This window comes from Shewanella sp. BJSY2023SW001 (assembly GCF_047314685.1).
Classification (GTDB): domain Bacteria; phylum Pseudomonadota; class Gammaproteobacteria; order Enterobacterales; family Shewanellaceae; genus Shewanella; species Shewanella indica.
Window position 1 is genome coordinate 1 of the sequence record NZ_JBKORF010000023.1, and the last position, 107,232, is coordinate 107,232.

Annotated in this window: 89 protein-coding genes, 1 pseudogene and 1 riboswitch; of the genes and pseudogenes, 42 read left to right on the forward strand and 48 right to left on the reverse strand. The window is 53.9% G+C overall.

Going from position 1 to position 107,232, the window contains the following annotated elements; all coding sequences use genetic code 11:
- On the reverse strand, positions 1-279 hold a 279-nt coding region (locus ACMHXH_RS05740; RefSeq protein ID WP_413737788.1), incomplete at its 3' end, for a transposase.
- Positions 280-1,080: 801 nt separating this feature from the next.
- On the opposite strand from ACMHXH_RS05740, the gene ACMHXH_RS05745 reads away from it, so the two are divergent.
- Complete coding sequence (locus ACMHXH_RS05745) at positions 1,081-2,352, forward strand: hypothetical protein (RefSeq protein ID WP_039034189.1); 1,272 nt, start codon at positions 1,081-1,083, stop codon at positions 2,350-2,352.
- Between the two features lie 878 nt (positions 2,353-3,230).
- Here the strand turns inward: ACMHXH_RS05745 and cobO are convergent.
- The 8 genes from cobO to ACMHXH_RS05785 form a co-directional block, all read right to left on the reverse strand.
- Entirely contained in the window at positions 3,231-3,845 is a 615-nt protein-coding gene (cobO, locus tag ACMHXH_RS05750) for a cob(I)yrinic acid a,c-diamide adenosyltransferase (RefSeq protein ID WP_025011252.1), read from the reverse strand.
- Positions 3,835-5,478 (reverse strand): cobyric acid synthase, encoded by a 1,644-nt coding sequence (locus tag ACMHXH_RS05755; protein WP_335900935.1) that lies wholly within the window; start codon positions 5,476-5,478, stop codon positions 3,835-3,837. Before ACMHXH_RS05755 ends, cobO begins: the two co-directional genes overlap by 11 nt.
- A 74-nt stretch (positions 5,479-5,552) precedes the next feature.
- Positions 5,553-6,149 carry a bifunctional adenosylcobinamide kinase/adenosylcobinamide-phosphate guanylyltransferase gene (gene cobU / locus ACMHXH_RS05760; protein WP_208135354.1) on the reverse strand — a complete coding sequence of 199 codons (597 nt, stop codon included), beginning with the start codon at positions 6,147-6,149 and terminating at the stop codon, positions 5,553-5,555.
- Complete coding sequence (locus ACMHXH_RS05765; RefSeq protein ID WP_025011255.1) at positions 6,146-6,922, reverse strand: adenosylcobinamide-GDP ribazoletransferase; 777 nt, start codon at positions 6,920-6,922, stop codon at positions 6,146-6,148. The genes cobU and ACMHXH_RS05765 overlap by 4 nt, the downstream gene beginning before the upstream one ends.
- Positions 6,922-7,986: a nicotinate-nucleotide--dimethylbenzimidazole phosphoribosyltransferase gene (cobT, locus tag ACMHXH_RS05770; protein ID WP_025888760.1), complete on the reverse strand. Its 1,065-nt coding sequence runs from the start codon at positions 7,984-7,986 to the stop codon at positions 6,922-6,924. Before cobT ends, ACMHXH_RS05765 begins: the two co-directional genes overlap by 1 nt.
- 17 nt (positions 7,987-8,003) lie before the next feature.
- Positions 8,004-9,074, reverse strand: coding sequence for a FecCD family ABC transporter permease (locus ACMHXH_RS05775; RefSeq protein ID WP_243880639.1), 1,071 nt, complete (start codon positions 9,072-9,074; stop codon positions 8,004-8,006).
- The gene (locus tag ACMHXH_RS05780) at positions 9,071-10,012 is read right to left on the reverse strand and encodes an ABC transporter ATP-binding protein (protein WP_208155711.1); all 942 of its coding nucleotides are present in this window, start codon (positions 10,010-10,012) and stop codon (positions 9,071-9,073) included. Before ACMHXH_RS05780 ends, ACMHXH_RS05775 begins: the two co-directional genes overlap by 4 nt.
- Before the next feature lie 98 nt (positions 10,013-10,110).
- Positions 10,111-10,248, reverse strand: a riboswitch (cobalamin riboswitch).
- A gap of 95 nt (positions 10,249-10,343) precedes the next feature.
- Positions 10,344-11,117, reverse strand: a complete 774-nt coding sequence (locus ACMHXH_RS05785; RefSeq protein ID WP_335912390.1) for a histidine phosphatase family protein — start codon at positions 11,115-11,117, stop codon at positions 10,344-10,346.
- Between the two features lie 241 nt (positions 11,118-11,358).
- Here ACMHXH_RS05785 and metH point away from each other — a divergent pair, with 241 nt between their 5' ends.
- On the forward strand, positions 11,359-15,078 hold the full coding sequence (gene metH, locus ACMHXH_RS05790; protein ID WP_335912392.1) for a methionine synthase: 3,720 nt from the start codon (positions 11,359-11,361) through the stop codon (positions 15,076-15,078).
- Positions 15,079-15,756: 678 nt separating this feature from the next.
- On the forward strand, positions 15,757-16,296 hold the full coding sequence (locus tag ACMHXH_RS05795; protein WP_083399827.1) for an outer membrane beta-barrel protein: 540 nt from the start codon (positions 15,757-15,759) through the stop codon (positions 16,294-16,296).
- Positions 16,297-16,694: 398 nt separating this feature from the next.
- On the opposite strand, the gene ACMHXH_RS05800 is transcribed toward ACMHXH_RS05795, so the two are convergent.
- Positions 16,695-21,248 carry a biotin carboxylase N-terminal domain-containing protein gene (locus ACMHXH_RS05800; protein WP_039034159.1) on the reverse strand — a complete coding sequence of 1,518 codons (4,554 nt, stop codon included), beginning with the start codon at positions 21,246-21,248 and terminating at the stop codon, positions 16,695-16,697.
- Positions 21,249-21,369: 121 nt separating this feature from the next.
- On the opposite strand from ACMHXH_RS05800, the gene ACMHXH_RS05805 reads away from it, so the two are divergent.
- Positions 21,370-22,281 (forward strand): LysR family transcriptional regulator, encoded by a 912-nt coding sequence (locus tag ACMHXH_RS05805; protein WP_025008920.1) that lies wholly within the window; start codon positions 21,370-21,372, stop codon positions 22,279-22,281.
- A gap of 103 nt (positions 22,282-22,384) precedes the next feature.
- Here ACMHXH_RS05805 and ACMHXH_RS05810 read toward each other — a convergent pair whose 3' ends face one another.
- The gene (locus ACMHXH_RS05810; RefSeq protein WP_052248074.1) at positions 22,385-23,254 is read right to left on the reverse strand and encodes an OXA-55 family carbapenem-hydrolyzing class D beta-lactamase OXA-962; all 870 of its coding nucleotides are present in this window, start codon (positions 23,252-23,254) and stop codon (positions 22,385-22,387) included.
- Between the two features lie 266 nt (positions 23,255-23,520).
- Between ACMHXH_RS05810 and ACMHXH_RS05815 the strand changes: the two genes are divergently transcribed.
- From ACMHXH_RS05815 to ACMHXH_RS05860, 10 genes are all read left to right on the forward strand, one after another.
- Positions 23,521-24,669, forward strand: coding sequence for a hypothetical protein (locus ACMHXH_RS05815; RefSeq protein WP_215773970.1), 1,149 nt, complete (start codon positions 23,521-23,523; stop codon positions 24,667-24,669).
- Between the two features lie 71 nt (positions 24,670-24,740).
- Complete coding sequence (locus ACMHXH_RS05820; protein ID WP_039034157.1) at positions 24,741-25,310, forward strand: SprT family zinc-dependent metalloprotease; 570 nt, start codon at positions 24,741-24,743, stop codon at positions 25,308-25,310.
- Positions 25,311-25,423: 113 nt separating this feature from the next.
- The gene (locus ACMHXH_RS05825; protein WP_226684565.1) at positions 25,424-26,161 is read left to right on the forward strand and encodes an endonuclease; all 738 of its coding nucleotides are present in this window, start codon (positions 25,424-25,426) and stop codon (positions 26,159-26,161) included.
- Positions 26,162-26,179: 18 nt separating this feature from the next.
- Positions 26,180-26,911: a 16S rRNA (uracil(1498)-N(3))-methyltransferase gene (rsmE, locus tag ACMHXH_RS05830; RefSeq protein ID WP_039034155.1), complete on the forward strand. Its 732-nt coding sequence runs from the start codon at positions 26,180-26,182 to the stop codon at positions 26,909-26,911.
- Between the two features lie 43 nt (positions 26,912-26,954).
- On the forward strand, positions 26,955-27,914 hold the full coding sequence (gene gshB / locus ACMHXH_RS05835) for a glutathione synthase (RefSeq protein ID WP_039034154.1): 960 nt from the start codon (positions 26,955-26,957) through the stop codon (positions 27,912-27,914).
- Between the two features lie 7 nt (positions 27,915-27,921).
- Positions 27,922-29,238 (forward strand): alkaline phosphatase, encoded by a 1,317-nt coding sequence (locus ACMHXH_RS05840; protein ID WP_039034153.1) that lies wholly within the window; start codon positions 27,922-27,924, stop codon positions 29,236-29,238.
- 124 nt (positions 29,239-29,362) lie between these two features.
- Positions 29,363-30,397: a class I SAM-dependent methyltransferase gene (locus tag ACMHXH_RS05845; protein WP_039034181.1), complete on the forward strand. Its 1,035-nt coding sequence runs from the start codon at positions 29,363-29,365 to the stop codon at positions 30,395-30,397.
- A gap of 316 nt (positions 30,398-30,713) precedes the next feature.
- Positions 30,714-32,384 carry a DUF342 domain-containing protein gene (locus ACMHXH_RS05850; protein ID WP_039034152.1) on the forward strand — a complete coding sequence of 557 codons (1,671 nt, stop codon included), beginning with the start codon at positions 30,714-30,716 and terminating at the stop codon, positions 32,382-32,384.
- A 103-nt stretch (positions 32,385-32,487) separates the two neighbouring features.
- Complete coding sequence (locus ACMHXH_RS05855) at positions 32,488-32,850, forward strand: DUF4144 family protein (RefSeq protein WP_052248073.1); 363 nt, start codon at positions 32,488-32,490, stop codon at positions 32,848-32,850.
- 111 nt (positions 32,851-32,961) lie between these two features.
- Positions 32,962-33,993, forward strand: coding sequence for a site-2 protease family protein (locus tag ACMHXH_RS05860; protein WP_222116194.1), 1,032 nt, complete (start codon positions 32,962-32,964; stop codon positions 33,991-33,993).
- A gap of 51 nt (positions 33,994-34,044) precedes the next feature.
- On the opposite strand, the gene ACMHXH_RS05865 is transcribed toward ACMHXH_RS05860, so the two are convergent.
- The 9 genes from ACMHXH_RS05865 to ACMHXH_RS05905 all read right to left on the reverse strand — a co-directional run bounded on the left by ACMHXH_RS05865 (position 34,045) and on the right by ACMHXH_RS05905 (position 44,002).
- A complete protein-coding gene (locus ACMHXH_RS05865; RefSeq protein WP_319619966.1) occupies positions 34,045-34,902 on the reverse strand; it encodes a pirin family protein in 858 nt (285 codons plus the stop codon).
- 99 nt (positions 34,903-35,001) lie between these two features.
- Positions 35,002-35,925, reverse strand: a complete 924-nt coding sequence (locus ACMHXH_RS05870) for a phosphatidate cytidylyltransferase (protein WP_025008904.1) — start codon at positions 35,923-35,925, stop codon at positions 35,002-35,004.
- Positions 35,922-36,560, reverse strand: coding sequence for a lysophospholipid acyltransferase family protein (locus ACMHXH_RS05875; RefSeq protein ID WP_025889733.1), 639 nt, complete (start codon positions 36,558-36,560; stop codon positions 35,922-35,924). Before ACMHXH_RS05875 ends, ACMHXH_RS05870 begins: the two co-directional genes overlap by 4 nt.
- Before the next feature lie 19 nt (positions 36,561-36,579).
- The gene (locus ACMHXH_RS05880) at positions 36,580-37,008 is read right to left on the reverse strand and encodes a hypothetical protein (RefSeq protein WP_071238432.1); all 429 of its coding nucleotides are present in this window, start codon (positions 37,006-37,008) and stop codon (positions 36,580-36,582) included.
- Positions 37,001-38,386 (reverse strand): phosphatase PAP2/dual specificity phosphatase family protein, encoded by a 1,386-nt coding sequence (locus ACMHXH_RS05885; protein ID WP_319619241.1) that lies wholly within the window; start codon positions 38,384-38,386, stop codon positions 37,001-37,003. The genes ACMHXH_RS05880 and ACMHXH_RS05885 overlap by 8 nt, the downstream gene beginning before the upstream one ends.
- On the reverse strand, positions 38,386-40,155 hold the full coding sequence (locus ACMHXH_RS05890; RefSeq protein ID WP_144360931.1) for a bifunctional alpha/beta hydrolase/class I SAM-dependent methyltransferase: 1,770 nt from the start codon (positions 40,153-40,155) through the stop codon (positions 38,386-38,388). The genes ACMHXH_RS05885 and ACMHXH_RS05890 overlap by 1 nt, the downstream gene beginning before the upstream one ends.
- Positions 40,156-40,180: 25 nt before the next feature.
- Positions 40,181-40,795, reverse strand: a complete 615-nt coding sequence (locus ACMHXH_RS05895) for a CDP-alcohol phosphatidyltransferase family protein (RefSeq protein ID WP_144360930.1) — start codon at positions 40,793-40,795, stop codon at positions 40,181-40,183.
- A 195-nt stretch (positions 40,796-40,990) separates the two neighbouring features.
- The gene (locus ACMHXH_RS05900; RefSeq protein WP_335912397.1) at positions 40,991-43,417 is read right to left on the reverse strand and encodes an ImpA family metalloprotease; all 2,427 of its coding nucleotides are present in this window, start codon (positions 43,415-43,417) and stop codon (positions 40,991-40,993) included.
- Between the two features lie 6 nt (positions 43,418-43,423).
- Complete coding sequence (locus ACMHXH_RS05905) at positions 43,424-44,002, reverse strand: Ig-like domain-containing protein (RefSeq protein WP_335912398.1); 579 nt, start codon at positions 44,000-44,002, stop codon at positions 43,424-43,426.
- Positions 44,003-44,249: 247 nt separating this feature from the next.
- On the opposite strand from ACMHXH_RS05905, the gene ACMHXH_RS05910 reads away from it, so the two are divergent.
- Both ACMHXH_RS05910 and ACMHXH_RS05915 read left to right on the forward strand, forming a co-directional pair.
- Positions 44,250-45,848 carry a TerC family protein gene (locus ACMHXH_RS05910; protein WP_052248071.1) on the forward strand — a complete coding sequence of 533 codons (1,599 nt, stop codon included), beginning with the start codon at positions 44,250-44,252 and terminating at the stop codon, positions 45,846-45,848.
- Positions 45,849-46,123: 275 nt separating this feature from the next.
- Positions 46,124-48,064: a diguanylate cyclase gene (locus tag ACMHXH_RS05915; RefSeq protein WP_413737796.1), complete on the forward strand. Its 1,941-nt coding sequence runs from the start codon at positions 46,124-46,126 to the stop codon at positions 48,062-48,064.
- A gap of 2 nt (positions 48,065-48,066) precedes the next feature.
- Here ACMHXH_RS05915 and ACMHXH_RS05920 read toward each other — a convergent pair whose 3' ends face one another.
- Positions 48,067-48,798: a DUF3581 domain-containing protein gene (locus tag ACMHXH_RS05920; protein ID WP_100144868.1), complete on the reverse strand. Its 732-nt coding sequence runs from the start codon at positions 48,796-48,798 to the stop codon at positions 48,067-48,069.
- 400 nt (positions 48,799-49,198) lie between these two features.
- On the opposite strand from ACMHXH_RS05920, the gene ACMHXH_RS05925 reads away from it, so the two are divergent.
- The 3 genes from ACMHXH_RS05925 to ACMHXH_RS05935 are packed head-to-tail and all read left to right on the forward strand — an operon-like array spanning position 49,199 to position 51,780.
- Entirely contained in the window at positions 49,199-50,419 is a 1,221-nt protein-coding gene (locus tag ACMHXH_RS05925) for a porin (RefSeq protein ID WP_335912400.1), read from the forward strand.
- Positions 50,420-50,461: 42 nt separating this feature from the next.
- The gene (locus ACMHXH_RS05930; RefSeq protein ID WP_335912401.1) at positions 50,462-51,034 is read left to right on the forward strand and encodes an FMN-binding protein; all 573 of its coding nucleotides are present in this window, start codon (positions 50,462-50,464) and stop codon (positions 51,032-51,034) included.
- On the forward strand, positions 51,031-51,780 hold the full coding sequence (locus ACMHXH_RS05935; protein WP_071476645.1) for a PepSY-associated TM helix domain-containing protein: 750 nt from the start codon (positions 51,031-51,033) through the stop codon (positions 51,778-51,780). The genes ACMHXH_RS05930 and ACMHXH_RS05935 overlap by 4 nt, the downstream gene beginning before the upstream one ends.
- Before the next feature lie 2 nt (positions 51,781-51,782).
- On the opposite strand, the gene ACMHXH_RS05940 is transcribed toward ACMHXH_RS05935, so the two are convergent.
- Genes ACMHXH_RS05940 through ACMHXH_RS05955 form a run of 4 tightly spaced genes read right to left on the reverse strand, consistent with a single transcriptional unit; the run spans position 51,783 to position 56,789 of the window.
- Positions 51,783-53,615 carry an ABC transporter transmembrane domain-containing protein gene (locus ACMHXH_RS05940; protein ID WP_412503746.1) on the reverse strand — a complete coding sequence of 611 codons (1,833 nt, stop codon included), beginning with the start codon at positions 53,613-53,615 and terminating at the stop codon, positions 51,783-51,785.
- A gap of 32 nt (positions 53,616-53,647) precedes the next feature.
- The gene (hutZ, locus tag ACMHXH_RS05945; RefSeq protein WP_039034142.1) at positions 53,648-54,181 is read right to left on the reverse strand and encodes a heme utilization protein HutZ; all 534 of its coding nucleotides are present in this window, start codon (positions 54,179-54,181) and stop codon (positions 53,648-53,650) included.
- Positions 54,178-54,726, reverse strand: a complete 549-nt coding sequence (gene hutX, locus ACMHXH_RS05950; protein WP_405130414.1) for a heme utilization cystosolic carrier protein HutX — start codon at positions 54,724-54,726, stop codon at positions 54,178-54,180. Before hutX ends, hutZ begins: the two co-directional genes overlap by 4 nt.
- 11 nt (positions 54,727-54,737) lie before the next feature.
- On the reverse strand, positions 54,738-56,789 hold the full coding sequence (locus tag ACMHXH_RS05955; RefSeq protein ID WP_144360992.1) for a TonB-dependent hemoglobin/transferrin/lactoferrin family receptor: 2,052 nt from the start codon (positions 56,787-56,789) through the stop codon (positions 54,738-54,740).
- Between the two features lie 431 nt (positions 56,790-57,220).
- On the opposite strand from ACMHXH_RS05955, the gene ACMHXH_RS05960 reads away from it, so the two are divergent.
- The 7 genes from ACMHXH_RS05960 (at position 57,221) to ACMHXH_RS05990 (ending at position 62,425) form a co-directional block, all read left to right on the forward strand.
- Positions 57,221-58,027, forward strand: a complete 807-nt coding sequence (locus tag ACMHXH_RS05960) for a TonB family protein (protein ID WP_335912402.1) — start codon at positions 57,221-57,223, stop codon at positions 58,025-58,027.
- 14 nt (positions 58,028-58,041) lie between these two features.
- Positions 58,042-58,758: a MotA/TolQ/ExbB proton channel family protein gene (locus ACMHXH_RS05965; protein WP_335912403.1), complete on the forward strand. Its 717-nt coding sequence runs from the start codon at positions 58,042-58,044 to the stop codon at positions 58,756-58,758.
- Positions 58,755-59,162, forward strand: coding sequence for a biopolymer transporter ExbD (locus tag ACMHXH_RS05970; RefSeq protein ID WP_335912404.1), 408 nt, complete (start codon positions 58,755-58,757; stop codon positions 59,160-59,162). Before ACMHXH_RS05965 ends, ACMHXH_RS05970 begins: the two co-directional genes overlap by 4 nt.
- A 64-nt stretch (positions 59,163-59,226) precedes the next feature.
- Positions 59,227-60,066 carry a heme/hemin ABC transporter substrate-binding protein gene (locus ACMHXH_RS05975; RefSeq protein WP_177192605.1) on the forward strand — a complete coding sequence of 280 codons (840 nt, stop codon included), beginning with the start codon at positions 59,227-59,229 and terminating at the stop codon, positions 60,064-60,066.
- A 2-nt stretch (positions 60,067-60,068) separates the two neighbouring features.
- A complete protein-coding gene (locus tag ACMHXH_RS05980; protein WP_071476652.1) occupies positions 60,069-61,088 on the forward strand; it encodes a FecCD family ABC transporter permease in 1,020 nt (339 codons plus the stop codon).
- Between the two features lie 56 nt (positions 61,089-61,144).
- Positions 61,145-61,939, forward strand: a complete 795-nt coding sequence (locus tag ACMHXH_RS05985) for a heme ABC transporter ATP-binding protein (protein WP_071476671.1) — start codon at positions 61,145-61,147, stop codon at positions 61,937-61,939.
- A 150-nt stretch (positions 61,940-62,089) separates the two neighbouring features.
- Positions 62,090-62,425, forward strand: a complete 336-nt coding sequence (locus tag ACMHXH_RS05990; protein ID WP_071476653.1) for a DUF2956 domain-containing protein — start codon at positions 62,090-62,092, stop codon at positions 62,423-62,425.
- A 152-nt stretch (positions 62,426-62,577) separates the two neighbouring features.
- Here ACMHXH_RS05990 and ACMHXH_RS05995 read toward each other — a convergent pair whose 3' ends face one another.
- Positions 62,578-62,883, reverse strand: a complete 306-nt coding sequence (locus ACMHXH_RS05995; protein ID WP_039034136.1) for a winged helix-turn-helix domain-containing protein — start codon at positions 62,881-62,883, stop codon at positions 62,578-62,580.
- Between the two features lie 226 nt (positions 62,884-63,109).
- Between ACMHXH_RS05995 and ACMHXH_RS06000 the strand changes: the two genes are divergently transcribed.
- Genes ACMHXH_RS06000 through ACMHXH_RS06010 form a run of 3 tightly spaced genes read left to right on the forward strand, consistent with a single transcriptional unit; the run spans position 63,110 to position 65,731 of the window.
- A complete protein-coding gene (locus ACMHXH_RS06000) occupies positions 63,110-63,658 on the forward strand; it encodes a PH domain-containing protein (protein ID WP_071476654.1) in 549 nt (182 codons plus the stop codon).
- A gap of 5 nt (positions 63,659-63,663) precedes the next feature.
- Positions 63,664-65,142 carry a PH domain-containing protein gene (locus ACMHXH_RS06005; protein WP_071476672.1) on the forward strand — a complete coding sequence of 493 codons (1,479 nt, stop codon included), beginning with the start codon at positions 63,664-63,666 and terminating at the stop codon, positions 65,140-65,142.
- A gap of 25 nt (positions 65,143-65,167) precedes the next feature.
- Positions 65,168-65,731 carry a DUF924 family protein gene (locus ACMHXH_RS06010; RefSeq protein ID WP_039034135.1) on the forward strand — a complete coding sequence of 188 codons (564 nt, stop codon included), beginning with the start codon at positions 65,168-65,170 and terminating at the stop codon, positions 65,729-65,731.
- Positions 65,732-65,756: 25 nt separating this feature from the next.
- On the opposite strand, the gene ACMHXH_RS06015 is transcribed toward ACMHXH_RS06010, so the two are convergent.
- Positions 65,757-66,188 carry a universal stress protein gene (locus ACMHXH_RS06015; protein ID WP_039034134.1) on the reverse strand — a complete coding sequence of 144 codons (432 nt, stop codon included), beginning with the start codon at positions 66,186-66,188 and terminating at the stop codon, positions 65,757-65,759.
- A gap of 89 nt (positions 66,189-66,277) precedes the next feature.
- Here ACMHXH_RS06015 and ACMHXH_RS06020 point away from each other — a divergent pair, with 89 nt between their 5' ends.
- Entirely contained in the window at positions 66,278-67,522 is a 1,245-nt protein-coding gene (locus tag ACMHXH_RS06020) for a lysozyme inhibitor LprI family protein (protein WP_251767395.1), read from the forward strand.
- A gap of 50 nt (positions 67,523-67,572) precedes the next feature.
- Here the strand turns inward: ACMHXH_RS06020 and ACMHXH_RS06025 are convergent, their stop codons facing one another.
- A complete protein-coding gene (locus ACMHXH_RS06025) occupies positions 67,573-67,956 on the reverse strand; it encodes an STAS/SEC14 domain-containing protein (protein WP_039034132.1) in 384 nt (127 codons plus the stop codon).
- Between the two features lie 199 nt (positions 67,957-68,155).
- Between ACMHXH_RS06025 and ACMHXH_RS06030 the strand changes: the two genes are divergently transcribed.
- Both ACMHXH_RS06030 and ACMHXH_RS06035 read left to right on the forward strand, forming a co-directional pair.
- The gene (locus tag ACMHXH_RS06030; RefSeq protein WP_413737802.1) at positions 68,156-69,604 is read left to right on the forward strand and encodes a coniferyl aldehyde dehydrogenase; all 1,449 of its coding nucleotides are present in this window, start codon (positions 68,156-68,158) and stop codon (positions 69,602-69,604) included.
- A complete protein-coding gene (locus ACMHXH_RS06035) occupies positions 69,601-70,215 on the forward strand; it encodes a TetR/AcrR family transcriptional regulator (RefSeq protein WP_251767393.1) in 615 nt (204 codons plus the stop codon). The genes ACMHXH_RS06030 and ACMHXH_RS06035 overlap by 4 nt, the downstream gene beginning before the upstream one ends.
- Before the next feature lie 192 nt (positions 70,216-70,407).
- On the opposite strand, the gene ACMHXH_RS06040 is transcribed toward ACMHXH_RS06035, so the two are convergent.
- From ACMHXH_RS06040 to ACMHXH_RS06090, 11 genes are all read right to left on the reverse strand, one after another.
- Positions 70,408-71,193, reverse strand: coding sequence for a CsgG/HfaB family protein (locus ACMHXH_RS06040; RefSeq protein WP_039034130.1), 786 nt, complete (start codon positions 71,191-71,193; stop codon positions 70,408-70,410).
- Positions 71,190-71,582, reverse strand: coding sequence for a curli assembly protein CsgF (locus ACMHXH_RS06045; RefSeq protein ID WP_039034129.1), 393 nt, complete (start codon positions 71,580-71,582; stop codon positions 71,190-71,192). The genes ACMHXH_RS06040 and ACMHXH_RS06045 overlap by 4 nt, the downstream gene beginning before the upstream one ends.
- A 12-nt stretch (positions 71,583-71,594) precedes the next feature.
- A complete protein-coding gene (locus tag ACMHXH_RS06050) occupies positions 71,595-71,969 on the reverse strand; it encodes a curli production assembly/transport protein CsgE (protein WP_052248079.1) in 375 nt (124 codons plus the stop codon).
- A gap of 212 nt (positions 71,970-72,181) precedes the next feature.
- Positions 72,182-73,516, reverse strand: a complete 1,335-nt coding sequence (locus ACMHXH_RS06055; RefSeq protein ID WP_413737805.1) for a sensor histidine kinase — start codon at positions 73,514-73,516, stop codon at positions 72,182-72,184.
- Positions 73,513-74,943, reverse strand: a complete 1,431-nt coding sequence (locus ACMHXH_RS06060) for a sigma-54-dependent transcriptional regulator (protein ID WP_039034126.1) — start codon at positions 74,941-74,943, stop codon at positions 73,513-73,515. Before ACMHXH_RS06060 ends, ACMHXH_RS06055 begins: the two co-directional genes overlap by 4 nt.
- 126 nt (positions 74,944-75,069) lie before the next feature.
- On the reverse strand, positions 75,070-76,269 hold the full coding sequence (locus ACMHXH_RS06065) for an ABC transporter permease (protein ID WP_039034125.1): 1,200 nt from the start codon (positions 76,267-76,269) through the stop codon (positions 75,070-75,072).
- Between the two features lie 10 nt (positions 76,270-76,279).
- Entirely contained in the window at positions 76,280-77,590 is a 1,311-nt protein-coding gene (locus ACMHXH_RS06070) for an ABC transporter permease (RefSeq protein WP_071476661.1), read from the reverse strand.
- Between the two features lie 11 nt (positions 77,591-77,601).
- Complete coding sequence (locus ACMHXH_RS06075) at positions 77,602-78,324, reverse strand: ABC transporter ATP-binding protein (protein WP_039034123.1); 723 nt, start codon at positions 78,322-78,324, stop codon at positions 77,602-77,604.
- 36 nt (positions 78,325-78,360) lie between these two features.
- Positions 78,361-78,609, reverse strand: a complete 249-nt coding sequence (locus ACMHXH_RS06080; RefSeq protein WP_039034122.1) for a hypothetical protein — start codon at positions 78,607-78,609, stop codon at positions 78,361-78,363.
- Positions 78,610-78,619: 10 nt separating this feature from the next.
- The gene (locus ACMHXH_RS06085; RefSeq protein ID WP_412498291.1) at positions 78,620-79,882 is read right to left on the reverse strand and encodes an efflux RND transporter periplasmic adaptor subunit; all 1,263 of its coding nucleotides are present in this window, start codon (positions 79,880-79,882) and stop codon (positions 78,620-78,622) included.
- Between the two features lie 263 nt (positions 79,883-80,145).
- Positions 80,146-80,910, reverse strand: a complete 765-nt coding sequence (locus tag ACMHXH_RS06090) for a cobalamin-binding protein (protein ID WP_082014276.1) — start codon at positions 80,908-80,910, stop codon at positions 80,146-80,148.
- 357 nt (positions 80,911-81,267) lie between these two features.
- On the opposite strand from ACMHXH_RS06090, the gene ACMHXH_RS06095 reads away from it, so the two are divergent.
- The 5 genes from ACMHXH_RS06095 (at position 81,268) to ACMHXH_RS06115 (ending at position 87,919) form a co-directional block, all read left to right on the forward strand.
- A complete protein-coding gene (locus ACMHXH_RS06095) occupies positions 81,268-82,680 on the forward strand; it encodes a glycerophosphodiester phosphodiesterase (RefSeq protein ID WP_413737809.1) in 1,413 nt (470 codons plus the stop codon).
- Between the two features lie 10 nt (positions 82,681-82,690).
- Complete coding sequence (locus ACMHXH_RS06100; protein WP_412513662.1) at positions 82,691-85,042, forward strand: PEGA domain-containing protein; 2,352 nt, start codon at positions 82,691-82,693, stop codon at positions 85,040-85,042.
- Between the two features lie 12 nt (positions 85,043-85,054).
- Positions 85,055-86,728: a hypothetical protein gene (locus ACMHXH_RS06105; protein WP_144360907.1), complete on the forward strand. Its 1,674-nt coding sequence runs from the start codon at positions 85,055-85,057 to the stop codon at positions 86,726-86,728.
- A 74-nt stretch (positions 86,729-86,802) separates the two neighbouring features.
- On the forward strand, positions 86,803-87,369 hold the full coding sequence (locus ACMHXH_RS06110; protein ID WP_144360906.1) for a hypothetical protein: 567 nt from the start codon (positions 86,803-86,805) through the stop codon (positions 87,367-87,369).
- A gap of 25 nt (positions 87,370-87,394) precedes the next feature.
- Positions 87,395-87,919, forward strand: a complete 525-nt coding sequence (locus tag ACMHXH_RS06115) for a hypothetical protein (RefSeq protein WP_200887989.1) — start codon at positions 87,395-87,397, stop codon at positions 87,917-87,919.
- Positions 87,920-88,010: 91 nt separating this feature from the next.
- Here ACMHXH_RS06115 and ACMHXH_RS06120 read toward each other — a convergent pair whose 3' ends face one another.
- From ACMHXH_RS06120 to ACMHXH_RS06130, 3 genes are all read right to left on the reverse strand, one after another.
- Entirely contained in the window at positions 88,011-88,316 is a 306-nt protein-coding gene (locus tag ACMHXH_RS06120) for a hypothetical protein (protein WP_413737812.1), read from the reverse strand.
- 259 nt (positions 88,317-88,575) lie between these two features.
- Positions 88,576-90,504, reverse strand: coding sequence for a hypothetical protein (locus ACMHXH_RS06125; protein WP_413737814.1), 1,929 nt, complete (start codon positions 90,502-90,504; stop codon positions 88,576-88,578).
- A 10-nt stretch (positions 90,505-90,514) separates the two neighbouring features.
- Positions 90,515-92,674: a hypothetical protein gene (locus ACMHXH_RS06130; RefSeq protein WP_039034115.1), complete on the reverse strand. Its 2,160-nt coding sequence runs from the start codon at positions 92,672-92,674 to the stop codon at positions 90,515-90,517.
- Between the two features lie 294 nt (positions 92,675-92,968).
- Here ACMHXH_RS06130 and ACMHXH_RS06135 point away from each other — a divergent pair, with 294 nt between their 5' ends.
- From ACMHXH_RS06135 to ACMHXH_RS06145, 3 genes are all read left to right on the forward strand, one after another.
- Complete coding sequence (locus ACMHXH_RS06135) at positions 92,969-93,226, forward strand: DUF2999 family protein (protein ID WP_039034164.1); 258 nt, start codon at positions 92,969-92,971, stop codon at positions 93,224-93,226.
- A gap of 949 nt (positions 93,227-94,175) precedes the next feature.
- Positions 94,176-94,781, forward strand: coding sequence for a hypothetical protein (locus ACMHXH_RS06140; protein WP_052248059.1), 606 nt, complete (start codon positions 94,176-94,178; stop codon positions 94,779-94,781).
- Positions 94,781-97,306, forward strand: coding sequence for a hypothetical protein (locus tag ACMHXH_RS06145; protein WP_335910025.1), 2,526 nt, complete (start codon positions 94,781-94,783; stop codon positions 97,304-97,306). Before ACMHXH_RS06140 ends, ACMHXH_RS06145 begins: the two co-directional genes overlap by 1 nt.
- A gap of 191 nt (positions 97,307-97,497) precedes the next feature.
- On the opposite strand, the pseudogene deoD reads toward ACMHXH_RS06145, so the two are convergent.
- Positions 97,498-97,680: pseudogene (deoD, locus tag ACMHXH_RS06150) on the reverse strand (purine-nucleoside phosphorylase); the annotation flags it as partial.
- Between the two features lie 158 nt (positions 97,681-97,838).
- Positions 97,839-99,011: a winged helix-turn-helix domain-containing protein gene (locus ACMHXH_RS06155; protein WP_413737824.1), complete on the reverse strand. Its 1,173-nt coding sequence runs from the start codon at positions 99,009-99,011 to the stop codon at positions 97,839-97,841.
- A gap of 237 nt (positions 99,012-99,248) precedes the next feature.
- On the opposite strand from ACMHXH_RS06155, the gene ACMHXH_RS06160 reads away from it, so the two are divergent.
- Together ACMHXH_RS06160 and ACMHXH_RS06165 are read left to right on the forward strand one after the other, a co-directional pair.
- Positions 99,249-100,808 carry an oligopeptide:H+ symporter gene (locus tag ACMHXH_RS06160; protein WP_039034112.1) on the forward strand — a complete coding sequence of 520 codons (1,560 nt, stop codon included), beginning with the start codon at positions 99,249-99,251 and terminating at the stop codon, positions 100,806-100,808.
- 1,100 nt (positions 100,809-101,908) lie between these two features.
- The gene (locus ACMHXH_RS06165) at positions 101,909-103,012 is read left to right on the forward strand and encodes a phosphoribosylaminoimidazolesuccinocarboxamide synthase (protein ID WP_039034111.1); all 1,104 of its coding nucleotides are present in this window, start codon (positions 101,909-101,911) and stop codon (positions 103,010-103,012) included.
- A gap of 358 nt (positions 103,013-103,370) precedes the next feature.
- On the opposite strand, the gene ACMHXH_RS06170 is transcribed toward ACMHXH_RS06165, so the two are convergent.
- From ACMHXH_RS06170 to ACMHXH_RS06185, 4 genes are all read right to left on the reverse strand, one after another.
- On the reverse strand, positions 103,371-103,844 hold the full coding sequence (locus tag ACMHXH_RS06170; RefSeq protein WP_144360901.1) for a GNAT family N-acetyltransferase: 474 nt from the start codon (positions 103,842-103,844) through the stop codon (positions 103,371-103,373).
- Positions 103,837-104,613 carry an ornithine cyclodeaminase family protein gene (locus tag ACMHXH_RS06175; RefSeq protein ID WP_413737817.1) on the reverse strand — a complete coding sequence of 259 codons (777 nt, stop codon included), beginning with the start codon at positions 104,611-104,613 and terminating at the stop codon, positions 103,837-103,839. The genes ACMHXH_RS06170 and ACMHXH_RS06175 overlap by 8 nt, the downstream gene beginning before the upstream one ends.
- 148 nt (positions 104,614-104,761) lie before the next feature.
- On the reverse strand, positions 104,762-105,913 hold the full coding sequence (locus tag ACMHXH_RS06180; protein ID WP_162207267.1) for an alanine racemase: 1,152 nt from the start codon (positions 105,911-105,913) through the stop codon (positions 104,762-104,764).
- Between the two features lie 200 nt (positions 105,914-106,113).
- The coding region (locus tag ACMHXH_RS06185; protein WP_413737819.1) for an IS256 family transposase at positions 106,114-107,232 on the reverse strand (1,119 nt) is incomplete at its 5' end.

The following is a 107,232-nucleotide window of genomic DNA, read 5'->3' on the forward strand; positions in this document are numbered from 1 at the left end:
TTGTTCCGGACTCCACTTCTCATTGAGACCGAACTCAACAAAGGTGATGGTCAGTCCAGATATTCTAGACTTCGCGGACTGACAACGGCGTTTTAATGCCTTCGCCTGAGCGACTTCCGGCAAGTAATGGTTATCCCGAATTCGATTGCGATTTACTTCCCGGCTGATTGTGCTGTGACTTACTTTCAGACGTTTTCCTATCTCCCGATAACTGAAACCCTCGCGTAAATAGGCCTCAATCTGGTATCGTTGTCCCTCGATCAACTGCTTGTAATTCATGGTAACTACTCATGTTTGTTTGGCGACTACAGAGTATCACCAACAGGCAGTTGATCTCTCCTCACCGTTTAACCATGAGTGGTGCACTTATTATCTGAATTCGGGCCCAGGGATTCATTCAGAAAAGAAGCCCCCTGAAACATTCATATCTTTCACATTCTGCAATCAAGAAATCAAAGTTACGGGGATATAAGTCGTTTAACGGAATTTATTTGATTATTGTTTTTCGTCTAAATTATATCTGGTTCAGCTTTCACTCTTTTCAAGCTCGAAATTGGTAACAATCTCAACATCCGATGGAACAATATTTTCCATATAAAGCAATAACCCTCCATTAAAAACATCTATTGTCCAATTACTGGTTATAGCAGAACGGATTCAAACCCGTAGTAGTGCTGAACACTTTTAATACCTATAACCATGTTACCTCTCAGGCAATTCCCCGGGCCAGGATCAGGCATCACTTCAATGATTAGCTTGTCGCGAATTCAACACCTATGTTGATACACCTGAACACCACATTATATAAACGGCGGCTGAAAGCACAATTTCCGCCAATTACAGTCTATCCGAGGCATCAGTGAGGTATGTTTAACATAAGATGATGCCCCCCTTACTTTCTACAATCACCCGACGCCTTGATCCCCATTAACTGATGACAAGGCAGGACAATTCGCGATAGCATAAATAAATGAAAACCATCATTCACTAAGCAACTAATTTTAATTGGAAATATGGTTTTTTAACGAAAACATGATGGGGAAAAGCCTCACTACAAACTACGCGCAACAAGGACCTTGCATGAAACAAAGATTGGTATTTCTTGGCCTGGCCCTGGGTGGCCTAACCCTCAACACCAACGCTCAGCAGTGCGATCTCAGCATTACAGGTACTGTGCCCGAAGGGATTAGCCTGGATAAGTTGGTCGTTTCCACCTATGACAAGGAGCTGCCGGTCACCAGCAGGGACTACTCCCTGTGCGCCAGTAAGCAAGATCTTCAAGTCGTCGGCCGCCATAGCCCCAACAACACCATCTACCTGATGGATAAGAGTGGTGCCATCCCCAGAGGCATCTATACCGCCGAGGTATTTATCCAGAGCGAGGCGCTCACCTTGGGCCCGGCTTCCAGTTTGACCAAACAAGTCTGTAACCTACGCTGCGGCTACTATGCCAGCCAAAGGGTGCAGAACTCCAAAGAGTTGCAACAACTGGCGGCCGAATACCAACTGCTGTCCGCCACTGATGGCAAGGCAATTGGCGCCTTCCTTAGCCAAAACCAAGCCAAATTAGATCGAATCTACTATGGCGATATCCACCCTAAGCCATCAGCTCCAATAAACACAGGCGATCTCTGGGTCGATCCCTACAGCGGCGCGGGACTCTACTTCGATGCCCCCGAAACCATACTCAACAGCACCTTTAGAGATTATGTGAGCTCCGAAGCCAGAGCGGCGCGCCAGCAGGATGAGGCTGTCGCCGAAGCGATGAAGCAGCATAAAGCTTCACTACAAGGCTTAATGAAGGGTTTCAACAGTTGGCAAGAGCGGGTGGAGGCCGTCAACAGAGTCAGCGCTGAGCTAAAGGCCAGCCAGGATCCGGCGGCGATAAAGGTGGCGCAAATATTCGAGCGCGGCCTTGAAGAAGCCGAGGCGACTCTTAAAAGTTACCTTACCAACGACAACAAGACCCCAATCGCATCTCTGACCCAGGCCAACAAGACCTTCGAACTCTTGTTGGCCGACTGGACCAACGCCGCCTATATCCACAGCAAGGACAAACAGGCCTTCGCAGCCCTGTTCAGTGAGCAGTTTAAGCAGCAACTGCCGATACAAGATCGCGAGTTGGACAAGGCGCTGAGCCGCCTTATCGATCTGCCAAATCATCTGGGGAAGTTGTCTATCGAGGATGGTTATCAGAACATTCAGCTGGAGTTTAACAATCTCCTGCCAGACTCGAACCAACGCTATGACTTTAAGGATGCCCTGCACAGCGTTAGCTTCGTGTATGAGAAGGGCGCCTGGCGACTAGACAGCGTCAGCCAGCTACCCATCCGTCACTATGACAAGAGCTAAATGTAAAATATGAACCAAGGGGCGAGTTTGAATCAACACCTCAGCCCCTTGATAATCCCCCCCTTTATAACGGCAGTAAAAAGTAGAGGTTAAGCGACCATTAAAGGTGGTCACCCATGATTGTATTGCTTCCAATTGGTGATATTACGCTTTGACTTGCCCATGACATTGACCGTAAACCTGCGATGCAAGATCTGATCATGAAGTGCCAAAAAGATTCCACTGATTTAGGCAACAAAAAACCGCCGAGTCGCTTCAGCCCCTAAACCAATGCACCCATTTCAAACTGTTTGCGGCTGTGGCTAAGCCGTCAAGGAGACTCTACCCATGAGCATACAATGAGTATGTGATTGGGTGAGCAGGCGCAGACAATAACGCCACGGTCGTCGAGGGCTGACACACTTCAATCCCTAAACCAATGCACCCATTTCAAACTGTTTGCGGCTGTGGCTAAGCCGTCAAGGAAGCTCAGCCCATGAGCATACAATGAGTATGTGATTGGGGGAGCAGGCGCAGACAATAACGCCACAGTCGTCGAGGGCTGACACACTTCAATCCTTAAACCAATGCACCCATTTCAAACTGTTTGCGGCTGTGGCTAAGCCGTCAAGGAGGCTCAGCCCATGAGCATACAATGAGTATGTGATTGGGTGAGCCGACGCAGACAATAACGCCACGGTCGCAAACAAAAAATAAAGCACTGACAAAGCCGCCGAGTAGCTTTAGTTCCTGAGCAAATGCACCTATTTCAAACGGTTTGCGGCTGTGGCTAAGCCGTCAAGGAAGCTCAGCCCATGAGCATACAATGAGTATGTGATTGGGTGAGCCGACGCAGACAATAACGCCACGGTCGCAAACAGGAAGAAATAGAAGAAATATCAGTAGTCGAAACCAGGCTGCGCTTTAACCCCCGCCTCAAACGCATGCTTCACGCTATTCACCTCACTGACAGTATCTGCCAATTCAATCAGTTGCCTGTGGCAGTTGCGGCCGGTGATGATCACATGCTGCATGGGGGGGCGATTTTGCAACGCATCTATCACCCGCTGCAGATCCAGATAGTGGTAGCTGACCATATAGGTGAGTTCATCGAGCAGCAGTATGTCTATGCTGGCATCCTGAAGCCATTTTTCGGCGGCCGCCCAGGCCTTTTCGGCGGCGGCGATATCCTTGGCTTTGTCCTGGGTGTCCCAGGTAAAGCCTGTGCCCATGACTTCGAACTTGACCCCGGCACCTTCCAGTAGCTTTCGCTCACCGCACTCCCAGGTGCCCTTGATAAACTGCACCACGGCGCCCTGCTTGCCATGACCGACCGCGCGGGCCAGAGTGCCAAAGCCGGAGGTGGACTTGCCCTTGCCGTTACCTGTCACGACCAGGAGTATGCCCTTCTCTTCGGTGGCGGCCGCGATTTTGGCATCCACCGCCGCTTTTACTTTCTGCTGCCGCTGTTTATGACGCTCTGCCTTGATATCGGTTTGATTATTATCGGTCACCCGGGTCTTCCTCTTTGAATATGTTGATTATTTTATTGAAATCCAGATGTTGCTCCAGCACATCGGCCAAACGATCCAGCTGTTGTTGTCGCTGCTGATTGATATCCACGGCATGGCCCTGTGGCGCCGTCATCCCGGCCCAGGCGAGCAGCAGTTCACAGGCTTCTGGGCTGTCAAACAGGCCATGCAAATAACTGCCGAGAATTTGATTATCCTCCGACAGCAGGCCTTCGCTGCGGAGTGCTGGGAATTGTGTAGGTGCTGTGGTTTTTGCAGGTTTAGTGATTTTTGCGGGCTCAGTGGCGCTGGCACAGTTGCCGTCACTGCCTCGCTCATTAAGCAACAGTGGCTGGGTGCATTGGTTCGGGATCCGCGACGCTCCGCAGTGGATCTCATAGCCGGAGACTGACGCCGATGATTGCCCAAGCCTCAGGGTACCGCTGACATTGAGCAGCTGTTTTTCGACTTGCAGCTCGGTAGTGAGCGGCAGGTAGCCCAGCCCTTGGCTGGTACCGGGCAAGTCTTCCAGCCCCAAGGGGTCGGCAATGCTCTGCCCCAGCATCTGAAAGCCGCCGCAGATACCGATAAGCTTGCCGCCGTAACGCAGATGGCGAGCTATGCCCTTATCCCAGCCCTGTTGGCGGATAAAAGCCAGGTCGGCGCGCACATTCTTGCTGCCGGGCAACAGCAGGAGATCCAGCCCTGGAAGTTCGCCCTGATGGATCGGCCCTATATAACAAAACTCGATATCCGGATGCAGCCGCAGCGGGTCAAAGTCGGTATGGTTGCTGATCCTGGGGTACACCAAGACGCCGACTCGCAGTCGCGTCCCAGTTTGAGCTGTTTCAGATTGAGCTCGTGCTGATTGAGCTGTTGTCGGCTGCTCGGTAGCAGCCTGAGACTGAGCAGTGGGCTGCACCAGTGCATCTTCGGCGTCCAGATGCAGGGCATCAAGGTAGGGCAATACGCCCAATACCGGCTTGCCGGTGTGAGCCTCGAGCCAATCCAGCCCGGACTGCAGCAATGAGATATCACCGCGAAAACGATTGATCACAAAGCCTTTTACCCGCGCCTGCTCACTCTCGGACAGCAGGGCCAAGGTACCGACCAGGTGGGCAAATACTCCGCCCTTGTCAATATCGGCGATGAGGATCACCGGGCAGTCCACCGCTTCGGCAAAGCCCATATTGGCAATATCGCCCTGGCGCAAATTGATTTCGGCCGGGCTACCGGCGCCTTCTACCAGCAGCCAGTCAAACTCCTGCTGCAACCTGTGCCAGGATGCCAACACCGCCTGCATGGCAGCGGCTTTATAGTCACGACTCTCGGGGCCGAAAAAGGCGGCGGCTTCCAGGCTGGTCAGCGCCTTGCCCTGAATAATCACCTGCGCCTTGGTATCTGAGCTGGGTTTAAGCAATACCGGGTTGAAGTCGATTCTCGGCTCAAGACCGGCGGCCACCGCCTGCAGCGCCTGGGCCCGGCCAATTTCACCGCCATCCCGGGTGACGGCGCTGTTGAGCGCCATATTTTGCGGCTTGAAGGGCGCCACTCGCTGACCATGACGATGAAACACACGACAGAGTCCGGCCACCAAGGTGCTCTTACCGGCATCCGAAGTGGTGCCCTGCACCATAAGGCTGCGGCCAGGCCGGGCCAGAGCCGACAATTCAGCTTTAAGTTCTGCGCCATTATGGGGTACTGGATTACTCATACCTTACCCCGCTGATCCGGGCTTGTACCCGAAACGCTCAAGCCCAGGGCGCCACTGCTATCAGAGCTCACAGGCTTTAACGCCAGCGGTAAACCTGCGACCACCAGAGTGACTCTGTCGGCCTTGGCGGCCAGCGCCTGATTGAGCCAACCGGCCTCATCGACAAAACGCCGACTCAGCTCCCCAAGCGGCACTATGCCGGAGCCGACTTCGTTGCTCACCAGCAGCAGATCGCCGTCAAACCCGGCTACCGCCTGCAGCAAGGCCGCGCGTTCGCAAGCCATATCAGCACCTAAGCAGAGCTGATTACTGAGCCAAAGCGTCAGGCAGTCTACCAATACCGGCGCTCCAGAGCCTGAGCGCTGCACAAGCGCCTTGGCCAAATCGAGCGGCACCTCGGCCAACTGCCATTCGAGGCTGCCGCCTTGGCGTTCAGTTTGATGGTGGGCGATACGCCGGGCCATCTCCTCATCGGCGGCCTCGGCCGTTGCCAGATACCAGGGGCGGACATTGGCCGGGCACAAGTCGGCCAGTTGCCGCTCGGCGTAACCACTCTTGCCGCTGCGGGCACCGCCCAGAATAAGATGGATCATGCAGGGCTGCCTCCCAATGCCAGCAACAGCATATAAACCGCCAGCTCACTCACCTGCTGCGCCGCCCCCAGGGTATCGCCGGTGTAACCGCCAATCTGGCGCCGGAACCAGAACACCAGGGCCCAACGCAGCAGCAACATGGTCGGCAATAGCCAGAACAGCAGCGTGGTGGACAGCAGTGCCGTCAGCACAATTCCAGTCAGCAGCAAAATACCCAGCTCATTGAGCCCCTGCTGCTGCGCCAAAGGTTTGCTCTTGCCCTCGTCGCGAACATAGGTTTCGCTGAAGATAATGCTGGCCGCCGTCACCCGGCTGACACAGTGCGCCAATACCAGGGCCAGCGCCGCCTGGTTGATGTCGTAAAGTGCTAACTCCAGCAGTAACTGGTACTTGAGCAACAACACCAACACCAATGCCAAGGCGCCATAGCTGCCAAGGCGGCTGTCTTTCATGATTTTCAGTTTGTCTTCAACCCGCCAACCGCCGCCGAAACCATCGGCGGTATCGGCCAGGCCATCTTCATGAAAACCGCCGGTAACCAGCACACTGCTAATCATCGCCAGCACTATGGCGATGGAGCTTGGCAATATCCCGGCAGCCAGCAGTAACACCAAGGCGGAGATCAAGCCCACCACAACGCCCACCAGGCCAAAGTAGCGGCTGGCCTTGTTGAGGCTGTCGCTGTCCACCGTCAGGGCGCTGGGTACAGGAATACGGGTGAAAAAACCTATTGCGATCAAAAATAGCCGCAGCTGTCCGAGCCAGAATCCCATCAGAGCACCTCTTGGGTAGCAGGCTCTACCACCTTGTCGACCCCGGCTTCACCAAAGCTGGCCATCTGGTTGTAGAAGTTGGCCGCCGCCTGCACCAAAGGCAGCGCCAGCGCCGCGCCCGAGCCTTCGCCCAACCTGAGCCCAAGCCTGAGCAAGGGCTTGGCGGACATGGCCTCGAGCAGCAACTTGTGGCCGCGCTCTTCAGACTCATGGGCAAAAATAAGATAATCCCTCACCCCTGGCGCCAAACGCACAGCCGCCAGCGCCGCTGTCGACGCGATAAAACCGTCCACCAGCACGGGCACGCCAAATTCGGCCGCCGCCAACATGGCCCCTGTCATCTGCACTATTTCAAAGCCTCCGAGGCAGGCGAGGATACTGAGCGGCTCGGTCAGCTCGCAGTGGTGCAGCAGCAGTGCCTGCTCTATCAGCAGGCATTTGCGCTTAAGCGTCGCGGCATCTATGCCGGTGCCGCGGCCGACACATTCACTCACAGGCAGGCCGGTCAGGGCGGCCATCACGGCGGCGGCAGAAGAGGTGTTGCCTATTCCCATCTCCCCCAGCGCCAGCAGGTTGCTGCCGGCATCGATATGGCGTTTTACCAAGGTGCGCGCCATGGCAAACCCTTGATGCACAGCACCCAGAGTCATGGCGGCGCGTTTGTGGATAGGCCCGGTGCCGGCGCCCAGGCGCTGCTCTGTAACCTCGGGGATCCCCAAGGGGCTGAGAATGCCGCAGTCAATCACCTCCAGCTCGAAGCCGGTCTGGCGACAAAACACATTGATGGCGGCGCCGCCGGCAACAAAGTTGAGCACCATTTGAGTGGTCACCTCGCTGGGGGCAATCGACACCCCGGCCGCGGCAATACCATGGTCGGCGGCAAACACCAGCATCACGGGACGGCGGATGACCAACTCATCAGTGGCGGAACCGAGCTGAATGCGCCCCAACTGCAGCGCCAAAGCCTCCAACTCACCCAAAGCGCCCAGGGGTTTGGTCTTGTTGTCTATGCGGGCCTGAATCGCGTCATCCAGCGCGTGATTGATTGCTGCAACCTGGTACATCCTTCCCTCTCTTATCGTTATTGGCCGCGTTTACGCAGCACCATCAGGAAAAACAGACTGCCGATGGCCGAGGTGATCACCCCCACCGGCAGCTCTTGGGTGGGCAGTATGCTGCGAGCCAGCACGTCGACCCAAACCATAAACAGGCCGCCCGCCAGTGCCGTCAGCACCATGGGGTGCTGCCCCGGCAGCAACAACCTGACAATATGAGGCACCATCAGCCCCACAAAACCTATCCCGCCGCAGTGGGCCACCAAAGTGGCGGTAATAAGCGAGCATAGCAGCAGCATGGAAACCCTGAGTCTTTGCACCCTGATTCCCAGAGTGTGGGCGGTTTCATCACCGGCAAGCATCGCCAGTACCTGACGCTTGAAGGCCAGGATCACCAGTAAGGCCGCCAGCACCACCAGAGTGGGCAGTCCAAGCCCATCCCAACTGGCACGGGCAAAACTGCCCAGACTCCAAAACAGCAAGGAGGTGGTGGCCTGCGGGGTAGAAAAATACAAGATCAAGCTGGTGAGGGCGCTGAACATAAAGGAGATGGCGACCCCGGAGAGCAACATTCTCTCTATCTGGTTGCCGATATTCCTGCCCGCGAGCAGCAGTACCATGAGCACGGCCAAACTGGCACCGATAAAGGCTCCCAGCGGCAGCGATATCCCGGAGATGGCCGAACTCAGGCCAAGGCCGGTCGCCAGGGCGACCGAGACCACCGCGCCGAAGCTGGCGCCCGAGCTGATACCGAACAGGTAAGGATCGGCCAGCGGGTTGCGGGTCACCGCCTGCAATACATAACCCGACAATGCCAGACCGCTGCCGGCGATAAAGGCCAGCAAGATACGCGGCAGGCGCAGATCCCAGACGATACGCTCGCTGATAGCGGACGGCTCACCCACGCCCAGCAGGTGTTTGCCAATCACTCTTGCCACATCGAAGAGACTAATATCTGCGGCGCCAAAACCGGCGGCGGCCAAGGGTGTCAACACAGTGCCGAGCAGCAACAGCAGCCAGCACCAGTAAAGTCTGGGCAAGGGCTTGAGAAACCAGCCGATAAGCGAGCGCCCCGGTGCGACCATGGAAGTAGTCATGCGCCACCTCCCACCGAGCCTGGGCGCCGGTCAGTTTCCTTGTGGGCAACACAGGTTTCGGCCGAGGCAGGCCCTGCCATTGGCTCGACTATCGCAGCGCCGTGAACCTTGCCACTAGCGAGAGCCGCCGAGCTTACAGCCTTGCCGTGACCAGGCTCTGGCGACTGATAGCCGTAAAAGTAGTGGATCAGCGGCCTTCCTAACTGCGGATGCGTCCCCACCTGGCAGCAGACACCGAAGACACCGGCAATTCTGTCTTCGGTCAATACGCTCTGGGGCGAGCCGTGGGCAATACGGCGGCCGTTATCCAGCAGCAAGAGTTCGTCACACAGGGCCGAGGCCAGATTGAGATCGTGAATCGAGGCGATCACCGTGACCCCCAGGTTGCGCACCAGCTCGAGGATCTGGATCTGATAGCGGATATCCAGATGATTGGTGGGCTCGTCCAGGATCAAAAGCTTGGGGCGCTGCACTATGGCGCGGGCAATCAAGGCCCTTTGCTTCTCACCGCCGGAAAGCTGCGCGAAAGGCTCAGCGGCCTTGTGCTGCAACCCGACCTGCGCCAATGCCGCCTGCACCTGGGCCTTGTCGGCCGCCGATGGCATATCAAACAAACCCTTGTGGGGAGTCAGTCCCATGGCCACTAATTGAGTCAGATCCAGTGCCAGTTGGGCCGGGGTATCCTGCAGCACCACGGCCACCTCTTTGGCGAAAGCTTTGGCTGACAAGCTATTGATATCCTGCCCAAACAGCTGGATCTGGCCGCTGTCCGGGCGGATATAACGATAGAGGCAGCGCAGCAGGCTCGACTTACCGGCACCATTGGGGCCTATGAGCCCGAGCATCTTGCCACTTGGCAGCTCAAAACCCACATCGGCCAATACGCTGTGACCACCGGGAAGCCAGCTAAGCTGTTGTACCTTGAGTGCCAGGCTCATAACCGCCCCCCGACATTGAGCCTGTGACCGGCAGAAGGCTCAGGCTGCAGTGGAAGAATCATCTATTCGCTCCCCCGGTTTACCCGCCCGGGTTTCTGGTTTGGTTTATCAGCCTGGGCAGGTCTCCTGACTCGTCGCCAACGGCGACTCACAGTTGCGGGCACAGTCCGGGCTTTCCCGGTTCCCTGGGTTGGTTCACCTGCAAAGGTGCCAACACCCTGGCTGCTGCCGCACTTGGCGGCCATTTGGGGTTATTATCCCGGTTTTATCGCTCGGCACAATTGCCTGGCGCAATAGCGCAGCACAATCACCACCGGACGCTTGCTCCGCACTATTGCGGCCAGTGGAGCTTGCTGAAACACTGCCATTCTTGGTCACTTTCACCGCTGGCATCACGGCTGGCATAGAGGGTTATTCTGACCCAGGCCGCATAAGGTAGCTCCAAGGCGTTGAACACTGCCGCAGGCGGCATTTGCCCCGGCAGCAAAATCTCGGCCAACAGCAGCCGGATAACCCCGCTGTGAGTCAGGATCAGCGCTGCATCGGCGCTTGTTGAAGAAGCAGAGCCTTTTGAACCAGAGCCTTTTGAACCAGAGTCTCTTGAATCAGAGCTTTCGGAACAACTAACCTCTCTCGCAAGCCAGCGCTGCACCATAGTCTGCCAGCCATCCAACACCCGGCTACGAAAGGCTGGCAGCGATTCCCCGCCCGGCGGAGTATTGGCCACAGGGTCACGCCAGAAGGCTTCGGCCGCCTCGCTATGCTGCTGATAGACACTCGCCACCTTCATGCCGTCCCAGTCACCGAAGTCCAGCTCCCAGAGCCAGTCATGCTGCTGCAGCGGCGCCGGGAAATAGTCGGGCATATCGGCCTTGAGCTCGGCGGCAAAGGCCTGGCAACGCTGGGCCGGAGAGCTCAGCAGCGTCAGGCGGTCGGGAGCACTCGGCAACTGTTCCAGCGCACTACTGATAGCCCGCCAGCTACGCCACATCTGCGCTTTGCCCTCATCGCTCAGGGCCACATCACTGCGGCCGCGGATAATCTCGCCGCCTTCACATTCACCGTGCCGCAGCAGATAGATATTCAGTTGCCTATGTTCAGCCACACACTTCTCCCGTCAGAGTCCGGTGGTTACCGGGCCAATTTAACCTTGCCGCAGGCCGCCGGAATCCGTATATTATGGACGTCTATACGTATAAATGTCCAAAATAACTTTCCGCGCCCACACACGCCTTTGGCTATCATGCCAGATAGTGTCCCGGGCGTCAGGTCGGCAGAGATGATGTCGCGGATGCCAAGCACCGCGAATGTAAAACAGCAATAAGACAGGTATGAAAGGTAACCCTATGGCGACTTCCCAGCACTCCCCAAGCCAGACAGAGTTCAAGCTCAAACAGACCCTCAAAGAGCGGATCCTGATTTTAGATGGCGCCATGGGCACCATGATCCAGGACTACAAGCTGGAAGAAGCCGATTACCGCGGCGAGCGCTTCAAAGATTGGCATTGCGATGTCAAAGGCAACAATGATCTGCTGGTACTGACCCAGAGCGAGATCATCAAGACCATTCACAGGGAATACCTGCTGGCCGGTGCCGACATCATAGAAACCAACACCTTCAACGCCACCACCATTGCCATGGCCGACTACGAGATGCAGAGCCTGGCGGCGGAGATCAATTACCAAGGCGCCAGAATCGCCCGCGAAGTGGCCGATGAAGTGGCCGCCGCCAGCGGTATTCCCCGCTATGTGGCCGGGGTGCTCGGCCCCACCAACCGCACCTGCTCCATCAGCCCGGATGTGAATGACCCCGGCTTTCGCAACATACATTTCGACGATCTTGTGTTGGCCTACAGCGAATCCACCGAGGCGCTGATCGCCGGTGGCGCCGACATCATCCTGGTGGAAACCATCTTCGATACTCTCAATGCCAAGGCGGCGTTGTTTGCCATCGAAAATGTGTTCGAGAAACTGGACCAAAAGTTGCCGGTGATGATTTCCGGCACCATTACCGATGCCTCGGGCCGCACCCTGACAGGGCAAACCACAGAGGCCTTTTACCATTCTCTCAGACATATCAAGCCGCTGAGTATAGGCCTCAACTGCGCCCTGGGCCCGAAAGAACTGCGGCCCTATGTCGAGGAGCTTTCCCGTATCAGCGAGTGCTTTGTCTCGGCGCACCCCAATGCCGGCCTGCCCAATGAATTCGGCGGCTATGACGAGACTCCGGCAGAGATGGCAAGCGTGATAGGCCCCTGGGCCGAAGAGGGGCTGCTCAATATTGTCGGCGGCTGCTGCGGCACCACGCCTGCGCATATCAAGGCGATTTCTGAAGCTGTTAGCCTTCATGCACCAAGGCCGCTGCCTGAGCTGCCGGTAGCATGTCGCCTCTCCGGACTGGAACCCCTGACCATAGATGCAAACAGCCTGTTTGTGAATGTGGGCGAGCGCACCAATGTCACCGGCTCGGCCCGGTTTCTCAAGTTAATCAAAGAAGGCCAGTACGAAACCGCGCTGGAGGTGGCCCGTGACCAGGTAGAAAACGGCGCCCAGATCATAGATATCAACATGGATGAGGGTATGCTCGACGGGGTCGAGATGATGCAGAAATTCCTCAACCTTATCGCCTCAGAGCCGGATATCAGCAAGGTGCCAGTGATGATCGACTCCTCCAAGTGGGAGGTGATTGAGGCCGGGCTCAAGTGCATTCAGGGCAAGGGAATAGTCAACTCCATCTCCCTCAAAGAGGGCGAGGCCAAGTTTATTGAACAGGCCAAACTGGTGAAGCGCTACGGCGCCGCCGCCATCATCATGGCCTTCGACGAACAGGGCCAGGCCGACACTCGGGAGCGCAAAACCGAGATCTGTACCCGCGCCTACCGGGTGCTGGTGGATAAGGTGGGCTTCCCGCCGGAAGATATTATCTTCGACCCCAATATCTTCGCCATCGCCACCGGCATAGAGGAGCACGATAACTATGCGGTGGACTTTATCGGCGCCATTGCAGATATCAAGGCCAACCTACCCCATGCGATGATTTCCGGCGGGGTGTCCAACGTTTCTTTCTCCTTCCGCGGCAACAACCCGGTGCGGGAAGCCATTCATGCCGTGTTCCTCTATCACGCCATCAAGGCGGGGATGGATATGGGCATAGTCAACGCCGGTCAGTTGGCCATCTATGATGATATCGACCCTGAGCTGAAGCAGAAGGTAGAGGCCGTGGTGCTCAACCTGCCCTGCCCGGTTGCCGACTCCAGTAACACAGAGCAGCTGCTCGAAGTCGCCGAGAAGTATCGAGGTGGCCCGGGCGGCGCAGGCAAGAAAGAAGATCTCGAATGGCGCAAGTTGCCGGTCAACAAACGCCTGGAACACGCGTTGGTGAAAGGGATCACCGAGTACATAGACGCCGACACCGAAGAAGCGCGCCTGCAGGCCAAGCGGCCGCTGGATGTGATTGAAGGCCCGCTGATGGACGGCATGAACGTGGTGGGCGATCTCTTTGGCGCCGGTAAGATGTTTTTGCCGCAAGTGGTCAAGTCCGCCCGGGTGATGAAAAAGGCGGTCGCCTATCTCAATCCCTATATCGAAGCCGAAAAAGTCGAAGGCCAGAGCAACGGCAAGGTGCTGATGGTCACGGTCAAGGGCGATGTTCACGACATAGGCAAGAACATAGTCGGGGTGGTGCTGGCCTGTAATGGCTATGAAGTGATAGATCTGGGTGTCATGGTTCCGGTGGAGAAAATCATCGAAGTTGCCAAGGCCGAGAAGGTCGACATCATAGGCATGTCCGGGCTCATTACCCCGAGCCTGGATGAGATGGTGCACAACGTTAAAACCTTCGAGCGCGAAGGTCTGACCCTGCCGGCGATTATCGGTGGTGCCACCTGCTCCAAGATCCATACCGCAGTAAAGATAGCGCCCCATTACCCCCACGGCGCCATCTATATCGCCGATGCCTCGCGCGCCGTGCCTATGGTCAGCAAGCTCATCAACAATGAAACCCGCCAGGCCACCATAGACGAATCCTACCGCGAATATGAAATGATGCGCCAAAAGCGCCTGTCGCAGACCAAGCGCAAACAGATAGTGCCCTTGCAAATCGCACGGGATAACCGCTGCAGCCACGACTGGGCCAACTATCAAGCAGTGAAACCCAACACCCCGGGGATCCAGGTGTTTGACGACTATCCGCTGGAGGACTTACTCGAGCGCATCGACTGGACGCCGTTTTTCCGCGCCTGGGAGTTGCACGGTCATTTCCCGCAGATCCTGGATGATGAAGTCGTTGGTACTGAGGCCCGTAAAGTCTATGCCGACGGCAAGGCGATGCTGGAGCAAATCATCCAAGAGAAGTGGCTCACCGCCAAGGGGGTTATCGGCCTCTTTCCCGCCAACAGCGTCAACTTCGATGATATCGAGATCTACACAGATGACTCTCGCAGCCAAGTGTTGCTGACCACCCATCATCTACGGATGCAGCTGGAGCGGGTGGGCAACCACAACTTCTGTCTCTCTGACTTTGTTGCTCCCAAAGAGAGCGGCGTGGCCGACTATATGGGTGGATTTGCGGTCACCGCCGGCCATGGCATCGACGCCCATATTGCCCGTTTTGAGGCGGCCCACGATGACTACAGCGCCATCATGCTCAAGTGCCTGGCCGACCGCCTGGCCGAAGCCTTCGCCGAGCGGATGCACGAGCGGGTGCGTAAGGAGTTCTGGGGGTATGCCAGCGAAGAAAACCTGGATAACGAGGCGCTTATTCGTGAAAAGTACAAGGGCATACGCCCGGCTCCCGGCTACCCTGCCTGCCCGGACCACACGGAAAAAGGCCTGCTTTGGCAGCTTCTTAAGCCAAACGAGTGTATCGACCTCAAGATCACCGAAAGCTTTGCCATGTACCCCACGGCGGCGGTCAGCGGCTGGTACTTTGCGCACCCGCAATCACGCTATTTTGGGGTAAGCAACATAGGCCGAGATCAGGTGGAAGACTACGCCCGCCGCAAAGGGATGACAGTGGCCGAAGCCGAAAAATGGCTGGCCCCGGTGTTGGATTATGATCCTGAGTAAAAGAGGCTCTTAAGCGAACAACTGAGCTGTTCAGGGGCTTTCGCCTTTTCTCATCAGAGCCCCTGATTGCTGACCATTGTTCCTCTTTAAAACAAGCGCTTCCCAAAATCCGTTATTGTCTCCAATCACAGCCCTCTGGGCTTTCGCCCCGAGGGCTGGTGTAAAGGCCGCGAAAACATCAGCATCTATATCAGCGGTGTTGGATATCCCGAAGGATTATTGGCAATGAGTCAGCTCAGGTTCAGGAAGGGTAAAAACATGCACTCACCAAATCGCCAATAAAAACCTAACCAACTGTTAAATAATAAAATTATATGAATGAGCTTGGAGCTTCGACGGCTTAAAACACCTTACATCCAAGCCGGTAAACCGACGCTACGCACGCATGGGACTTGTGCACAACCTGCCTAACAACTCCAACTTGGACAACCCAAAATACACAATACAATCAAGTAGATAGAGACTTTATCGGCGGCAATCCCAGCATCATCCCCTCCCCTCATAGTTATCACACAAGATCTGAAGCTATCTCTGTGACAAGGCTCTTATTGTTCTATTTTTTGAGACAAAGAGACACATAGTTGCGGGCTTCTGTAAGCGCTTAACTTACCTTAAAGTATGACTCATCAACCCGATAAACATTTTAATAAAACGACTTAGCAGTCTTAGGAGTCTATGATGAAACTGAACAAAATAATGATGATGGCTGCAGGAGCAGCATTGGTATGTAGCAGTGCACAAGCAGTCGAGATAGAGTACTTCGCCGGGGCAGGTCTGGGCTACCAGGCTGATGAAATTGAGGGTGTAGTCAATAAAGACACCGAAGATATGAGCTATCAGGCACGTATAGGTATGCTGATTGAACAGCAACACCGTATTACCGGTACTTTTGGTTACATGGAAGATAAGTTCAGCGTTGCCGCCAACAACTACAAACAGGAACAATACAGCTGGCTGGTATCCTATGATTACCTATTGCCGGTGCATAAAGATGTCAATCTGTTCGCCGGTGTCAGTATGGGCGCCAATGACAACAAGATTGCCGGCAAATCTTCAACAGATTTCGTCTGGGGTGGTCAAGTCGGTGTCCAGTACAAATGGAGTGAACATTTCTCCTCAGACCTTGGCTATCGTTACCTGGCCCAGGACTATGAAAAGAACGGCATCGAAATTAATGACAGCCAGCAAGTATATTTGACCTTGGATTACAAGTTCTAAACTGTATTGACATAGTTTTCAAAGGGTACTGATAGTTTAAGTACCCGGGAATTTTAAACTCATTCTTCTTCATTCATCAACTATTGACCATTTGGCAAGTGCCAGTCAGCTTTAGGGCGGCTGGCATTTTTTTATCATATTGATTTTTATCATATTGGTTGTCATTTAATGTCTATGTCCCGCAAATAGGAACTTAAACCAGCAGCAAATAGATTGATGGGAAACAAGCCAATGGCAGACAAGCTTTCAGCAAGACCTTAGGCAATTGTGTAAGGTATGCTGAGAGTTAAATAAAAAATCCGATGACTGTTAGCCACCGGATTTTTAACTTTATAAATGAAACTGCAAACACTCAGGCTTAACAGTTCACGATTTACCTGAGCTGACTATCTGTAACCTCAGTCTTCCACTGGGGAAACCACAAACAGCAAATCGCCTTGGGACACCTGTTGACCATTACTGTTGAGGATCCGCTCGATGCGGTATTTCTTGTCCTCTGGATACAGCTCGGCGCCTTTGCGGTTAAAGCCTGCCAGTGTCACCTGAGAGAACATCTTCATCGCTTCGGTCAGTGCCAGCGTCTGATCGACAGTCACTATATCGCCTTCCTTAACGAAGTCGGCTTCGCCCGGTGCCGGAGAGGTATAGAAGATACCCGCGCCCTGAGCCAACACCTTGAGCTCGTTGGACTCACCCACACGCAGCGATTCGGTATCCACACCTTGAGTTTCGGCAGCGGCTTCCATTTCGGCGATCAGGGCTGGGATATCCAGCTCGGCCATCAGGCGCGGCAGATAGTTGGTGTCATACACGCCTTCACGGAAGGTCTCGTCGGCCAGGATCCGCTTCAGCAGCGGGATGTTGGTGGCGATACCCTTGATGACCACCTGATCCAGATAGTCATACATCTTGGCAATCACATCGTCCCGGCTTTCACCACGGATGATGATCTGGGCAATCAGGCTGTCGTAGTATGGCGACACTTCTTTGCCATCGGCCGCGATAGAGATGATTTCCACATCATCGCGCTCAGGCATCACGCACTCAGTGATAAGCCCCGGGTTTGGCACCAACTGCAGAACGCCCTGGCTGTCCAGTGCCGCCTTCTCGGCTGTCACCCGCACTTCCATCGCATAACCGATTTCCTGCGGCTGCAGATCTTCAATGGAGCGACCGGCTGCCACATCGAATTGGGCGCTGACGATATCAATACCGGAAGTCGCTTCGGTTACCGGGTGCTCTACCTGCAGACGGGTATTCATCTCCATAAAGTAGACTTCGTTGGCATCCAGGTTATAGATGAACTCAACGGTACCTGCGCCCATATAGTCGGTGGCATCACCCAGAGCACGGGTGTATTCCATCACCTTCTGCTTGAGTTCTTCAGGCAGCATGGTGGAACCGGACTCTTCAATCACCTTCTGGTTGTTACGCTGCACCGAGCAGTCACGCAGACCCAGTACCTTGGTGTTGCCGAACTTGTCACGCAGCAGCTGAACTTCAATGTGACGCAGGGAAGTCACATATTTTTCCAGGTACAGGTCACCGTTACCAAAAGCGGCAGCCGCTTCGGTGGAGGTTTTCTGGAACAGGCCAATCATATCCTCGGGGCGCTTAACCACTTGGATACCCTTACCGCCACCACCTTGTACCGCTTTGAGCAGCACTGGGTAGCCGATTTCGTTGGCCACGTTAACCGCTTGCTCGGCGTTGGTCAGAATACCGTGAGAGCCGGGTACCACGGGCACATTCTGTGCCTGAGAGGTCTTGATGGCGTTGGACTTGTTACCCATGGTTGTCATCGAGTGCACACTTGGGCCAACAAAGTTCACGCCGTTGTTCACACACAGGGCAGCAAACTGTGGGCTTTCCGACAGGAAGCCAATCCCGGGGTGCAGCGCGTCTACCTGCTCATACTCGGCCACTTTCAACACTGAGTAAGCGTTCAGGTAGGACTCGTCGGAAGTATTACCACCGAGACAAACCAGCTTGTCGTTTTCCTTGAGCATGTCGGCAGGAACCGAAGTCATATCAGGATCGGACGCCACCAGTACCACATTAATGCCATTGTCGTGCGCCTTGCGGATCAGTTTCACCGCTGTACAGCCTCGGGCGTGTACCAGCACCTTGTCGATAGGCTTCATCAGGGCACGAGGATCGTCCTGTACTATCTCTTCGCTGACCTCTTCAACTTCAACCACCAAAGTCGACAGAGCATTGGTCAACACATCACTTATCTCAGCGTTAGGCATAGGCATTAGAGGATCTATGCTCTTGAGCTGTTCATCGAGCTGATTGCTGAATGGATTGTTGACCAGGCCATTCATCGCTCCGGGTACCTTGGACAGGTAGTTGGACAGAGTCGAAGTGGATGGCAGGTAAGCAGGTACCACCATCTGACCGGCAAACGGCATATTGGTACCGGACAGATAATAAGTCTGCACCAGAGGGTGAGTCACGAAGGAAGCCTGGGCTCCACCGGTACAGTCACCGAAACCGAACATCAGCACAGGCAGTTCGTTGTCACGCACGAAACGAGTAATACGATCGTTCACCACGGCCATGGAGAACAGCGCAGCAGCCCCCTCTTTGGTCTGCATACCGCCGGAGCTGATAAAGCAGATCACCGGCAGCCTGCGCTTGGCACACTCAATAAGCAGGGCGGAGAACTTCTCGGCACTGGCCATATCGAAGGCACCGGCCTGGAAGGCGGTGTTGGATACGGCAACCCCGACACGCAGCGCCTTACCGCCATGTTCAAAGTCTGCCAGACCCGTGATCAAACCGCAGGGGCGAATGCCCTTGTCGAGTGCATCTTCAATAGAGAGACGGAAGCCTGGGAAGTTGAGCAAGTTGGCCGACATCTTGTCGCCGTTGAGCTCATCGAAGTTCTTGAAGAACTTGGCGATGATATTTTCCCAGGTCATATTGCCGGCTTTCTTCTCGTCACGCAGCACCTTCTGGATCAGCAGATCCTGGTAACCCATGGTCAAACGGTTCCAGAAGTCCTTACGACGACCGATACGCACCGGGTTGATGGCACCTGTGTACTTGCCCTTATCCTCTTCACTGTCGAAGTATTCCGGCAACAGACGTTCGAAGAAGTAAGTCAGGATAACGAACAGCGAATCGTTCAGCTGTGGGAAACCCACGCTCTTCCACTGCTCAGTCTTGGTCAGCAGTTCAGCGCGGTTGGACTGTGACATGAAGTACTTCAGCCACTTGTAGAACTTGCTCTTGTCGTTGGCGGTATCCTGAGTGGAAATCGCCCGGTCGATAGACTTGTGCAGCAAGCCATCAACAGACTGACGCGACAGGCTCTTGGCCATCATGGCTTCCTTGGCGATAGAGGCCAGGTTACCCACGACATTGTCGTACAGCGCGTTAAAGATCAGGATGTTGTAACACTGCCAAATGAAGTCTTCACGCAGTTCTTCATTGACCACGACATCCAATACTGTCAGTTGGTTCAGTTCAGGCCAAGGCGCCTGGGTCACTTCTGCCGGCAGAGTTTCCAGATAGTGGATAAGCCCCTTGAAGTTGTTGGCGGCATTACTCTTCCAGCGGTGATACAAAGACCAACCAATGTTGAACAACAGCGCCTTACGGGCCTTCTTGTAATTCTCTTTCGGCTCACCCAGGATCAGACGGGTCAGCATGTTGCGCTCGGTGGAAACATCATCACGCTTGGAGATGAAGTTACTCCACAGTTTGTTGAGTTCTTCGTCGTAAACCAGTTTATCCGGACTGGACAGCCAAGCCTGGAACACCTTCTCCTGCTCTTTCTGGATCCGGGCCAACAGATCCCCTTCCGGCACACTCACCTTGGACAGGCGACCATACTGATCCATCGAGATGGAGTGAATACGGCTACGCAAGGTCAAATAACGCAAATAACGGTAGGCGCTGCCGAACAGGTTAAGGTGCATGGTCGGGCTGATAGCAACCGACATTTCCGCGTTGGACTCCAACGCCTTGAGGCTCTTGGAAGGCTCGAGGAAACGCTTGAGGCTGCGATCATAATGTTCGCGCAGGTCATCGGATTCTTTTACAAACTGCACCGCAGCGCGCTCAATGGCTTCGATGGCGCTGATGATGGCGCGGCGCAGATTGTGCTGACGCTCATCGCGATCATAAGGAGAGAAATCCACAATGCCATCGATACAACCTGAAGTGTAAAGCTCTTCCGGGGACACGCCCACAGACTTGGCACACTCCTGCCATGAAAGGTTGTACTTGCGGGCAATGCTCTGCAGGCCCTGAGGCTGAATGGTGTTGAAAATACCATCACGCAGCGACAACAGTATATTGGCCGCCGCCAGTGGAATAGCCCCGCCCGAGTAGCCAGCACCAATCACTATACCCAGAGTCGGCACATCGACGTTGGCACTTTCGGCAATCGCCTTGGAAATAGAATGCGCCTGGTTGTGGCTGTTGGCCACTTCACCGGCATCGGCTCCGGGGGTATCAATCAAGTAAACGATGGGCATGGACAATTCGGCAAAATGGCGAATCGCCTCACAGGCCTGCAGGTGGTGCTCCGGCATCCAGGCACCGTTGGCCGTGGTGCGCTCCTGGGCGATAAAGCCGATGCGGCGGTTACGACCACCAAAATTCAGCTCTATTTCGGCGCTGTAGAATGGGCCGTTGTGGCTCTCGGCGATCATTTTGCCTTTCAGATCGGCAATGATCCTTTTGGCACCTGGACGGTTCTTGTCCTGGGTAGGCTGGATAACTTTGGCAACATAGCCATCCACATCCAACTGCGCCAATGACTTTAAGTTACTCTGGATGGCATCGTCATCCAACAGACCCTTTATCTCTTCTGAAAGGCTCTGTTTGCTGTGCTCTGGGAACAGCGAAAAATCTTTAGCCAAATGCTCCGCCTGCAAAAACAGGGGATCCGGAGTCTGGGCTTGAGTCGTGTTTGCGGGCTGCTTCTTGCTGGTCATCTATCGATCCTCTGCTAAGCCTCTGAAATTTTTTAGCCAGTAAATATACCTTTGTTATCCCGTCAAATGCCATTAAACTGCCTTAGACGCTATGTTCCATTTTTGAGACAGTAATAAAAACATGCCAGATTTGAATGGGATGCTCCTATTTGCAGCAGTGGTCAGAGCAGAAGGCTTCTCTCAGGCGGCCCGTGAAACCGGCCTGCCAAAGTCTACCATTAGCCGAAAAATCGCCCAACTGGAACAACAGCTTGGGGTACGTCTGCTGCAACGAAATACCCGCTCAATAAGCCTCACTCAGGTGGGCGCGCTCTTTTATCAACACTGTGACAGCATCTGCAACGAAGTGGAAGCGGCAAAAGCCACAATCGAGAATACCCATAACGATGTTTCCGGTTCATTGCGGATTGCGATCCCGGTTTCATTCAGCCAAGAGTTAATCGCCAATCTCTGCAGCGGCTTTATGCGTCTCTATCCTGGGGTCGAACTGGATGTACAGTTTACCGATGCCGATGTGGGCTTGGTAGGCGAAGGCTATGATATCGCCATCAAGTATGGCCCGCTGCAGCCTTCGGATCTTGTCGCCCGGCTCCTGTTTGAACGTCAGCCGATTCTGGTGGCAGGCCCTGGCTATCTCAAGTCCAAAGGAACGCCGGCAACCCCGAGAGATCTGGCCCGCCACGATGGTATCTTGCTGGGTACCTCCCGTTCGGCCCCCATTTGGCCGCTGGGAAAGGGTAGCCGCAAAACCATGGCCAGCTTCAGGCGCCGCACTCGGGTAAACAGTGCCATCATGGTCAAGCAACTGGCGCTGGATGATTTTGGCATCGCCATGTTGTCCCATTCGGTATGCAAGAACGAACTGGCCAGTGGCGCCCTGGTGCCGCTGCTGCAGGAATGGCCCATAGAGCCCTTTAAGGTCTATGGCGTCTATTCCTCCCGTCGGCAACTGGCGACCAATATCAGTGTGTTTCTGGACTTTTTCACCAAACGCTTCAACAGTCAGGAGTCATTGCAATCTTTAATGATGTAGCCAATCTTTGCAGATGAAAGTAGGCTGAGGAATCAATAGCACAGCACACAAGTCGGCCTTCTGTGACTTATTTTTGGCTCTCTATATTCCGTGCCAGCCATACTCAAGGCAGTAGCTGTTCCTGCTTGAGCACCTGTTTCACCAGTTGTTGGCGCAACGGTAACTGGCCAGCTGAGGCCAGATCCAGGTTAATGGCGAAATAGACAGTGTTGTCGTCCAACTCCAACCAACCGACCCACCAACCTATGGCCGGCGTATGCCGCACACCATAGCCTGTCTTGGCACGAATGATATAGTCAGTACTCGCTTCGGTCAGCATCATCTGTTTGACAATTCGCTGGCTGCGCTCGGACACAGGCAACTTGTTGTCATGCAGTTGCTGCAGAAAATCCAGCTGTTGAAACGCCGTTATCCTAAGTTGGCCGTCGAGCCAGAAACTGTCCGCTTGACCGCCGATATCCTGATTGCCATATTGCAGCTGCCGCACCATAGCTGCCATCACTTTGGGGCCTATCTCCCTTGCCAACTGCTGATACACAGGCACCACAGAATACTTCATTGCGGTGCGAAAACTCTGGTCCCGGTTCCAGGCAGCAATTTCACGAACCTTTCCGTCCCAGCTAAAACGACTGGTTTCATCGCGCACTGCCCCGGTTTGCAACGCAATAAGGCTGGAGGGGATCTTAAAGGTAGAAGCCGGAATAAAACCTTCGGCGGCGCGACTTAGATTGTTGGAGAGCCCCAAAGAACGCTTTTGATCCCAAAGCAGCAAACAGCCTTTAACACCTGCGGATTCGAACAGTTTGTCCCAGCGGCGTACCTCTTGCCACCCCTCGGCCGTGACCTCAGAGCCGACGTCACTGACCTTGGTCTGCGCCGCTGCCACAACCTGCGTTTGTTGAGCCAATAAACACAGCAACATGGGCAGCAGCAAACGCTTACTCAGGCGTTTTCTATGCAAACCTTTATTCATCTTATTCCCCTTTTAATCCCGGCAGTCAAAGCAACGAGCATACAGCCCTGGGGTGAATAAATGTCTGGCAAAGCCCTGCTCAATTGTGGCAACAATCTGACAAGGCAACAGATAGCTTTCCAGTTGCTGGCGAGTGTTGCATACTTGAGGAAGGTCGAATAACGCAGAGAGCCAATGACTGTGCAAGCCACTCACAAAAGAGAAGGCCACGAGGACTTATTCGCACCGTCCCTAACTTTACAACTCTATAAGCGAAAGGAACTGCCATGTTTAAGTCCAGCCTGGCCATAGCCCTGCTGTCGGGTACTCTGGTTTCTCTGTCGGCTCAGGCCGGTGTCGAAGAGGATCGCCTGCCTGCCGCCAACGAAAAAATGCCTCAAGTGGTCCAGCGCTATCAGGCATTGACTGATGATTTGGTAACCAAATACCGCCAACATACCGATGAGCTCAAGGTTACCCAGATGGTGGCGCACCAGGGGCAACGCCTGTGGCAACAGGCGGTCAGAGATGTGCAGTCAGGTCACAGCGACGATCGCTCCCTTTATTGGAGCCGGTTGCAAATGCGCGCAGAGCTAAGCAAACAATCGCCCAAGTTCAATATCGCCTCCTGGCAACGGCAGATACTCACCAAGGCGGTGGAAAAGTCATCCCGAGGTTTCAGCGATATCGACTTTAAGGATGATGTCAGCATCAAGATACTGCTGACCGGATTCGACCCCTTCTTTCTCGACCGCAATATAGAGCAGAGCAACCCTTCAGGTCTGGTCGCTTTGGCATTGGATGGTTACCGCTTTTCGGTTAACGGCCGTCAGGCGCAGATAGAGACTGTGATGATCCCGGTGCGTTTCGCCGACTTTGATGAGGGCATCATAGAGTCGCTGTTGACCCCGGTTTATCGCGACAAGAGTGTCGACATGGTGGTCACTGTCAGTATGGGGCGCAGCGACTTCGATCTGGAGCGCTTCCCGGGCCGCAACCGCAGCGCCGAAGCACCGGACAACCGCAATATTTTCACCGGCGCCAGTATACAGCGCCCTCTGCCCCCCAAGCTGGATAACGATACCCTCAATGGCCCTGAGTTTGTCGAGTTCTCCCTGCCGGTAGCGGCCATGCAAAGTATAAATGGCCGCTGGAAGGTCAACGACAACCATAGCGTCAGCACTATTTCCCGGGGCGAGTTTCAGGCAAGTAGCCTGAGCGAACTGCAAAACAGCATTTCGGTGGAGGGCTCTGGCGGCGGTTACCTGTCCAACGAAATCTCCTACCGGGCTATCCTGTTGCAGAACCAACTCGGCAGCCGCATTCCCACCGGGCATATTCACACCCCGAGAATTGCCGGTTTTGAAGCCGATACCGAAACGGCAATTGTCGAGCAGGTCAAAGCCATGCTGACAGCGGCTGCCAAAAGCCTATAATTCCTTACTCATAGAGGCGCGGTTGCGCCTCTGCTTATTTGCCACCAATTCATGCCAATTCGAGTTTTCTCATGCTGAGTCAGTTGTTCAGATCCCTTAAAAATGCCGACACCTCTGAATACAACCAAGCGTCTAAACCGCAGCCTGAAGCTGCCGCTAGTGAAGCGCAGCAGGCAGTGCTCGATGCAATAGAGCTTTGCTATCTCAAGGCGGAGGCCGCGCTGGGGCATGCACTAAAGCGCCCCTCGGTCAGCTTTGCCCTGCGAGGCCGCAGCGCCGGTACCGCTCATCCAACCGAGAACCGCTTGCGTTTCAATCCAGTACTGCTGGAGCAAAACCTGCACACCTTCACCCATGAGGTGGTTCCACACGAGATCTGTCACCTGCTCTGCTTCCAACTGCATGGCAAAACCCGACCTCATGGTAAGGAGTGGCAGAGCTTGATGCGACGGATCTACGGTCTGGCACCGCGTACCACTCACTCAATGGATATCAGTTCGGTCAAACCCAGAACCCTACCCTATCAGTGTGGCTGCGGCGTGGTGGAGCTAAGCATCCGCCGCCATAACAAGGTCATGCGGGGTCAGGCTAAATATCAATGCCGCCGCTGCGGCCAACTGCTAAGCCCTCAGCCATCCTGAGCCAAGTTGCCAAGCCTGGCGGCTTCTTTTACTATCTGCTGCAACAATTCCAAGTCTGACACCTGAAGTATCGGCTGTCGGCATCCTTAGCTATGATTTTAGGGAACAGAGTGATTTCATTCCTTCAGCGGCCGCTTGTGGCCCTGCCGCTGCTTTTGGCAGCCTCATCTGTGCTGGCTTCGCCCAGCCATCCAAGCAGTTTTTCCGAAGCAAAAAAACGCGCCAGGACTATCTACAGCCAAACCCTGCCGGCGGTCAGTTTCTACTGTGGCTGCGCCATCAAAATGGAAGGCAAGAAATGGCAGCCTGACTTGGAAAGTTGCGGTTATCAAATCCGCAAACAACAGACCCGTGCCAACCGCATCGAATGGGAGCACATAGTGCCTGCCTGGGAGTTTGGCCATCAGTTGCAGTGCTGGCAAAACGGCGGCCGCAAGAACTGCAGCCGTAACGACAAGACCTTCAAGCGCATGGAGGCCGACCTGCATAATCTGGTGCCCGCCGTGGGTGAGGTCAACGGCGATAGGTCCAACTTCAGGTTCAGCCAGTGGAACGCCAAGCCAAACCAATATGGCCAGTGTCAGATGACAGTCGACTTTAAAGGCCGTAAGGCAGAGCCACCAGCGCAGGCAAGGGGGCGCATCGCCCGAACCTACCTTTATATGCAACAAACCTATGGGCTCAAGATAGCCTCCAGCCAATTAAAGTTATTCAAGGCTTGGGACAAAAGCTATCCAGTTGATACTATTGAATGCCAACGAGATCAGGCGATTGCTACCTCTCAGGGTAATCACAATCCATGGGTGCAGGCTGCCTGCAGCCAAAGTGCCTTCAGTGGCAGAACACATTAAGCCTAAGGAACACAGAGCATGAGAGTGCCGAGAATTTATCACCCAGGTCCAATAACTGCGGGGCAAGTCCTGTCATTGGATGATGATGCCAGCGCCCATGTCGGCCGAGTGCTGCGGATGTCCAGCGGCGAGCAGATAAGCCTGTTCAATGGCGATGGTAAAGACTATCCGGCCACTATCGTCAGCGCCGGAAAGAAGGCCGTGGATGTGAACGTGCTGTCTGCCATGGACAATCCCTCTGAGTCCCCTCTGGATCTGCACCTGGGGCAAGTGATCTCCCGCGGCGATCGCATGGACTTCACCTTGCAAAAATCGGTAGAGTTGGGGGTTAACACCATCACGCCACTGTTTTCAGAGCGTTGCGGCGTTAAACTCAGCGGCGATAGGTTAGAAAAGAAACTGCAGCAGTGGCAAAAAATTGTTATCAGCGCCTGTGAGCAATCCGGCCGTAGCCGGGTTCCTGAAGTAAGACCAGTCATGGAGCTGGCCGCTTGGTGCGCCGAGCCAACAACAGCATTGAAACTCAATCTGCATCCCAGAGCCGCTCACGGCATCAATGGCCTTGAGCTGCCAAACAACAAGGTGCGACTCTTGATAGGTCCGGAAGGCGGCCTGTCGGAGCAGGAAATTGCCATGACAGAAACCCAGGCATTTACCGAAGTTCTGCTCGGCCCCAGAGTACTGCGCACCGAAACCGCGGCGCTAACCGCCATTACCGCATTGCAACTCAGATTCGGCGATCTGGGTTAACCATTTTCCGCCCGGTGGGCGTAACGAATAAAGGAAAGGCATCATGATCAAGCTCGGCATAGTGATGGACCCCATCAAGGATATCAACATCAAAAAAGACTCCAGCTTCGCCATGTTGTTGGCGGCGCAGTCCCGCGGCTATGAGCTCTTCTATATGGAGATGCAGGATCTGGCGCTGCTGCAGGGCGAAGCCTGGGCCAAGATGCGGCCACTCAAAGTTCAGGAAGATCCCACTGATTGGTACCAGTTGGGTGAAGCGACCGACACGCCGCTCAAGGAGCTGGATGTGATTCTGATGCGTAAGGATCCACCGTTCGATACCGAATACATCTACGCCACTTACATGCTTGAGCGCGCCGAAGAGGCCGGGGTACTGATAGTCAACAAGCCACAGAGCCTGCGTGATGCCAATGAAAAGCTGTTTACCGCCTGGTTCAGTCAATTCACCCCCACCACACTCGTCAGTAGCGATCCGCAGCGGTTACGCGCTTTCCATGCCCAGCATGGCGATGTGATCCTCAAGCCATTGGACGGCATGGGCGGCACATCTATATTCAGGGTCAAGCAGGACGATCCCAACCTGGGGGTCATCATAGAAACCCTGACCAACTACGGCCAAAACTATGCCATGGCGCAGGTATTTATTCCTGAGATCACCAAGGGTGACAAGCGTATTCTGGTCATCGACGGCGAGCCTGTCCCCTACTGTTTGGCGCGGATCCCCAAGAAGGGCGAAACCCGCGGTAACCTGGCAGCCGGTGGCAGCGGTGTTGCCCAGCCTCTGTCAGAAAGTGACTGGGCCATTGCCAGAGCCCTGGGGCCAGAGCTTAAAAAGCGCGGCCTGATCTTCGTCGGTCTGGATGTGATTGGGGATAAGCTCACCGAAATCAATGTTACCAGCCCAACTTGCATCAAAGAGATTGAAGCGGCTTTCGATGTCAATATCACCGGCATGCTGATGAATGCCATTGAGCAAAGACTGCAACAAAAACAACAAGGATGAGACTCTGATGAAACTGAGCCAACTCACGGGCGCATTACTGGGACTGTCATTGCTGCTGCCACTGGCAGTCGATGCCAATCAGTTGCCCAATCCCGCCCCTTCCAGACCCCAAAATATCGTGATCATGGTCGGTGATGGCATGGGGCCGGCTTATACCAGCGCCTACCGATATTTCAAAGACAACCCGGATACCGAAGAGATAGAACAGACGGTATTCGATCGCCTGTTGGTCGGTATGGCCAGTACCTACCCCGCCAGAGTCAGTGGCTATGTCACCGACTCCGCCGCCGCGGCAACCGCGCTGGCAACCGGGGTAAAAAGCTATAATGGTGCCATCTCGGTCGACACCCAGAAGCAGCCGATCCCGACCATAATGGAAAAGGCCAAGCAGCGGGGGATGAGCACAGGAGTGGCGGTCACTTCCCAGATAAATCACGCCACACCGGCGGCCTTTTTGTCTCACAGCGAAAGTCGCAAGCACTATGTCGAGCTGGCCAACAAGTATCTGGAGACGGATGCCGATGTAATGTTGGGGGGTGGCCAGAAATACTTTGATCAGGAACTGCTGGCCAAGTTTGATGCCAAGGGCTATCAAATTTTGCAGGAGTTCAGCGCGCTTGAAAGTATCACACAACCCAAGGTAATGGGCCTGTTTGCCGAAGTGCAATTGCCCTGGGTGCTGGATGACAAGGACGGCCATCGCCTCAGCACCATGACAGGCAAGGCACTGGAGCTCTTGTCACAAAACAACAACGGCTTTGTATTGCTGGTCGAAGGCAGTCTGATCGACTGGGCCGGTCACAACAACGACATCGCCGCCGCCATGGCGGAGATGGATGAATTTGCCCGTACCATGGAAGTGGTCGAGCAGTTCGTACGCCAAAACCCCAATACCCTGATGGTGGCCACCGCAGATCACAATACCGGCGGTCTCTCCATCGGCAGCAAGGGCAAATATGCCTGGAATCCAGAGGTACTCAAGGGGCTCTCTGCCAGTATCGACACTCTGGCAGCCGCGGCGTTGACCGCAGAAGACTGGCAAGCACCGCTGGCTCAAGGCCTGGGTTTTGAGCTGGAACCCGCTTTGCTGGAGCAATTGGCCAAGGCCAGAATGCAAGGCAAAGAGACGCTGGCCAGCGCTATCAAACAGGAAGTGGATCGCCGCTCCAACACAGGCTGGACCACAGGTGGCCATACGGGCACAGATGTGCAGGTGTTTGCCGCAGGCCCGGGCGCCGAGCTGTTTATCGGCAACCAGGACAACACGGATATCGCCTCCAAACTGAGCAGCCTACTGCCCAAGGGGCAACACGCCGCCAAATAAGGCTTGGCCTGGTAAAAGCGGCTGCGGCCGCTTTTTTTGTCTTTGCCAACTATAACTCTTGCCCGCTGCCACCACTGATTGGCTATAATGCGCGGCAGATTTTATCCTTGGAAGTTCTCCTATGTTGCTGACACCGCCATCGCAATTACTGCTGCGCAACAGTGCGCTATTTGAAGGCCAAAGCCTGCTGCTGCTCAACCATGAAAGCGATAGCTGCGCCAGAGAGCTTTTGAAGCTGTGCCCCAGAGTCGATGCCCTGGCGCTGGACTTCAATCACTTCCAACAGCTTAAATCGCAAGCCACAGCCTCGCTTCATTGCTACTTTGGCCACCAATTGCCCCATACAGACAGGTTCGAGACCGTTGTTGTCTACTACCCCAAGGCCAAGCCGCTGCTCGCTTATCTGCTGGAGCTGGCGGCGCTGCACCTGCAACCGGGAGGCCAACTTCTGGTCATAGGGGAAAACAAAGGCGGGATAAAGTCGTTTGCCAAGCAGCAAAGTCGCTGGTTCAGCAATGCTGCCAAACTGGACAACGCCCGTCACTGCCTATTGTTTGCCGCCGAGGCCATCACCAGCCCAACTGCGCTGGATATTGAGACCTATGTCAGCCACTACAGCTTGCCTACTCCCCAAGGGGATGTGCAAATCTGCAATATGGCCGGAGTATTCAGTGAAAAACGGCTGGATCTGGGTACTGAGCTGTTGCTGTCTCATCTGCCTAAGCTTAAGGGCCGGGTATTGGACTTTGGCTGCGGCGCCGGAGTGATTGCGGCCGCCCTGCTCAAGGCCCAGCCGGAGCTGAGCCTTGAATGTGTCGACATCAATGCCATGGCGCTGCTGTCCTGTGAGCTGACCCTTAAGGCCAATGGCCTTAGCGCCAAAGTCTATCCATCAGATGGCTTGAGCGCCACTCAGGGCGAGTTCGATGCCATTATCTCCAACCCACCGTTTCATGATGGTTTGGCGGCAACTACCCATATTGCCGAAAGCTTTATCGCCGACAGTACCAAAAAACTCACAGAGCGAGGAGTATGGCAGATAGTAGCCAACCGCCACCTGCCTTACAGCGATACAATCGCGGCCCATTTCGGCAAGGTGAATGTCATCGCCGAAAACAACAAATACAAGCTTTACCGGAATACCAGTGACAAAAAGTAGCGCCGAAAATTTTTGGTAACTTTTCGCTAAGAGATCAAAGATTTTTATAAGTATTCAGGGCTATTATCTTTTGAATAACTGCTAATGGGATGTTAACGACAGGCTTCGTTTCGGCGAGCTTATGTTGTTATACTCAATAGCAGTCGGAAAAATAATAATAGTACCGTTCCGCACAGGAGTTGACTCAGTCGATAAGAGCCCCTGTTTTCCTGTTATGTCATGGCACACCCCGCACCATGGACAAACAGTTTCTTACTCGAGTGGCAAACATGTTCAAGCTCCAAAGGAAAGGTATAACTAACCTGGATACTCTAATATGCTGGCGCCGGATCTCGTTGAACTCAGCAGTAACATGCAATTTGCCGAGCTGAGGCTCATCCCCAAAACCCATGGTCCCGTTACCGAGGAAGCCATTCGTCATCTGCTGGCATTACCTGACTTTGCCAAACTTTACCCCCTCGACAGTCAAATTGTTAAAGCCGTCAAAGAGATCAACAAGCTCTATGCCGAAGAAGATGGCCAATTCGAGCAATTTTTTCAGATAGCCGAGCGTCGTGACGGCCAGATATCACTCCAGCCCAGTAAGGACAAGATGCAAGCCACAATGACCCTTACCGCCGCCTGGGGGGGGAAGGAGATCACCCTGCCGGATATCCTTCGCCGTCTCAAGGAAGATAAGATCTGCATGGGGCTGTCGAAAATCAAGATAGAAACCATGCTCAAACGCCTGAAGCAGAGTAAACCCGGTGAAACCATAGAAGGCATCATTGCCTGCGGCAAGGCGGCGGTAAATGGCAACCATGCCAAATTGGACCGCAAAGTGCCCCTGGCCCGTGAACGCCTATTGCATCCGCAAGAACGTGAGGATGGCACTGTGGATATGCGCAACCTGGGCGCCGTCATCATGGTCAATAGCGGCGATCTTTTAATGGAGAAGATCCCCGCCACCCAAGGTACCCCTGGCTACAATGTCTTCGGTGAAGTACTACCGGCCAAGCCAGGTAAAGAGTTGGAGATGGTGATAGGTAAAGGTACAGAACTCAGCGCCAAGGACAGCAATAAGCTTATCGCCACAGTTGCCGGTCAGCCGGTGGAAATCCGCAATGGCATGCAGGTAGATGATGTGCTGCAGATAAAAGATGTCGACGTGGGCTATGGCAACGTCGACTTTAAAGGCAGTATTCTTATCAGTGGCGACGTCCATGAAGGGATGCAAGTCACGAGCAGCGGCGATATCACAGTCATGGGCTTTGTCGACTCGGCATCCCTGACGGCCGAGGGAGATATCACTGTCAGCAAAGGCATCATAGGCAGGCAGATCCGCACCAATGAGCTGTCGACCCAAATAAGAGCCAAGGGGCAAATTTCGGCCCAATTTGTGCAATATTCCGATCTTCAGTGCCAAGGCGATATTCTGGTAACCAAGCAACTGCTGCACAGCCACAGTTGCACCGATGGCAAACTGATAGTCAGCGATGGCAACGGCCGTCGCGGAGACCTGGTGGGCGGAATAGCCAAGGCAGAAAAAGGCATCAAGGCAGTTGCCATAGGCGCCACAGCCGATACCAAGACAGAGCTCTTCTGCGCCATGCGTTTGGGGGAATACCGCCAAAACCTCAAAGAACTCGAAGAGAGTGTTAGGGTTCTGGTAGTGGCCGGGCTGGAAATGGAAGCCCGGCTGAGAAAACTGCCGCCCAAGAGTGAATGGCAAACAGATCCTACCATGGTCGAACAGGTAAAAATGATGCTGCAGGAGAAACATCGTGTCGATGATGAGCGGCTGCGGGAAGAAACCGAACTCGATCTACTGAAAGCAGAAACCGAAGGTTACTATCGCCATTACTTTGTCGAAGCCCTGAAGCATGTCTACTCCAATGTGGAAATTCATATAGGCCCGGCCCAGCAGCGCACTCAAAGGGAACACGGCCCCTGCGTGATTGAAAACCAAAATGGAGAAATCCACTTCGATTACAGCAATCGCGGTTAAGCTCAAAGCCGCACGGTTATGGTTCAATCTGACCGGGAAGAAATCATAGCAACACCAAGTCACTGTGTTATGGTATCGGCAACAGCTTATGCTTGGATATCCTATGACACAGCCCACCTGGCCCGCCATTCTAAAACCGGCAGATTCAGACGAACTCCTGTTCCTTGAGAATGAAAGAGACTGGTTGGAGTATATCTGCCTACATCAACACCTGAGTTGCCAGGGCGACCAACTGATAGATTCCGACGGCTTATGCTATCCCATACTTCCGGCCACTCGCTGTGACGAACCTGTACTGGCTTCATTGCCGCAAATAGGCCCGAGCCAGTCTCGGCTCGAACTCAAAGATCTCAAGCTGTTGGTACAAAAGCACGCCGCCGCGCTCGGCAGTTGCTGCGTGGCCAAATTAGCCTTTATCACTTTTCCACAAGGGCTGGAGATGGTGCGTTATCTCGACAATCTCTGACAAAGCCCGGCGCCCACGGGTATAATCGGCGCGTTTTCTCTCACCGGAGTCATAGATTTGCAACTTCTGAAAATAGATTGCTTAGGGAAGCCTCTGAGGCTGGAAGGTTCCATGGCAGGTTGGCAACAACTCTTTTGGGATAACCAATTGGTCTCGCAACAAGCCGCCAGCGCCAATGACCAAGGCAGCGGCAGCCATGAGTTCAGTCTTAGTCGCACCGATGGCAGCAGCATCAAGGTGCGCCTGGAAACCCAGCTCAACTGGCAACCCTTTGAGCTGAGCTATCGTTTGCTCATCGATGAGCAAGTCACGATTGAAGGCAGGCGCGATAGCAAAGATATTGAGCGGCAAACACCAGACATAGCGCCGGTGAAACAACAGAAACTGAGTCTGGTGGGGCTGGTGTCTCTGGGCTTTAAGCTGCTCAAGAGTGCCAAGGTAATCAAAGTCGTACTGGCCGGGGCCAGTATTGCCGCTTATTCCTGGCTGTTTTCACTGCAGTTTGCCCTGGCCCTTATTGCCTGTCTGGTGTTTCACGAATACGGCCATATCCGGGCGATGAAGTATTTTGGTATGAAAACCAAAGGTATTTACCTCATTCCCTTTATGGGCGGCCTGGCCTTATCCGATGAGAAGATCAACACCCGCTGGCAAGATGTGGTGATCTCCATCATGGGGCCAACCTTTGGCCTGTTGATGTCGTTGGCGGCACTCGTGGCCTACTGGATCACTGGCAATCCCTTCTTTGCCGGTCTGGCGGCCTTCAACGCCTTACTCAATCTGTTCAACCTATTGCCAATTCTGCCGCTGGACGGCGGACATATTCTCAAGAGCATCAGCTTTTCAATGAACAGCGCCATCGGCCTTATCGCCTGTATTCTCGGTGCCGCCATCGGAGTATTTATCAGCTACAGCCTGGGGCTAGCGCTGCTGGGGTTCCTGTTGCTGATAGGCAGCGCCGAGATTCTGTTTGAGTGGAAACAGCGTCATCAAAGCCATCTGTTGCCGCTGGACAGGTATGGGCAAGTGTTTTCCCTTATCTGGTATCTGTTAACCGTGGCGGCCCTGGTAGGGGTTATCTGGCATCTGGCGGGTAGCGGAGATGATATGCTGGGATTGCCACTCAAGATATTGCAGAGTTGATGCAATATGGCAGACGGCTGAAGTAAAGCAGCCGTCTGTTGCCTATGTCAGTTAAACGGAACCGGATGGGATCTCACCAAAATCACCGTTTTGGTAATCACGAATGGCCTGCAGGATCTCCGCCTGGGTATTCATCACAAAAGGCCCCATCTGCACCACGGCCTCACCAATAGGGTTACCGGCCAGAATGAGCAGGCCCGCGCCCTTGAAACCGGCTTGCAGCTTGAGAGGATAACGACTATCGAGCAGCAACATATTACCGGCCGCCACTTGTTTGCCATCCGGCAGTTGCAATTCACCACTGTGCAGATAGAGCGCCAGTCGCCCCAGATGACTGAGATCCAACTCGGCTTGGGCATCAGGCGCCAGCGTCAAATCGGCAATCGCCGCATCGCCGGCCAACCCGGTCAAGGGAGCACTGGCTTCAGTACCGGCGAAACGCCAATCACCGGCCAGCAGTCTCAGGCTGGCGCCGTCAGTTTCAAGCTGTTGGTGTTCATCGGCAGCGCTGTCCTGATACCTGGGCGGCCGCATCTTGTCCTTGGCCGGCATATTGAGCCAGATCTGAAAGCCATGCAGCCCCTCTTTGGCATCGGCCAGCGGCATTTCGGAGTGGACCACACCACGGCCGGTACTCATCCACTGCACCTTGCCTTCGCGGATGGCGCGGACATTGCCCAGTTGATCCCTGTGCTCAAAACCGCCCTTGCGGATATAGGTAAAAGTTTCCATACCGCGGTGGGGATGCGGCGGAAAACCGCCGAGATAATCGCGTTCATCGTCGGAGCGGATCTCATCCAGCATCAGATAGGGATCCAACGCCAGAGCCTGAAAATCGGCGACCCGGCTGATATTGACCCCATCGCCGTCAGAGGTGGGTTGCGCCGGCAGTATTTGCAATATTTTCATCATTGGGCTCCTTCACTTTGGAATAACCCCAGCTTACTGCCGACAAATAACAACAAAAAGCGCATTTATCCGCTATGAGTCTTCGACTTTATAGAAAGGTCACACCCACCAATAGCGCACCACATGGAAGAAAACCGGCGCGGCAAAACAGACAGAATCCATGCGATCCAGCATGCCGCCGTGGCCCTCTATCATATGGCCCCAATCCTTGACGCCGCGGTCACGCTTGATGGCCGACATCACCAGTCCCCCTGCAAAGCCGAGCAGGTTCACCAGTAAAGCTATGATTGCCGCCTGCCAGGGGGTGAATGGGGTGATCCAAAACAGCGAAGTACCCACCAGCGTCGCCAGCAACACCCCACCGACCAAGCCTTCGAGGGTCTTGGAGGGCGACAGCTTGGGTGCCACCTTGCGTTTGCCAAACAGCTTGCCACAGCAATACTGCAGCACATCGGAGAGTTGCACCACCAAAATAAGCCAGGCGATCAGCAGCAAGTTACGCCCTTCATAGCCCTCTATCTTCAAGGTCATCAGCGCCGGCACTGACGAGACACAATAGACGGCTATCATCAGCCCCCACTGCACTTTGGCGGTACGCTCAAGGTAACGTGTAGTATCGCCGCCAAGTGCTGCCAGAATCGGCATCAGCAGGAACAGATACACGGGAATAAAGATACTGAACATGCCGTACCAATGGATGGCAATAAGCAGATACTGCACCGGCAAGGCAAAATAGAAGGCGGCGACCAGGGCAGGATAATCGCTGGCCCGGGTCGGTGTCAGGGTTAAAAACTCCCTGAGCGCATAGAAAGATACCAGGGCAAACAGCAATATCACCCCATAGAGCCCGAACAGGAAAGCGATACCTATGGCCAGCACCATCATCCACCAGGCATCGATTCTGGCATTGAGATTGGCAATAACGGCGTTGTTGCCCTTACGCCAGGCCAGCAAACGACCTATCAGGGTCGCTACCACCAGCAACAGGCCTATACCGGCAAACAACCACAGTGTCTGGTTCATACTTCCTCCCGTGACATCGCCAATAGTGCCAAACGCAAACGCTCGAGAAAGGCCACCTTGGTTTCCTGCGGCTGCAGCTTGATAGGCGTGCCGAAACTCAAAGTGCAGAGCAGCGGCAACGGCAGATAACGCCCCTTGGGCATGGCGCGATTGAGGTTGGCAATCCACACGGGGATCAGTTCCAGATCCGGGCGCGAGTGCGCCAGATGATAGATTCCACTCTTGAACGGCAACAATGGCGCCTCGCTCAGATTACGGGTACCTTCCGGGAAGAAGATCAGCGAGTCACCCTCTGCCAGCGCCTTTTCCACCGGCGCCAAGGGATTGCCCTCACCATGGCTCTCTCTTGGAATAAGCACGGCATTGAATACCCGCTGAATAATAAAGCGCCTCAGCGCCGTCTTTTGCCAATACTCGGCGCCGGCAACCGGACGTGTCTTGCGTCTCAGCAAGGCAGGCAGTGATGCCCACAGCAACACAAAGTCACCGTGACTGCTGTGATTGGCAAAGTAGAGCCGCTGATTGTGATTGGCGCGGCAGCCAAGCCACAGGGCGCGGGCACCGGTGACCAACCTGGCCGCCGAGGTGATCCCAAAGGCAGTCAATCCCGCGAGCCAGCCGATTAGGGTATCCATAGATAAGGGTAAACTCCTCTTACAGGAAAAAGCGCCAGACGAGTAACAACACCAATGCGGCGGCCTGCCCGGCAAAGCAGAGGAACAGACGCTTTAGCAGCGCCTGCGCCCCTTGGGCGCGCTGCAGCATACTGCGACCGGCCTGCTCTTCTTTAAGCCATCCGAGCTGCTGCATGCTGTGATCCAGACGTTCGCAGGTATGCTCCCTTGCCAGGGCGGCAAACAGCTTGGCATCCAGCGCCACTCTGAGGCCGAAATACTGTCCGCCCAGCCCGAAAAGCACCATCAACAGGGCGCTGAGCAGTTCCGGCCATCCCTGAAGCTTGCCGCCCCAGAGAAGCAGCAAAGGTGCCAACATCAAAACCGCACTGAACCAGCGCAGCGGCGCGGCATTGCCCAATAAAGTGGCCACCAATTTAGCCAGATCCCGCTGCTGCGACTCAGGCATGTTGCACCTCTGGCGGGCAAAAACCGGACTTGAGCCGCTCCAGATAAGCCAGAGTCTCTGGCTTGAAAACCACCTTGGGCCTAACGGCGGCAATCATCTTTGCGGCATCCAGGGCACTGCCGGCCCGACCGCTCAGCAGCAACCAGGCCGCCAATACCAGGGCGCTACGGCCATAACCCAAGGCGCAACATACAAGTAGAGTACCTGAGGTGCGCAAACACTCGAGCCGCCTGACCGCTTCCAGGCAGTCCTGTTCATCCGGCAAGCATAAATCCAGCATGGGCATGGGCTGATACCATTTGAGCCTGCCTTCGGTCATCCCCCGGGCGGGTGTAAGCAAAGCCTTACCCGAATAGGGGAAAGGCAACTCGGCGCAGAGATCCAATATGGCATCATATTGCTGCGCTTCACTCATGGTGGGCATGCGCCCAAGCCAAACCCCGGGCAGCACCTCTTGCGCCGCTACCTTGCCAGCGGTCCAGAAACGGATATTGAGCCAGGCAAACAACCGGTAAGGTAATAACAGCCAGCGACTGGCGAAGCTGGGATGGCCCAACTCACTCTTTTGAAAACCCGCGGCGGCAAACAGGAGATAATTGAGCGCCACCATGGCCAGCGCCAAGGCCAGCCAAAACAGCAGCATGCCAAAGAGACTCATGGGCCAGAGCAAGGCCGCGAGCAGCAGCAAGACGACGCCCACGCCATAAGCCGCTGCCAGCTTGAGCCTGCAAGGTTCCCTCGCCAAACTCAAGCGGCTGAACGAATTTCGTGGCCACAGCCAGAGGCAGAACAGACCGGCCGCCAGCCCTGTGGGCAGGTCGATAAAATGATGTTGCCAAGTCGTCAGCACAGACAGGCCAATCAAGGCAAACCAGCCGTGGAGCAGATAACGCCAGGGGCCACTGGCCCGCTGACTGTATTCACTCCAGAGCACCACCAAGAGCGCGATGTGCAAAGAGGGCGCCTGATTGAAAGGCTTATCAAACCCCATCAGGAGATCGAACAAACCACCAAAAACGCCGTCGAGCGGCGGGCGCTCAAAACTGAATTTAAGGGGCCAGATGAGAAAACAGCCGATGCACAGAAGCTGTACGCTCAGCAGCCTGAGCCCCAGTCTGTCTATCCCCTTACGGCTGAAGGGGAGCAGAAACGCCAGGCCGTAGAGAAGATCTATCGACCAGTAAGGCACTATGGTCCAGGGCCAGAGCGGAATGGCATGTTCCCAGGAAAACACCAGACTGGGAACCTCACTTTGCTGCGAGGCATACCAATTGGCAAAACCATAGCTGGCAAAGAAAAACGGCGCCAACAAGGCCAGCCAAAGCAGGCCCCGGCGAATGGTGCCGACCTCGCGTCGACGGGCGGGCAGCTCAGGCATCAGTCGGCCTTACGCGCCATAGACACGGTAAATATGCCCCACTCATCCACTCTTTGAGTCAACTTGTGAAAACCGTTGGCTTTGGTCAGTTGATCCATCTCCTGCTGACTGCGGCGACGCATCACCCAAGGCTGACCGTCTCTGTGGCTGGTCAGGGCCCGGCCGATGAATTCCAGCTGCGGATGCCAAGGCTGGCCCGTGTAGATAAGCAGACCTCCTGGCGCCAGCGCCGCGGCAATACCCGCCAGGGAGCGAGACACCATCTCATTGTCACCAAACAGCTCGTAAAGGCCGGAGACTACCGCCAGGGTTGGCTTGGGCTCGACCGCCGCCAGCGAATCAAAGTCGAAGGCATCGCCCTTTTCAAAGCGCACTATGTCACTGAGGCCAAGCTCATCGATGAGGGCGCGGCCGTCGCGGATATTGATATCACTGTAATCACGCAGCAGCACAGAATCAGGCTTAATATCGCTGTTCGCCAGGCTCTCCAGCAGATAGCGGCCATGTCCGGCGGCCACATCCATCAAATGCAGCGGCTTTTCTTCCTTTCTCAGCGTCGACAGCGCCTGCGCCAGCAGCTCTTCGATATGGCGTTTACGCTGGCGTATGCCGCGCCAGCCAATGGCATTGAGATATTGTTTGTCGACAAAACGGCCAAACTCCCCCTTGCCGGAGGGGGTGTTGCGATAGACATAGTCCAGGGTACTGCCCGAGTCGAAGCCGCGCTCGAAACCCAGAGCGATGCCCTCTGAGTATTTCTCCCCCAGCTTCATCACCGCGCGGGTGGCTTGCCAGTATTTGGCCTGCCAGGAAGCCTCGGGCAAAGGGGCGGCGAGCGATTCACTCTCGGCGCAGCTCGGGCCGAATTTATCTTGCTGCAACAAATTCACTGCCGCCTGCGGCGAGGCGATATTGGCCCGCAGGAAGCGTCTAATCCTGGCTATCGGGTCGGCCCGGTCCAGCTCTCCCAGGGTGTCATGATAAAACCCGGGCAGCAGGTGCAATTCTTTACGCTGGGAACCCAAACGCTCAAAAAACTGCTGCTGCGGCTTGCGCCGAACCACATAGTCGGCGCCCGAGATCAGTACCTGAGTCGGTACAGTAATCGCCTGGGCATTGGCCACCACCCTTTCGGCGGCATCATAGAGTCCCAACAACACATTGACCGAGATCGGTCTGGCGATCAGTGGGTCTGTCTCAAAGCTGTATTGTCTGGCGGGGTCATGGGTCAACAGCTTGGCCTTAACATAGCTGTTGACGAAAAAGTTGCCCTTGAGGCTCCTCAGCAGCTTGAGCCCAGGGATAGCAAAAGGCACATAGAGCTTGACGCTGAAGGCCGGCGACGCCAGCACCAGCGCGCGAATAGCAGGCGCATAGTCATGCACCCAGGTGCTGGCCAGCACGGCGCCGACACTTTGGGCCACCACACACAGCTGCTCTTGGCTGAAACCATGTTTGCGCTCTATGTGTTCCACAAAGGTCTGAATGTCGCGAACACTGGTACCAAAGGAGGGGCTGTCGCCTCTGGCGCCCGGTGATTGCCCATGACCACGGGCATCCCAGGCGAAAAAAGCCTGCTCAGGCAGCGCCAATTCATCCACCAGGTGCGCCATTCTGCCACCGTGTTCATGGCCACGGTGGAACAGCAACACGGCCCCGGATTCCTCTTGTTCATTGGTTTCCAGCGCCGGCCAGAAACGATAAAACAGCTGGAATCCATCATGGGTAGTAAAAAAGTGTTCCTCGGGTACCCTTGCGGCATTATCCATATAATTCATTCCTTTGATAACCAACTTAACTTGCGCTCTCGGCCTGCTTCAAACCGGATTTTACCCGGTTGAATATGGTCAGACAGAGTAACAGGAGCACCAATGACAGGATCAAATTGAGCCAGAATGGCGTCAACCAACCCAAGGCGACAGCCAGCCCCAGAATACCGAAGACAAACGCGCGATCGCTCTTGCCCATGGGGCCATCATAGCGGCGCTCTGCCCCCACCATCAGGCCGAGCACCCCGGCGTATTCACTGGCAACGGCCAGTAAGGTCAGGGCGATCACCAGCGCAGGTTCCACACCACCGAGCAAGGCGAAAGGCAGATAGAGTATCGCATCCGAAACGATATCGGCGAGCTCATTGAGATAGGCGCCGAGACGGGATTGCTGCCCAAACTCACGGGCCAACATGCCATCTATGGCATTGAGCGCCATTCTTTTCAGCATCCAAATAGGGATGAGAGCAAAGAGCCAAGGATGAGGCCAGATAAGCAACAGGGTTCCCAGCAATATAGAACCCAGCGCCGCCAACACTGTGACTTGATTGGCGCTGACGCCGCGCCGATACAGACGGGTAACCAGTGGCCTCAGTAGGCCCTGAAAGCGGGATTTCAACTGATAAACAGACAAACTCATTGGCTACAACATCCTAATCGAGAAAGAAAAGTTCTCACAGTCATCCTTGAGTCTCGCGCAAATGACCAAAGTGCACTATGCCTGATTTTTAATATGCTTCAAAGTGCTTGGGGGAAAAAGCCGCGGCTGAATCACGCCCCAACCGCAACGCCTCCGAAAAGAGGGAAAGAGCGCTAAAGCGCCCTTTCCTCTCTGTTACCAATTGGCATCCAGAGTGAGCTTGGGCACCGCCAGCTCAGCACATTGGCTCGAAAGGCGATAAAACACGGCTTCGGCGGCCGGGTAACCATAGGCAGCTACCTGGTTGGCGGCCTGGGCCTGATAGCGCACACCCCAGAGATCGAACCAGGGACGCATATCCAGTTGCAGCAACTTCGACAGGCTGAGCAGCATAAAGTCGTTGCCATCCAGGTTCGGGGCATAGATATAACTGCTCATGCCCAGTGCATCCCTCATCTCGCCCCAGCGAGCGACGTCGGCAATCGCATGGCTGAACAGACGCTCATGCAGATAGAGCAAGGTGAAAATCTGCCAGCCGTTATCCAAACCGGCATGTTCTTCGGCCAATGCCGCCAGCTGCAGATAGAAATCCAGCCTGGGCCCGGCGTTGTCATAGGTGCCGGTCTGACTCCAGAGCTTTTCGTAGACAGAGGTCACAGGATCGCTGCTGTTTTGCGCCTGTTTCAGCCACTCGAACGTGGTTTGAGGCGACTGGCGATCGCAGCTGGCGATCCGCTCACCACTATCTTTAAAGCGTTGCCAACCCTTGTACAGCGGGAAAATATTATTGGAGACTTCACCGGAGCGGCCACCATAGATTTTCAGCCGGTTCCGCTGCAGATTGTGGCCTATCTCGTGACTCTCGCCCCAGCCGAAGGGACTCAATACCCAGGCTTGATCATAGGGGTTACCCGAGCAGCCGCCACCACAGTGTGCCGCCTCATCGACATTGATGTGCTGCACCTTGGGTTTGGCATGGATCTGTTCATTTTGGCAATCCCAACCCAGCAGGGCGCAGCGGGCGGCCACGCTGGGTGCCAGCGCCAGTCCTTCACCACTGAAGCCGGCCAGATCGTAGGTCCCCTTGATCATATAGCGCCAAACATCATTCAGGGCCTGCTCCACATCGCCGCGGTACGGCTCGGCATAGATGAACTGTTTCATCATATGTTTGCGGGAGTTAACTTCGACAAAGTCGGTGCGCAGCCCGGCCCAGCTCAGCGGGCTGGTTTCAAGCGCCGTCAAATAACCACTCGCTTGGTTGAAATCCTTGAGGTAGGGATAGGCCAGTACATTTTGCGCTTCAACACTCACCACGCCCTCACCGGCCGGCAGTTGCAGCATCAAAGTCCCGCCATAAGGGCTACTCAGGGTCAGAGGTTGCCCGGGTTTCAAGGTCAGCTCGACCGAGCGCAAAAATTTGGGGCGCTGGTATCCCTGGTTATTGAATTCCCGGGTTGAGCCGGTTCTCTGGGTATTGATAAAGGCCTTGACCGTCAGCGGCAGTGTGTCTTTGCGCTCGAGACGCACACTCTGGCCGGGCAACAAGTAAAAACCGCTGCCGCGATAACCACTCTCTTTGCCCAGTGCCATTTCCAGGCTGACGTTCTCAAGCGTCAGCGTTTGCGGCAAAGGATCGCTGAAATTGCCCAAATCCGGCTGCGCTGGATTATTCCCCCTCAAATACAGCGCCAAGTGGTCGGCCAGATAGGCCGCCAGAAAACGCCCTTGCGGCGTGGTGTCCTTATCCATGGGATAAGCTATGTCGGCACGGTAAAGATCGCCAAGCAACACAAAGAGTTTCAGCAGCCTGCGCCCCTCGTTGCCGAACAACATCTGACCACGGCTATCCAGTTGATTAAGTGAATTTTTAAGCGCTCTGGCACCTGCAAGAAACTCAGACTCAAAGCCGTTGACCTTGTCACAGCTCACTTTACCCACATAGGTTTCACAGCCGGACCAGTCAAAGTTGAAGTCATCATCAATAAAGTGTTGTGTCAGGCGCTGCTCACTGCCAAGCAGCGGGAAAGCGGCCGCCATGGCCGTGGCCGAAGACCAATCGGCAGCGGCGCTGGCCCAGAAGTTACCGCCATAGGGCAAACTGACTCCCATGGTTCCGGCAATGGCGTCGGCCACCGCATTGGTCGCTTCATACCAGTTGTGCTGATAATAGAGTGCCTTGCCCGATGCCAGCGCCCGGGAATAGACGCCGGCTACCTGCCCGGCATCGGTATCGGCCGCGCGCCAGCCACTGATTAACAACTGGGCATCGGCGATACAGGCTTCCAAAGTGGCGACCTGATTACAACTCTTGATGGTCCAATTGGGAAACCGCCCTTGCAGCCAACTGCGACTGGCACTCTCCTGACCACCAAGAAAGCTCAAGGCCACGGTCAATGGTTGCTGCAATTCTGCCACTTGTGCTCTGTTCAGCAACCAAGCCAGCAGATTATCATTGGCTGGCTCCATGGCGGTGAGTTCACCGGCATGGAAACGGGCAAACAGATGGGTACCAAAGGCCGCAAAGCGCCCGGTATGCTGCTCGCCGGCGACGGCCAATACCTGCCCCGTGTTGGCACGTAGCAGAGGTGTGGCGATTTCCGGCTCGATGATATTGAACAATTGAGTTCAGTTGCCTGGAGCATAGGCCAGCGCCGTATCGGCAAATACCCTTTGCCGCAGGGCTTGCTCATTCGAGCGCAGCTGCGTTATCTGCGCGGCAATCGCCTCAAGCAGAGTATCCGGGTTCAGCCCGCTTGCATCACCGCTTGCCAGCGCCCGCTCCAGAGGGCTTTGACCGTCCACGCCAAAAACTGCCAACTTGAGGCTGACGCTGCCACCACGGCCATCACTGACCTGCAATAGCCCTTGATCGCTGCCCTTGGCATCTTTATCTGCTTTGTAGCTCAGCATATCGCCATCGAGACTGAACTGCCCCAGCTTGCCCTGCTCGGCAATGCTGGCCTGCAAGGGATCGCCATCGGGATCTGACACATAACCTTGCCAGTTGACCGTAATGCTCTGCAGCAAGCTGTCATAAGCCAGCTGAATATCGTCACCCTTAGGCGCTTGATTAACGCCAGCAGGCGGCTGCAGATTATCACCGCTTGACCCGGCGCCACTTTCATCATCACCACCGCCGCAAGCGCCAAGCAGTAAACTACCCAGTAATATCGAGTGCAGCAACAGAGGTTTTTTTCTTGCCATCACAGATGTTTCCCATTTGTTATTCCGGGTTAATTCTAAAGTCTGCCATGGAAAGATAAAACCTTTATAATCAACTTTTTAAGCAACTATCAATGCGTAAATTTTATGACTCAAAGGCAGTTTTTTGACACTCATTCAAGCGCTGCAGCACCGGCAAAGGATTAACCAAAATTAATTCAGCATTTCGCCCAAGTTGTGCTGCAATAGGCCCAAGTTAAACCCATTTTGAGGCCCTTGGTTCACCACTATGGAACTTTTGCTCGACCCACACATATGGATCGGACTCTTTACCCTTATCATCCTCGAGATAGTTCTCGGCATAGACAACCTGGTATTTATTGCCATTCTGGTTAAAAAACTCCCTCAACATCAAAGAGACAAAGCCCGGGTCATAGGCCTGTCGCTGGCCTTATTGATGCGCCTTGGCCTATTGGCCGTGGTGTCCTGGCTGGTCACCCTCAACCAACCTTTGTTCAGCCTTGCCAATTTCAGTTTTTCCGGACGGGATCTGATCCTGATATCCGGTGGTCTATTCCTGCTGTTCAAGGCCACCAGTGAACTGCATGAACGGCTGGAGTCCAAAGAGCCGGAAATAGGCCAGAAAGTCGCCTATGCCAGCTTTGGCATAGTTGTGACCCAGATACTGGTGCTGGATGCGGTATTCTCCATCGACTCCATCATCACCGCGGTCGGCATGGTGGATGAACTCTGGGTGATGATGACAGCCGTAGTGGTAGCCATGACTGTGATGTTGCTGGCTTCCAAACCGCTGACTCGCTTTGTCAATGCCCACCCAACCGTGGTGGTGCTCTGTCTCAGTTTCCTGTTGATGATAGGTTTCAGCCTGGTAGCCGAAGGCTTTGGTTTCCATATTCCAAAAGGCTATCTGTATGCCGCCATAGGTTTCTCCATCATGATCGAGTTCTTCAACCAGTTGGGGCAACGCAGGTTCGAACAACGTGAAGCCCGTAAACCCTTGAGGGACAGGACAGCCAACGCTATTTTCAAGCTGATGGGCGGCAAGAAACAGTTTGAAGAAATTGACGAAGATGAAGAACAGCCAAACGACGAGCGTGCCCTGAGCAAGTGCTTTGCTGAAGACGAGCGCAACATGGTCGGCGAGGTGCTGACTCTGGCGGAGCGCCGCATCAAGAGCATTATGACGCCGCGAGCCGAAATAAGCTGGGTTAACCTCAGCCACAGCCCCGAGCAGATAAAACAACAACTGCATGGCGACAGATTCAGCCAGTATCCCCTGTGTGACGGCGATATAGACAAGGTCGTGGCACTGGTGAGTGCCAAGGAGTTGCTGGCCGCCATAGAGCAACAACGGCCACTGCAGAGTCTGCGCCCCGGCCACAAGCCGGTGATAGTGCCGAAAAGCATCAGCGTGTTCCGTTTGTTGGAAGAGCTAAAGCGCGCCAAGGCCGACATGGCGTTGGTCACAGACGAATTCGGTGCCCTATTGGGACTGGTCACCGGCCACGACATTCTCGAAGCCATAGTCGGCGAACTGCCCCAGGAAGATGAGGCCGAAGAGATCCGCATCGATGGCGATGGTTGGCGCGCTCGCGGCAGCATTAACCTGCATCAGTTAGGGAAGCTCCTGGGCTACGATGAACTCGAAAGCCATAATCACGAGTATGTGACCCTCGCGGGCATGTTACTGGCACGCTTTGGCCGGATCCCGGAAGCAGGCAGTGTGCTGACTATAGAGCCCTGGCGCTTTGAAGTCACTGAGATGAATCAGCACCAGATAGCCGAAGTCAAAATAAGCCGTCTGGATCAGCAAACTGAAAACAGCCCTGCCAACGACGGCCCCTATCAAACGCTAGTAGAAAACTGATCCACAAGCGCCGATAGCCAAACAAAATTTGCGGTTATCGGCGCTGTTTTTACGACAACCCGCCTTTCCGCCATTTGTTGATCACCTAGCTCCTTCGGGCACTCCGGCTCCATCGGACAATTCCCAAACTTAAGTAGTCACCCGCGAATAATTAGACAAACCCAAGCCGCCAACGCGATAATCCCTCCCCAATATCACTTTTATCAGACATTTTCGGTTCAAAGAGCACTAAAAGTATGAAGAAACGCTTCTGCCTGCCATGGATAGCAATAATAATGATACTGGCCAGCCCTGCTCTGTCGGCGACCAACGCAGAGCAATTCTCCCGCTTGCTTAAAGGGGCCGAAAGCCAGCTCTATTCACTGCCGCAACGGTCGCAGGCTCAACTGTACGAGATGGAAAGCGGGCAACTCAAAGACCTGCCCAAGCCCCTGCTGACCCGTTTTTATCTGACCAAGGCGACAGTATCTCTGCTGCTGCATGAGATCCCCGCCGCCGAACAAGCCGCCAAAGAGGGCCTGAAACTGGCGGTTCCGGGAACCAGCGAACATACCCTGCTGGAACTGAGACTGGTACAGGTGATGTTGCAATCCGGCAAGGTCACACAGGCCATCAGCGAACTGCAAAAAATAATAGATAGTCAGCAAAATTCGGCCGATAAAGTGGTTCAGGCTGAAGCCCTGCTACTAAAAAGTAAGGCGCTTGAACAGCAAGGCAAGCTGGATGCATCCTATGCCAGCCTGATGCTGTCATTGGACGCCGCCGAACAGAGCCAGAACAAGGAGTTGCTGGAGCGGATCTCCTTTGGCATGGGCCACCTTCTGGTGCGCCTTAACGGCTTTGAGCGCTCGGAAAAACTGCTTAAGAAAGCATTCAAATTCTTCAAGGACAGAAGGATGTCCTACAACCAGATGCTGGTGCAATTGGAATTGGCTCAGTTGGCCGAGCAGCAGGGACAGGTTGAAATAGCCATAGATAGATATCAAGCGGCGCTGGAACTGGCCAGAGTATTGGGATACGGCCTGTATCGCTTTCGCATCAATGTAGAACTGGCGCTGAAGTACCGGGATTCCGGGGATGAGTCTTCCATGGCAAAGCACCTGCAACTGGCCGACAAGTTGCAATATCGCGAGACTTCAACCCTCTATACCAGCCGCTTTCAACTGCTCAAGGCCCAAGAGTTACTCAACAAGCATAAGTACGCCGAAATGGCCGTCTATGTCGACCCTCTGCTTATCAGCTTTGCCAAGGAAAAAGCCTTGTTACGCTCCCAGATAGAGCTGTTAAAGGTCAGCGCCGAAGGCTTTGCCGGATTGGGTAATTTCAAGCGCGCTTACGAGGTATTGGATCAGTACCAGCAACGCTTCGCCGTATACAGCTCCAAGGAGTTGGTCAGTAATCTGGATCGCCAGCAGTTACTGTTTAACTTAGAACGTCTCGAATTTGAAAACCAGGATCTCAACTGGAACAACGTACTGCAAAAACTGGAGTTGGAAACCAACCGCACGACCCTGAATCAACTCAATATCATCAGCAGCATCATCCTGTTGCTGCTGTTACTGGCCACTATCATCATTCTCTGGCTCAATCGCTCACGCTTGAAGTGGGGACTGCTGGCCAAGACTGACAGCCTCACCGGCCTCTATAACCGCCGTTATCTGGCAGGTTGGTTGCTGTACCATCAAGCTTCAGAGGAGCAAAGCCAGGAGTCGCAACCTAAGTGGCGCACACTGCTTTTTCGACTGAAATCACTGTTGTTGCCGGCCAAAGTCCAGCGCAGACATGGCCCGCTGGCGTTAATCACGCTCGACATAGATAGTTTCAAAAAGGTTAATGACACTCATGGCCACAATAACGGCGACCGAGTGCTGATCGAACTGGCCAAGGTGATGAAAGCCTTGCTGCGGAAGGATGATCTGCTGGCTCGGGTTGGCGGTGAAGAGTTTATGTTATTGCTGCCCAATACCGGCTTGAATGACGCTGTGTCTGTTGCCGAAACCCTTAGGCAAAGCGTGGCCGAGCACATATTCACCCTGGAAAATGGCGAGCCACTGAGACTCACCGTTAGCCAGGGGGTAGCTTTGGACGCCGACGGCTGCCAAAGCTTCATTCAACTGACTGATACTGCGGATAAACTTCTTTATCGAGCCAAGCAGCTTGGGCGTAATCGAGTCGAAAGTGAGCTGGCACAGGACTCAGAAGCCAACGCAGTTTGAATTCAGGCGTTTGTCTGCGAGCCGCCGCCATTCCAGCTGCCATCGCGGCGCGCCTGATACTCACTGACCATGGCCTCCACTGCCGCCTCGTCGAAAGGACGTAAGCCACTGAGTACCAAGGTCTTACGTCCGGTTCCTACCTGTTTATCATCACTGATAAGCGCGAAATCCAGCGTCACATCGCCGCGTTTGCCATCGACTTTGAGATTGCTGTTAATCAGCTCCAGTTTAACCTGCTCAAACTCCAGGGTGTCCAGTTCAAAACCCATGCTTTCATAGATAACCAAGGGCCGCGCCGGATTAATGGTGACCTGATGCTCGCGCATCAAAGGCACCAAAACATGGGTAAAGTTGAGGCCGGAAAAAGCCACATAACTGCGGACAAATGACTCCAGTTGCCGCTCGCAGTGGCGCGTTTCACCTTCGCGATGGACATTCAGGTAGCGTTTGCCGCGCTCATCTTCTATCGCCAGCTCAGCCCCCTGGTCACCAGGAAAATGCAGACATACGCCGTCACCGACCATGCCTTCAAACTTGAACAGCATCCGGCGGCTAAGGCCATAATCGTTCAACACCAGGGCAAACAGAAGATCGCCTGGAACGCAAAAACGCTTGGCATCCTCATCATGGATAGGATTGAAATCCCCTGCTACTCCCTTGGCAAAATCACTGGCCTGCTTGCGGCCTATGGTTATTTGGTTATTTTCTCTTTTAAAATAATCAACTAGAAACATCTTGTTCGAACACTCACAAAGCCAAGGCTAACCGGAATAAAAAGGTTTATCAGTTTAACCGCCTTTTGACAAATAACTCACCCGATCTGTTGGCCTTGACTTCCAGCCAAGGTTAAATGTTTAAAAATCAAGCAATCGCACTTCAGCGACTTTATCCGAAAATGGTTCCAAGCTCTGCTGGATAACTCAAATACAGCCTTACTACTTTACTCAAAAGATCAAAAGCTTACTTTGTAAAGCCAGTTTTTCAGGCAAAACCTCAACAATAACAACTCGGTTTACAGACGCTGACATTTGTTAATTTTGATCACAATAATAAATGCAAATCGTTTGCATTTATTAAATCAATTGCTAGAATTCGCTCGATTTCAACAACAGTAACATCACAACGGGAACCAAGATGATCAAGAAAACTCTCATTGCCAGTGCGCTACTGACAGCCCTGTGCGGCCCACAGGCATTCGCCTCGGACGAGACTCAGGAGCTGCGCAAAATCATCGAACAGCAGCAGAAGGTCCTCAAGGATCTGGAGCGCCGTCTGGCAGAAACCGAAAAGCGTCAGCAACAAACTGCCGAGCGTGTCGAGCAAACCGCTGAGCGGGTTGAACAGACCGCCGAGGTGGTAGATGCCACGCCGCAAAAAACCGCCACCACTATCGGCGGTTATGGTGAGCTGCACTACAACAACATAGACAACAAGCTGGGCGAGGATAAGAAAGAGTTCGACTTCCACCGTTTCGTGCTCTTCTTCGGCCATGAGTTTACCGAAGACACCCGTTTCTTCTCCGAGCTGGAAGTGGAGCACTCCATCTCAGGTGATGGTCAAAATGGTGAAGTCGAGCTGGAGCAGGCCTACATAGAGCACGACTTCAACCAAGCCCTGACAGCCAAGGCGGGTCTGTTCCTGATGCCGGTTGGCATCATCAATGAAACCCACGAGCCACCGGCATTTTATGGTGTCGAGCGCAACCCGGTTGAGAAAGACATACTCCCGGCTACCTGGTGGGAAGCGGGTCTGGCAATGAATATCCAGGCGGCTCCCGGACTGGCCTTCGATGCGGCCGTGACCTCGGGCCTGAATGTCCCTACCACAGGTAAAAATGCCTATAAGCCAAGAAGCGGTCGCCAAAAGGTTTCCGAGGCCAAGGCTGACGATCTGGCCTATACCGGCCGGGTGAAATACACAGCCGTTCCCGGTCTGGAGCTGGCCGCGACGGTGCAGTACCAATCGGATCTGACTCAAGGCGAAGCCAGTGTAGACACCGCCTCGGCCCTGATGTGGTCGGCGCATGCTATCTACCACATAGAAAACTTCAGTATCAGAGCCCTCTATGCCGAGTGGGACATAGATGGATTTGAAGCCGAAGCCCTGGGCCGCGACAAGCAAAATGGCTGGTACATAGAACCGTCCTACCGCTTTAACGAGCAGTTCGGTATTTTCGCCCGCTACAACGAATGGGACAACAACGCCGGTGACAATCAAGACACCAAAGAAACCCAAACCAATGTGGGTATCAACTACTGGTTGCACGAGAATGTGGTGTTCAAGGCCGACTACGAAAAACGTGGCGGTAAGTCAGACTCAGATGGGTTCAATCTGGGTGTAGGTTATCAGTTCTGATGATCTTTGGGTGCCCTCTGGGGCGCCCTCATTGAGGCATTTATGAAGACTCTTATTGCATTACTCTCGCTGTTTTTGCTGCCATTCACTCAAACCCAGGCGGCGCAAAGCGTTTACCAAAGCCCGGCAGACTTTGTCACCCAGGCCTTGGGAAACCAAGGTAAAGGTCAAGCGAAAGCCAAAGTCTTTTGGTTCAGCGCCGAGCAACGCCAGGTCATAGAAGAGATACTGACCCACGATTTTCGGCCGCTGCGTACCCGCTATTGGCAGCAGGGAGACGACACTGTCTGGATCCTCGAGGAGATAGGTAAAGAAGCGCCAATCACTGTGGGTATTCAGGTGCGCCATGGGCAGATTTATCGCACCAAGGTGCTTATCTACCGCGAGAGCCGCGGCGATGAAGTCAGGCACGACTTCTTTACCAACCAATTTAAATCGGCAACACTCACAAAAGATAAACAGCTGGACAAACATATAGATGGCATTACCGGAGCGACACTTTCCGTCAGGGCCCTGACCAAACTGGCCCGCATCGCCCTCTATCTTGACCGGCAACTCAGCCTGCAACACGATCTGCAACAACACAGCCTGCAACAAAACAGCGAGCCCAGATGACACGTAAACATCCGGACTTTCGAGTCCGTCTCCTGCGCACCCTGCGCCCCTGGCACAGACGTATTGGCATCATCAGCAGTGTGCTTGTGTTGCTGCTGACTCTGACCGGACTGGCCTTGAATCACGGCCGTGAGCTGAACCTATCCCAAGGCGTGCACTGGCAATGGCTGCAAGACTATTACGGCATTGGCGCCCCGGAAGATGTCAAAGTCTGGCAAGCCCAACCGCTGGCGGGCAGCAGTCAGGGGCAGGCCTGGATAGCCGGCACGCCGCTAGCCGAGCAAACCGATGAGATACTGGCCATAGCCCCCTTTGAAGACAAGTGGCTGCTGCTGACCCGAAACAGTTTGACGATTTTGAGCCAGGATCTTGCTGTGCTGGAAACCCAAACCGAGCTGACAGGTTTGCCGCCGCAGATAAACGCCATGGCGGTCGAGCCCGGCAGTGTCTGGCTGAAAACACCCCGGGGCCAATATCGCAGCGACAGCGAACTGTTGGATTGGCAAGCGGCCAGCAGCCTGGTTGCCCTCCCCTGGATAAAACCACTCGAAGGGGCAAAGATACAAACGCAGCAGTTGCTCGGAGATATTCGCGCCAGTCGCCTGTCCTGGCACAGGGTTCTTCTGGATCTGCACAGCGGCCGGATCTTCGGCGCTGCCGGCAGTTATCTGATGGATCTGGCGGCGATCGCCTTATTGTTGCTGGCCGTGACTGGCCTGATCATTTATTTAAAACAGAAGCGCTGAGATCAAGCCAGCGATGATGCCTGCCCGGGCTCGTTTGAGCTCCCGGCCAGGCCATCGGGCGCAAGCAACTGCAGACTGGCAAATTCACGGTACAGCGGGCTGGTTTGCATCAACTCGCTGTGGCTGCCACTGGCCAATAATCGCCCCCGCTCCAGCACCAGAATACGGTCGGCATTGAGCACTGTCGCCAATCTGTGGGCTATGATGAGTGTGGTTCGTCCCGCCATCAACTCATCCAAAGCCTGTTTGACCTTGACTTCACTGACCGCATCCAGGGCACTGGTGGCTTCATCGAGCAGCAGTAAAGGCCTGCGGGCCAAGATGGCGCGGGCAATGGCAATTCGCTGCTTTTGACCACCGGAAAGACGCACGCCACGCTCACCCAAATAGGTGTTATACCCCTGGGCAAACTCACTGATAAATTCATGAGCTCTGGCGCCCTTGCAGGCGGCAACCACCTCTTCCAGGCTGGCCTCCGGGCGGCCATAACGCACATTTTCCAGCACACTGGTGGCGAAGATCACCGACTCCTGGGGCACCAGGGCAAACTGTGCCCTCAGGCTCGCCAATGATACAGAAGCGATATCGACACCATCGAGCAGAATGCGGCCGCAACTCGGCTGATAGAAACGCTGCAGCAGCTGAAACAACGTACTCTTGCCGGCACCGCTGGGCCCAACCAAAGCCACCCGTTCACCGGGCTGAATATGGATATTGAGATCCTCAAGCACAGTTGCGCCCTCATCATAGGCAAAACTCAGCTGCTCTATTCTGAGTTCCCCCTTGAGCGGACTGGGCAGCGCCAGCGGCTTGGCCGGCTCGGCAATAGTTGCCTTGGACTCGGCCAGCTCCATCAAGCGTTCGCTGGCACCGGCGGCCCGCTGAATATCACCTATCACTTCGCTTATGGTGGCCACCGCGCCCGCCACCATCATGGCGTAAAACATGAATGCCGACAGCTCACCGGCGCTGACCACACCGGCCATTACGTCTCTGGCCCCCACCCAGGTCACAGCCACTATGGCACCGATAGTCAGCAACATGACAGAGGAGATCAGTGCCGAGCGATAGCGGATGCGGCCACTGGCTGCGCGCATCACCGCCGCCAGGTAGCCGTCAAAATTATCGCGATCGCGAGCCTCGTGACCATAGGATTGTACCGTGTGGATCTCATGCAAGGTTTCATCCACATAGGCGCCGAGATCGGCGACACTGTCCTGACTGGTGCGCGCAAGCTTGCGTACCCGCCGCCCGAGCAAACCTACAGGCACCAACACCAGCGGCACGGCCAGCAGCACCAAGGCCGTGAGCTTGATGCTGGTAAAAGCCATCATCACCAAGCCACCCATAGTGGTCACTGAAGATCGCAGCGCCATCGACAGGCTAGAACCGATAACTGTCTGCAACAGAGTACTGTCGGCGGTAAAGCGGGAGATGATTTCCCCGGTGCGCAAGCGGGCGAAAAACACCGGGCTTTGTTCCAGTAACCTGTGATACACCAAGCGGCGAATATCGTTGCTGACTTTCTCACCGAGCCAGGTCATCAGATAAAAGCGGCAGAACACGGCCACAGCACTGACCAAGGTGATCCCCAGAATAAGCAATACAATTTCGTTGAGGCGCCCCGAGTTGTCGGCCATAAAGCCCTCATCCACTATCAAGCGAACCCCTTGCCCCAGGGCCAGCCAGGCCAATGACCCCAGCAGCAGAAACAGCAGCGCCAGGGCAACCCGCAAACGATAAGGCTTAAGAAAGCTCAGGATCCAGGGCAGGATCCGAGCCGAAGAGGTTTGAGGAGCAGACAAGAGAAAATCCAGACAATGACTGTTAATCAGGATTGTGGCGCCAAAGCGCCGATGAGTCCAGCTCAGGCAGGTACGGCCTTGGGCGTTCCATGGTGACCATCACGCATCCAGTTGACATCCAACAACTCGGCACCGCTGAGACTGAACGCCTGGCCAAAGCCTTTGACATAGAGACCGCGCTCGGGCACCAGCTTAAACAAGTTGAAATCGGTCAAGGCCGCCAGGTTATCTATCATCTCACCGAAGCGCCCGGACAACACCTGTACCCCTTTGGCAAAGCTCGGGCTGTCTCTTGCTATCAGCTCGGCGGCGGCATCAAAGGTCAGGCGGCGGCGGGCAAACACGCTGCGCGCCTCGGCTTCGTCTTCCACCAGCATCACAGATACCCGCGGTGACTGTTTAAGGTTGATACCGTGACGCGCCAGATCGCTTACCAGAATATAGAAACCATCATCGGCCAGCGCGAACGGCGCATAACTGGCGTTGGGGATCCCGTTGGCATCCTGGGTCGCCAACTGCAAGGTGGTACGCCCCTGTTTGAACTCTTCGATTTCCGGCAGCAGTTTTTCCTGCAGGCGTTGGTTTTCACTGGTCATATTTCCCCCTTTTGGGCAGCCACTTCACCACGGTGACGCCAGTCGGCAAACAGTGCCAACTGTGGCGGCAGCAGCTTGCGTTGTTGATCCCGGCCCAAATAGACCTTAAAAACGATGGCGCCATCAGGGCCGAAGAAATTAATCGAATGACTTTCAGTGCCCCGAAATGGACGACTTATCAAGGCAATGGCACTGAAATTCTCCAATTTCAGATGGCCATGCAGGCCATCTCCCTTGCTGTAGAGGTTAAAATAGCCATGAGCCGTCTTTCCCTTGGGGAAGTCGCCTTTGAATTCAAATATCTGCCCGGCAACTGTGACTATGGTGGTCAACTTACCCCACTCAGGCAGTGCCTGCAGCAGGGCTTCCAGCCACTCCAGCGGCAAGAATTGCTGCTGCTCGGCCGGTAATGCCTGCACCACCTCAAGCTCTGAAATCCCCAGATTAGCGGCGGCATCGGCCGGCAACCACTCGGGGTGTTCCAGCATGGCGGCGGCTATCTGCAGGCGGCCAGCGGCCGCCCTTGTTGTATCGCTTATCTGCATCTGTTGCTCCATCAGAAACGGTAACGGGCCGAGAGCTTGAAGTTGCGCCCTTGATCCATCAGGGTTTGCCAGGCTTGGATGTACTCTTCATCGCCAATGTTTTCAATGGCAAAGTCGACCCGCAACCCTTCGAAGGTCCCCATGGCAGGCTCCCAAGCCAGATACACATCCCATAGGGTGTAGTCCTGGTAGCGGTTAACCGGGTTATCTTTAGGCACCCTGTCTTGACTGGCGTTATAGCTGACCCGGGTTCCCAGCTTCATATCGCCCGCCATGATCCCCTGCGACAAGTCGAGCACCAGCTTGTTGGCCGGAATATTGGCCAGATAGCCCCCGTCATGCCTGTCTTTACCTTCAGTCTGACCATAGCTAAGCGATAAGCGGGTCTGATTGATGCGATACTTTCCTGTCAGTTCAAAGCCAGTCAGTCTGGCCTTGTCGACGTTATCCCAGCGGGTGTTCTGCTCAAGTCTGGGAATGCCGTGCAGTGGATTGGTCACCCGCTGCTCGATAAAGTCATCGACATCGTTTCTGAATACACTCAGGCTCAGCGCCAGTTCATCGTTGCCCGCCAGCTCGGCAAAGCGCATATCGGCCTTCAATTCTTTGTTCTTGGCCTTTTCAGCCTTGAGGTTTTCATTGACCTCAAAGGTATTGCACAGGCCGTTGGGCAAAAAGTTAGGGATGGGAGGAATACAGTAATGAGTACCGCTGGAGTACATCTCCTCCACTGATGGCGCGCGGAAGGCTTCATCGTAACGGGCGCTGAGTGTCAGCCAAGGCGCAGTCTTCCACACCAGTGCCAACGAGGGAGACAAGGCATCGTCATCACTGGAATGGCCCAGGTTATTGCTTTCGTTTTCAAAGCTGTCGTAACGCAGCGCCGGATCCAATGACCAGTTTTCCCCCAGGGCGATATTGGCGGCAACGAAAGCGCCCCACACCCGAGACTCACCATCTATGTTGCCGGGACGCTGACCGCTCTGGCCGCTGTCATCACGGAAGGTTTCTATCTGGTCGCGGTAGCCGTCCAGACCATAAGTTAATTTGAGCCCCTGCCATTGACTGCGATTGGCAATACTGAACCCCAGGGTTTCATATTCTGTGGTGTCGAACTGGCCCTTGGTCAGGCGATTCTCATCATAATCCGTCTTGTTCCAATAGAACTTGGCATCCAGATCCAGCAGGGCGTTGCCCCTTGGTGCCAGGCTGTAGTCCAGGGTCAGGTTGGAATCTTTGCTGTCACGGCGCACCAGAGGCACACTGTTGCTGACACCTGTGGCCGGATTACTGGGCACGGCTTCAAAAATCTCATTGATCCTGCCGGAAAGTTGCAACCTTTGCGCCTCATCCAACTGCCAACCGAACTTGGCCAAGCCGCTGCGGCTACGGCTGGCGCTGTTTTCCAGGGTATTGTCATTACCGGCCTTGATGTTGTCGCCGTCGCTGTAGCTGCCGTTCAACAACCAGTCGATACTGCCCTTGGCTCCATAAATGGCACCGCTGCTCTTGCTGCGCTGGCCATTGGTTTCATAGCCCTGCTTGAGATAGCCACCAAAGCTCTGGCCTTCGTCGAGCATCTCTCTGGCCGACTTGGTGTTTTGCGATACCACACCGCCTATGGCGCCACTGCCCCAAAGGCTGGAAGCCGGGCCACGTACCACCTCAACAGAACTGAGCAGCTCAGGGTCCATAAAGAAGGTGCCTCTGTGGCCGGCACTGGCGTTTTGCCTGGCACCATCTATGGTCTGCAATACCCTCTGGCCACTGAGACCACGAATTTCTACCTGCTGGGCAGATGCCCTGGGGCCATTGGCGATATTGATGTTGGCTTCCGTCTTGAGCACTTCGGCCACCGAGTTGCCTTGCTTCTCGGCCAACTGCTCTTCACCGACAACCGCAGCACTGCGGCTGGATTCAGAGACTTTCTCCTGAATGCGGGTAGCACTTACCAGCACTTCATCAAATTCAGCTGTTTTCACCTGCTCGGCAACAGCGGCCAGACTCAGGAGGGGGGTTCCCAATGCCAGAGTAATAGCCATAACCAGCGGTTTTCTATTCATCATCTTAATCCTCAAACAGATTATCAGGCTGTATCTCCAGCCTTTCTCATGGGAGTGGCATTACTGAAAATAAATTGAGCCCAAGGGCAAACAGCAAGCCCGGGACAACACCACTTAAGGCGGCACTCTAGCTTAACTTTAGAAGATGATCAAATAGTAATTATTATCATTTGCAATATTATTTACTCTAATATATTTTAATCTGAAGAAAGGGAAGTTACTCGGGAAGCCAAGCCATTTTTCGGTACGAAATGCGGTGCCAGCCAAACGGTAAAAACTGGCCAGACGGTAAAGGCAGGAACCATGGAATGGTGGCGGCTCAGGGACAGAGCCGACCCAAGACAGAATAGCATTGAGCCTTACGGGTCCTTGCTTAGTTGAATTTGAACATTCACCCGCCGCAACAAGCGGTTGTAAACAGGAGTAACGGCGTGACCCCCAAGCGTTATTGTGGTTTTGCGCTCATGGCATTGTCACTTCAGAGTGCCGTATTGGCCTCTCAGACAGCCACCCCAGATCCTTTGGTAATGCCCACCAAGGGCGGTTTGCAACTGAGTTTCAGCGCAGCCCCTGCTGCAGCGTCCCAAACTGCCTCAGTACAGACTCAAAACCAGGCTGCTAACGCCGAAAGCCACCCTGCGGCAAACGCCCCATCCGCTAAGCATAAAGAAGCTGAACATAAAGCCCCTCAACATCAAGAACCGCTGAAACAGAATGTGGCGAAACCTGAGCCGCCAAAGTCAAAGCTGCTCAAAACCAGGCCGCTCAAAGCGAGTCAGAAACAAGCTTCAAAGATGAGCAAGCCACAACCGACTCAGGAAAAGCCGCGTGAGATAGCAGAGAAATCTGAACCGAAACACGCCCCATCGACTCCGCGAGAAGAGCCTGTGTCCCATGAGGAAAAGCCGGCTATTCCTTCGTCACAGGTTCAAACTGCCGCCACCTCAGGGCTGAATCACACAGTAGAGCTGGCTGAGCCTGTATTTGCCAGCCCGCCGACGCCGCCGAGCTACCCCAAACTCGCCCGCAAGCGGGGCTTTGAAGGCACGGCTCTGGTAGACATCTTCTTTGATCATCAGGGCAGAACCCAATACGCCTTGCTCGTCAGCAGCTCAGGCTATGCCATTTTGGATGAAGCGGCATTGGCCGCCGTACGCCACTGGCAGTTCAGCATTCCTTCCCAAGCTTCAGCGGCCCGTTTCAAAGTCAGGGTGCCGGTTCGCTTCGCCCTTAATTAACAGTTGGAGACACGATGGAATTAAATTTGTACCAAAGCCTGCACCAGCAACTAGGCGCTCTTACCTGGCCTTTGCTCATCTGCGCCTTTCTGACCCTGATGATATTCCTGGAGCGCTTTGCCATCTTGTTGCCCAGCCTGTTCAGACGCCAATCCTGGCTCGGCGAATTACGCAACGGCACACTGGATGAAAGCAGTGACAGCCTGCTTGAACGCCTGAAAGATAACCGGGGACTGATTTCCTGCGGTGCCCGCCATTTGCTGAGGCAGGCCGCACAACCCAAGGCGCTGCGGGAAGAGTTGTTGTCACTTTGGCTGGCAAGGGAGAAGCGCAAACTCCACGCCGGACTCAAGTTGCTGCAATACATAGGTACCATCAGCCCGCTTCTGGGTTTACTCGGCACTGTGCTGGGGCTAGTGGAGATGTTCAACGATATTGGCGCCAATCAGAGTGACAGTATCACTCCGGCCTTGTTGGCCTCGGGCTTGGGATTAGCCATGTACACCACAGCCGCCGGCTTGTTGATCGCTGTACCCGCGTTATTGGGAGCGCAGCTGTTCGGACTCTGGGCCGAGCGTTCAGTGGCCTCCTGCGCCCATGTACTGAATCATCTCAACCTTTGGTTGGAAGGGGTTCCGCTGCAGGGCGAAGACAATGATTACGCCGCCTTCAACCTGACCAAGCTCACCGGTGTCAACGGCAAGCGGCGCCATCCGGAGCCGCTGTCATGATTGAAATTAAGGAAGAACATGGCCTGGATAGCGGCCTGGATCTAACCCCCTTGATAGACATCATCTTCATTGTGTTGGTGTTTTTACTGCTCACAGCCAACCCCAGGTTATTGAGCCTGCCGATTGAAGTGCCGGATAACAGCGCCAGCACTTTGAGCCCACAAGCGCAGACTCAATTGACGGTCAGCGTGTTACCCCAGGCGCCGTTCTGGGCACTCAATGAACAAAAATTTGCCCGGTTCGACGCGTTCGAGCAGGCCCTGACTCAAGCGCTGGCCGACGATCCCGAGCTGACCTTAATCGTGGCCGCCGACAAGGAGGCAAGAGTCCAGCCGCTGATGCAACTGCTGAGTCTGCTGCAACGGCTGGAGATCAGCCAGACCCGGGTTCTGATGGAACCCTAAACACCTGATGAAACCTCAGACACAAGTCTGTGGCGATGAGTCCCTGAATTATTTTGGAGCTAGAATGAAAAATTCTCTTATCTTTCTCTGTGGCCTGCTCGCCATGCCGCTTTTTGCCGCTGAAGAGCCCCCCAAGCGAGTGATCAGTGCCGGTGCCGGTGTCACTGAATTGGTGCTGGCATTGGATGCCGCCCCACAACTGGTGGCTGTCGACGCCAGCAGCGCTCTGCCAAAGACGCTGAAACTGCCAAGACTCGGCTACCACAGAATGCTGTCAGCCGAGGGCATATTGGCGCAAAAACCGGATCTCCTGATTGGCACCTCTGTGATGGGACCTACCAGCAGTATAGATCTGGTAAAACAGGCCGGTGTGCCGGTTATTACCCTGGAGGCGGCCGATACCGCCGAGCAACTGCAGCAAAATATTCTCACTCTGGGGAAGGCCCTGAATAAGGAGAAAGCCGCCACCGAACTGGCCGATACCCTGGGTGGCAGGTTACAGCAGCTGGCGCAATCTGCGGCCAAATTCAAACATCCTCCCAAAGTCATGTTTATGTTGCTGCAGTCAGAGCGTCCCGCCAGAGTCGGCGGCGCCGATACGGCCGCCGATATCATTATCCAGCTGGCCGGTGCCACCAACGCCGCCGACTTCAGCGGCTACCGCAGCCTGTCTCAGGAAGGCATTCTGGCGCTCAAGCCTGAGCTGATTTTACTCTCAAGCGCCAGCGAGCAACCCGAGCCTCAAGCCGGTAAGCTACTAAAGAGCATGCCGCTACTGGCCCATACTCCGGCCGGAAAAGCCGGTTTGATCCGGGATCTTCAACCTCAGGCATTACTCGGGGGATTGGGTATCTCCGCCATTGAAGCGGCCGAGTCCCTGAATCAGGAACTGCTGGAGCAATAATCATGGCTGCCGTGCTGCCCACCCACCGTCACCCCTGGCTCTGGCCAGGACTCGCCAGCCTGCTGCTGTTTTCCGCGTTGCTCTCGATAGCAACCGGACCTGTGACCATAGGCTTGAGCGATATAATCGACTCCCTGCTTGGCTCAGTCGCCGCCGGGCAGGAAGCCAATGCCCTGATAGTGCAAAATGTCCGTCTACCGAGAACCTTGCTGGCACTGATTGTCGGCGCCCTGTTAGCACAGTGCGGCGCCGTAATGCAAGGCCTGTTTCGTAACCCTCTGGCTGACCCAGGCATCATAGGTGTGTCCTCGGGCGCGGCGCTGGGAGCCGCCATCTGTATAGTGCTGCTGCCGCATCTTGGCAGCTATGCCGTCCCCCTTGGTGCTTTTCTCTGCGGTCTGGCAACCAGTTTACTGGTTTACCGGCTCGCCACTTCAGGTGGCAGCACCTCAGTGGTGTTACTCTTGCTGGCCGGGGTGGCTATTACCGCCCTGGCCGGTGCCGGAATTGGCATGCTGACTTTCCTTGCCAACGACATGGCACTGCGGGATCTTAGCCTGTGGCAGTTGGGGGCCATCGCCGGTGCCAGTTGGCAATCCGTTTTTATCTGTCTGCCGGTACTGGCCTTGGTGAGTTGGCAGTTCAACAAACAGGCATTGGCGCTCAACGCCCTATTGCTGGGCGAATCCGAGGCGCGTCATCTGGGCATAGAGGTAGACAGGCTCAAGCTGAAGTTGATCTTGCTCTGTTCTTTGGGCGTTGGTGTTGCCGTGGCGGCCACCGGCATCATAGGTTTTATCGGACTGGTGGTACCGCATCTGGTGCGACTGCTCAAGGGGCCGGATCATCGCCAACTGCTGCCGCTGAGTGCCATTCTCGGCGCCGTGCTACTGGCATTGGCCGACTCAGGGGCCCGTACCTTGATGTCACCGGCGGAGATCCCTGTCGGCCTGATGACGGCTCTGCTCGGCGCTCCCTTCTTCCTCTATTTGCTGCTGAGTCAGCGACGTAAGCTTTATTGAGGTACTCCATGCCTTCACTTGAATCCGTGACCACGACAACTGCCGCACAGACAGCCATGCCATTTGAGTCCACCGCAGTTACTGAGCAAGTACTGGAGCTCAAACATCTCCATGCCAGAGTCGACAACAAGCCCTTGCTGACCGATGTCAGTTGCCGACTGCAAAGCGGCCAATTTTACGCTCTGCTGGGGCCCAATGGCGCCGGCAAGTCCAGTCTGCTAAGGCTGTTGACCCAGGAGCTCAAGGCCGATGCCGGGCGGATAAGCCTTCACGGCTCGCCTCTTGGGCAGTGGCCGAAGCAAGCCTTGGCCAGGCATCTGGCCATGTTGCCGCAACACTCGAGTCTCAGCTTTCCCTTCAGCGTTCGTGAAGTGGTAGCCATGGGCCTGTATCCTCTCAGTCTCAGTGCCAGAGATGCCGCCCAACTGGTTGAGCAGCAACTCTGGCGTCTGGACCTGGCTCATCTGAGTGAGCGCAACTATCCGGCACTGTCCGGCGGTGAACGCCAGCGGGTTCAGTTGGCCAGGGTTTTGACTCAATTGGCCCAGGCCGAGCACTCGCCTGTACTCTTGCTGGATGAACCCACCTCGGCACTGGATTTGGCCCAGCAACACAGAGTACTGCGGCTCGCCAGAGAGCTGGCACATGAGCAGGGCTACACTGTATTGGCCGTGCTGCACGACCTCAACCAGGCCAGTCACTATGCTGATCAATTGCTGGTTATGGACAAAGGTAAACTCCTGGTACAGGGGCCGCCCCAACAGGCTTTGACGCCTGGACTGATTTCCAGGGTCTGGCACTATGAACCTGGCACCTTCGCCGACGCGCAGGGACAGAGACTCTATTTTTGAAGCTATCAAAGCCCATGCAGTATGAACCCTGCCATAAGATGACCCAGAACAAATTCAGCACCAACAAACACCTTTGATGTGAAGCCGTCTGTGGTCAGAACTCCAAGCAGGCAGGTATAATCCTTGGGTCAGTCATCAACCCCATCAGAGATGAACAAGAAGCCAGCGATTTCCAACGAAACCCAAACCGAAGCCATGCGTATGGCCAAAGCCACTCAAAAGGCGGGGCAGACCAAGGAGCAAACCCGCCTCATTGCCCAGGGCATAGAGAAAGGCATTGCCGAATACAAGAAGCAACAAAAGGCCAAGGCCAGAGAAAGAGACAAGGCACGCAAGCAAGAGCTTAGGCAGAAAAAGAAACTCCAGCACGACGAAGATGACTGTGTAGAGGCAAGCGAAATGCCTTCAAGCCACATCCCCAAATGGCAACTCTTGTTACCTTGGATACTGCTGATTTTAAGCTGGATTTGGTTTGTTTTTATATAGACTTATCAATTACTTAATGCTGGCCTGGAGAACTGATAAGGTTATAAAGATAGCTTCCTCACAGTGAGTTCAGCCACACACGAACAAGTTGCGGCATGATTTAAGATACGATAATCCGCGAACTTCCTGACGGTTAATGGCAACAGAGAAGCTCAGATGTCGCTAAACAACAAGGTGCGTATCTGCTCCAGGTGAGTACCGACCCAGGCGCTGTTAATCGGCCCCCAGGTGCGGATGTGGTAGTGCCCTGAGTTATTCCTGCGGCCATCCTGGATAAAGTCCACCTGAATACCTATATCGCCGAAGGCGGCAATGGCATCTTGCAAGGTGCGGCGCGGCATGCCGGTTTCCTTCTGTAAGGACAACAGATTATGTTGGCTATCGTCTATCAGGTGGGCCAGATAGAGCTTACGTAAAAAGGCGGTTTGCTGTTTGGATACCTTATCGGCTTGGAACATACTCATCGTCCTGATGGTTTACAGCCAGTAGCGGCGCGTTTGAGAAAACGAGCACCACACAGGCAACAAAGTCTTGCAACCAAACTACTTGATATCCAGTTGTTAACACAAGTGCAATCGCTCAGGATCTGGAACTGCATCAAGTCTCTGCCATCCGAGCTGGCTGCTTGAAGCGACAAACTCTCTATTGCTATAGTCAGGTCAATGCCCCAAGGACTCAAAGCACATGGATATCCGCTCGCCCCACTCGCCCCTGCCACAGCAACAGTGGTTAGGCTTTGACAGCCAACCCTTAACCCCTTTGTCTCCCCGCTACCGCCAACAATTGCTGTGGCAAAACCTGCTGCTGATGGCACTGATCATACTGCTGCTAGTGCCTGCTTTACTGCTCAGCGCCAAGCTGAGTGGTCTTGAAGTCATCATCTCGGTCACGCTGGCACTGCTGCTTTTGGGATTCAAGATCTGGCTCAATCAAAAACAAGCCGGAGCCATGGGTTATGGCGTTTGTGAATACGGCATTTTGCTACGTGAAGGGCTTTGGTGGCAGAGCCATACCGCCATGCCGGCCAGCAGGCTGCAACATGTGAGCCTGTCTCAGGGACCATTGCAGCGCCATTTCGGACTGACAAGTTTGCGCTGCTACAGTGCCGGCAGTTCGGCGGCCGAGGTCAGTCTGCCCGGGCTGGAGAATGAAGTAGCCGAAGCGCTGCGCCAACATCTGCTGTCTCTGGCGAGTAAAAATGTCAGTGGCACCTCAATGGAGACGCCGAATTGAACCAGGTGCAGCAAGCCGACTGGCACTCGCTCTCGCCTTGGGCAATCATCAGTTTCAGCCTCTCCAGCCTGAAGCACTTCCTCAGCAACGGCTATGCCCTGGTGCCTATCCTCTATACCGGCTGGCAGCAGGGATTTGACTCCGTTTGGCTGCCACTGGCGCTGGTATTGACCCTGGTAATCATTTTTGCCCATGGGCTGTTGAGCTGGCGTAAATTCCGTTATCGCTTGACTCGAGGGCAACTCGAGGTCCACAGCGGCGCCCTGTTCAGGCGCAAAGTCGAACTGCCGGTAGATAGAATTCAAAATGTGCGTCTGGAACAGCCTTTTTACTTTAAGCCGTTGCGACTGGGTAACTTGATAGTGGAAACTGCGGGTTCAGCCAAGGATGAAGCCTGCTTAAGCGCAGTCACCCAAGTTCAGGCCGAGTCACTGAGGCGGCAATTGATGAAACAGGCCGACACAGACCAAAGCGCCGCCACCTCTGCACCGCCAAACTCCCGCTTACTGGTGAAGAAGTCCCTGGCCGAGCTGGCGCTCTTTGGTCTGTATCAGAATAATTTTGTTTGGTTTGCCGTCATCGCAGGTCCGGTGCTCAGCCAGCTCGAAGGCAGTCAACTGATGGAGCTCGGGCTGACACAAGTCTTCGACTGGCATCAGCAGCAGGTAAGCGGCAACCTGCTGCTGGAGCTGGGGTTCCTTGTCGGCCTTCTGCTCCTTGGCTATCTGCTGTTTTCCTTGATCTCAATAGTCGCGGCGCTGCTGAAATATGCCCCCTATCGCCTGACCCAGGAGCAGGAAACATTACAGCGTAGCGGCGGTCTGCTGTCCCACCAGCAAGACATACTCAAGCAGCACAGGATTCAACTCATCAGTTTGCAGCAGCCATTGCTGGCCCGCTGGCTGAAACGCTGGACTTTGAGCTTCAAGCAGGTAAAAGGCAATGAAGTGGAAGGGGGCAACAGCAATCACATGTTGGTGCCATCTCTCGGTAGCGGCGAAGTGCATCGCCTGCTGAAAAGGCTCAACCAAAGAAGCAGCAAGGCCGACCGTATTCCCAATCGTTGGCACCCCATTCACCCGAGCTGGTTTTACTATAGGGCGCTGTGGTGCTTAACTCCCGCATCGTTGACATGGGCGTTTTGGGGTCTGACGACAGAAGTTTGGCTACTATTACTGGCAGGAGTAATGGCTGTCCCGGCGCTTTACCTACGCTATCGTCAATGGGGATTTTGGCGGATTGAAAACGATCTCTGGATCCACAAAGGGATCCTAAGCCACAGTTGGCTATTGGTGTCGCTGAACAAGGTGCAACATCTGCAGCTGATCCAAAGCCGGGGACAAAAACGCCGAGGCCTCGCCAGCCTCAAACTGGGGCTGGCCAGCGGTGAACTGACGCTACCTGCGATCCCGCTGGCCAAGGCGCAGGATATCGCGGCGCAAACCCTTGGGCTTATCGCCCATGATCACAGCAACTGGATTTAATCTCAGGTCAATAGAAGGAATTGTCATGTCAGCTCAAATCGTCTCCGAGTACAAGCCACAACAGATAATCCATTTTTGGTTTGAAGAGATAAACCCCAAGGCCTGGTGGGTCAAGGATCCTGAGTTTGACCAAACAATTGAGCGTCGTTTCGGCGCCTTGCTCAATGCGGCCCGTCAGGGCGAGTTGTGGCATTGGCGGCAAACGCCACAAGGGCGCCTGGCGGAAATTTTGCTGCTGGATCAGTTCTCGCGCAACATTCACCGCGACACTCCCGATGCCTTCAGTGCCGATCCCATGGCACTGGCTCTGGCGCAGGAGGCTATCAGCATAGGCGCCGACAAACAGCTGCAAGCCCCTATGCTGGCATTCCTCTATATGCCCTTTATGCACAGCGAGTCGGCGCTTATCCATCAAAAAGCCCTGGAACTATTCACCTCGGAACAGACCAAGGACAACTATGACTTTGAATTGAGACACAAGGCGATTATCGACAGGTTTGGCCGCTATCCCCATCGCAATGCCATATTGGGACGAGAGTCGACCGCCGAGGAGCTGACCTTTCTAGAGCAGCCCGGCTCCTCGTTCTAGTGCTCATTCAAGCGGCATCGACTTGCTACTTCACCACCAGCACGGGACAGCTTGCCTTGTTGGCCACGGCCTCGGCCACATTGGTGCTGAGGAAATGGGCCAGACCACTGCGACCATGGCTGGCAATCACTATCATACCGACATCGGCAGACTCGGCTTCCGCCAGGATCTCATCAACTGCGTCACCACGGCGAATCACAGTTTCAATCTTCAGCGGGCTTTTCAGCTTGGCCAGCAACTCATGCATCTTCTCGGCGGCGGCCTTCTCCATGGTTTGTGCCAGTTCTTCCGGAGTGATGATCAACAGCTGATAGTTTTCATCACCGAAAGGTTGATCCACCACGTGCAAAATTCGCAGTCCTACATGGTAAAGATTAGCCATTTCAATAGCATATCTCAATGCGTTGGCGGCTGTATCACTGAAATCAGTGGGCCAGAGGATATCTTTGTTACGCATAGCGACCTCCTTGACACGACGGGTATCGACTAATGAGATACCTGCCGAATAATATCAACAAGTTATATTGCAAAACTTTTAAGCACCCTATGAATACTTTACTCCATTTAGCCACAACCGTAAGCCTATTGGTGATTATTTTTACCCCGGTTTACGCCGAGGATGCCGCCAGTCTGGTAGAAGAAGCCAAGGCGCTGCAACAAGCCGGACAGAGCCAACAGGCCAAGCCGCTCTTTGAACGAGCCGCGGCCCTTGGCAGCAGCGAAGCCCACTTCATGCTGAGCTACAGTTATTCCTTACCTTTGGCCGAAGACATAGCCCATTTAAGCCAGGCTGCAAGGGCCGGTCACCCCAAGGCCTTCTATTACCTGACAGAGCGCCTGCTGACCCGCGGCGGCTCAACAAACAGTGCCGATCCTGTCAGGCTGGCCGAGGTGTTAAAACAGTATCGAATTCACCACCCGGACTTTAGCTTCGACTATCAAACCACGCTGGATGCCTGCATCTATGCCGACAAGCCCGATTTCAACCGGCTTAAGGCTCTGAGCGCGCCCTTAGAGGAAGGCTATAGCTATCGTTTGTGGCAACAGGCCGAGAATCTCTCCAAACTGCAAGATGGCAACAATTATGACCGCCAGGTACTGCAGCTCATCTGCTATGGCGCCGAGGTACCGGCCGAGCTGGATATCGCCGTCAAAGACAGGCTCAAACTCGACCCCGGTGCCAAACAGACCACTGAATTTGATCTCTGCAGCGCGATTACCAGCGGCATGGGAATGGGCTTTTGTGCCTCACGGGAAGAGCAGCGGCTGGAGCAGCAACGCCTCGCCAAACAAGAAGAGATCAACCAAAATATCAAACAACGCCTGGGATTAGCGCCGCTTAAATTACTTGAGTCGGCCAACCGTGCGTTCGAGCTGTGGTTGCAAGCGAAAACCTCAAGGGAGGAAGGTCATGGCGGCAGCGGTCGCAGCGCCTTTATTATCGGCTCCCAGAGCGAGCAGCGGCAAAACTATCTGGCACGTTTGGAAATGCTCAGTAACGAAGAGCAAGTGGTGAACACTTTCCCTGACTTTGCCAGCGCCGACAAAGCGCTCAACCAGGTGTACCGCGCCTTGATGAAGAAACTGCGCCCGGCAGATGATCCCGAGCTTTATATGTTTGAAGTGACCAAAGAAGACCTTCGCGCGGTGCAGCGGTTGTGGCTTAAATACCGCGACAGCAATGCGCGCCTATTTGCCGCACTTGAAGGCTCTACCACTGAGCAGGAGTGGCAGGCACTCTTGACTCAAGAGCGCAGCGAGCAGCTCAAAGCCCTGTTGGAATGGCAATAAAAAACGCCCGCGCCTCCTCACAGGTCGCGGGCATTTCATGGCAAGACGGTTTAGTCTTTCAGCCAGTCGATGGCATCGAGACGGTCGACAAAGAACTTCACATCTAAGGGAGTGAACCAGTCGGCCATCTTGGTCATCCATTCCTGCAAACTGGTATTGCCTATGATGGCAATCTTCTCGAAATGGCGCCCATGCTTGATCCCCAGCTTGAGATCGTCCCACATGGCTCTGGCTTCCCAGCCATCCATTTCGGTAACATCCAGCAGGGCGTAAATATCCGGATCCTTCACACCGGATATCGCCGATTCCAGCATAGGCACCATATATTCATAGTCTTCGTGGGTCAGTTTTCCCACGGCTTTCATGGTGACAAAGAAATCGTCATCACCATAACGCTCAATTCCGATTGAAATACCATGCATGTTCAAGCTCATCATCAATTCCTTATGTCAACGATTTCAAAAACAAAGCCCCATCTATTCGATTTCAGTCTAGTTGGCGACCGTAACGCATTCTGTGATCCATATCAAATATAGCCCGGTTATTGCCAATAGGCGCAGACTGAACTAACATCAGACCGACTAATCAGTCGGTTATTTTAAAAGCAGCTTAATGGTTGCCGAAGGAGGCAAAATGTCGCTTGTTAACCCAGAGCCGCTCACAGTGGAAAATCAGCAATTACTGCAAAAATTCACCGTGCAGCGCCAGGCTTTCAATGCCGCCCCCATGCCAAGCCTTGGCGAGCGCAAGGCCAAGCTCAAGGCGTTAAAACAAGCCTTGTTGAAACACCAGCAAGCCCTCACGGATGCACTCAGTCGCGACTATGGCCACAGATCGACCGACGATAGCCTGATCTCCGACATACTGCCGGTCGTTACCCAGATCAACTACAGCCTCAGGCATCTCAAAGGCTGGATGAAACCCAGTCGCCGCCATGCCGGATTATTGCTGGCACCGGCCAGCGTCAGGGTGGAGTATCAACCCAAAGGCGTGGTGGGTATTATAGTGCCGTGGAACTTTCCTATCATGTTGTCCTTGAGTCCGCTGGCAACAGTGATTGCCGCCGGTAACCGCGCCATGTTGAAGTTGTCTGAATTTACTCCCCACACCAATGCCGCCCTGCGCTCCCTGCTGGCCGAAGTCTTCGATGGCTCCGAGGTCTGTGTGATTGAAGGGGAAGCCGAGATTGCCGCCAGTTTCTCCGCCCTGCCCTTCGATCATCTGCTGTTTACCGGCTCGACTCAGGTAGGACGCCATGTAATGCGCGCGGCGGCCGATAATCTCACCCCTGTCACCCTGGAGCTGGGAGGCAAGTCCCCTGTGTTAATCGCCCGGGACATGCCCATGGAGACGGCGGTAGAGCGCCTCATCTACGGCAAGTGTCTCAACGCCGGGCAAATTTGTGTCGCCCCCGACTATATTCTCTGCCCCAGTGGCAAAGAGGCTGAGTTTATTAGCGCCTATCGGCGCCGCTTCCAGCAGTTTTATCCCGACTTTGACAACACCCCGGACTATGGCCAGATACTCAACGAACGTCAGGCCGCCAGGCTGGTCGCCCTCCTGGAAGATGCCACCGCCAAAGGGGCACAGGTATTTGCCGCCGACCGCGAGCAACCACTCAGCAAACTGCCCAGCGCCAAACAGCGCAAATGGCCCACCTTGTTGCTGACCAAGGTCAGCGATGATATGAAACTGATGCAGGAAGAGATCTTCGGCCCTTTACTGCCCTTGGTCAGTTATCAAGAGCTGGGGCAGGCGCTCGACTATATCAAGGCGCGCCCCAGACCTTTGGCCTTGTATCTGATGAGTTTCGATAAAGAAGTGCAGCAAAAGGTATTGTCCCAAACCCACTCAGGCGGCGTCTGTATCAATGAAACCGTGTTTCATGTAGCCGCCGATGATGCCCCCTTCGGAGGCATAGGTCCGTCCGGCATGGGACACTACCACGGCCAGGAAGGGTTTCGCACCTTCAGTCACGCCCGCACTGTGCTGTCCCGGGGGCGATTCAATACCGGCAAACTGGTGCATCCTCCCTACGGCAAGGGGATCCAGAAGATGCTGCTTAAGGTGTTTCTCAGATGAAGCGCAGCAGCGAAGCTGCCCGGGCAATAAGCAGCAAACAGGACAAGAAGCAACAGATCCTGGGCAGCGCATTGCAACTGTTTGTCGAGCAAGGTTTCTATGCCACCTCGACCGCCAGCATAGCCCGCCACGCCGGCGTGGCCACAGGCACCCTGTTCCATCACTTTAGCAGTAAAGAAACCCTGATGGATCAGCTGTTTCTGGCTATCAAGACAGAGTTTGCCAACGCCATTTCAGCAAGTTTGCCAAAGACGCCGGCAAGCATCACTGAATTGCCGCAGCGGGCAGAAATGCTATGGCAGGCCGGGCTCGATTGGGCGCTGGCGCAGCCTCTGAAGCTGAGTTTCTTTGTGCAATACGCCATGTCGCCCAGTGTCAGTGAAGCGGTCCGGCAGCAGGCGATGCATGGCATTCTCGGCTTTATCGCTGAACTGTTGGAGCAAGGCATCAACCAAGGGGTTCTGGCAGATTTACCCAGAGAACTGTTGCTGGAAGCTTGCCACAGCCAGTTCCTGGCGGCGGCACGCTTCTTCTGCAACCAGCCTCAGAAGGCCACCCGAGAGGCCAGAGACGCCAGCTTTCGCCTGTTCTGGCGCGGTGTGGCAGCCTAGCCATTTAGAGTCAAAACCCAAGGGCAGCCGCAAGCCTGGCTCTTGAAATCGGCCTCCTGAAATGAGCCAGCTGAAATGAACGCCCTGGAGTTAGTCAAACAAAGGGCCCGCAATTGCGGGCCCTTCTTTTTTGAAAATCAACAAACTGCGGTTGACCTATCGCTCAAGCTGTTGCTCTCTCGCTCAAGCTGTTTATCCCTGACTCAGGCTGTTGTCGTCGCCCGAAGCCTCGGCGCTCCAGTAACCCATGCGGCTCCCCTTATCGATAAGCTCGGAGACCGCCAGTTCTATCGCCTGCAACACACAAAACTGTACCGGCTCATTGGTGGTAAAGCCCACTTCGGCCTCGGCCAGGCGGTTCAAACTGGTGTAACGAAACAGGCCGGCACGCATCTCCTGAGAGAACACCCGCTTGGTGGTATTGACCGACATCAGCACCTTACCTGTATGCACATCCACCGCCCTCAGATATATGGTCACCTGATCTTCCCGGTACAGCTCGGAGGCGCCTATGCCGTAGTACTCCACGCCACTGCCGCCGGTTTCCACGTTGGTTTCATAGCTGATGATCCCACCTTCCAGAAGCAGCCTGGCATTGGTCAGGGTCGGTACTTCATTATTGCGCCCCTGCTGCTTACCTGAGATCTTGCGCTCGGTCAGCAGGTTCTGCAGCCCCTCCCGCTCCACAGGGGTAAACCACCTGGAGTCCAGCAGAGTCTGCACCAACATGGAAGTGGCACCCTGGGTCACTGCGGTCGAGAAGGAACTGACATTGGCCTGGGGCTTATATTGCCCGGTCTGATCCCGGAAAGAGTAAACCGCAACCGGGATAGGGAAACGCGGGCCGGGACGCGACTGCAGCGCCTTCATGGTTTCACTCAAGGGATTTACCTGGGCCTCATTGATATTCAAATCAGGCTTGGGAACCAGGCTACAGCCCCCCAGCAGTAACAGTGAAACCAATGCCAGCCACCTCATGGATTACCTCCATAAATAGGCATCTCTATCACTGTGACTTCGCCGGAAAGCAGGTTGGTAATGGTCAACATCACACCGCTGCCGGTAGAAGCCACTTCGACGCGGTAGTCACCCGTATCATAAACGCCATCTGTGATATCACCGTCGGCCACACCACGGGTGATAGAGTTAATAATGTTACGCTCCAGTGACTCCTTGAAGCGGGTAACAAAGTCCTTTTCATTGCCGGCGGCCTGATTGTCATTTTGGGCCTGGGCCTTGCTCAGCAGAAACGAACCGTTGAGAGGGTTACCGCCAAAACTGGGGTTGATTGGGGTATAGACCAGTTCGGTGGCCTGCCCCGAAAAAGCCAGCAAGGCGCCGGCCGCGATTAACATCCTGAGTGTCATTGTGCTTGCTTCCTAAATTCCATCCCAATGGGATCCCAATTCCCCTGTCATGGATTGGGCTCTGACCGAGGCGATATAATCTATGGTCAAGAGAATCGCCTGTTCGGCCCGCTCCTTGATGGGACTGGCTCTGCGGCCAAAATGGGTTTGGTAAATACGGGTACCGTTAACCTCCAGTGTCAGCAAGGTGCCGGCCTGAGGGAAAACCGTTTCGTAAAGGGTGACATTGAATCCCTGGGTAAAGGGCAGATCCCGCCAATACCCCGAGTAGTAAAAACCAAAATCCTTGCCAAAGCGGGTCAGGGTTCTGTCTATGACCAGGCCACTGATCTCTATGTCATCCGCCTCGGCTGCGGCCAACGCCGGAGCAGGCGCAAGTGTCAGCATCAGTAAGCACAAGATACAGCGCATGAATAACAAGACAGAGTGCGGCATTGTCCCCGAAAATTCCCTTTGTTGCCTGAAAAGGCCATTCCTTTAACAAGAGCATTACATTAACAGCAGCGCCGGAACCGAGTCACCCGCCAGCGACATATTTACCTGAAAAATAGCTATTTCGGCTGAGTCGAGATCCGTTAAAAATCACCCGAAAGTATGACTCACTGTTGCGGTAACCACAGCTGAACCAGCAAGCCACCATCCTGACGGTTTTGCAGGCTGAGGCGACCGTCGTGAGCCTCGGCTATCTCCCGGCACAGCGCCAGTCCCAGGCCACTGCCCTGGGGCTTGGTGGAGTAGAAGGGTAACAGCGCCTGCGACAACACCTCCGCTGACATGCCACTGCCGCGATCCATCACGCAGATACTAACGCCGGCAACCGGGTCGGCAGCATCGCTACGCCAACCGGAGCGGCTGGCTATCTGCAGCTCAATCTCCTCAGGCGCTGAGCCGGACTCATGGGCGTTTTTGAGCAGATTCAGCAACACCTGCTCCAGCTGCACCTCATCGGCCAGCAAAGTCAGCGTAGGGGGCTCGTGGCAGACAAAGGCGTAATGCTCAGCCAACTCAGGCAGCAAGCGGGCCCATGGAATAACTTGTTTTTTGGGGCTGGGCAGCTTGGCAAAACGGGCATAACCTTCGATAAATTGCCCCAGATGATTGGTGCGATTTTCTATGGTATCGAAGATCAGGCTCAGCTTGGGATCGCGGTTCTCTGTGGTCAAGCGCCGACCCGAGTTGACCATGGAGGCAATTGGCGCCAGCGAGTTATTGAGCTCATGACTGATTACCCGAATCACCTTCTTCCACACCGCCACCTCCTGGCGGTTGAGCTCACGGGTCATCTGCTTGAGCAGCAGCAATTGATGCTGCTGACCATTGAGGTTGAACTGGCCGCGACTCAAGTGCCAGCTCTGGTTTTCGCCTTCCGGCAAGCCCAGATTGAACAGGCCATCGCGCTCACTCTCCAACATTTGGCGCATCTCTTCGCTCACCTTGGCTTTGAGCTCAGAGAGGCTGCTTCCCTCAAGGCCTTTCTTGGCATTGAACAGATGTTTGGCGGCGTCGTTGGCATAAATGATATGACCCACGCTATCGCACAGCAGCATGATATTGGGCGAGTTTTGAATGACCTTATCCAGCAGCAGTTCCCGCTGGTAAATATGCTGCCGCTCCTGCCTGAGTCGGGCCGACGCCTCGTTGAACAGTTGTGCCAGTCTATCCAGCTCATTGATGCCGCTGTCCGGCAACGAGACACTAAAATCTCGATCAATCAGGTTAAGCATGCCGATTTCCAGCCCCGCCAGGCTGTCACCCAGGGTTCGGGTCAACCTGAGCCCTATGCCCAGCGCTGCCAGCAAGCCTGCCACTACCGCCAGCCATAACCATTCAGGCCCCAACCACAACAGACAACCCCACCCGAGCAGCAAACCCAGCAAGGTGCTCAGCAGCATGCCCAGCAGCAGCCTGTGTCTTAGACTGAGTCCTCCTGTCATGCCTGCCTCTTGCCGTCGATACCAAACTTCTCCATCCGCCGATAGAGCGCTTGACGGCTGATGCCAAATGACTTGGCAACCCTGGCGATAACGCCGCCGTGCTCGGCCAGCGCTGCTTCTATTTCCGCCTTGCCCGGCTCCTCTGCCCCGGCTTGTTGGCCTTGGTTCTCTGCAGCTTGGCCGACACTTGAATCCAAAATAGCTTTCGAGGCGGTTGCCGCAGCCAAACCGAAATCACTGTAGCTCAAAGACTCGCCGCGACTCAGCAAAACCGCGCGTTTACAGGCGTTTTCCAACTCGCGTACATTACCGGGCCAGTCGTGGGCCAGCAGCGCCTCTTTGGCACTCTTGTCCAACGTAAGGCTCTTGCTCAACGCCGCGCTCTTGTTCAAGGCCGCGGCCGCGCCGGCACAAAAGTGCTCCACCAGCGGCAAGATGTCGTCTTTGCGCTGCGCCAATGGCGGCAATGCCAGTTCCACCACATTGAGGCGATAGAAAAGATCCTCGCGAAAACGGCCTTCGATAATGTCCTGACGCAGATCGGCGTTGGTGGCACTCAGCAGCCTGACCTTGACCTTACGGGTCTGATGGCTGCCCAGGCGCTCAAACTCGCCGGTCTGCAATACCCGCAGCAGTTTTATCTGCCCGGACAGCGGCAGGTTGCCTATCTCATCCAGAAACAGGGTGCCGCCATCGGCCGCTTCGAAACGGCCGATACGGGCCTTGGTGGCGCCGGTAAATGCACCGGCCTCGGCGCCAAACAGCTCGGCCTCCATCAGCTCCATTGGCAAGGCGCCGACATTGACCTTGATAAGCGGCTTGTGTTTCAGTGGCGAATTGGCGTGCAGTATGTCCGCCAGTTTATCCTTGCCTGCGCCGTTGGGACCTGTGATCAACACAGAGACATCCGAGCGTGCCAGTTGCAACGCCAGATCAATACAGCGCTCCATAGCAGCGCTGGCAAATACCAAACCACAGAGATCGGCGCCGTCGAATGCCGCCTGCCGTTGCTGCTCACGCTGTTGCAACTGCTGGTTATCCTGTTGCAGCTTGTAGAGGGAAATCAGGTTGGCGACACTGTTGAGCAACTTGTTGTCATCCCAGGGCTTGGCCAGATAATCGGCGGCCCCGGCCTTCATCAATTCCACGGCCATTTCCAGTTCGGTCCAAGCGGTGAGCAGGATGATTGGCAGTTGCGGCTGACGACTGCGCAAGGCGTGAAACAGTTCCCGTCCTTCCTCCCCCGAGGTGGTGTCGCGGCTGAAATTCATGTCCTGGATCACCAGGCTGACCTCTTCTTGCTCGATAAAGTACAGTGCCTCTTGAGGGCTCTGACAACTGAGCGGCCGGTAACCGGCAATTTCCAACATCAGCGACAACGCCTGACATACGGCCTGATTGTCATCGACAACGAGTACAGTATCCATCATGCCTGCTTGTTACATCCTGTTATATCTATTGTAAAAATTATGGGTAAAACTAACCTAAAGCTGCCGCCAACGCGAGCCAAACTGCATGAGCCATGCCCTCGGCCCGAATGGGCGGCAGACAGATCAGACGCTGCGGGTCGCCATTGCCGGTGAGATATTCGCCGCCCTACGGGCAGGCAAGACCACAGCCACTGTCGTCACCAGCAACATGCCCACCACTGTCAGCAGCGGATAGATGAGGTCGAGCTGTGGCAGGTCATAGTGCTGCATCAGTTGTTGCCCCAACACCACGGCAAGACAAGCCCCCAACAGCCCTCCGGCGATACAGATAAGGTAGTTTTCCGTCAGAAACAGACTCAGGATATCGGCCTTGGTGGCCCCCAAGGCCCGCCGGGTGCCAATCTGTTTGGTGCGGCGCTGAATATTGAACATCACCATACCTGTCAGGCCTAAACTGGTGATCAGCAGCAGCAAAATCACCATCATGGACAGCACGCTGACCATGAGCTCGTGGTCACGATAGGAGCTTTGCTTTACTTCCTGAATAGATTGGAAATCATCGATCACCCGATTGGGGTTTTCCTTCATCAAGGCCTCGAGGATTTGCTCTTTCAACGCCTTGTGATGCTCGCTCGGCGCCCGCACCATGTAGAAATGCCCGCTGTAATCGACGTTCTGGATCAGGCTGTACTCGAGATCTTTGCTGTCCACCCAGGCACCCTGCAGTTTATCGACCACACCTATCACTGTGACATTCTCGTCCCTGTCGGCCCAGAGGGTCTTGCCCACGGCGGACTCATTCGGCCAAACCTCATCGGCCAGCGCCTTGCTGATGATCACCAGCTTATTGCTGCCGTTAACATCATCATTGATCTCGTTGGCGTAGAAGTTACGCCCATCCACCAACTTGACCCCCAAGGTTTCCAGGGTGTGCTCTGTCCCCAGGTACATGGCAAGCTGGGGCGTCGTTTTGGACGTTTCCGGATCCGGGCCCAGATTCAGCGTGGTGGACCAGCCACTGCCACTGAGCGGCAACATATTGGTGGACGTCGCCGTGACGACATTGGGCAGGCGGCGGAGGATCTGCTGGTCGACCTTGTTCTGCAGCTTGGTATCTATATTGGGGTCAAAGTTATAGACGGTAAAGACCAGGATCTCCTGCTCGGCAATCCCGGAATCACGCTGCATCATGGTCAAACGTTCATGGATAATAAAGCTGGCATTGGCGACTATGGCCACCGATAAGATGATCTGCATCAGCAGTAGTATCGGGCCGCTCTTGCTGCGCATCAGGCTGCTGAAAACCGGTTTAATATTTAGCATAGTCAATCCCTTACTGGCTCTTGAGGTAAACGCTTGGTTTAGTGCGGCACACAACCCAAGCCGGATAAAGACCCGCCAACATGGCGGTACCTACCGCTATCCCGGGGGTGATAAACCACATACTCAAAGACAGGTGCGTCAGCCCTTCGGCAACCCCGAAGCGCGCCGACAGGCTATAGAGTGCTCCCCAGGCCCAGGCGAGGCCGAGAAAACCACCCAACAGCCCAATCACGCCCACCTCTACCATGTATTGAGAGAAGATCTGCCCGCGGCTGGCCCCAATGGCGCGGCGCACGCCAACCTCGGGGGCTCGCTTAAGGAACTTGGTCAGCATCAATCCCAGAATATTGACCAGGCAAACACTGAGAAACAGTATGCTCAGCCCCACCAGAATCTTATTGTCCTCGGGCACTACGTGATTTTTCTCCAGCCAGGCGTCTACATCGGACAGCTGCGCCGACTCAAAGGGAGACTTGCCATCGGTGAAGCGCCCCAGTTCTTTTTGCTGCTCGACATACTGAGCGAGGAAATTCTTATAGGCGGCTCTGTCTTCTGCGCTTGGCAGATCGACCCAGTACTCGAGCCAGACTTTCTCTGAAACCAGTCTGTCCTGATAGTTGTCCAGGCGCTCATACTTCCAACCTGAGACATTCCCCCAAACCGGAAACTCTTCATGGGCGGCCAGCGAAAACGGAATATACACTTGCTCGGCACTGGCAAAGGCGCCGCTGGTAGGATCGTAATACTTGGGCTGAGGATTCCAGTCGGCTATCACGCCCACCACCTGAAAGGGTTTGCGGTTGAGATAGACAGTCTTGCCGACGCTGTTCTCGCCGCCAAACAGCTTCTGGTTCAGCTTTCTGCCAATAACCACTTGATAGGCCGCTTGCTCGTCCACTGATTTGTCCCAAACGTTGCCATAGAGAAAAGGCACTTCGAACAGCGGGAAGAAGCCGCGGTCGGTCACCCTGACGCCCTGCAACATGGGCAGAACTTCAGGGTCATCCGTTTGCACCGCCATACCACTGCGGAACATGGCGGCCTGCGATTTGGGAAGATCCCCCTTACGCAGATTCATGGCATCCTGAAAAGTGATCAGCGAGTTAAACTCATCCCAGGAATCGGGTCCCTGGCTCCACAGCTGCACTGTGTTGAGTTGCTCGGCGCGATCCCCGGCCGGGTTGAAGGACATCATGCTGTACACGTTCAGCGTGGTGATGGTGATCCCTATCCCCACTGAGATGGCCAACACCATCAACAGCGACAATATCGGCGTCTTTTTGATGCTGCGCCAGGCCAGGTCAACATAGTAAATAAACATGCTCGCGCTCCTTAGCTGGCCACTTGTTCGGCCACATCCAGCTGCGGCGCCTGTTCGGTTTGATAACGGCTGAAGTCACACACCTGGCCATCCACTATCTGAATATTGCGCTGGGCGCGGCGGGCCAGCTCCGGGTCATGGGTCACCATGATGATGGTCGTACCGGCCTTGTTGATCTCTTCCAGCAGTTCCATCACCTGGCGGGCCATCAGGCTGTCCAGGTTACCCGTAGGTTCGTCGGCGAGCAGGAATCTCGGCTCCCCGGCCAAGGCGCGGGCGATGGCCACCCGCTGCTGCTGACCACCCGAGAGTTGTGAGGGCAGATGCTTCATCCTCGCCCCCAGGCCCACCTGCTCCAGTGCCTGCTTCACCCGCTTCTGGCGCTCCTTGGCGCCAAAGCCGCGATAACGCAGTGGTACTTCAACATTCTCTGCCAGATTCAAGTCAGGGATAAGGTTAAAACCCTGAAAGATAAAGCCAATTTTCTCATTACGAATGGCCGCAGCCTTGTTGTCATTCAGGTTGGAGATATTGACATCATCGAGAAAATACTCGCCATGGGTAAAGCCTTCGAGCAGACCGGCGATATTGAGAAAGGTGGTTTTACCCGAGCCCGACGGTCCGGTCACGGCAACAAACTCCCCCTCCTGCACCGACAGATTGAAATCCCGTAACGCATGGGTTTCCACTAAATCCGTTTTGAACACCTTGTTGATATTTTTCATGGTTAACATGGTTTTAGTTCCTTATTTTTTGCGTTATTCGGTGGGTTATTTTAGTTTCGTCAGGGCAGACAGGCATTGCCCAAGCCACTGGCCCGGTGCCATCGCGGCATGGCTGAAATCGGCAACTTGCCCCGGCTCAGCCGACACAGAGTTGACTGTGGTGGCTTCGATAAGATTGAGTCCCAGCAGGAACCAGTCCGAGGTATCTCGGGTATAGACCAGAGTCGCCACCAGCAACAGCAGCAGAGCCAGGGCCGCCACCAGACGTTCGGTGTTGAAGCTTTCGGTTTTCATTCTTCTCTCCTCAGCGAACCAGCACTTGCTCGGCGTCATTGAACAGATCGATATTGGAAATCACCCATTGGTCGCCCACCTCGCCGCCTTCCAGCACCTCGATATGGCTCATGCTGCGAGCACCGAGTTTGATCTCGGTGCGCTCGGCTATATCCCCCTGGAGACGGTACACCAGGCGGCCACCGCCACTGTTCACGAAGGCGCCGCGCTTGACCATCAGCACATCGGCACGGTTTTCCAACAAGACCCTGGCCGACAGGCGCTGATTCTGCCTCAGGTGCAAAGCGGTATCCTGCTGGAACCGGACCCGGGTAGATACTTCGCGGTTACGTACTTCGGGGGAGATGGAGGCCAACTTGCCCATCACCATCACGCCGCCGAAGTTGAGTTCCACATCCATCCCCAGCCCCAGTTCATCGGCGTAGGTTTCCGGCACAGCCAACTCGGCCTCGAAGGCACTCAAGTCCACAACGGTGAGGATCGGCTGGCTCTGGGCGATACGGGCTTTTTGTTCCGTCAGCCAGTTACCTATGATGCCGCCAACAGGGGCTGTGATGTTCAGTGCTGCCACCTGACGTTCCAACTCGGCTACCACCAGTGCCTGACGATTGACCTCGGCCGCCTTGTTTTGCAGCTCAAAGGTCAGGGTGTCTTTCATCAGTGCGGCTTCCTGCTGGGCATGGGCATACTGCAGCTTGGCCTTGTGCAGCTCATCCTTGCTCTTCTCGTAATCTATCTTGGAGATCAGACTGGTTTCGATCAGTTGATCGCCGCGGCGGCTCTCCCTGTCTGCGGCCTCCAGATCCACCTTGGCCATATCCAGTGTCTGATTCGCCTTGAGTTGATTACGTCTGGCGTCCAACTTGGCCCGTTCCAGGGCACTCTTCATCCCATCGAGCAGGGCTTGCTGCTGCTTGAGGCTGTTGGTCAGGCTGTGGCTTTCTATGGTCGCGACCACCTGGCCCTGCTCGACCCTGTCCCCCGGGTTGGCTATCAGAGTCACAGTGCCACCTTCCGGGCTGTAGAGGATTGGCGCGTTGGCGGCGACTATCTTGCCTGTAGTGGCGATATCCCGGGTCAGAGTGCCGCGCTCCAGAGTGGCGAAGCGCAGCTCAGTGCGATCTATGGATTCACTGACACCGCTGCCACTGACACTGGCCCACACCAGGCCCGACAGCAACAATACTGCCGCGCCCAGGGTAGCCGGCCACTTGAGGCGACGCGCTAAACCCGGCGCCACTTGCTTGTCTTGTCCGCTGGTATCCTTAATCATCCCGTTTGTTCCTCAATTGAGCTTGTGACCATCTTGTTGCAACTAGGTTTACAAAGCTTGTGCCAAGTTTAGATAGTCATAGTTATCAATTGGTTGAAAAACAGAGGAGATTTTATTTGTGTCCGCGGACAAGCGGATACTGTCCGCTTTTTGCAAAAGTGTCCGCCTGGCGGACACTTAGTAACAGAAGAATAAATAGAGAGCGGGCTTAAAACGCTTGCAGCAGGATTACCAGACTGGCGCCGAAACCGGGATGATGATTATCATGGCCGCTGCCCTTCGCGGGCCTGGTCGAGCACCTTGCAGATAGCTTCAACACCTTCCAGCGCCCTTGGGGTCGCCCGGTGCAGGAGATCGGCGTTAAGTGTGTAGATTTGTTCCGTTTTCACCGCAGGGATCTCCTGCCATCGGCTCCAGTCCAACCGCTTGCCATCGCCCTTTTCATCCGTCTTGATGATCACCTCTGGTTGACTGAGAAGCACATTTTCCATGCTTACCTGCGGATAAGGTGAGCTGCTGTCCTTGAAGACGTTGTTGCCATGGCAGACTTCCAACAACTGCTGGATCCAGCTGTCCTGGGCCACTGTCATCAAAGGCTCTGACCAGAGTTGATAGAACACCTTGATCTCCGGCTTGGCAGCATTGTCCCGGCGCAAGTTTGCCAATTGTTGCCGGTAGTCGGCAGCCACTTCCCCGGCCTGCTGTCTGTGGCCGGTGAGACGCCCTAGCTGTTCCAGCTCTTCGGCAATACCTTCCAGGGTCTTGGGGTCACTGCCGTAAATGCGATACCCAAGCTTGGTCAACTGTTCGATATCTTCGCTGCGGTTGCCCGTGTCCCAGACCACCACAAGATCCGGGTTCAGCTCTATCACTCTTTCTATCTGTATGCCGTAGTAACCGCCTATGCGGGGAATTGCCTTGGCGGCCTCGGGGAAATCGGCATAGTCTGTGGTGGCCACTATCTGCTCCCCCGCGCCTATAGCAAACAGCATCTCCACCGCATGGGGAGAGAGCGCCACTATGCGCATGGCCGGCCTGGCGCTAACGCTTTTATTAACCGCTTTGTTGGGCGACTTGGCCTGGGCGGCAGGGCTCAGAGCCAAACTGCAAAGCAGGCAGAGTATCAGTCGGTTCACCTGGTTTCCTTGGTTATTCACAAAATTGCTTCAAGCATACCTCAAGCAAGTTGCGAGTAAAACGCGCGGCCCAGGTTCTGCGGCCGCAAAAAAGCGCACCATTTGACCAATAAAAAGTCAGCCAATGTTCAGTTTTGAGACGGCACAAGTAAAACTTGTTAAACATTGGCATCACAGGTTGACCGAGAGTAAATAATTAATTTTAATACCCTGTTTTTATATATACTTACAGAGCACCAAGGAATACAAGTGCGCCTCTTTTTCATCCTGATATTTTGCTGTTTCGGCCTGCTTGGCGGCTGTAAAAGCACCCCATCCGCCCCCGAATCTCAGCCCGTGGATCCGCAAAAACTGGCGCTGGAACAAGCCTTCAACGCCCGAGGCTTTACTCTGTCAGCACTGGATAACATCAATTATCTGGGTGCCAGGCAGTGCAGCAACCTGGAGCTCCAGGCCCACAGAGGCTCGATACGTTTTCCGGAAAACTCGCTGGAAGCCGTCATAGATGCCCTGGATAACCAGTTTGATGTGATTGAAATCGATGTGCGCCTGACCCGGGATGATGTCTGGGTCATTCATCACGATGGCCGCACCGGACGCGAAACCGGCACCATAGACAATAAGCGCCGCAAGATAGAGTCGATTCGCTATGAGAAAGAGTGGGGCTATCTGCGCCAGCGGGACATTCAAACCGGCGCCCTCACAGATACGGTACCGCCCAACTTTCGCCAACTGGCGCAGGTGTTCAGCCGCTATGCCCATAGCGGACAGAAGCTGAATATTGAGATCAAGAGCCGCGCCGGCAGCCGGGATCTGGAGATGCTCGACTATCTGGCCTTCAGTATCATAGGCCAGGGGCGCTACTTCTACAGTAGTCTGGAGCTGGAAAACCTCAAAAAAATGAGGCAGATAAACGACGCTGTTTTCCTGTCCTTTATCCAGAGCCCCGCCAAGGCCTCGATGAACAAACTGGCGGCCGATATGAAACGCGGCGCAGGTCAAGATCCCATCTTTTTGCGTAATCAATCCATGCTGGAGGATATTCAGGGTTACGCCAACCGCCGCTACCGGGAAAAGCGCTACGATTCTGCGGCAGGACTCAATAAGCTGAAAAAGGCGCTCAAGTCCAACTTCGGTATCGCCGTGGACATACGCCACTATCGGCGAAACGCCCAAGGCTTCAAGTCATTGGCCCATAACCGCGGCATTCCTGTGGCCAGCTATACCATCAATGGTCATGATTACCACGAACAGAGCCTACTGGGACTCAAGCGCAGTCAACTACCCGATTCTGTGATTATCGACGACAGTCTCTATGGTTTTTGCAGCCGCTTCGCTCTGCCGCCCATGCTGCCTTATCAAGGCAGCACTGAGCTGACCCGCAAGCTGGCCACGCTGCCCAAGGATCTGGATCTTTCCAAGCTCTCTTTGCTGGAAACCTACTGGCCCAACGGTCTGTATCCGGCGGTGGATGGCAAACTGAAGTCCTTCAAGACAGGCGCTGTGGCCAATAAAGGCAAGGCGTCCCAGTCCGAGTCTGGCGGCGGCTTTGTTCCTGTGATCATGAAAACCCAGGCCGGCCCCAGAGAAAACCAAACCCAAGTAGACCTCACCGCAGATGATGCAGTGAAAATAGAGCTGCGCCGCAGCGAGCAGCAATGAGGAACCAAGGATGAAAAAACTGTCCTGGCGGGTATTTTTCCTGCTGCTGAGCGCTGCCTATCTGATCCCAGAGGCCATCTTCAACGCCCAACTGGTTTCTTTGGTGGGCTTGGGCACCCCCAAGCCCGAGCAACTCGAACACCTGGAGATTTACGGCCGCACCATTTCCGGGATAGGTGTGACCCTGCTGCTGGCCGATCTCTTGCCGGCACGGCTGTTCAAAACCGCCCTAAGAGGCAGCCTGACCCTGTTGCTGCTCACCTTGTGCGTCTGGCCCAGCGTGTTTTTCGGCCAAAAATACCTGATAGAGCAATGGCTGATTGAACCCTCTACCCCGGAACAGCGTCAATACGCAGCCTACAGCGCGGCGCTGCGTGATGCCCTGGCGGTTAATGCGGTCGAAGTCGAAGGTCTCAACTACGACCCCAAAGAGCTGCACAGCTCTGAAAACCTGACCTTTCTGGCCCTATTCGGCGGCCTGGCCTATGCCGACCACAACCTCACCGACAACCTGGATGATTACAAACAGAAGATCATTCACAACTTCGTGCAAAAGCGGGCCTATCGCGACTTTGACCAGCACTATCACGACTTTGGTCAACTCTATGATGAGCTGTCGGCCAGCTATCGCAGTTATGCCGAAGGCTCCAACCGCTACAACCAGACCCTGGCGGGGATCCCGGAGCGGGAGATGGGTTACTGGCAAAACATAGAGCAAGAGGTCAATCAGGGCTGGGGCAAGTATCAACAGGCGCAAAAGGCCCATGTGGCCAAGGCCGGTGCCAGGGCCCAGGAATACGGCCCCAAGATCTTCTCCTACCATGAAGACACCAACCGCTGCCAGGAACGCTACAAGAAGTCATCCCAGAAAGAACGTCGCTATCAATGTATAGAACGGGAAAACGCCCGCTACAAGACAATGATCTCCAAGGCGGGGCTCGGCTACATAGATCCCAACTACTGGTTGATAGTCGAAGATATCAGCACAGGCGAAAACCTGCTGTCCAGCGCCCTGTTCGGGGTGATGACAGCCGGTGTCGGCACCGCCATGCAGGCGCTGAGCCTGGCTACAGGTGGCGATGGCGGTCTTAAGGACAAACGCTATAAGTACACAGACGATCCGGATCATTACCAGCGTCTGTTCTTGGCCCATCCCAAATTCCAGGCGATGTTTGAAAAGGAAACCGGCTATCCGTTCAACATAGCGTCACTGGCCGACTTCAGGGTGCATCCTGTGACTCAGGTGAAACTGCGCCGGGCCCTCAAGGCCAAGGGGCTGAAACTGCCGGACAGCTGGCATATCAGCAATCGTCCGCTGTTTAGTCAAAGCGTGGCCAAGACGGTTAAGGCTGAAGCCGATGCCCGCTGGCAGAGCGAGATGCGTAAACGCGGTTTGGACTTGCCCATCAACTTAAGTTGGAACGCCTTCCAGTTGCATCCGCAGATCCAACGCAAGATAGCCGCTCGCATGGGCGATCTCTATGTGCCTAACGTCCGCGCCGACTGGAACCAGGCCAACTTCAAACGCCATGTGCTGGATCCCAACATCCAGAAACGTACCCAGAGTTACCTGCAGATGCTGGCCGAGTCGGAACGTGAATTTGCCGATGGCGGACGCTATGCCGAGCAAGGCAAGCAGGCGCTGCGATCTGTGATTATTCCGCCCATCTCCATGTCACTCAGCCTGTTTTTGATCTGTATGACCTTTATCAAGCTGCCGCTGAAGACGCTGCAGCTATTCCGCCCCGGCGCGAGTCAAGCAAGTGGCAGCGAAGACAGTACCGGCATAAATGAGAATGCCACTGAAAGTGCCAAGTCCGGCAAACGCCGCTGGCTGGCATTGACCGCCAAGCTGTTGCCGCCCCTACTGCTGCTGACCTTGCCGGTGCTTTTGGTGCAAAACCGCTACACCCAGGATGATACCAGCCCGGTGAACTACTTCCTCACCAAGGTGGAACAGTCCGGCAATATCGGCTTTGCCTACGCCCTGCGCTGGACACTGCACGCCCAACCGCTGCTGCATCCTTTGGGGCTGAGCTTTGAGCAACACACGGGTATCTATCAGGCCTTCTCGCCGCTGGCGCATTCACTGGCCAAGATAGACTTGCTGCACAAGAGCACTCCAGCGCCACTCAAGGCCAGCGAGCTGGCACCGACCGAGACACGCCTCAAGGTCAAAACCAATGTGAACAATGCAAATATCAGGATCATGAATATCGGCCCCAAGTATCACCCGGGGATCCGGCTTAAACCGGGCAACTACGATGTGCAGGTAAGCGCCCCCGGTTATCAGACCTACCGCAAATGGCACAGCCTGAATGGCGGCGAACAAACACTGACAATCCGTCTTTTACCCAATTGACAAGGAAACTGAATGCACCACTGCAATCAACCCATTTATGCCAAGGAAAACTTCTGCGGTCACTGCGGAGAGTCCCTGCCTGAGCAGCCCAAGCTGAAGAACATTGAGGATGTCGCCCCTGAGATCCTAAAAGATCTTAAACCCCACTATTCCGGTGCCAGGACGTTCACCGGCCGGGTCAACTCCAGCTTCCTCTACAAGCGGCGCCGGGTAGACAGTGGCAATAATCTCACCTACAGCTACTGGTGGCTTGAGCTGGAAGATAAAGACGGCAACATAGAGCGGGTCAGTGTCAACGCCGAGAACAAGTTCTACGACCAGATTCGCCGCGGCGATGTGCTGACCTTGTTTTATCCGACAGACTACACCCTGAATTACCGCATCGAAGGTAAAGACGCCAAACGCCTGGTCAGCCATAACCATATGGCTCCGGCAGCCATCAGTCATGAAGCCGACGGTCAACGCTCGACCATAGTGCCCGACTATGAGCCGGGTAGCCAATCCAGCGCCTTCTGGTGGCTGCTGCTGGGGATTGCCAGCGCCTTGTTGCTGTACTTTGGTGCCAAGCAACCCACAGAAATCGCTATCGGGGTGGCCGTGGTTCTGTCTGTGGTGTGTTTCATTCTGGAGCGTCAGCGCAACCAGAAGAAGCACACCAGGGAACTGCGCCGCTACGAGGCGCTGCAACTGGCAATGAAACGCCTGTTGTCTGTCACCCAGGAAGCGTTGGGCTACCATATCGCCCAGCGGCCGAGAAAAGACTCGGATATTTTCTGCTTCAAATGCCAGAGTCGCATCGACGGCGAGCACGGCTACTGTGTTCAGTGCGGCAGCTCGCAGCAGCAAGCACCGGCAACGGCCGCCAACAGCCTCAGTGTCCGCGATGAGGAAGAAGCCATGATGCGGCAATACAGCCTAAGTTACCGTGAACCCTATCTGCACAAACATGTCTTGGCCGGCGATGAAAAGGGTGAAGTCAGCGTTTCCTGCATCATGGGCAAAGTGCTCGACAGAAGTGCCAGCGCCAGTGTCGATGACTTCACGGTCACCACCACTAAAACCACCACTACAGACCATTATGTGGGTAACAGATTTTCCCACAGCACCACAGACACTGAAACCAGCAGCCATCGCAGCCGCAGCTCCAACGTTGATGGCGAAGTCTTGCTACAACTGGCCGATGGCGAAGTGCGGGAGATGCGCTTCGGCGAAGATCTGCTGGGGGATCTGGATGTGGGCGACTGGATGCTTTACGCCAGCTCAAGAGCCAAATTGGGCGTTGATGACTATAACCGTGAGTACGCCTACAACCTGACCAAGAACAAACGCTATAACAACACATCTTTCCAGCAATACGGCAAGCTCAACGGCGCAGGCACTTGGATCTTGTTGGCGATTGCCGCCTTGGTCTTCAACTTCTGGGGTCCGGATTATATCTGGTATCCGCTGTTCGATATGCTCTACTTCCCGCTGCTGGATCCCATCTACAGCACCTCATTTTTCAGACACAACCTGACCCTGGTGGTGTTTATCATGGTCAGTGCAGTACTCCTGGTTTGGACCCTACTTTATGGTCGGCGTAACCAAGAGCGTAAGCGCAAACTGCTGTCACGCCTGACCGACCATATCGACGGTTTTACCCGCGCCATCCCGGAGTTGAAGGAAAAGCTTAAACGTATGGGCTAACGCCGGTTTATACTCCCCCAAGCCACCTCACGAGGTGGCTTTTTTACCCCAGAGAAAAATATAGAGAATTGAGAATGCAAGTAGCCTATATAAACGAAGACATGAATGAAGGGGAATCACTATTTAGTGCGGTCGATATTCGCTCGTCACTTTATGATGACAATGATTTTATCCCAACTAGTTGTCTGAATGAGATTGTATGGCAGGACACTGACATCCTCGATATTGAAGCGCTGGATTTAATCAGAGGGGGCGCTTTTAATGTTACCAAGGAGATAGCCGAATTAATCATGAGCTTTGACCCTTACGGGGTCGAAGTCTACCCCTCCAAGTTAACCTGTGCCGGCTCAGGGGTTTTAATCGATCGTTATATACTGGCAGTAGACAACTTGGTGGATGCCGTTGATACCGAAAACAGCATCAAAATAACCAAAGCTACCAGCCGGTTTTTCTTATCGGCTGAAAAAATCAATAAACTCCCCGAAAGTAAAAGACACGTATTCAAGCCGATAGGAATGACGAAAACATTCTTCTCTATTGAACTACTTGAAGCCCTCATACGCCTGGACGAGGAAGGAAAGATAAACACCAGCATTGTGGCTTTCTCATTTGATACATCCGAAGAAGCACCTAGAATATAAACCTTTAAAAAGGATGCGCCTGGCTATGAGTCCCACTAATAATGCCGCTATGAATATAACCATGAATGATTACGCGCTGCTGTCCAGACAATCTCTGGCTGAATTTGCATTCCAGCCAACCCCGAAATCCACAGTCACTCTTGAACCAGACCTGCTTCTGGAAATAACATTCTCCCCCAAGCTTTTTATTGTCAACGATATAGCAGAGAGAATCGCGGAACGGGTCCAACATGGTGTCGAGTGGCTGGACGCAAGGGTAGATTGCTCACCAAGCCAACCATCAAAAGATCAAATAAAAGTATTTGAAAACTTCCGTATGCCGTACATACACCAGACTTATCGGCTAACTAATGAAGAGAAGCAATATGGCAAGTTAAACTGGTTGGATTTGGAAACCGCAAAGCTGGATTTTTCACGCCTGGAAGGTGTCCCACTTGAAGAGCGACTAATATTTAAGCTTGAAGAGGATTTCGGTTACCTGTTTATCCATAACAGCGTGGTAGCTTTGCTTAAAAAGCATGTAAAAACAGTTTGGGTAAGAGATGTATAAAAAACACGCTTATGCATTAACAACTGCCTATTGATGCCCCCTGGTATGACTTTTTTCGACCCGCAAATTTCTTTCGCGGTAATTTGCCTTGCTATAACCCAAAGTTGAATATCAAGTACAAAATAAACAAGAGTATTGCCCATATAGCCAGTTTGAAAGCCGCTCTGATTTCAGTGATTAGCGCTGCCAACTCTGAATGATACAGGGAATAACGTTCAGCTCTTCCAAACAAGATCCCCATATACAGATCATAGTCGCCTAGTTGTTGGCCTATTTGTCCCCAAAATGTCCTGTTTTTATCCTGATCGGTCTGAGTCAGTTTATGCAGTTTCAGACATGCTCTTACCCAAAGAGAGAGCACCACTAAACATAGGAATAAAAAATTAAATTCAGCCACTTATACTTTCCTTGTAACGCTTGCGGTAAGGGTTGAAAACCTTATTTTACACCCGATTTCAACAACTCTGCCCATTAATTCGCACAGGCGCCGAGCGAAGCCGAGTTGACCACTTTCCTGACAGACAAACCGGCCTGCTTTAAGCGCCAGAGCCACTATAGTCCCTCGGCGTAACAGGTTGCCGAAGGGCTCAAGCTGCAGCGCAAACAGCTTATTGCGGCAATCATTAAGCCCACACGGCTAAACCATAAATAAAGCCTCAACAGCCAAATAACAGCGATGAGGCAGAGCTATCGCAGTCGCTCTCGGCCTTAAGCTCATCGTCGTAAACATCACGACTGCCCAGATACTCACCGTGTTCGAACGTCTGGATATAGTAAGCTTTACCCTGGATGTAAGACACGGTTTCGCCATGCTCTTTACCGTCCTGATAACGGGCGACCTTGTTCAGTAACCCATCTTCGGTGAAATAGTAAAAACTGCCCTGCGCCTGTCCTTTGGCGTCATATTGCTCCCGCCCCAGTTCGTAACCCGCTGCAGAGTGCGCCAGCCAAGTGCCGACTTTTTTGCCGTAATGATACTCCCCTTGCCAGAGGGACACTTGGGTTTCATAGGGATCCTGGTACTGCCACTGGCCATGCCGTTTGTCCTGGCTATAATTTCCCTTGGCTTGCAGCTCGCCTTTTTCGCTGTAGGTTTGGTATTCCCCCTCAAGCTGCCCGTGCCGGTAATGCGCCAGCTGTAACAATTGGCCATCGTGTACCTGGATTTCTTTCACTTCACCGTGCAACCGCCCCTGGCTGTCACGCTGTTCTGTGCGGCGGTTACGGGCATCTTGATAAGTCCAAAACCCCACCTTTTTGTAATGGGCATATTCGCCCTGCTCCAGCAGCTTGCCGCTGACCAGTTTCTTCTCATAAGCACCGTGAAGCTGGCCTTCTTGGTAGTGACTGGTCTCTATGTAGGGCTCATCATCCCAGAGCCCCTGATACATTTGCACGGCCAGCCCCTCGCGCTTGCCCTTGAGTTTCTCCTCTCGTTCGATGACAACGCCGTTGGCATCAAACTTCTGGTATAAAGTCCACACCCGAGTCATATCCTGCTGCATTCTTGAGCTGAGTTTGCCGTCTTGGAAGTATTGTCTGTCGAGGATCTGTTTGTCTTTGACAAAACGGGCGTTGAACTCCATGGTCTTGCTGCCGTCATCGGCAAACTTTTGTTCAAAGACCAAACGGCTTTTTTCGTCAAAGCGCTGCAACTGCTGCAGCTGCGAGCTACTGGTATAAAAGGTTTGCTGCTCGCCCACCTTTTTGCCCTGCTGATAATGTTCAATTCGAGTCAGCTGTCCCTTGGCATCATACTGGCGGCTTTCCCCGTGCTCTCGATTCTGCCGGAAACTGGTTTCCCGACTAAGCTGGCCATTTTTATGCCAGCGTTTGGCCGGTCCCTGTCGCTGACCATCCACATAGACATACTCGGCCTCTTGGACACCTGTATCCCAGTATTCATAGGCTTTTCCCTGCTGACCTTTAGGGCCAAAGGTGTCAATGGAGGACAGCTCACCATTGCGGTGATAACGTTTGCGCTCCCCTGTCAGTTTACCCGCCAGATACAGACTGCGCTCACGCAGTTGCCCACCCGAGTAGTATTCCAGTTGCTCCCCTTCCGGCAGACCATTGACCAGCGAGTGCTGCGCCTGCAGACTGCCATCCTGGTAATAGTGGCTGTCTTTACCGACGCGTTTGTCGCCCAACTGCTGATAAACCTCCTCTAACTGACCGTTACTGTAGAAGTTTTTTTGAGTGCCTCTTTGTTCACCATCAACAAAACCGGCCTCCATGGTCAAGATGCCGTCTTCATCATAGAAACGGATCGGGCCTTCCATCTCGCTGTTATCGTTATAACGGCCATCGGAAGACAGCTTGCCGTTATTGTGAAAGAACTGGTAGTTACCCAAGGCATTTTGAAAGATACCCGGCTTGGCAAAGCTGCCCTTGAATCTGGGGGTATCCGAGCCGACATAATAGATGGTGGTCTGCCAACCCTGTTGATCTTGAGTTTGCGGATCTTTGACATAAAAACTGGCCTGGCGCTCACTGTCGACCACTTGCCAATCCTCATTCAGCCACACTGTCTCGGCGCTGGCCATCCAGCTCATCAGGCCACAAAGTAATATCAATACACGCATTTTCTTGTCCTTAAGGCAGTGGCGGGAAACTGTTGACCCAGCGGATATCCAGGGGTTCGCCCTGGTAGTCGAGTTTACCGATACGTTCCACGCTATCGGCAACCCTTAGGTATTTATCTTCCATGATGGCTTCGCTCAGCGGGATATCCTCTGAACTCAGGTAGCGCGCCTGCTTGTCCAGCAACGGCAGTTGCACATCATCGGCGCTGTAGAGATGGTAATTCTGCAGGAATTGCTGCACAGATTGCTGCCGATCCAGCTCGCCAAACACTTCAAGGGGCACCAACCAGGCACGTTCACCCGGGGTATAGTCGACAGAGTTCCATACCGGGCGACCATCACAATGCAGGTGACTGGGTATTTCCAGACCATAGAAATAACGGCGTATACCATCCTCGGTACTCAGTTGGTACTCGACTTGAGTCGTCATGCGCTCGTTAGGCTTTGCTTTCCAGACCAAAGCCGATGGCCCTTGTTTAAAATCGCCTTCAATTTGCAGCTGGCAGATACCGGCCCAGTCCTGCGGCAGAATCAGCTTGGCACCCTGTGGCGTATCGGCCTGAGTCGCAAAGCTGGCCGGATCAAAATCGACCGCCTCTTCGTCGGTATCATTGTAATAAAGGTAATGCTTGCCCATGGGAGGCAGAGTGTAATCAGCGGCAAAGGCCTCTCGGCTTACCCAGCGCACCTCACGGCTGAAACCGGCTTGTTGCTGATCCAAGATGGCATGGAAGGTTACCTCAGCTGCCGGCTTGGTCAATTTCACCCGAAAAAGTTGTTGGCCGCTAAACAGCAAACTGCGATCCATGCTGTTGAGCCACTCGGGGCCACCTTGCGGTGTCTGATAGCGGAACTCGCCTTCAAGCCCATCGAAAAACGGCACCAGATAACCATCGGCGCCACTGAAATGCAGCAGATACTCGCCCTCTTGCTGCGCTACCGGGGTAATAGTGAGTGTGCCACCGGCCAGCGCCAACTGCTGCTCCTGCCCAGACCGCCATTGGCTGGAAACCGATACCAACTCGAGTGGCGTATAGTCTGCCACGGCACTGAAGGAGGATATTTTTTCAAACTGGTTTCGCTGATCCCATCCCAGGGGCACAATCGCGGTGCTGGTGATTAGCGCACCACTCTCCCGATAGGGACCCAACTGGCTGAGTATGCTCCACTCCATTGCAATGGGTTTATCTTCGGCATCCAGCGCCTGCAGATCTCGGTAGCGGATTTCCCCCAAAACTTCTCTATCGACTTCGGTCAGCAAGAGTTCCAGTTGCAGATGTTCTGACTCGCCACGAAATGTGCCCTTGCCATATTGGAATAAGCTTTCGGCACTGAGCTCAAGCCCATCGGCTGGCTTGGGGGGCGATGCCATGATGGGGTTCCAGTTGTCCATATCATCGAAGGCGATTTGTTGCCTCAGATCGCCCACCTGATCGAGCAGATCCTTGCGCGACATCACTATCTGTATATGGTTGTTGCCTTGTTGGCCCATGGCGTCAATCTTGCTCTCCAGCACCAATACCATTTTCTGCAACCAACCACTCTCACGCGCCAGGCGCATATGACCATACAGGCGACTATCGCCGCTTTCGGCGGTCAACTCTGCGTCCACTATCTCCGGGGTCACCTTAGTGACCAATAGTTCCGTTTGCTGACCATTGAACCCCTCGAGTATCAGCTTACTGCCCTCTTTGGCGGGGATCTTTTGCAACACACCGGGAGTCTCCATCCCCTGAGTCAAATGCTCGATTAACTCAGGGCCCGAGCGTGCCAACATCTTTTGCCAGCTCTCTTCATCCTTGCCCTTAAATGCCAGTAATTTGCCGGAGTCTTTATCCAGGGTGATTTCAAAGCCGCTGGAAAACATCTGTTGCAATTCGGGCTCATCGTTTGCAGCGGTAAAACTACTGAAACTATTGCCGCCACCGGACATAGTCATAAACCTGGGCACCAGCTCCAGCTTTAGTGTCGGCGAGGTCTCAATCACCTCATAGTGCATCAAAGAGTTGCTGTACTGAGTAAATACCCGTCCGCCAATATCTATGTTGGCTTTTGTCTGCACCCAGTAATCGACTCGATCGCCTTGTTTAGGGTCAAATTCAACATGGGAATTGGGGGTACACGCGGATAAGAGCCATAACAGGCCGAAGAGGGAAAGATACTGCTTCATTTCATTCCTTGAAGAAGAACGCTGAAAAATTAGCGCCACATTATGCCAAATCAGAAGTCACAATTCTCCTGCTATTCGACCATATACGCCGTATCGAACTGAACCCCAAGACTACGACTAAAAACAAAAAACCAAGCCCCATGACTCTTGGCAGGTTTTCTCTCAGCCAGGCTTGAATAGAGTCTTTAAAAATAACCCAAAGCAGCTTAATTTTGCGATGTCCCGATGAAGGTACCAGGCGTTTCTTCTGTTAAAATCAACTCAATCTGAATGCTTGAAACCAATGAGGAACTTATGAACCCTATTATTGCCCTGCTGAAAGAGCACAATATCAGCGATGAACAAATAAGCAGCCTGTTCCAGAGCCTGACCGAAAATCCTCTGATGGCCATGGGTATCTTGGGTCAGTTGGGATTGCCACCGGAAAAGCTGCAGGGGTTGATGATGCAGGTGATGCAGAACCCAGCCCTGATCAAAGAAGCCGTGGAAGAACTGGGACTGGATTTTTCCAAGGTTGAAGCCGCCAAAGCACAAATGAACAAACCTGTTTAATCCTGTGCGCCCTCAAGGCCTGACTCACATGGCTTTGAGGGTCAATTTCATGCTCTGTCATGCATCAGGTATTAGGCTGATAAATTGGCTGGGCCATCAGCTCAGTTCGCTGCAACGCTTAGGAAGGTGCGAATAGGTCCTCGTGGCCTTCTCTTTTGTAGAGAGTGGCTTACACAGCAATTGGCGCTCAAGGCATCTGACTGAAGGCATGCCGGGGCATGTTGAAGTCGAATAACGCAGAGAGCCGGTTGCTGTGAAAGCCCCGAAGGGCGTGGCTTACAGATCTGTCTGCTGTGTTGTGCTTCTTGCAAAGGACTAGGGCCATTTGCTGCGAACCACGCCTTGCATCCAGGCCTGTAAGCCGACGCAGAGCACACATGGGACTTGTTCGCACCTTCCATTTTTGATAGTTCTCTGAAGCAATACCCGTATCAAGCGCCCGGCAATTTCTGCAATAACTTTGATGCCCGTCCGGATTGGCCGCGGTCACTCGTGCCGGCGTATTACCAAAATCAGTGGGATAGGGATGAAATATATGTTCCTCACCATGAGTCGTTGAACAGTTGGGACACGACTTAAACTTTCGGCCGCTTCCCGGCTCCTGCTTACGTAACATTCCGCTATTCAAACGCCCACCACAAAAGTTACAGCTCATCAGCTCTCTCCCTGTTATTAACTGATATTCAGCATGGCAAAACAGCTCACGCTGAGCAAAAGATAACCAAAGGTGTGTTGAAAGCCAATCTCTTATCTCTCCGTGATATTTTCCTAGCACAAGATTGAGACAAATCGTGTGCGTTTAACAAACACGCTACAAAACGCTACATCATTTGCCGTGCCACCCACTGAGTCGGCGTGCTTAAGTAGGTGCTCGGTCAATATTCGACCAAGGATGTATGGGTCGATGATCGAAAGCTGAATTTATCCCAATCATACAGGAGGTATTCCAGTGACAAGATCCCAGTGGTTCAAGCGTCTGTCGGCGCTATGTCTCGTCTCAGCCAGTTTGCTGCTGACACCCGCCGCGATAGCCCAAAAACATCTCAAACAAAATCTCAGTCAATTGACCAATCAAGCGTCCAGCATAGTCTCGGGCCAAGTGGTGTCTGTGACCGATGGCTTTGATGAGCGCAAACGCCCCTATACCCAGATAACCATTCGGGTAGGTATGGATGCCAAACACAAACATAAAGCAGGCAGCGAATATACCTTCCGCCAGTTTGGTTTGCTCAAGCCCCGCTCCATGGGTAATGGCAAAGTCTACCTGGGCGTATCACCCGAAGGGTTCGCCCGCTGGTCGGTTGGCGAGCAGGTAGTGGCCTTTATGAATCCGGATCTCGGTGCCGGCCTGACTTCTACCGTAGGGCTGGAACAAGGCAAATTCATTGTGCAAAACGGCAAAGTCAGCAATCAACTGGGCAACATAGGCCTGTTTGATGGCATGAACACTCAGTCGCTCAGCCCTGAAGAGCAGAGCCTTATCACCACGGCCGGTGCTGTGGATGCCGCCGCATTTATGTCTCTGGTTGGCAAACTGGTACAGGAGGCCAAATAATGAAGCTTTCAAGAATTGCCACTGCCTTACTTTTGGGCTCAGTCTCCTCTGCCGCGCTGGCCGGTGGCCCGCTGTATATTCACGAACCTACAATGCAGCCCTATAAGTGGGATACGTCCAAGGGGGCGATTCCCGTCTATACCGACGGCGGCCCTGTGATTAAAAACAAGGATGGCGTTGACGTACAAACCTTCACCGTTCTGGAAAAAGGGCTGGTGTTCAATCTCGACATTACACTGCCGGACGGCACTGTTATCCCGGCAGGTACTGTGTTAGACCGGGATTACACCTTCCTCAGCATAGCTCAGGCCAATGCCATTACCGCCAAGGCCGTGGGCGAATGGTCTGCGGTGGAAACCTCCACCTTTGAAATGTCGGTTCAAGGCACCATTGAACAACAAATCGGCATCAAAGATGTGAATCAACATAACGTCGATCAGATCTATTCCGCCGTTAACGGCTATGGTTTCTGGGTCAACTATGACACCGACGGCCAGATCCTGGAACAGTATTTCGGCGTACCACGCAGCCAGGTGCTGGGGATAGCCTTCCCCGAGTGGGCCGATGAAGAAACCGGTGAAATCCTCGAGGCTACTGCCTTGATGAACGGCTGGTATGTGGGTATAGATGACACAGAAGGCGAAATGATTGCCGGGGTATTTACCCATGAATTCGGCCACGCCCTCAACATGTCGCACTCCCAGGCCAATGGCCATCTCAGCTATATGTCAGCCTCATACAGCCCGCAATATGACGGAGTACCGGGTTGCGCCATCACCAATCAATACACCAGCGCCAGCCAGATAGCGCCGGACACTATTGAAACCATGTTCCCCTTCATCAATGTGTTAGGAGTTCAGGGTGCCGAGCAATCAACTGTTAATGTGCGCGACGATATAGTCAATCTGTCCGACCTCTATCCAACAGCGGAATATCGTTCAGGCTACGGCTCGATTTCCGGCACCTTGTACACCAAGGAAGGAGTGGACTATTCGGGCATGAACATGGTGGCCCGCAACCTGGATAACCCTCTGTACGATGTGGTCACTCAGCAGACCGGCAACCTGACTCAAGGACTGGTAGGCCCGGATGGAAAGTTCACCATCAATGGATTGACTCCCGGCGGCCGCTATGTGCTCTATATGGAGACCATCAAGGCCGGTGGTTATCCTACCCGGCAAACCTCCCTCTTGTCAGAGGCCGAGTATTGGAACAGCAATGAAAGCAGCAATCCGGCCAGCGATAGCGCCTGTGATTTCACTCCTATCATTGCCGAAGCCGGAGTAACCAAGCAGGCAGATATCTATTTCAACGGCTATAGCGATGGCATCCAATATACCCCGTTGGTAAGCGCCTTTGTGCTGGATCATGCCAAGAACGGCAAACGTGCCATGGGGATAACCGGCACTACGCCTTTCCTCTATGATAGCACCAAGAAAGCCCTGTTCGAGCTGCACCCGGCCGGGAATGCCGTGGCTGCCGGACACGCCACCATGAACAAAAACGCCACCAAGGCCGGCGTCATGGCAGACTTCAGCGGCAACGGCATCAGCAATGCCGCCATCTGGGATCTGCGCAGCGACAAGTTGACCTCGCTTGGAGATCTCAACGGTAACAGCTGTGGTGGTTCGGGCCAGTCAGGCACCAACTCCAGCTATGTCTGGGATATGGACGATAGCGGCGACACAGTTGTCGGCACCGCCTATATGGATACTGACGGTAACGGCGCCTGCCAGAGTGCATTCAAAGACGAGATAGTACCCTTTATCTGGACCAAGAAAGCCGGTATGCAGCAACTGCCTTACCAATTTGCCGACAAGGTTCAATGGCTACGTGCCGACAGGATAGCCGGCAACGGCAGTACCATTACCGGTACTTATGATGGCACCAGTCAGGTTGCCTGGGTCGATGGCCGCTTCCACGACACCTCGGCTGAATTTGGCGCCCAGGACTCCTCAGTGATCTCCAACGACGGTAACACAGTTGGCTTTGGTACCCGCACCGGAGTCACCCTGTGGCATACGGACTCGGGCCAACAGGAGAACATAGGCAGTCTGCGCTGGTGTGAGCAGGTACCTTTCAATCACTTCTTCCTGGGTAATCTGTGTGCCGAAGGTTGGGATCACGACAGCATCAGCGCCGAATTTGGCGTACCGCGTATGCTGCTGCTTGATGCCAGCGACGATCTGTCGATGATTACTGCTCGCTCCGGCAACCTGTTTACCGGTTTCAGTGGTGGTATCTACCTGGAAGGTTTGGGCTGGATGAGCACCAAGGAGTTCTTCGCCAAGCAGGGCGTTACCGAAGCCAAGGCACTGACCATAGATAACCCATTTGCCATCAGTGCCAACGGCTCTGAAATGATGGGTGGTATCGCAGGAGCAGTCTTGTCTATCGATGTCGATCTGAACAATGCCTTTGTCTGCCGTGATGGCCAGGATGTTCAGCTCAGCTTCCCTAAACAGGTGGTTGCTGCCGTTAAAGGCGGAGCCGAGTTTGGTCGCTGTGCCCACCTGAACGATTGATGCAAAGTTGAAATGAGTCACTGCCAACGGGAGCCACAAGGCTCCCGTTTTTTACTGAAACCTATTGTGTGCTTGCAAAAAACCGACAAAGGCCATTCACAATATGTCATTTCGCGCCGTCCCGAAACGTACCATAAGCGCGCGCTGACTCTGTCACTGCTGACTATAAAGCGTATTCTTTGCTTTGATTGGCCCATTACAGAAACCGGCTTCCCCTGCCAACTGCCGGTATAACCCAGCATATTGCGCACCGAGATCACCTCGCGGGCATCATCGAGAAAGTGCTCGGCAATGTAGTTGGCCCACCAAGAATCGCCGGGCATGATAACTGTCTTGGCAAAATCGCCTTTGGCGCCGTTGGCATGTGCTGCCATAAGCTGTTCCTCGGATAAAAACTGGCCCGAGTCTACCGGCGACGCCTAAAAAGCCTTGAGAACAAAAGTCCGCTTGCGGGGATTTGTTGACCAAAATGCCACACTCCTCTCAGCCAACTACACGGCTATTTTAAGGTAGGCTCAGAGCCGAGTCGGCACTATAAACTTTGCAAACGGCGCCAGCGCTGCTTCAGCCCCTTGTGATTGCTGCGCACCAGCTTCCAGCGTTCACAGGCATTGAAACAGGCATAGTCGCCAATGGCCCTGGTAAGCTCGGCCAGCAACACATCATCCAAAGGCCGGTTGGCATACTCGGGCTCCAACACCAGGTTTTGCAACAACAGGCATTGGCGCAGCCGGTCGGCCTTGACATCGACCCGGCCGATAAACTGCTGGCGCCAGAGGATGGCCAGGCTGAAATAGCCGTAGACCCGCTTTTCCTGCGGCAGGTACACTTCCAGTTGATAGTCAAAGCCAAACCATTGCTTTAAGCGGTTACGTTGAATAACCAGATTATCGAAGGGATTGAGCAGCCAGACCCGCTCCGGGATCTTGGGCACCGCGCTCAGCTCTGCCGGGCAGAAATACTGCTGACCATCGACCTTGAACCGCTGCAGTTCACCGGCCTCCAGCCCTTGGTCCAACACCCGCTTGATAACCGGCCGCATGCCTTTTCGCAGATAGGCAAACTGGGCCTCTGAGCCAAAACCGTTGGCATTGAGAAAGCGGTTCACCAGATACCGGCCAAACTCATCATCGTCAGGCTCCCTGGTATCTATGCCCGGCGGGAGCACTCGCTCGGCCAAATCATAAACCTTTTGAAACCGCTCACGCCGCAGCACCATTAACTCGCCGCGCATAAACAGCTGTTCCAGCGCCTTCTTGGCCGGTTTCCAGTCCCACCAACTGCCACGTTGATCACTTGAGTGTTCAAAATCACTGGCCTTGAGCGGCCCCTCGGCGCGCACTCTGGCAAGCACTTCCCGCATCAAGGGCTCGTCCGGTTCAAACCAGTGTTTATCCCCCTGACTCAGTTGCCGTTTGCGCTGCAGGCTGTACCTGTAGTCACTCATGGGCAGATAGGCCGCAGCGTGAGCCCAGTACTCGAACACCTCCTTATCGGCCATAGCCTGTTGCAGCTGTTCGGGGTGATAACCGGGCAACCGATTGTGCAGCACATGGTGATGGGCCCGCTCGACCACATTGATGGAATCTATCTGGATATAGCCCAACTGACGGATCACGGCCGCCGCCGAGTTCGCCGGTTGCAACAAGCCCTGGCGCTGCAGATTGAGCCTGAGCCATTCATCGATAGTCAATGGTCCATACAAGGGTGTATCCATGGTGCCTGGCTCCCGATAACCTTGGTTTAGCGTGGCGCTATGATGACAGCTCAATGCCGTTGCCAATGCGAGTAATCAGTTTGCCCTTTTCATGGCTTTCGAAGCAAATTTGCACTTCAGTTCACAAAAAAAACGGTTTTGTTCATGGCCGGAGTTGAATGGAAAGCCGGATTATGCGCATATAGCTGCAACCTTTATTAGAATCGACAATAACCAAGGTACATTATGAGCTCACCTTCCTCTGCACGCTGGCCGCGGCAGATCCCTTTTATCATTGCCAGTGAAGCCTGCGAGCGCTTCAGTTTTTACGGCATGCGCAATATTCTGACTCCCTTCCTGATGACGGCTCTGCTGCTGTCAGTGCCGGAAGAACTGCGTCAGGGCGAAGCCAAAGATGTGTTCCACTCCTTTGTGATCGGGGTGTATTTCTTCCCCCTCTTAGGGGGCTGGCTGGCCGACCGTTTCTTCGGTAAATACCACACCATTTTGTGGCTTAGCATAGTCTATGTGATTGGCCATGCCTTTCTGGCGATTTTCGAAACCAGCAAAACCGGCTTCTATTCGGGCCTGTTTCTGATAGCCCTGGGGTCAGGCGGCATCAAGCCGCTGGTATCCTCTTTCATGGGCGATCAGTTCGATCAGAGCAATAAGTCGTTGGCGCAAAAAGCCTTCGATATGTTCTATTTCACCATCAACTTCGGCTCCTTCTTCGCCTCGCTGTCGATGCCGCTGCTGCTGAAATTCTTCGGCCCTTCGGTGGCCTTCGGTATCCCAGGGGTATTGATGTTTATCGCCACGGTATTCTTCTGGGGCGGCCGTAAACGTTATGTCCACCAGCAACCCGAGCCCAAAGATCCACACGGCTTCCTACCTGTGCTCAAGAGCGCCATCTTCACCCCCGTACCCGGCAAGGCCAATACAGGTTTGCTGCTGAGTGCCATAGGTATACTGCTGGCGCTGTTTTCCCTCACCCAATACAACAGCCTTGGAGTGGTAACAGCGCTATGTCTGGCAATGGTGCTCTTGATGGGCTTTGTCGGCGTAGGCGCCTCCATGCAGCTTGAGCGGGCCCGCAATCAACACCCGCTCGAGGCAGTGGACGGAGTGCGCGCCGTATTTCGCATCTTAATCCTGTTTGCCCTGGTCACCCCCTTCTGGTCGCTGTTCGATCAAAAGGCTTCCACCTGGATTTTACAGGCCAACGACATGGTCAAGCCGGATTGGTTTGAACCGGCCATGATGCAAGCTCTCAACCCACTGCTGGTTATGCTGCTGATCCCCTTCAATAACTTCGTGCTCTACCCCATGCTGGAGCGCAATGGCGTGCGCCTCAATGCCCTGCGTAAAATGGGTGCGGGTATCGCCTTCTCCGGCCTTTCCTGGATAGTAATAGGCAGCATTCAGTTGATGATGGATGGCGGCACCCCCATGTCCATCACCTGGCAAGTACTGCCTTATGCACTGCTGACTTTCGGTGAAGTACTGGTTTCTGCCACCGGATTGGAGTTTGCATACAGCCAGGCACCCAAGTCGATGAAAGGCAGCATCATGAGTTTCTGGACCCTATCGGTCACTGTGGGCAACCTCTGGGTGCTATTAGCCAACGCCAGCGTCAAGAGCGATGCCGTGACCAATCAGATTGCCGAAACCGGCCTGAGTGTCACCGCCTTCCAGATGTTCTTCTTCGCCGGCTTCGCCCTGCTGGCCGCCTTGGTGTTTGCGCTCTATGCCCGCTCTTACACCATGCAGGATCATTATCGGGCAGTGGAACCGCAACAGGCTTAAGGCGTTTGCCGCCAACCTGAGCGGTAAAATCTCCTTGATTTAAAAACCCCAAAGACCCAACGTGAGTTGGGTCTTTTCATTAATGATAATAACCGCCGGAAACCAAGTTATTCCCTCCCCCGAACGCGGCGCTGCCAAGAACAACTTTTACACAGACAATCCTGTGCCTGGGTATTGGTTAAGCTGCAGCTCATCACCTGCAGTGAGGATGGGCAGGAAGCCCGAATGCAGTGAAGAATAGGATGTTCGAGAACGGCCTTTCGCACAGGCGATTCTGTAACACGGCGAGAGTTGCGTAGCAACGTGCTTTCAAGTACTGCCGTTATGCATGGATGCACTTGCTCCACGACTTTAGGCCGCTGCTACAGCGGCTAGCATGGCTTCCAGCTAAAAGTATCTAAGCTAATATTGCCCGAGCTTCCGGCGACGGATGTTTCTCATTGCCTGCCGCAGGCTTATGCATAGGCGATCCTGTGACATGGCGAGAGTTGCACAGCAACGTGCTTTCGAGCGCGAGCCAGGGACGGTGAGCCGGCCGTTAAACAGGGACGTTATTCAAGTACATCCCTTATCTCCATGGATGGAGTGTATGCCGACATTTGTCTGGAACAAATGCGGTAGTCGCCTCGCTATCCCTGGCGCGGAAGGTCACAGTTCCGCCTGTGCCTGGAAAATAGGCGTATGTCTGTAGGTATATAAGCAATTTCAAGCAACGCTATGATTGCAGAATTGCACCGACTTTCCCCCTCGGTGTCGCCGAAAACTGTTGGCGCAAATAACGTGGCTGAAACATGGATGCCGAATCAGCGCCCAATCTCCCTGGGTGCAGCCTCATTAGTCTCTATCGCGAACAGAGTTTTGCTCCAGTAAACAAAGCCTCCCCGTGGCAAAAGGTTGCGACTGAGGTAAAATAACCCATCTTTTGTCGGCGGCATCTCATACTTGCATGACTCCACAGCGGCTTTACCTCTCAAGCACAGTCTTTTTTGCTGCTTGCTGCTGCCCCGCCGCCGGCTCGCATTCTCCCGGAAACAGGCAGATAACAATAACCCCGCCTGCCGGACTTAGCCTTAAACCCTACACCCAGAGGAATACTCGTCATGAGTCTTGCTGATTCCGTTCTAGCCGTAAACAATGATCTGCCTATCCGCACCGACAAGCCGGTTCACAGCGGAAAAGTGCGCAGTGTCTACTGGTTGACCGAGGCCGACAGCGCCAGATTGATCCGCGAAAAGGGCTATGATGTGCCCGCCGATACTCCGCTGGCGATCATGGTGATCTCGGATCGTATCTCCGCCTTCGATTGCATCTTCCACGGCGAAGAAGATCTCAAAGGGATCCCGGGCAAAGGGGCAGCACTCAACGCCATCTCCAACCACTGGTTCAGCCTGTTCAAGGAAAAAGGGCTGGCCGACAGCCATATTCTCGACATTCCCCATCCCTTCGTGTGGATAGTACAAAAGGCTCGCCCGATAAAGGTAGAAGCCATTATTCGCCGCTATATTACCGGATCCATGTGGCGCGCCTATCAAAAGGGTGAGCGGGTATTTTGCGGCATCACGCTGCCGGAGGGATTGCAAAAGGACCAGCAGCTACCCGAGTTACTGATCACCCCATCGACCAAGGGCATACTCAAGGGGATCCCTGGGGTGCCGGAGCAGGATGATGTCAACATCAGCCGCGCAGATATCGAAGCCAACTTCGAGGCCTTCGGCTTTGAAAAGCCTGAAGATATCGATCTGTACGAAAAACTGCTCAAGCAGGGATTCGAAGTCATTTCCGAGGCGCTGGCACAGCAAGATCAGATCTTTGTCGATACCAAGTTCGAATTTGGCTATGTCACTGACAAACAAGGCCAATCCAAGCTTATCTATATGGATGAAGTGGGAACCCCGGACTCTTCACGTATTTGGGATGGAAGCGCCTACCGTGACGGCAAGATCCTCGAGAACTCCAAAGAAGGTTTCCGTCAATTCCTGCTCAACCACTTCCCGGATCCGGATATCCTGTTGAACAAGGATAGAATGCCGGAACGTGAAGCCCTGGCCCGCGACAACGACCTGCCACTGGAGGCCATGATGAATGTCTCGCGTACCTACACAGGTATTGCCGAGAAAGTCACCGGAACCAAGATTACTCTCTCGGATAATCCCAAGGCAGAAATCATCCGAGTGCTCAAGGAACAATACAGCCTGGTGGACTAAAGCATTCTGCCGCGGCTGCTGATGAGGCAGTTTCCCGTTAAGCATAAAGCCCAGAATGTTATTACTTGTGGTTGGTAGCATATAAAAAGATCTATTCATTTAGGTCTTTTTTATATCAATTGACCTTTACCCCGAATTTAAGACAACCACCACCGCCATAGGCAGTGGTTTGGGGTGACAATAGAAAATAATATATCTCAGTATATTCTTCATTAGCTCTCCAGATTGACAAATTAAAACCTCAACTTTATGAATCAATTCATCAACAATTTGAAAGCCTAAATTTAGATAGCCACTTAATTTTTATCACAAATTAAATCATGAGTACTACACTGAACCGTCTAACCCGTTTATTCAATCAAATATCTAAGCTAAAAATTAATTCAATTTCATCATCAAGTCTTCTGCCCGTTGGTGTAAACCCAAGCTTTTGGTAAATATAGAGAGCATTCCCTTCCTCTTTATCCATTGTGGTTAGCGACACGCCTTTTAAACCAACAATGGAAGCGTATCGCTTGCTGAAGTTAATCGCGTGACTCCCCAATCCCTTTCCTTGAAAACGATGGTCAATCATGACACGCCACACGTACAAATGATCCTTTTGAAAGTGATCATCGAACTTATCGAGTAATCTTGGATCGATAAGAGAGATGAGCCCTGCTGGCTTGTCGTCTAAATAAATGCCGTAGCTGACACTATCGTCGTTAAAACTCGCCTCTGCAAGCCATTCTGCGTTACTAGCAATAAGATGCTTTTGAAGCTCTCCCACTGTAAGGTCAATAATGTCATCGATGGTGTTACCGTTTATTTTTAAAAAGCTAACGTTATTCATGGTTATCTTCCTTGGATAGGTATTTATCTAAAATTATTTTTGCAATGTATAGATCTTGATAGGCAATTCCTGAGCTATCAAAAATAGTAATGTCGTTTTCGTTCCTTTCTTTTAATTGAAGCTTGTCGCAGATCTGATATATCTCTTTATCTGGTGCATGCTGGAACTCACCAATTGTTTTGGACTGAGGTAAATAGTCACAGTAGAGGATGGCATTCTCAAATAGTGATGGCGGCAGTTCTTGTTTTCCTACTTTATCTGCTCCCATTGCAGAAATATGAGTTCCAGGCTTTATCCACGACGATTCAAACAAAGGGGCGGTGGATGCTGTGACGGTAACAATAATATCTGCGCTTTCACAGGCTTCTTGAGCAGTCTTGATATCAGTTGTTAAACCTTCATTGCTTAGCTCTTGCGCCAGTTGGTTAGCGCTAGTCTGATTTCTACCAATAATCAGCACTTTAGATAGGTTCCTAACTTTTGAAATGGCAAGCGCTTCATATTTAGCCTGATGACCCGTGCCAAATAACGCTAGTACCGTTGAATCTTGTCTCGCCAATAGATCAACTGCGATGGCATCGGCTGCAGCGGTTCGATAGGCATTAACCAAACTTGCTGACAAAATGGCTTTCATTTCTCCCGTATCAGGTGAGAGAAGAAAGATATGAGTACCATGGTTTGGTAGCCCAGATTGATTATTGTAAGGCCAATAACTTCCCATTTTCCAACCAAGCAATTGATCTGTACGTGCTGATTTGAGTGAAAACATTGAGCCTTCTATCGGGCCTGATGCGTTAACCACTGAAAATATTGATGAGTGCTGCTCTTATACTGCGGAAAAGGCCGCTTTGACTGCTTTGTATGCCAGTTCGTGAGTAATTAACGCTGCGGTTGTTTTTTCATCTAAATAAAGCATGTTACCACCCTGAGATACGTTGCCATTGTTCAATTTGCCCCTCGACCAAGTCAAAGACATGGTATTGACGGTGCATTGCGCTTGTAGAGCATGCATGATTTGGGACTATGTGTACTCGAGAACCAATGGGAAAACATTCGAAGTCAATCTCGCTTCCAGAAGCCGCTTCGAGTATGCCGTGCTCTTGATTTACCTGCACGACTTTCAGTATTTTACTCTCTTGACCATTCGGTTGGAGAACCACGCCATAACATTGTTCTTCATGGCCTTTATCTAAAGAAAGAGCCATCCAACCAGCATCAACAAATATTTGTCCCCTTGATTTATTGTGTCCAATAACACTACTTACTACTGAGATTGCTATATCGTTTAAGGTACACACTCCAAGCTGATGCATCACCAAATCAAACAACGAATAGACACCAGCTCTGACCTCTGTAATTCCACTTGTGTTTGTGTATGAACATGCCGTTGGGGTAGACCCTATGCTGACTATTTCGCAATGAATCCCCACTAATTCGAGGCGTTTCGCTGCAAGTTGTGCAGTCGCTACTTCATTACTGGCTGATTGGTTTAGCGCTTCTTGAGACGAACAGTGGTAAGATTCGCCTGCGTGAAGCATCACACCTTTAAAATCGGCAAAACCTTTATCTAAGCTCTTAGCCATAGCAATCAAGGCTTCGGAATCTGCACTGACGCCACCTCGGTGTCCGTCACAATCAATCTCTATAAGACAGCTAATGACACACTCATGTTCCTGAGAGTAGGTGTTAACAAAATCGACTTGTTCCATGCTATCAAGTAACACCACAATGCTAATGCCACGTTTCAGTAACTGCTCGACTCGTAATAGCTTTTCTTGTGATATACCAACTGCATAGAGAATGTCTTTACAACCATAATTAGCAAGCTGTTCTGCTTCCTCAAGGGTAGATACAGTGATTGGGTCCTCTAGAGAGTCAATTAAGTAAGGAAGCGCATCTAACGACTTTACCGTTTTAAAGTGGGGTCTTAGTGACGTGCCCAGTTTCGAAATATGACTGCACATTTGCGTGAGATTGTTTAAAAACTTTTGTTTGTCCAGGTAGAGAAATGGTGTGCCGATGGCATTGTATTGCTTTTCTAAATCAGGGTGCTCTGTATGTTTAATCATTTCATTTACCTAAGCTCGAAAATTGCAGTTCAATGTCGATGAAATAATTATGAGATAGGAGAAAGTTGAATTATATTAACAAAAATCTACTTATAGATTAGGTTGAAAGTTAATGTTGACGACAGAAGATATTCGATTTCTTGTGGTAGTGTCTAACCATAGAACATGAGGGTGTTCAAAATTCTGTGTCACGTTAAAAATCACAGATCGATGTGAGCATCCAGTCGTCCTTCAAAATGGATGGACAGCTGAGATAGCGTTAAATTCCAGTTTTGAATCGGGTGTGACCACCGCTCCTGAGCCTTCAATATACCGGCGTAGAGCAGTTTGAGTAAACTGTTCTCGTTGGCAAAACCACCCTTGGTTTTCGTCAGTTTACGAAACTGACGATGTACGGCCTCAACCGCGTTCGTGGTGTAGATAGCCTTACGCACGTATTCCGGGTACTTAAAATAGGTCGATAACAGCGCCCACTTGTTGCGCCAGGACTTGATGACCACAGGATATTTGTCGCCCCATTTGGCTTCCAGCTCGTCCAGCGCCATCTCAGCTGCATTGAGGGTTGTGGCTTTATAGACACACTTTAAATCAGCCATAAACGCCTTCTGGTTTTTAGACGCTACGTATTTCATTGAGTTACGAATTTGATGAATGATGCATGACTGCACCTCTGTATGTGGGTAAATGGTTTCAATGGCTTCAGGGAAGCCTTTAAGGCCATCAACACAGGCAATCAGGATGTCTTTAATACCGCGACTATGAAGATCGGTTAGTATACTTAGCCACTGATGTGCACCTTCAGTGTCTGAGATATACAAGCCCAACAGCTCCTTTTTTCCTTCTACATTGAGCGCCAGAATGGTGTACACAGCTTTGCTGACAAAGCGGCCATTCTCTTTGATTTTATAGTGAATAGCATCAAGCCAGAGGATGGGATACAGGGCTTCTAAATCACGTTCACGCCAAGCCTGAAGCTCAGGTAGCAGTTTATCAGTAATGGCGCTGATGGTGCCATTGGGGACTTCAATGCCGTAGATATCGGCGATATGGGCACGAATATCCTGATAACTTGTGCCCAGTGAAAATAGCGCAATGATTTTCCGCTCCATCTCATCGGTCAGGTATGTCTGGTTCTTTTTTACAACCTGAGGCTCGAAGGTGCCATCTCGGTCACGCGGAGTATGCAGCTCAAAGCTACCGGTAGCGGTCTTCAGTGTCTTACTGGTCTTGCCATTTCTGCGATTACCAGGCTGCTTATCTTCAAGATGTTGGTCGAGCTCAACATTGAGGGCCGCTTCAGTAAGCTGTTTAATGAGTGG

Bases quoted from the DNA above. Each gene is read 5' to 3' on its own strand.
- ACMHXH_RS05745 (WP_039034189.1), top strand. From the start codon at position 1,081: ATGAAACAAAGATTGGTATTTCTTGGCCTGGCCCTGGGTGGCCTAACC.
- ACMHXH_RS05755 (WP_335900935.1), bottom strand. From the start codon at position 5,478: ATGGTGCAGGGCACCACTTCGGATGCCGGTAAGAGCACCTTGGTGGCC.
- cobU (WP_208135354.1), bottom strand. From the start codon at position 6,149: ATGATCCATCTTATTCTGGGCGGTGCCCGCAGCGGCAAGAGTGGTTAC.
- ACMHXH_RS05765 (WP_025011255.1), bottom strand. From the start codon at position 6,922: ATGGGATTCTGGCTCGGACAGCTGCGGCTATTTTTGATCGCAATAGGT.
- cobT (WP_025888760.1), bottom strand. From the start codon at position 7,986: ATGTACCAGGTTGCAGCAATCAATCACGCGCTGGATGACGCGATTCAG.
- ACMHXH_RS05775 (WP_243880639.1), bottom strand. From the start codon at position 9,074: ATGACTACTTCCATGGTCGCACCGGGGCGCTCGCTTATCGGCTGGTTT.
- ACMHXH_RS05780 (WP_208155711.1), bottom strand. From the start codon at position 10,012: ATGAGCCTGGCACTCAAGGTACAACAGCTTAGCTGGCTTCCCGGTGGT.
- metH (WP_335912392.1), top strand. From the start codon at position 11,359: ATGGCGACTTCCCAGCACTCCCCAAGCCAGACAGAGTTCAAGCTCAAA.
- ACMHXH_RS05795 (WP_083399827.1), top strand. From the start codon at position 15,757: ATGAAACTGAACAAAATAATGATGATGGCTGCAGGAGCAGCATTGGTA.
- ACMHXH_RS05800 (WP_039034159.1), bottom strand. From the start codon at position 21,248: ATGACCAGCAAGAAGCAGCCCGCAAACACGACTCAAGCCCAGACTCCG.
- ACMHXH_RS05805 (WP_025008920.1), top strand. From the start codon at position 21,370: ATGCCAGATTTGAATGGGATGCTCCTATTTGCAGCAGTGGTCAGAGCA.
- ACMHXH_RS05810 (WP_052248074.1), bottom strand. From the start codon at position 23,254: ATGAATAAAGGTTTGCATAGAAAACGCCTGAGTAAGCGTTTGCTGCTG.
- ACMHXH_RS05815 (WP_215773970.1), top strand. From the start codon at position 23,521: ATGTTTAAGTCCAGCCTGGCCATAGCCCTGCTGTCGGGTACTCTGGTT.
- ACMHXH_RS05820 (WP_039034157.1), top strand. From the start codon at position 24,741: ATGCTGAGTCAGTTGTTCAGATCCCTTAAAAATGCCGACACCTCTGAA.
- rsmE (WP_039034155.1), top strand. From the start codon at position 26,180: ATGAGAGTGCCGAGAATTTATCACCCAGGTCCAATAACTGCGGGGCAA.
- gshB (WP_039034154.1), top strand. From the start codon at position 26,955: ATGATCAAGCTCGGCATAGTGATGGACCCCATCAAGGATATCAACATC.
- ACMHXH_RS05840 (WP_039034153.1), top strand. From the start codon at position 27,922: ATGAAACTGAGCCAACTCACGGGCGCATTACTGGGACTGTCATTGCTG.
- ACMHXH_RS05850 (WP_039034152.1), top strand. From the start codon at position 30,714: ATGCTGGCGCCGGATCTCGTTGAACTCAGCAGTAACATGCAATTTGCC.
- ACMHXH_RS05855 (WP_052248073.1), top strand. From the start codon at position 32,488: ATGACACAGCCCACCTGGCCCGCCATTCTAAAACCGGCAGATTCAGAC.
- ACMHXH_RS05860 (WP_222116194.1), top strand. From the start codon at position 32,962: ATGGCAGGTTGGCAACAACTCTTTTGGGATAACCAATTGGTCTCGCAA.
- ACMHXH_RS05865 (WP_319619966.1), bottom strand. From the start codon at position 34,902: ATGAAAATATTGCAAATACTGCCGGCGCAACCCACCTCTGACGGCGAT.
- ACMHXH_RS05870 (WP_025008904.1), bottom strand. From the start codon at position 35,925: ATGAACCAGACACTGTGGTTGTTTGCCGGTATAGGCCTGTTGCTGGTG.
- ACMHXH_RS05875 (WP_025889733.1), bottom strand. From the start codon at position 36,560: ATGGATACCCTAATCGGCTGGCTCGCGGGATTGACTGCCTTTGGGATC.
- ACMHXH_RS05880 (WP_071238432.1), bottom strand. From the start codon at position 37,008: ATGCCTGAGTCGCAGCAGCGGGATCTGGCTAAATTGGTGGCCACTTTA.
- ACMHXH_RS05885 (WP_319619241.1), bottom strand. From the start codon at position 38,386: ATGCCTGAGCTGCCCGCCCGTCGACGCGAGGTCGGCACCATTCGCCGG.
- ACMHXH_RS05890 (WP_144360931.1), bottom strand. From the start codon at position 40,155: ATGGATAATGCCGCAAGGGTACCCGAGGAACACTTTTTTACTACCCAT.
- ACMHXH_RS05895 (WP_144360930.1), bottom strand. From the start codon at position 40,795: ATGAGTTTGTCTGTTTATCAGTTGAAATCCCGCTTTCAGGGCCTACTG.
- ACMHXH_RS05905 (WP_335912398.1), bottom strand. From the start codon at position 44,002: ATGGCAAGAAAAAAACCTCTGTTGCTGCACTCGATATTACTGGGTAGT.
- ACMHXH_RS05910 (WP_052248071.1), top strand. From the start codon at position 44,250: ATGGAACTTTTGCTCGACCCACACATATGGATCGGACTCTTTACCCTT.
- ACMHXH_RS05915 (WP_413737796.1), top strand. From the start codon at position 46,124: ATGATACTGGCCAGCCCTGCTCTGTCGGCGACCAACGCAGAGCAATTC.
- ACMHXH_RS05920 (WP_100144868.1), bottom strand. From the start codon at position 48,798: ATGTTTCTAGTTGATTATTTTAAAAGAGAAAATAACCAAATAACCATA.
- ACMHXH_RS05925 (WP_335912400.1), top strand. From the start codon at position 49,199: ATGATCAAGAAAACTCTCATTGCCAGTGCGCTACTGACAGCCCTGTGC.
- ACMHXH_RS05930 (WP_335912401.1), top strand. From the start codon at position 50,462: ATGAAGACTCTTATTGCATTACTCTCGCTGTTTTTGCTGCCATTCACT.
- ACMHXH_RS05935 (WP_071476645.1), top strand. From the start codon at position 51,031: ATGACACGTAAACATCCGGACTTTCGAGTCCGTCTCCTGCGCACCCTG.
- hutZ (WP_039034142.1), bottom strand. From the start codon at position 54,181: ATGACCAGTGAAAACCAACGCCTGCAGGAAAAACTGCTGCCGGAAATC.
- hutX (WP_405130414.1), bottom strand. From the start codon at position 54,726: ATGCAGATAAGCGATACAACAAGGGCGGCCGCTGGCCGCCTGCAGATA.
- ACMHXH_RS05955 (WP_144360992.1), bottom strand. From the start codon at position 56,789: ATGAATAGAAAACCGCTGGTTATGGCTATTACTCTGGCATTGGGAACC.
- ACMHXH_RS05965 (WP_335912403.1), top strand. From the start codon at position 58,042: ATGGAATTAAATTTGTACCAAAGCCTGCACCAGCAACTAGGCGCTCTT.
- ACMHXH_RS05970 (WP_335912404.1), top strand. From the start codon at position 58,755: ATGATTGAAATTAAGGAAGAACATGGCCTGGATAGCGGCCTGGATCTA.
- ACMHXH_RS05975 (WP_177192605.1), top strand. From the start codon at position 59,227: ATGAAAAATTCTCTTATCTTTCTCTGTGGCCTGCTCGCCATGCCGCTT.
- ACMHXH_RS05980 (WP_071476652.1), top strand. From the start codon at position 60,069: ATGGCTGCCGTGCTGCCCACCCACCGTCACCCCTGGCTCTGGCCAGGA.
- ACMHXH_RS05985 (WP_071476671.1), top strand. From the start codon at position 61,145: ATGCCATTTGAGTCCACCGCAGTTACTGAGCAAGTACTGGAGCTCAAA.
- ACMHXH_RS05990 (WP_071476653.1), top strand. From the start codon at position 62,090: ATGAACAAGAAGCCAGCGATTTCCAACGAAACCCAAACCGAAGCCATG.
- ACMHXH_RS05995 (WP_039034136.1), bottom strand. From the start codon at position 62,883: ATGTTCCAAGCCGATAAGGTATCCAAACAGCAAACCGCCTTTTTACGT.
- ACMHXH_RS06000 (WP_071476654.1), top strand. From the start codon at position 63,110: ATGGATATCCGCTCGCCCCACTCGCCCCTGCCACAGCAACAGTGGTTA.
- ACMHXH_RS06010 (WP_039034135.1), top strand. From the start codon at position 65,168: ATGTCAGCTCAAATCGTCTCCGAGTACAAGCCACAACAGATAATCCAT.
- ACMHXH_RS06015 (WP_039034134.1), bottom strand. From the start codon at position 66,188: ATGCGTAACAAAGATATCCTCTGGCCCACTGATTTCAGTGATACAGCC.
- ACMHXH_RS06020 (WP_251767395.1), top strand. From the start codon at position 66,278: ATGAATACTTTACTCCATTTAGCCACAACCGTAAGCCTATTGGTGATT.
- ACMHXH_RS06025 (WP_039034132.1), bottom strand. From the start codon at position 67,956: ATGAGCTTGAACATGCATGGTATTTCAATCGGAATTGAGCGTTATGGT.
- ACMHXH_RS06030 (WP_413737802.1), top strand. From the start codon at position 68,156: ATGTCGCTTGTTAACCCAGAGCCGCTCACAGTGGAAAATCAGCAATTA.
- ACMHXH_RS06035 (WP_251767393.1), top strand. From the start codon at position 69,601: ATGAAGCGCAGCAGCGAAGCTGCCCGGGCAATAAGCAGCAAACAGGAC.
- ACMHXH_RS06040 (WP_039034130.1), bottom strand. From the start codon at position 71,193: ATGAGGTGGCTGGCATTGGTTTCACTGTTACTGCTGGGGGGCTGTAGC.
- ACMHXH_RS06045 (WP_039034129.1), bottom strand. From the start codon at position 71,582: ATGACACTCAGGATGTTAATCGCGGCCGGCGCCTTGCTGGCTTTTTCG.
- ACMHXH_RS06050 (WP_052248079.1), bottom strand. From the start codon at position 71,969: ATGCTGACACTTGCGCCTGCTCCGGCGTTGGCCGCAGCCGAGGCGGAT.
- ACMHXH_RS06055 (WP_413737805.1), bottom strand. From the start codon at position 73,516: ATGACAGGAGGACTCAGTCTAAGACACAGGCTGCTGCTGGGCATGCTG.
- ACMHXH_RS06060 (WP_039034126.1), bottom strand. From the start codon at position 74,943: ATGGATACTGTACTCGTTGTCGATGACAATCAGGCCGTATGTCAGGCG.
- ACMHXH_RS06065 (WP_039034125.1), bottom strand. From the start codon at position 76,269: ATGCTAAATATTAAACCGGTTTTCAGCAGCCTGATGCGCAGCAAGAGC.
- ACMHXH_RS06070 (WP_071476661.1), bottom strand. From the start codon at position 77,590: ATGTTTATTTACTATGTTGACCTGGCCTGGCGCAGCATCAAAAAGACG.
- ACMHXH_RS06075 (WP_039034123.1), bottom strand. From the start codon at position 78,324: ATGTTAACCATGAAAAATATCAACAAGGTGTTCAAAACGGATTTAGTG.
- ACMHXH_RS06080 (WP_039034122.1), bottom strand. From the start codon at position 78,609: ATGAAAACCGAAAGCTTCAACACCGAACGTCTGGTGGCGGCCCTGGCT.
- ACMHXH_RS06085 (WP_412498291.1), bottom strand. From the start codon at position 79,882: ATGATTAAGGATACCAGCGGACAAGACAAGCAAGTGGCGCCGGGTTTA.
- ACMHXH_RS06090 (WP_082014276.1), bottom strand. From the start codon at position 80,910: ATGCGCATAGTGGCGCTCTCTCCCCATGCGGTGGAGATGCTGTTTGCT.
- ACMHXH_RS06100 (WP_412513662.1), top strand. From the start codon at position 82,691: ATGAAAAAACTGTCCTGGCGGGTATTTTTCCTGCTGCTGAGCGCTGCC.
- ACMHXH_RS06105 (WP_144360907.1), top strand. From the start codon at position 85,055: ATGCACCACTGCAATCAACCCATTTATGCCAAGGAAAACTTCTGCGGT.
- ACMHXH_RS06110 (WP_144360906.1), top strand. From the start codon at position 86,803: ATGCAAGTAGCCTATATAAACGAAGACATGAATGAAGGGGAATCACTA.
- ACMHXH_RS06115 (WP_200887989.1), top strand. From the start codon at position 87,395: ATGAGTCCCACTAATAATGCCGCTATGAATATAACCATGAATGATTAC.
- ACMHXH_RS06125 (WP_413737814.1), bottom strand. From the start codon at position 90,504: ATGCGTGTATTGATATTACTTTGTGGCCTGATGAGCTGGATGGCCAGC.
- ACMHXH_RS06130 (WP_039034115.1), bottom strand. From the start codon at position 92,674: ATGAAGCAGTATCTTTCCCTCTTCGGCCTGTTATGGCTCTTATCCGCG.
- ACMHXH_RS06135 (WP_039034164.1), top strand. From the start codon at position 92,969: ATGAACCCTATTATTGCCCTGCTGAAAGAGCACAATATCAGCGATGAA.
- ACMHXH_RS06145 (WP_335910025.1), top strand. From the start codon at position 94,781: ATGAAGCTTTCAAGAATTGCCACTGCCTTACTTTTGGGCTCAGTCTCC.
- ACMHXH_RS06160 (WP_039034112.1), top strand. From the start codon at position 99,249: ATGAGCTCACCTTCCTCTGCACGCTGGCCGCGGCAGATCCCTTTTATC.
- ACMHXH_RS06165 (WP_039034111.1), top strand. From the start codon at position 101,909: ATGAGTCTTGCTGATTCCGTTCTAGCCGTAAACAATGATCTGCCTATC.
- ACMHXH_RS06170 (WP_144360901.1), bottom strand. From the start codon at position 103,844: ATGAATAACGTTAGCTTTTTAAAAATAAACGGTAACACCATCGATGAC.
- ACMHXH_RS06175 (WP_413737817.1), bottom strand. From the start codon at position 104,613: ATGTTTTCACTCAAATCAGCACGTACAGATCAATTGCTTGGTTGGAAA.
- ACMHXH_RS06180 (WP_162207267.1), bottom strand. From the start codon at position 105,913: ATGATTAAACATACAGAGCACCCTGATTTAGAAAAGCAATACAATGCC.